The sequence below is a fragment of the Pelomonas nitida genome (assembly GCF_043555975.1).
In the GTDB taxonomy this organism is placed as follows: Bacteria; Pseudomonadota; Gammaproteobacteria; order Burkholderiales; family Burkholderiaceae_C; genus Pelomonas; species Pelomonas nitida.
Genome location: NZ_JBIGIA010000002.1, coordinates 201,929 through 313,431, shown reverse-complemented (window position 1 = coordinate 313,431; position 111,503 = coordinate 201,929). Strand labels below are relative to the sequence as shown.

The window sequence follows — 111,503 nt, the reverse complement described above, 5'->3', positions numbered from 1 at the left end:
TGCAGGCTCCCCGGCCGCGAGACGGCTTTTCTCCTGAAATGAGCCTGCCGCTGCCTGCCCGGTATCACTGACATGACCACCTCGCTGCTGCTGATCGGCCTGCTGATCCTCGGCAGTGCGTTCTTCTCCATGGCCGAGCTGTCGCTGGCGGCGTCGCGCCGCCTGAACCTGCAGCAGCGGGCCGATGCGGGCGATGCGCGTGCGGGGCGGGTGCTGGCGGTGCAGGCGCACCCGGGCGACTATTTCACCGTCGTGCAGATCGGCGTCAACACGGTGGCCATCCTGGCGGGCATCGTCGGCGAAGGCGCCTTCACGCCGCATTTCGAGGCGGTGCTGGCGGTGGCCATGCCCCAGGAGACGGCGGCGACACTGGGCTTCGCGGCCTCGTTCGTCAGCATCACGTCGCTGTTCATCGTCATGGCAGACCTCGTGCCCAAGCGGCTGTCGATGAACGAGCCCGAGCGCGTCGCGATGGCGCTGGTGGGCCCGATGCTGATGCTGTGCCGCGTGCTGCGGCCGCTGGCCTGGCTGTTCAGCGGCATCACGGAAGGGCTGATCCGGCTGCTGGGTCTGCCGGCCAAGCGGGACGAGAGCATCAGCTACCGCGACATCCTCGCGCTGACGGAGGCCGGCTACCAGGCCGGTGTCGTGGCGGACGAAGAACAGCAGGTCATCGAGAACGTGTTCGAGCTGGACACGCGCACCGTCGAGACGGTCATGACGACGCGCGAGCGCATCGTGTTCTTCTCCCGCGACGATGACGACGCGCTGATCCGCAACCGCATTGCCGACACGCCGCACTCCACCTACCTCGTCTGTGGCGACGGCATCGATCAGGTGGCCGGCTACGTCGATGCGACGGACCTGTTCCAGCGCGTGCTGCGCGGCGAGCGCTTGTCGCTGGGGGCCGACGCGGGTGACCTCGTCAAGAAGGTGCTCATCGTGCCCGACCGGTTGACGCTGTCGGAGATGCTGATGCAGTTCCGCGAGGCGCACGAGGACTTCGCCGTCATCGTCAACGAGTACAGCCTCGTCGTCGGGGTCGTCACGCTCAACGACGTGATGAGCACCGTGATGGGCGCGCTGGTGGCGCCCCACGACGAAGAGCAGATCGTGCGGCGCGAGGACGGGTCTTTCCTGGCCGATGGCATCACGCCCATCCCCGATGTCGAGCGGGCGCTGGGCATCGCCGGCTGGCCGCATGCCGGCACCTACGACACGCTGGCCGGCTTCCTGATGGTGATGCTGCGCCGCATCCCGCGGCGCACCGACGTCGTCGAGTGGGAAGGCTGGCGATTCGAGGTGGTCGACGTGGACAGCCACCGCGTCGACCAGGTGATGATCACGCGGCGCAGCGACTGACGCCGCAGCGCCGCAGTGCCGCGCGAGCGTGGTGCCGATCAGGACTTGAAGCTGCCGTCGCTGCGCGACTGGCTGCCGCCGCTGCAGCTTGTGAACTCGCGATTGCCGCTGCCGGTGGACTGATTGCTCTCCCAGGCGGCGGCCGAGCCGTTCCACTTCACATACTTGTACTGCACGGCTGTGCCGGCCGGCAGGTTCAGCGTGCCGGTCCAGCGCGCGTTGGCGCCGCTGCCCTGGATGGTCAGCGCCACGCCCGAGGCCGGCGCCCAGGCGCCCAGCCCGGGGATGTTGCCCACGACGCGCAGGTTCTGGCCCATCACCGTGTTGGCGTTGGCGATCGTGAAGCTCACAGCGCAGGTGGCCGCCGCCGTTTTCTGGCCGGTGTAGATCGCCACGGCCGGCGTGGTGCCGGCGGTGTTGGCGGGCACGGTGATGCTGGCGTTGCCGCTGGCGTCCACGGTCACCGAGTCTGCCGTGCAGCCGGTGCCGGCGGCGTTCTTCGTGCCGTTGATGACGTTGCAGTACGTGCCGGCCGGCAGGCCGGTGGCGAAGCTGCGCGTCCAGGCGCTGCCGCTGTTGTTCAGCGCCACGAAGCCGACCTTGCCGCGGCTGAAGGCCACCTGGTTGGCGTTATTGCCAACCGTCCAGTTCTGCTGCGCCTGGCCGACCGCCGCGTTGCGGAAGGCCACCATGTTGGCCAGCGGCGTCCAGCGGTGCGCGAAGTCCCACGCCACGTTGATCTGCGGGTTGCCGCCGCTGTAGGGGCTGGCGGTGGGGCGGTCGGCGTCACGCTGGCTGAACTTGTAGCCGGAGAAGAGCTGCGCCTCGCCATAGCCCTGCGCCAGCATGAAGACGTTGGCCAGCGTGTAGCGCTGGTTGGTGGCGTCGTTGCTGTTGGCGTTGTTGATGTTCAGCGAGCTGCCGTCGCGCTCGGTGTCCCAGTTGGTGACGAACACCGTGGCGTTCTGCGAGGGCAGGAAGCCCCAGTTGCCACCCCAATTGCCCCAGGTGCCCATGACGCTGGGGATGCTGGACAGGCTCAGCCCGCTGTTGCCGCGAAAGATGTCGCGCACGGCGTAGGGGAACAGGAACTCGTTGACGGTGCCGACGGGCAGGTAGCTGGCGCGGTCCACCTCGGCGTCTTTGATGATCTCCTGCGTCAGCCAGATCGGCTCGCCCTTGAGCGTCTTCGGGTAGGCCGCGTTGACCGTCTTCATGATGCTGGCCCACGCCGCCGCGGGCTGATGCTTGGCGGCGTCGATGCGAAAGCCGTCGATGCCCAGCGCCAGCAGCGACTTCAGGTAGTTGGCGATCTGCCCCTGCACATAGCTGTTCTCGGTGGCCAGGTCCGGCATGTTGCTGAGTCGGCAGTTCTGCACGTTCCAGCGGCCGGAGGCCGAGTTGTAGTCGCTGTCGGCGATGTTGCAGGGGGCGTGGAAATCGTTGGCGCTGAAGTAGGGGTAGCTCAGCGTTGCGGCGTTCCAGGTCGAGCCGTCGGTGGCGGTGCCGCTGTCGCCCGCCATCTGGTTGACGACGACGTCGGCGTAGACGCGCACACCGGCCGCGTGGCAGGTGTTGATCATGGCCTGCAGCTGCTGCGGCGTGCCCATGCGGCTGGTGAGGTTGGTGTAGTTCACCGGCTGGTACACGCCCCACCAGGACGTGGTGATCCTGGACGCGCTGGGCGGCGAGATCTGCACGCCGCCGAAGCCCTTGGGCCCCAGCCACTGCGTGCACTCGGTGGCGATGTCGGGCCAGGCCCACTGGAACATCTGGACCGAGGTGGTGTTGGGGTTGAGCGTTTGCGCCGTGACGGCGCCAGGTGCGGCGAAGCCGGCGGCCAGCGCGCCCAGCAGGGCGATGCGGCGGTGGCGGGGGAAAGTCGAAGCCATGGATTCTCGGGACGTTGGTGCTGCCACCTCCAGTCAGCAAGGTGGCCCGGCCCCGCGCGCGGACGAGGCCTGCGCACTCTAGGCCGCGAGGGCGCGACGAAACTAGCAGAGCTATCGTTTGCGCGCCTCTTCTCCCTAGTTGCTGGGGGGCGGCTTTGCAACGAGGCGTAGTTTGTCGGCGGGTGATGTGTCGGGCTGTTGCGGTCGTTGCGGGCGAGACAATGCCGCCATGACCGACGCCCCCGCTTTCGCCGCCTCGCAGCGCGCCGCCGAGTTGCGCGCCCAGCTGAACCATCACGCCCACCAGTACTACGTGCTGGACGCGCCGGAACTGCCCGACGCCGAATACGACAAGCTGTTCGCCGAGCTGCAGGCACTGGAAGCTGCCTACCCCGAGCTGCTGACGCCGGATTCGCCCACGCAGCGCGTCATCGGCGCGGTGCTGCCGGAGCTCACGCCCGTTCGGCATGCGGTGCCCATGTTGTCAATCACGACGGAGACCGACACCACCGAAGGGGGGGCGATCGCGTTCGACGCACGGGTGCGCCGAGAGCTGGGGCTGACGCCAGCCGAGGCGCCGGTCGAATACGCCGCCGAGCTGAAGTTCGACGGCCTGGCCATGAACCTGCGCTACGAGCAGGGCGTGCTCGTGCAGGCCGCGACGCGTGGCGATGGCGAGACCGGCGAGGACGTCACGCAGAACGTGCGCACCATCGGCCAGATCCCGCTGCGCCTGAAGGGTGACGGCGCTGGCATGCCCGCCGTGCTGGAGGTGCGCGGCGAGGTCTACATGCGGCGCGACGATTTCGAGAAGCTCAACGAGCGCCAGCGCGAACGCGGCGAGAAGACCTTCGTGAACCCGCGCAACACGGCCGCCGGTGCCATTCGCCAGCTGGACCCGTCGCTGGTGCGGCAGCGTCCGCTGTGCTTCTACGCCTACGGCCTTGGTGAGGTGCAGGGCTGGGACGTGCCCGCCACCCACAGCGGCATGCTGGACGCGCTGGCCGCGCTGGGCCTGCCGGTCAACGCCGACCGCGTCGTCGCGCTGGGCCATGAAGGCCTCGTGCGTTTCCACAAGGCCATGGCCGCCAAGCGCGACGCGCTGCCGTTCGACATCGACGGTGTCGTCTACAAGGTCAACTCGCGCGAGCTGCAGGCCAAGCTCGGCTTCAAGACCCGTGAGCCACGTTGGGCCGTGGCGCACAAATACCCGGCGCAGGAGCAGGTGACCACGCTGCTGGCCATCGACATCCAGGTCGGCCGCACCGGCAAGCTCACGCCCGTCGCGCGGCTGGAGCCGGTATTCGTGGGCGGCACGACGGTGTCGAACGCAACGCTGCACAACGTCTTCGAGATGCGCCGCAAGGGCGTGCGCGTGGGCGACAAGGTCATCGTGCGCCGCGCGGGCGACGTGATCCCCGAGGTCGTCGGCCGTGTGCCGGGTGCGCGGCCCGGCTACGTGCCCAACTTCCACATGCCGCGCGAATGCCCGGTCTGCAAGAGCGAGGCGGCCCGCGAGCGCGGCGGCATGGACTACCGCTGCACCGGCGGCGTGTTCTGCCCGGCACAGCGCAAGCAGGCGCTGCTGCACTTCGCGGGGCGCCGCGCGATGGACATCGAGGGCCTGGGCGACAAGCTCGTCGAGCAGCTCGTCGACGCCGGCATCGTGCAAAGCCTGCCGGGCCTCTACAAGCTCGGCGTGGCCAAACTGGCGGCGCTGGAGCGCATGGCCGAGAAGAGCGCGCAGAACATCGTCGACGCGCTGGAGAAGAGCAAGACGCCGACGCTGGCGCGCTTCCTGTTCTCGCTGGGCATCCGCCAGGTTGGCGAGACCACGGCGAAGGACCTGGCCCGCCATTTCGGCACGCTGGACAAGCTGATGGCCGCCAGCGTCGAGCAACTGCTGGAAGTGCCCGACGTCGGCCCCATCGTGGCGGCCAGCATCCACACCTTCTTCGCGCAGCCGCACAACGTGGAGGTGGTCGAGCAGTTGCTGGCCGCTGGCGTGCAGCCGAAGGAAAGCGCGGGCGAGGCCGATGATCGACCGCGCCCGCTGCTGGGCAAGACGCTGGTGCTGACGGGCACGCTGCCCACGCTGTCACGCGACCAGGCCCAGGCTCTCATCGAGGACGCCGGTGGCAAGGTCAGCGGCTCAGTGTCCAAGAAGACCAGCTACGTCGTGGCCGGCACCGAGGCCGGCAGCAAGCTGGAGAAGGCGCAGACCCTGGGCGTGCCGGTGCTGGACGAGGCCGGCCTGCTCGCGCTGCTGGCTTCGCCGGCGGGCTGAGGACCGGCCCGCCCCGGGCCTGTCACTCGCTGGCGCGCACGACGCGCCCGTTGAGCGGCTGCACCGGTCGGGCGTTGTGGGCATAGACGTGGCCGAAGCGGCTGATCTGCGCCGCCGACACCGGCACGGGCGTCTTCAGTACGAACCAGCTGACCCCTTCGCTGCAGGGCGGCGTCGTCAGTGAGCCTGCAAAGCTGTAGTACGCCCGGTTGTCGGGCAGCAATGCCGAGATGTCGATGCTCAGGCCCGGCACGGTGACCTCCTGCTCCTTGGTCTTGGGCAGGTTGTCGAACACGGCCTGGATCAGCGGATTGGCGGCACCTTTGTCCATCAGCAGCGCCACCACGGCGAGCTTGCCATCTGCGCTCTTGTGCACGAGGTGGGCGACCAGCCCATAGGCCTTGCCGTTGATGTGCTCCTCGCTGGGCTTGTGGAAGTGAAACTGCAGCAACTCGTAGCGCGCGCCACCCACGGTGATGCTGTTGCCTGGCGCCATGTTCACCTGCACGGTGTGCCCGTTGTCGATGATCTTCAGTGGCGTGGGCTTGTAGTCGAAGCCGATGGCGGGCAGATCCGCCCGCTGGACGTCGGCGGTGCGGATGTCGATCGGCGATTGCTCCTGGCCCAGCGAGCAACCGCCAAAGCCTTCGTCGAGCTTGGCCCAGCGGGCCGGTCCGGTCGTGCCGCCGTAGCTCCAGTGCGGTGCATGTGCATGGCCGGCGGGCGCGGGGTCGGCGCGCAGGACGGTGACCGGGCTCAGCAGCGTGGCCGCGAGCGCGAAGGGGACGAGCAAGGTTTTCATCGGTGGTGACCGGCAGTGAGCGGAGCCAGGCATTTTGCGCAGCCATGCCTTCACAGGGCTGTTCGCGCTGATGACCCTTCAGGTTGCCTGGTCGTTGCAGGGGCACGGCAGCCCATGTCAATTTCGATATCAATGCTGGTAAAAAAGTTATTGGTCGCCCGAAATCTGTCACCCTAGGATGCGTTGATATCGCTACCAATGGTGTCGCGGAAGTACCCGCAGTCGCGCGACCGTCGTCGGAGCGAGATCACGCCCGGCAGCCCCGCTGGGCGTCCTTCGCAACAGCCCCGGTGAGGGCGACCGAGGAGACAACATGACCCGTTCTTGCGATGGTGCAGGCCATCCTGGCCTGCGTTCGGCGCGTGATGGTTTCGCTACCACTGTGCTGGTGGGGCTGATGGCGCAGGCGTTCGGGCAGGCGCCGCCACCGCCGGCGGCTGCGGCTTCGGCGCCGCCGGCCAACAGCCTGGAAACCGTGACGGTCACCGGCTACCGCAGCTCACTGGCGAGCTCGGCGCGCGAGAAGCGCGAGGACGTGGGGCTCAGTGACACGGTGTTTGCCGAAGACATCGGCAAGTTCCCCGACGCCAGCATCGCCGATGCGTTGTCGCGCGTGCCGGGCGTGCGCGTGAACCGCGCCACCATCGATGGCGAGGGCATGAACATCTCGATCCGCGGCATGGGTGCGAACTTCACGCGTGTGCTGCTGAACGGCGCGCCGATGGCGTCGGCGTCGGCCGGCTCCTGGGGCGGCACCATCAGCGCCAACCGTGAGGTCGATATGGATTTCCTGCCGTCCGAGCTGTTCCGCAGCGCGACGGTCTACAAGAGCCAGCGCGCCAGCGTGCTGGAGGGCGGCATCGCCGGCACGGTGGACATGCGCAGCCTGCGCCCGTTCGACAGGCAGGGCTTTCACTCGGCCTTCACGCTCAGCGGCAACTACCGCGAGCAGGTCGGCAAACTCAGCGACACGGGCTCCGCGGTGGTCAGCAACACCTGGCGCACCGGGCGCTTCGGCGATGTCGGCGTGCTGGGCGGCGTGGCCTGGGGCCACACGCGCTACAAGACCACCGGCTTCCAGACGGTGGACATGCGCAACTTCCAGCTCAAGTCCTTCCAGGCGCTGGCCAGCGACAACGCCAACAACACCGGCGGCGGCTCCCAGTCCACGCCCGACACCGTGCCCTCGGGCCTCGCGCTGGCCGACCTGCCGGCGTATGCGCAGCCGCTGCTCGTGCCCGGCGCGCAGATCAATCGCGACATGCTGCTGGCCTTGAACCCCGGCGCCAACATCAAGCAGATCGACAACGCGCTGATGGGGCGGCTGGGCCGGCACCTGAGTTACGAGGGCGAGCGCGAGCGCGCCAGCGGCATCGTCAGCCTGCAGTGGCGGCCCAACGAGAAATGGGATGTCTACCTCGACCTGCTGGCGGCGCAGAAGTCCAACGACATGGTCTACAACGCGATGAACGCCGGCACGCGCGCGAACACGCCCATCCCCATCGGCATGGCGTTCGACCGCAGCGACTGCACCAACGGCTGCGTGCTGACCCACGCGACCTTCGCCAACACCTTCTGGTCGCTGGAGTTCCGGCCCATGGTGGAGAAGACCAAGTTCTGGAGCGTCAACCCCGGCTTCGAGCTGCGGCCCAACGACGACTGGACGATTGATGCCCACGCCAACCTGACCGACAGCGACTTCTTTCGCGACATGCCCACCGTGCTGCTCGCCACCAAGTCGCCCAACTCCGTCATCACCTACGACAACTCGCGCCCCGGTGAGCTGCCCACCTACCAGAGCAACCTGAACCTGAACGACCCGAGCAACTTCGGCTGGTACCAGGCCGGCCAGGGCCTGTCGGGCCTGCGCATGGATCTCTACGACCGGCGCAACACCACCAAGGGCGCGCGCGTCAACGTGAAGTGGGGCAGCGACACGTTGAATCTGCGCGTGGGCGCCACGCGGGACGACATCGAGCGCCGCTACCGCAGCTACGCCGTCGCCGACGCCTGGATGAACGTCACCTGCGGCGGCAACATGAACTACCGCTTCTTCCTGCCCAACACGCAGCTGCAGTCGCCGGGCTGCGACGGCCGCACGACGACGGGCGCGGTACCGGCGTCTGCCTATCCGGGCTTCGGCACCGGCTCCAGCACGGGCGCGCCGGCCCTGGCCTACCTGGGCTCCGTCATCCCGAACGCCCGCGTGCCGGAGTACGCCATGGCCTCCAGCCAGGGCTTCATCACCGTCGACTGGAACAAGTTCGCCCGCGACACCGACTACCAGTACTTCCGCGACAACATCTACCGCGGCTTCACCAACGGCAGCGGCGGCTACATCCGCGAGGTGGTGCAGGGCGGTTATGGCGAGGTCAGCGGCGTGCTGCGCCCGCTGGGCCGGCCGCTGCGCTACAACGCCGGCGTGCGCTTCGCCCGCACGCGGCAGACCATCGGCGAGCTGACGGCCCAGGCCGACCCGCGCAATGCGTCGCTGCGCAATGGCGGCCTCTACGACAACCTCGGCGTGTGGGCCTACGAGACCACCCGCTACAGCAATGTGCTGCCGTCCTTCACGCTGGCCTATAACGTCACGCCCGAACTGATCGCGCGGGCCTCGGCATCCAAGTCCATGACGCGCGCCAACCCGGCCGACCTGCGCCAGACCCGGCTGACCATCGGCGACCAGGGCGCCCGCCAGGGCAGCGTCACCAACCCCAAGCTCCAACCGTTCAAGTCCAACAACTTCGACGTGGCGCTGGAGTACTACCTGAGCCGCGAGGCCTATGTGGCGCTCAGCGGTTTCGGCAAAGACCTGGTGGGCCGCCCCGGCACGCGGCTGACGACCTACACGCTGGCCCAGCTGGATGCGATGTACGGCACGGTGGGCCTGACGGATGCGCAGCAGCAGTCCGTCAACGCCAGCGGCGGCCGCGAGAACCACCTCGTCGAAATCTCCGAGCCCTACAACATCGACACCAAGCTCAAGGTGCGCGGCGCGGAGCTGACCTGGCAGCAGCCGCTGGACATGCTGCCGATCAAGGGGTTCGGCTTCACGGCCAACTACACCTACACCCAGCAGACCGACGAGCTGCCCAACGCGCTGCCCGTGGCCGGCGTGCCACCGCGCACGAACAACCTCACCGTCTATTACGAGCGCAATGGCTGGAACCTGCGCGTGTCGCGCCAGTACCAGTCGGCGCATGTCGTCAACGCCCAGGTGGGCCTGTCCACGCCGGGCGCCTACATGTGGACGACCGCGCGCACGCAGATCGACGCGTCGGCCGGCGTCAACCTCCAGCAGGCCTTCGGCTGGCGGTACGACACCAGCCTCAACCTCAGCGTCTGGAATGCGACCGACGCCATCAGCCGCACCTGGGTGCAGTTCCCCGGCGCCGTGTTCGACGAGTACAAGCCGGGTCGCAGCTACACCGTGTCGCTGCGCGCGGCTTTCTGAAGGGAGCCGCCTTGCCGATCACCGCCCGCTGGCCCGGCGTCGTCGCCGTGCTGCTGCTGTGGGCCGGCGCCGCGCCGGCCCAGCGGCTGACGCCCGACCCGGCGCAGGAACGGCTGGCCCCACGCCAGCGCATCGAGCTGGCGGACGGCTGGCGCTTCCGTCGCGGTGACCCGCCGGGGCAGCCCGCGCTGCTGTATGACCTGCGCCCCGCCGTGCGCGAGTCGGCCGACGGCCGCGTGGCCGACGCCCGGCCCGAGGCCGCCGAAGCGGCGGCGGTGCAGGGCGAGGCCGTCGTGCTGAAACCGTGGGTGCTGCCCAGCGCGAACGCCTTCATCCGCGAGCCGTCGCGCCGGCATGTGCGCCCGCCGGGCGATCCGGGCGGCGACCTGCCGTGCGTGCAGCCCGGCTTCGACGACAGCGACTGGCAGCCCGTGACGCTGCCGCACGACTGGGCCATCGCCGGGCCTTTTCTGCCGACCGGTCCTTATGGCGGCATGGGCCGGCTGCAGACCTGGGGCCCGGTCTGGTATCGCCGCGCACTGGACATCCCGGCGGCGGACCGGGGCCGGTCGATCTTTCTCGACATCGATGGCGCCATGGCCTATGCGACGGTCTGGCTCAACGGCCAGCTGGTGGGCGGCTGGCCGTATGGCTACACGAGCTTCCGGCTGGATCTCACGCGCTACGTGAAGCCCGGCGGCGCCAACCAGCTGGCGATCCGGCTCGACAACCCGCCGGAGTCCGCGCGCTGGTACCCCGGCGCGGGGCTCTACCGGCAGGTCTGGCTCGTCAAGACCGACCCGGTGCATGTCGGCCACTGGGGCACGCAGGTGCGCACGCCGCAGGTCAGCGCCCGCAGCGCGACGGTGGCGCTGGACGTGACCGTCGAGAACGCGGGGGCCGGCCCGGCGCAGCTGCGCGTGTCGACCGAGATCTTCGCGCTGGACGAGCAGGGCGCGCCGCAGGGCAGGGCCGTGGCCCGCCTGACACAAGGCCTGGCGGTGGCGGCGGGCGGGCAGGGCGTCGCGGCAGGGCGGGTGCGCATCGACCGGCCGCGGCTTTGGGGGCCGCGCCCGCAGCAGCAGCCGCACCGCTATGTGGCCGTCACGCAGCTGAGCCGTGGCGGCCGGGTCATCGACCGCGTCGAGACGCGTTTCGGCATCCGCACGCTGCGCCTGGATGCCGACGCCGGCCTGCTCGTCAACGGCCAGCCGCTGCGGCTGCAGGGCGTCAACAACCACCACGACCTCGGCGCACTGGGCGCCGCGTTCAACCTGCGCGCGGCCGAGCGGCAGCTGGAGATCCTGCAAGCCATGGGCGTGAACGCGGTGCGCCTGGCGCACAACCCGCCGGCGCCCGGCCTGCTGGAGCTGACCGACCGGATGGGCGTGCTCGTCATCGACGAGATCTTCGACGCCTGGGAGCGCCGCAAGACGCCGCTGGACTTCCATCTCGTGTTTGCCGACTGGCACGAGCCCGACCTGCGGGCGATGCTGCGCCGCGACCGCAACCATCCGTCGGTGCTGATGTGGAGCATCGGCAACGAAGTGGGCGAGCAGTACACCGGCGAGGCCGGGGCAGCCGTGGCGCGGGCGCTGCAGGCCATCGTGCGCGAAGAGGACCCGACGCGCCCGACGACCACGGCGATGAACTACGCCAAGCCCGACATGCCGCTGCCCGCCGAGGTGGACGTCATCGGCCTGAATTACCAGGGCGAGGGCATACGCCAGGACGCCGAGTTCGAGGGCACCGACCGCATTCGCACGCCGCCGCAATACCCGCTGTTCCGGGCGCGCTTCCCCACCAAGCCGCTCTTCAGCAGCGAAACGGCCTCGGCGTTCAGCAGCCGCGGCGTCTACCTGTTTCCCGTCACGCCGGCCAGCAGCTCGATCACGCGCGACGGCCGCGGCGGCGACTCGGCCACGCGCCAGGTCAGCGGCTATGAGTTGTACGCGGTGGATTTCGGCGCCTCGCCCGACAAGGTGTTCGCCGCGCTGGACCGTCATCCCTTTGTGGCCGGCGAGTTCGTCTGGAGCGGCTTCGACTACCTGGGCGAGCCCACGCCGTACTACGCATCGCGCAGTTCCTATGCCGGCATCGTCGACCTGGCCGGCTTCCCCAAGGACCGCTACTGGCTCTACCAGTCGCGCTGGCGGCCCGACCTGCCGATGGCCCACCTGCTGCCGCACTGGACCTGGCCGGAGCGCGTCGGCCAGGTCACGCCGGTGCATGCCTTCACGAGCGGTGACGAGGCGGAGCTGTTCGTCAACGGGCGATCGCAGGGCCGGCGCAAGAAGGGCCGCTTCGACTACCGGCTGCGCTGGGACGACGTCGTCTACGAACCCGGCGAGCTGCGCCTCGTGACCTGGCGCGATGGCCGGCCCTGGGCCACCGCGTCGGTCGCCACGGCCGGCGCCGCAGCCGGCTTCGTGCTGGCCGCCGATCGTGACGAGATCGCCGCCGACGGCCGGGACCTCAGCTTCGTGACGCTGCGCGTCGTCGACGCCGAGGGCCGCACCGTGCCGCGCGCGGATGCGCGCATCCGCTTCAGCCTCGACGGCCCAGGCGCCCTCGTCGCCACCGACAACGGCGATGCGACGGACTTCGAGCCGTTTCCGTCCAGCACCCGCCAGGCGTTCGGCGGTCTGGCCTTGGCCATCGTGCGCGGCAGCGCCGGCGCCGCCGGCACGCTGACGCTGCGGGCCGAGGCCGACGGGCTGGCGCCGGCGGAGCTGAGGTTGCAGACCCGCCCGCGCCGGTGAGCGCTCAGCCCGGCGCCTGCCGCAGCCGGTGCGCGGGCTGCGTTGGCGGGTGCAGCAGCGTGGACTTGGCCCAGTCGGGCGAGGTCTCCAGCAGGTGGTCGATGAAGGCGCGCGTCTTGGCCGGCATCAGCCTCCGGCTCGCCGTCAGCAGGTGCACAGGCAGCGGCTCGTAGCTCCAGTCCGGCAGCACCGGCACCAGCGTGCCGGCCTCGATGTCCGATGCCACCATGCCGTAGGGGAAGCTGCCGATGCCGCCGCCGGCACGGGTCAGCGCCAGCACCAGGCCGATGGAGTTGGTCTCCAGCGCCCCGCGCAGGTCGATGTCGACGGCGTCCGCGCCGTTGCGCAGCCGGCGCTTGTGGGCCTCCTTGGCCTGCGACAGCACGACGAAGTCATGCTCGGCCAGGTCGGCCGGCGTCTGCGGCGCGGCGCGTGCCTGCAGGTAGACGGGGCTCGCGTACAGGCCGCGCTCCAGCACCATGAAACGCCTGGCGACGAGATCGGGCTCATCGACGGGCCCCACGCGCACCACCACGTCATAGGGTTCGTTGAACAAGTCCACGCGCCGCGGCGTGGTGTCCACCTCGAGCTCCACGCGCGGGTAGCGGCGCACGAAGCGGGCAAAGCTCTCCGCCAGCAACAGCATCGCGAATTCGGCCGGCACGGCCACACGCAGCCGGCCCTGGGGTGTGGACTCGCGCGAGGCCAGCCACTGCCGCGTCTCGGCGATGTCGTCGTCATGTCGCGCGGCGCGCTCGGCCAATTGCTCGCCCAGTTCCGTCAACGTCAGCCGGCTCGCCCCGGGCACGAACAGCCGCGCGCCCACCGACGTCTCCAGCGCGCTCAGCCGGCGGCTCAGCGTGGCCTTGGGCAGTTCCAGCGCGCGAGCGGCCGCAGACAGGGAGCCCGCCTTGTTCACCTGCGCCAGTAACAACAAGTCATCAATCTTCATCAGCGCGTTTATGTCGTTTTATTTCGTTTCGTTTCCGGAACGGTGAGTTGGCGTTTTGTAGCTATTCACCAGAAATGGAACTCTCTACAGTCGCGGCCAAGATGTCAACCACCCAGTTTCTTGAACCCCACAGGTACCGCATCGGCGGCACCTTCGAGGCCGACGGGTGGCGCGAGCCGCTGGCGTTGCTGGACCCGTTCGTCGTCGTGGACCACTTCCGCATGAGCGTGCCGGCCTTCGCGCCGCATCCGCATGCGGGCTTTTCGGCCGTGACCTATGTGTTCGACGACTCGCAGACCGGCATGATCAGCCGGGACTCGCTGGGCGGACTGCACACCATCGCGCCCGGCGGCCTGCACTGGACGGTGGCCGGCCGCGGCGTCATTCACGACGAGTTCCCGGCCGAGCCCGGCCGGCAGGTGCATGGGCTGCAGATCTTCGTCAACCTGCCGGCCGACCAGAAGCTGTGCGCGCCGGCCGTCATGCGCCTCGCGCCGCAAGAGATGCCTCGGCGCAGCGGCGAGGGCTGGCGCGCCGTGCAGGTGTTCGGGCCCGAGGCGGGCCTGGCCTTGCCGTCGCCCGCGTCCCTGCTGCTGGCCGACATCGACGCCGGCGCCGCCTTCGACTTCCTGCTGCCGCCGGGCGAGCAGGGGTTCGCCATCGCCATTCGAGGCGGCGGCCATGTCGGCGGGCAGCCCCTGGCCGCGGGCGGGGGCTTCGCGCTGCCGCTCGGCGCCAGCGCCCGCGTCGTGGCCGACGACGACCTGCGGCTGGCCTGCTTTTGCGGCCGCCCGCTTCACGAGCCCGTCGTGCGCCACGGGCCTTTCGTCATGAGTGACGAAGGGCAGGTGGTCGCCGCACTGCACCGATTCCAGTCAGGCGCCATGGGGCGCCTGTGCCCCAGGCAACTTCAAGCAACACAACAACAAGGAACTTCCTCATGAACGCACCGCAACAGAACAACGCTGCGCCCCAGCCCGTCAAGAGCGGCCCGCCGGTGCCGCTGCTCGTCATCGGCGCGCTGCTGCTGGTGGGCGGCGTCGGCCTGGGCGGGCGCATGTGGTGGCGCAGCCAGCACATCGTGGACACCGAGAACGCGTTCGTCGCCGGGCGCATCCACCCGGTCGCCACGCGCGTGCCGGGCGTCGTCACCGAAATGCACATGCAGGACAACGCCGTCGTGAAGGCCGGCGATGTGCTGCTGCGCCTGGACCCGGCCGATGCGGCCGTGCAGATCGAGCGCTTGAAGGCCCAGATCGCCCAGGCCGATGCGGCCATCGCCACCAGCGGTGCGCAGATCGCCCAGGTCCGCGCCCAGGCGGCAGCAACCAATTCGCAGGTGGCCCAGGCCGAGAGCGTGCTGGCCCGCACCGAGCTGGAGGCCAAGCGCAGCCAGGCGCTGTTTGGCGCCGAGCTGCGCGCCACTTCCAAGCAGGAGCTGGACGCCGCGCTGGCCGCGCGTGACGTGGCCCGTGCCGACCTGGCCGCCCGCAAGGCCAGTGCCGCCGCCGCCCGCGAAGCCGTGGCAGCCGCCGAGAGCGCACGCCAGTCGGCCACCGCGCAGAAGAGCGCCACGCTGGCCCAGCTGAAGGATGCGCAGAACCAGCTCGGCTACGTCGAGGTGCGCGCCGCCAGCGATGGCCGCATCGGCAAGCGTACGGTGGAGGTGGGCCAGCGCGTGCAGGCCGGCCAGCAACTGGCCGCCGTCGTGGAGCAGGAGACCTGGATCGTCGCCAACTTCAAGGAGACGCAGCTCGCCCGCATGAAGCCCGGCCAGAAGGTGCAGATCAAGGTCGACGCCTTCCCCGACAAGGAACTCGAAGGCCATGTCGACAGCTTCTCGCCGGCCTCGGGCGCCAGCTTCGCGCTGCTGCCGCCGGACAACGCGACCGGCAACTTCACGAAGATCGTGCAGCGCGTGCCCGTCAAGATCGTCTTCGAGCCCGAGAGCCTGCGCACGCTGGGCGAGCAGGCCGTGCGCATCGTGCCGGGGCTGTCGGTGCAGGCCGAAGTCCGCATCGCCGAATGACAGGTTGCCCGTCGTCCCAGCCAGCCCTCGCCCCGCGCGGGCAGGCTGGGGAGCGGCCCTGCACTGGGCCCGTCAATTCATGAGCTGCGGCTCGACACATCACTGACATGGGCAACGAAAACTATCTGCCGCCGCCGCCCGACCAGAAGGTCAGCGGCCGCACCTGGCTGGCCGTGCTGTCCAGCCTGCTGGGCGCTTTCATGGCGGTGCTGGACATCGCCATCACGAACTCGTCGCTGCGCGACATCCTCGGCGCGCTGTCGGCCACGCAGGAAGAGGGCTCCTGGATCTCCAGCGCCTACCTGGTCGCCGAGATCGTCGTCATCCCGCTGGCCGGCTTCCTCGCGATGGTGTTCTCCACGCGCCGCTACCTGGTCGTCAACGTCGCGCTGTTCCTGCTGTTCAGCACGCTGTGCGGCATGGCCTGGAGCCTGGAGAGCATGATCGCGTTCCGCGCGGCCCAGGGCTTCACGGGCGGCGTGATGATCCCGATGGCGATGACGCTGGTCACGCGCAAGCTGCCGCTGAACAAGCGGCCCATCGGCCTGGCCTTGTTCGGCATGACGGCCACGCTGGCGCCCACGCTGGGCCCGACCGTCGGCGGCTACCTGACCGAGCTCTACGGCTGGCCCAGCATCTTCTACATCAACTGGGTGCCGGGCGTGCTCCTGATGCTGGGCGTGAGCCTGGGCCTCGACAAGGAGCCGACCAACCTCAAGCTGCTGCGCGACGTCGACTGGTGGGGCATCCTCTTCATGGCGGTCGGCCTGGGCTCGCTGACGGCCATGCTGGAAGAGGGCAACGCCAAGGATTGGTTCCAGAGCCACTTCATCATCGTGGCGGCGACGCTGGGGGTGGTGGGCATCTACGGCTGGGCCTGGCGCGGGCTGACGCGCAAGAACACCTTCATCGACCTGCACATCCTCGGGCGCCCGAGCTTCCTGATCGCCGGCTTCATCGCGTTCACGACCGGCATGGGGCTTTACGGCTCGGCCTTCATCCTGCCGCTGTACCTGGGCCAGATCGCCAACTACACGCCCATGCAGATCGGCCTGGTCATCATGTGGATGGGGCTGCCGCAGCTGTTCATCATGCCGTTCGCCGCCAAGCTCTCCACCAAGCTCGACAACCGCGTGATGATGAGCGTGGGGCTGGGCTTGTTCGCCGTGTCGTGCTTCATGAACACGCACATGAGCGCCGACACCGCCGGCCCCGAGCTGATCGCCGCGCAGATCGTGCGGGCCTTGGGCCAGCCGCTGATCATGATCACGCTGACGAACTTCGCGATCAATGGCATTCCGCCCAACCTGCTGCCCAGCGCGTCAGGCATGTTCAACATGATGCGCAACCTCGGCGGCTCGGTCGGCATCGCCACGCTGGCCACGCTGGTGACCAACCGCGAGCACCTGCACAGCGCACGCGTCGGTGAAGCCGTCAGCCTGTTCGAGCCCGCCACGCAGGCGCGCCTGGACGCGCTGGCGCAGAACTTCGCGGCCAAGGGCTTCGACCTCGCCACCGCGCAGGACATGGCGCTCAAGGCGCTGGACAACACCGTGCGCCGCGACAGCTTCGTCATGGCCTACAACGACGCCTTCCTCATCCTCGGCATCGCGCTGCTCAGCTGCGTGGTCATCGTCTGGATGAGCAAGAAGGTGCTGGGTGGCGCAGGCGCCGCCGAAGCCGCCCACTGAATTCGGGAGATCAACACATGATCCAACTCAAGACTGTCCTCACCCTCGTCGCCACCGCAGCGCTGGCTGCCTGCACGACGGTCGGCCCCAACTACGAAGCACCCGCCGCCAATGCGCCAGCCGCCTACCGCGCGGCCGCCCCTGCCGGTGGCGCCGAGCTGCAGCGCGACTGGTGGCTGATGTTCAACGACACCCAGCTCAACACGCTGGAGGCGCAGGCCCTGCAGGCCAGCCCCACGCTGGCCGCTGCGGCGGCGCGCATCGAGCGGGCGCGCGCGGTGTTCGGCGCCACGCGGGCCGACGAGCTGCCGCGCGTGGAAGTCGGCGGCAGCGTCACCAACCTGCGCACGTCGGGCAAGTCGGTGACGACGCCCGTGCTCGGCGGCCAGGCCATCACCTTCGACGGCACGCAGACCGGCATCCAGGCGTCGCTGGGCTGGGAGCTCGACCTGTGGGGCCGCGTGAAGCGCCAGGCCGAGGCCGCACAGGCGCAGCTGGACGCCTCCACGCTGGACGCCGCCGCCGCCCGCGTGGCGCTGACCGCCGACGTGGCGGCCGCCTACTGGCAGTGGCGGGCGCTGGCCGACGAGGGCGCCGCGCTGCAGCGCCTGCGCGACAGCCGCGCCAATGCCTTCCAGGTGGCGCAGACGCGCTTCGACGCCGGCTCCTCCACGATGCAGGACCTGGAGCGCGTGCGCGCCGAGCTGGCGTCTGCCGACGCCGAGGTGGCCGACCTGCCGCGCCGCCAGTCGCTGGTGCTGAACCAGCTGGCCGCGCTGACCGGTCAGGGCGCGGCCGAGCTGCGGCTGGAGGCCAGCCCGCTGGCCACGCCGCCGCAGGTGCGCGCCGGGCTGCCGTCCGAGCTGCTGCAGCGCCGGCCGGACCTGGCCCAGAGCCTCGCGCAGCTGCACGCGGCCACGGCCCAGGTCGGCATCGCCGAGGCGGCGTTCTACCCGTCCATCCGCCTGACGGGCAGCTACGGCTACCAGAGCAAGGAGCTGGGCGACCTGGTGTCGGCGCCGGCACGGCTCTACAACATCGGGCCCAGCATTTCGCTGCCCATCTTCGAAGGCGGCAAGAACAAGGCCAACCTCGCGGGCGCCAAGGCCCAGGCCGACGAGTCGCTCGCCGCCTTCCGCGGCCGCATGCTGCAGGCGCTGCGCGAGGTGGACGACGCGCTGGCCGAGCTGGCCGGCCGCGCCAGCGTCGTCGACGCGCAGAACCGCACGCTCGATTCGAGCAGCCAGGCGCTGACCGTCGCGCGCAGCCGTTATGACAAGGGCGCGGTCAGCTACCTCGACGTGACCGAGGCCGAGCGCACGCCGCTGGCCACCGAGCGCGCGCTGGCCCAGCTGCGCGGCGCCCAATGGGCCGCCACGGCCCAGCTCGTCAAGGCGCTGGGTGGTGGCTGGAGCGTGGCCTCCAGCGGCGGCTGACGCGATGATGGCGGGCCGGTTGTCGAAACCGGCCGGGCTGGCGCGTCATGGCGGCGAAAGGGCCACAGGTCTTTTCGTCCGTCCCACCCCGCCTTGCCACCGAAAGGGCACGCCATGCACTACACGATCCAGATCCACGAGACCGCCGAGGGCTTCGCCGCCCGCACCGACCCCGAGCGCCAGGCCGCCTACTGGGCCGGCACCATGGCCTATCTGCAGGCACTGAAAGAGGCCGGCATCTTCATCGGCGGCGCGGGCTTGCAGCCGCCCGCCACGGCCACCACGCTGCGCCGCGCCAAGGGGGAGCTGGTACTGCACGACGGGCCCGTGGCCGACACCAAGGAGCTGCTGGGCGGCCTCTTCATCGTCGACCTGCCCGACCTGGATGCCGCCATCCAGTGGGCGGCGCGCTTCCCGGACCGCGAGGGTGTCGTCGTGGAGGTGCGGCCCAACCTGCTGCATGACTGACGCGGCCCACGCCGCGCTGCTGGCGACGCTGCGCGCCAGCCGGGCGCGGCTGGTGGCGCTGCTGGCGGCACGGTCGCGCGACATCGCCGCCGCCGAAGACGCCGTGGCCGACGCCGTCGCGCAGGCGCTGGCCAGCTGGCCGGAGCAGGGCGTGCCGGCCAATCCGGCCGGCTGGCTGCTGGCCGTGGCGCGCAACCGCTGGCGCGACGCCTGGCGCCACGAGCAGGTCCACGCGGGCTTTGCCGCCGACTGGCTGCACCGGCATGAGGCCGCCGAGGTGGATGAAGCCGCCGGGGCCGACGGCGCCGAGTTCGCCGACGAACGCCTGATGCTGCTCTTCGTCTGCACGCATCCGGCCATCGACCGCGCGCTGCATGCGCCGCTGATGCTGCAGGTGGTGCTGGGCGTGCCCGTGGAGCGCATGGCGGGCTTGTTCCTCGTTCGCCCGGCAGCCCTGGGTCAGCGGCTCAGCCGCGTCAAGACCAAGATCCGCGATGCCGGCATCGCCTTCGAGGTGCCGCCGCAGCACGCGCTGGCCGACCAGCTGCCGGCCGTGCTGGATGCGCTGTACGCCGCCTACGGCCTGGCCTGGGACGACGCGACCGGCCCGCAGCCCGAGGCCGTGTCGCTGGCGCGCTGGCTGGCCCGGCAGCTGCCCGCACCCGAGGTGCTGGGGCTGCTGGCGCTGCTGCTGTTCTGCGAATCACGCCGCGCCGCCCGCCGCGACGCGAGCGGTGCCTTCGTGCCGCTGGACGAGCAGGACACGCACCGCTGGGACGCCAGCCTCATGCAGCAGGCCAGCGACGCGCTCGAACACGCCAGCCGTGCCGGGCAACTGGGCCGTTATCAGCTGGAGGCAGCGCTGCAGTCCGTGCACGCGCAGCGTGCGCAGACGGGAGTCATCCAGTGGCCGGCGCTCGTGCAGCTGTACGAGGGGCTGACCACCCTGGCGCCGACGCTGGGTTACCGGCTGGGGCAGCTCAGCGCGCTGTCGCGCGTGCAGGGCGCCGAGGCCGCCTGGCAGCAGCTGCTGAAGCTCGACGACACGCTGGTGCGGGCCTACCAGCCCTACTGGGCACTGCGCGCCGAGCTGCTGCAACGGCTGGGCGACACGGCCGGCGCGGCCCATGCCTACGAGGTGGCCGCCGGGCTGTGCGACGACGAGGCCACGCGGCGCTTTCTGCTGCGGCGGCGTGCGGCCTTGCCGCCGGCAAATCCGGCCACGAATGCGGGCTGAACGGCGTCATGCATGCCGCCAGGTCGCGCTGTTATCCTGGGGGTGGAGGAGACGCGATGACCCTGCTCAATCGACGCCAGACACTGCTGGCCGCCGGAAGCCTGGCGTTCGCCTGGCCCGCCCGTGCCGACGAGGAGGGGCTGCAGCCGTTGCTCGATGCGCGACTGAAGGTGGAGGGCGTGGCGCTCGCGGCCGGCCGGTTGCGCAGCGGCAAGGCCGAGTTTGCCGGCGCGGCCGCCCGCGGCACCCAGCCTGGCGCCGACAGCGTCTTCGAATACGGCTCCATCACCAAGACCTTCACCGCGCTGCTGCTCGCCGACGCCGTCGTGCGCGGCCAGCTGAAGCTGGACGACGCGGTCGAGGCTGTGCTGCCCGACGGCCTGCGGTTGCGCGACAGCCTGGGCCAGCCGCTGCGCTGGCGTGACCTGGCGACGCACCGGTCGGGCCTGCCGCGGCTGCCCGACAACATGACGCCGGCCCGCGTCGATGACCCCTATGCCGACTATGACTGGGCGTCGCTCCGGCTGTTCCTGAAGGGCTGGCAGCCGCGCATCGCGCGTGACACCGTGTTCGGGTATTCCAACCTCGGTTTCGGCCTGCTGGGCCATGCCCTGGCGCTGCGCGAAGACACTGACTACGCCACGCTGCTGACGCGTCGGGTGCTCATGCCGCTGGGCCTGGGCGAGCACATCGGCTTCGCACGGCCAGGGCTGCTCCAGGGCCACGACGCTCAGGGCAAGCCGGTGCCGGCCTGGCATTTCCTGGGCGTGACGGCCGGCGCCGGCGCGCTGCACGGCTCGGCGCGCGGCCTGCTGCGCTACGGCCAGGCCGCGCTGGGCGGCTACGAGCACCCGCTGCGCGAGGCGTTCGCGCTGTGCCTGCGCCCGCATGCGGCCGGGTCGGCGCCCATCAACCCGGTCGGCCTGGCCTGGCTGCTGGCGCCGGCCGGCGACCGCACGCTCTACAACCACGACGGCGCGACGGCGGGCTTCAGCAGCTCGCTATGGCTGGACCCGTCACGCGGCGCGGCGGGCGTGGTGCTGGCCAATGCCCAGGTGCCGGTGACCGACCTGGCCATGCACGCCGTCGACGCGAGCCTGCCGCTGCAGGACCGCGCTGCGCTGCGCCAGCCCAGCCTCACGCTCGCACCGGCGCAGGTTCAGCCATTGGCGGGCGTGTATGCCATGAACCCGCAGTTCAAGCTGCGCGTGCGGGCCGATGGCGCTCGCCTGTTCGCCCAGGCCACGGGGCAGGGCGAGTTCGAGCTGTTCGGCAAGGCAGAGCGCCGCTTCTTCGCGCGCGTGGCGGTGCTGGAGATCGAGTTCGACGCCGACGGCCAGGCCCTGACGCTGTATCAAGGCGGCGGGACGGCGCGATTCGTGCGCGAGTAGCGCAGGGGGCGCCGGCGGCGGACAGCAGGGCGGCGAATGCGCGGGGTGGCCATGGAGGAGTTTGGGGGCGATCGCATCGTTGCGAAGGGCGGACAAGGCGGCGAACATCGCCGGGTGCAGCGACGCGGGCTTGCTCCCCGGGGGGGGGCGCGGTGGCGTCGGCTTTGCAGCGGGTGCTGCCGATCGACTTGTGCCGGCGAACGCGCGCTGGCTGACACGAGGCGGTCGCTCGTCACTCCGGCATAGCTGTCAACTCCAACGCTCCAAAACACCTCGACGCGCCAAAGCCGGGAGTGCCGAGGTGGAACTGGCTCAGCTCAGAAGCTGTGCCGGATCCCGAAGGCAAGGATGCTGGACCTTCCGTCCGGAGAAATGCCGACGCCGTTGAAGGCCGGCGTCTCACGCAGTCCCAGCGCGGCGAGAATCGCGTCGGGGCCGCCAGAAACATTGATCGGCCGCGCACCCGTTGGTGTCACGCCCACGATAGGTAGCACGTTGCCTTGCCGGTCCTCAGCGACCGCCAACCGCGAATAGAGCACCGTCCGCTTGGACAGTTGGTAGTCCACGCCCAACGAAATACCGAGGTTCTTACCACGGGTGAAATTGGTGAAGCGACTCTCGCCGGCCTCGCCGATCCAGATGAAGTTGCCGACAGGAACTCGCGCGCCGACGACGAGGGTTTGAATCTTCGGGTCGAAGCCGCCGGCGCCAGGCAGTTTGAGCGGTGGTTGCCCGGGCAGGTTCAGGGTGTCGCCATCGAAGTAGCGTCCCTCGTGGTACATCGCATGCAGCGACGGGCCATCGACCGCCAGCATGTACTTTCCGGACAGCGCGAAGCCCCAGTAGCGATCCAGCTCGAAGATCGAGCCGCCCTGCGAAAGCACGGGGACGTCGAACTCGTTGTAGTGGAAGCCCGCGCTCAGGTTGAACGTCGGCGCGGTGTAGGCGAGGAACAGCCCACCAGACCGCCCGCGCTTTCCGCCGGACTCGGAACCCGAGGCTTCGGCGCCCGCGCCGGCGGCCCCCAGCATGGAACCCGTGGATGCCGTTGCCGCGCTGCCGCGCGCCGGACTCACGATGCGCGAAACGCCAGCGTTAGGACTGTAGGAGACAGCAGCCGCAAAGCCGCCGGCCCGAGCCCAGTAGCTGATCTGGTTGTCCTGCCTGATCTGCAACGTGTTGGTGACCAGGCCGGCGGTGAACAGATCGGTTCCAGCGAGGCCATCAGGTGTACCGGCCGCGAAGGAAAAGAAGATTGGTGCGTACTGACGTCCCATGCGAACCTCGCCAGCGGGCGTCGTCAGGTACACCATGGCCTGCTTGCCGAAGAAGCGCCCGTCCTGGGACAGAGTGCCGTCGTCGCTACCCGGTTGCGATTCCAGGACGAAGCCTGCCGCATATCCACCGCCCAGATCCTCGCGCCCCTTGAAGCCCAAGGTGTTGGTGCGCGAAAGGCTCGGCGTCACCCGTGATCTTGTGCCGGCGCTGCCAGGCGGAAAAATCAGGGCGGCGGATGCTCCTGTGGGCGAGCCGGTGCTGCCCGTCGTCTTGTGCGTCGTGTCGACGGCGGTGTCGATATTCCCGTACAGCGTCAGGACCGCTTGAGCGTTGGCCCCGAATGCACACACCGAAAGCGCGGCCACCAGGCCGACGCGAGTGCGAATGTTCATCTTTGTCCCCGATGGTTGTTTTGCTGAAGGGCCAACGGCTCGCGTGGGCCACGTTCAAGATCAGGAGGTCTGCTCGCAGCCCGGGGGCGTGTAGCTGAGCTCTCGCTGAATGTTGGGTGCGTCACACGACTTCTTGTCGACCGGACCCGCACAGCCGGCAAGCGCGGCGAGCACCGCCAGGAGAGTGATGCCCAGGTATGTCTTCATGGTTGGACTCCTTCAAGGTTTGCCCCAACCGGGGCGCTGACCGGCAAGGGCCTTGCCGGGGTGAATCCGCTCTGGCGCTGGCTCAGCCCAGACCAAGCTGCTTGCGCAGGCTCTTGTCGACTGGGCCGGCCGGCATGAAGCGGCGCAACTTGCTCAGCAGGGCCGCCTGCCCCTGCGGCGTGCGCCGCATCCGCCAGGGCCCGAATGCCGCTTCGACGATGGTGTGGGCCACCTTCTCGGGTTCGTCGCCCGCACTCACGCTGGCGGGGATGGCATGCAGCACGGCCTTGCGCTCCCGGTCGTAGGCATCGATCAAGGTCGCGGCCAGCGGCGAGTTGGCTTCGAGGTTGGTCTTCGTATAGAAGGGCTGGACCAGGGTCACGCGGATGCCGAACTGGCGCACTTCGTGGTCCAGCGACTCCGACAAGCCCTCGACGGCATGCTTGGACGCCGCGTAGAGGCCCATGTAAGGCGCGGGCAAGAAGCCCAGCACCGAGCTCACGTTGATGATGCGGCCCTGTCGCTGAGCCCGCATGTGCGGAAGCACCGCCTGCGAGACCCTGAGGACGCCAAGCACGTTGGTGTCGAAGAGCGAGGCCGCCTCGGCGGGCGTCGTCTCTTCCACCGCACCGACCATGTTGAAGCCAGCGTTGTTGACGAGGACGTCGATGCGACCGGCACGCTTGATGACGTCGAGCACGCCGGCGAGCACCGAGGCGTCGTTGCGGACGTCCATTTCGACCAGCTCGACGCCGGCTAGCGGTTGGGCTTTGGCGAGTTTGCGCACGGTTCCGAAAACACGGCTTCCGCCGGCAACGAACTTCTTGGCCGTGGACAGGCCGATGCCGGACGAAACGCCAGTGACGAGGACGACAGGTGGGTTGTTCATGGAAATCTCTTCTTGATCAAGTGAACGAGGGCGAAGCGCGACCTCGCGCCTGGCGCAGCAAGCGCGATGCCTCGTTGTGTGGGTGCCGCTGTTGGCCGCGCAGCGGCTGGCAGGTCAGCTGATGGGGCTGGGCAAGTCGCGCACCTGGGCATAACTGGCCGGCGAAGCGCCGGTCACCGCCCTTTCTCCGCCTGGCCGGATTCGGAACCAGATCGAGTACATCGCCGGCAGGAACACGAGCGTCAGGACCGTGCCCGCCAACGTGCCACCGATGAGCGTATAGGCCAGAGTTCCCCAGAAGACCGAATGGGTCAGCGGAATGAAAGCGAGGATCGCAGCCAGTGCCGTCAGGATCACTGGACGAGCCCGCTGCACGGTCGCCTCGACCACCGCCTGGAAGGGCGGCAAGCCGGCCTGCTCGTTCTGGTGGATCTGTCCGATCAGGATCAGCGTGTTGCGCATCAAGATGCCCGACAACGCGATCAGGCCCACCAGCGCATTGATCCCGAAAGGCTGGTGGAACACGATCAATGTGGGCACCACGCCGATCAGACCGAGCGGGCTGGTCAGGAAGACCATCACCATGGCAGCCAGCGAGCGGACCTGCAGCACCAGGATCAGCAGCGTGACGGCCAGCATGATCGGGAAGATCGGCAGCATCGCGACCGTCGCTTTGCCCGATTCCTCGATGGAGCCGGCCTGCTCGATCTTGTAGCCACCCGGCAGCTTGTCCATGATCGGCTGAAGCTGCTTCGTGATGGCCGTGGATACGTCCGGCGGCTGCAGGTCTTCGGCGATATCGCCGCGGACCGTGATCGTGGGCATGCGGTCACGCCGGCGCATGACGGGCTCTTCCATGCGCACGTCGATGACGCCAACCTGCGAGAGCGGGATGCGCTGGCCGTTGGCACCGGCCAGCGTGAAGTCGCCGATTCGTGCCGGGTCAAGCCGCACGCTGCCGGCCGAGCGCGCGACCACCTGGACCGTTCGAATGTCCTCGCGAACCATGGTGACCGGCACGCCGCTGAGCAGGAACTGCAGCTGCTGCGCGACCGAGCTGGACGTCAGTCCCACTGCCTGCAGACGCTCCTGCTGCAACGTGAAATGCAGCGTCGGTGTGCGCGTACCCCAGTCCGTATTGACCGTCCGCATCATGGGACTCGCGTCCATCACCTGGCGGACCTCGGTTGCGATCTTCCTCAGCACATCAGGGTCGGGCCCCGTCACCCGGTAGGCCACCGGGAACGGCGAGTAGGGACCGAACACGAGCTGCGTGACTCGCAAGCGGGCCTCAGGCGCCAGGCCGTCGGCGATGGCCTGGCGCAGCCGGTGCTTCAGCGCCTCGCGCTCGTTCTGGTTGTCGGTCCGCACCACGATCTTCGCGAACGACGGGTCAGGCAGCTCCGGCGCCATCGAGAAGTAGAAGCGCGGCGCGCCTTGTCCCACGTAGGCGGTCACGATCTTGGCTTCCGCCTGCTTGGCCAGCCAGGCCTCGACCTTGGCGGCCGTGACGCTGGTCTGGCTGATCGACGTGCCGTAGGGCATCTGCACCTCGACCAACACCTCCGGCCGATCCGAGATGGGGAAGAACTGCTTCTTCACTACAGCCATGCCGAGCACGGACAGGACGAACAATCCAACGACGGAACCTGCGACCCACCACTTGCGCGCGATGACGCGCCCGAGGGTTCGGCGGAACCGGTTGTAGCGAGGCGTGTCGTACAGCGCCTCGTGCCCGCCTTCCACCGTCTTGAAGTTCGGGAGCAGCTTGACGCCGAGGTAGGGTGTGAAAAACACGGCAACCACCCAGGATGCGATCAGCGCGATGCCGACGATCCAGAACATGTTGCTGGTGTATTCGCCGGCCGTGGACCGCGCGAATCCGTTGGGCATGAAGCCAACCGCCGTCACCAAGGTGCCCGACAGCATGGGAGCCGCCGTGTGGCTCCAGGCATAGGCCGAGGCTGACAGACGGCTATAACCCTCCTCCATCTTCACCACCATCATCTCGATGGCGATGATGGCGTCGTCGACCAGCAGGCCCAGCGCCAGGATGAGCGACCCCAAGGTGATCCGATCGAAGTTCTTGCCCGTCGCCAGCATCACGACGAACACGGCCGCCAGCGTCAGCGGCACGGCAGCAGCCACGACGACGCCCACGCGCCAGCCCATGCTGACGAAGCACACGACCATCACCACCAGCAGCGCGACGAAGAACTTCACCATGAACTCGTCGACGGCCGAGCTGATGTTCACGGCCTGGTCGGTGACCTTGGTGAGGCTGATGCCGGTCGGCAATTCGGCGTTGATCGCCTTCGTTTCGCCGTCGAGCGCCTTACCAAGATCCAGGCCGTTCCAGCCGTCGCGCATGACGATGCCGAGCAGCAAGGCAGGTTCGCCGCCATTGCGGATCAGGAAGCTCGCGGGATCCTCATAGCCCCGCTTGACGGTGGCGATGTCCGACAGCTTCAGGGTGCGTCCCAGCGCCACCAAAGGCGTATCCCGGATCTTCTGCAGGTCGTCGAACGCACCATCGACACGGATGAAGACCTCGGGGCCCCGGGTCTCGACAGAGCCTGCGGGCGTCAGCGCGTTCTGGCCGTTCAGCGCCGCAAACACGTCCTGGGGGCTGAGCCCCAAGGTGGCGATGCGCTCGTGGGAGAACTCCACAAAGATGCGCTCTGACTGCTCGCCAACGATGTTGACCTTCTTGACGCCAGGCACATGCAGCAGCCTCTGGCGCAGCTTCTCGGCGTCACGCACGAGCGTGCGCTGCGGCTCGCCCTTGGCCTTCAGGGCGTACAGCGCAAACGTCACGTCCGAATACTCATCGTTGACGAAAGGCCCGATCACGCCCGGCGGTAGGTTGCGGATCTCATCGCCCACCTTCTTGCGGGCTTGATAGAACTCCTCCTGCACGTCGGCCGGCGGCGTCTTGTCCAGCAGCGTCAGCGTCGTGAAGGCCAGGCCAGGCCGCGTGTAGGTCTCGGTGCGGTCGTACCAGCGCAGCTCCTGCATCCGCTTCTCGATCTTCTCGGCGACCTGGTCCTGCATCTCCTGCGCGGTAGCACCTGGCCAGGCGGTGATGATGGTCATCACCTTGATCGTGAAAGCGGGGTCCTCGGCGCGGCCAAGCTTGAAGAACGACATCACCCCTGCCATCGAGATCAGCAACAGCAGGAAGACGGTGATCGCGCGCTCACGGACGGCGAGCGCCGACAGGTTGAAGCGGCTCTCGCTCACGGGCGGCTCCCGTTGTTCGCAGCAGCCACCGCCTGATCCATCACCCGGACCTGCGCGCCCTCGCGCAGCAGATGCGCGCCGAGGGCGACGATGATTTCGCCGCGCTTGAGGTCGCCCACGACCTGTGCACGATCATCGTCCACATGCTTGATCGTGACCGGGCGCCAGGTGATCTTGGTCGGCGAACCGTCGACGACCCACACGCCCGGGCCCTTGCCAGCGTCGAAGACCGACGCGATCGGCACTTGCAGCGCTGGCTGGCCGGCGGAAGACTCGGCTGGCGTTTCCACGGTGACCGTGGCACCCAGCGGGGCATTGGCCAGCGCGCCGTCCAGCACATAGCGGGCTTCGTAGGTTCGGGTGAGCCGATCGGCCGCGCTCGAGAGCTGCCTCAACTTGACCGGACTGGCCGCGCTCTCGCCGCCAAACAGCCGGGCTTCTGCCTTCGACCCAATCGTCGGGCGCAGCGTCTCCGGCAACTGGACGACGGCCTCGCGATGCCCCGCATGGGCCAGACGGACAACCGGCTGTCCCGCCCCCACCACCTGGCCGGGTTCGGCCAGCGTTTCGGTGATGACGCCATCGGCATCGGCGACCAGCTCCGCATAACGACTCGCGTTGCGGGCCACGCTGGCTTGCGCCTCGGCGGCGCTGACCTGCGCCTTGGCCGCGTCCGCCGCCGCCTTGGCCTGGTCGTAGGTGGCCGTCGAGATCGCACCGGTGCCGCGGAGGTCGCGATACCGGAGTTCATCGTCAGCCGTCTGCTGCGCACGCGCCTTGGCGGCCGCGACCGCTTCGTGCTGGGCTTCGGCGGCCAGCTTCAGGTCCACAGGATCAATGCGCATCAAGAGCTGGCCGCGCTTCACGGCCTGGCCGGCATCGACCAGGCGCTCAAGCACCTTGCCCGGCACCCGGAAGCCCAGGTCGCTCTGCACGCGAGCCGCCACGGTTCCCGTGAAGGACCGCGACGAACCCGAGGCGTCCTGGACAGCTACGGTCCGGACCAGCGGCAGCTGGGTACGCGCATCCGTGGTTGCCGTCGATTCGCCGCACGCGGCCAAGGCCAGCGGCAGTACGCAGATGAGCGCAGAAAGAGCGAGGCGAGGCCGGCGCATGAAGGTCCCTTAAGTGACGAATCAGGACCTTCATTTTGTGGCTAGTGACCGCATCAGTCAACGGTCACATTGAATTTAAGGTGACAAGCTTCTCAGAACCAGGCTGGCCAGCAGCGCCGGCGCCTGATCGGTGCTGTCCATGCTGTGCTGCAACAACAGGGGATTGAGGTAGGGGCGCATGACCAAATGGATTGCCAGCACCGTCTCGTCCAGCGGCGTTTTGCGCTCGAAGTCGCCGCTTTGCCGGCCTTCCTGCAGCACGTCGCGAAGCAGTTGCCGCGTACGCTCTTCGTAATCGACGACCGCTTGCCAGCGTTCAGTCGCCGCCGAGGCAGCAATCTCGAAAAGCTTGCGATCCTGGAAGAGGAGGCGCAGGGTCGCCTCGGTGCTAGCCTTGAAAATGCGGCGCAGCTTGTCCGGCGGCAGGCTGGCTTCTGCGACTGATGCGCTGACTTCGGCCTCGATCTGCCTAAGGCAGTTCGCGCAGATCATTTCGCCGATGGCCTGTTTGGATTCGAAGAACTTGTAGATGTAGGCCTTCGAAAAGCCGATGGCCTTGGCAAGGTCGGACACGGTCGTCTTGCCATAGCCGTAGCGGCTGAAGTGCTCAGTCGCAGCGGCCACGATCTGGTCGCGGACATCGTGGTCGGCCGGGCCGCGGGCCGGTGCGGGAAGAGTGCTCGTGGGGGTCATGGGCGTCAGCTTACGGTAGCCTCCGCGATTGGACAACGAGTGACCATTTGATATTATGGTCACAATCGTCAAAGGATGAGCCCATGTCCACTCGACCAGTTCTTGTCGCCACCTTCCTCCTCGCCAGCCTGACCGGCTGCGCCGTGGGTCCGACCTACAGCCGGCCCACCGCGCCCATCCCCGAACGTTTTCAGGGTCAGGCCGCAGTGGATCGCCGACCAGCCACCGGCAATGCCGATCTCGCCGAATGGTGGGCGGCGTTCGACGACGCGCAGTTGGCGAGCCTGGTGAAGATTGCGCTGGAGCAGAACCTGGACCTGGCGCAGGCGACGGCCAGGGTGACCCAGGCACGATCTGCTGTTGGTCTGGCAAATGCCGCGCTGCTTCCGTCGGGCAACTTCGGCACTCAGGCAGCGAGAGCCTACCAATCGGTGGAAACGCCGTTGGGCCGGGTGCTGAATTCCAACCCGAATTTCGACCGCTCGGGGAGTTCCTATGAGGCCAACGTAAGCGCCGGCTGGGAACTTGATGTGTTCGGTAGTCTGCGGCGCGGCAAGGAAGCGGCACGGGCCGATTACCAGGCGTCGGAAGCAGGCGCCGTCGCTGTGCGTCTCATGGTGGCGGCCCAGACCGCCGATTTCTACGTGAGCATCCGCGGGCTGCAGACTCGTCTGGCGATCGCCCACCGGCAGGTCGAGACCGAGCAGGATCTGCTCGAAAAGGTCCAGCTGCTATACGGCAAGGGACTTGCCGCTGAGATGCAAGTCCATCAGGTCGAGGGAGCCCTCGCGCAAGTCCGTGCGTCGATTCCAGTGCTGCGGTCCGGCCTGGCGACAGCGATGAACGCGTTGGATGTGCTGCTCGGCGCACTGCCCGGCACCTACAGCGCGGCGCTGGCCGCGGGCGGCCCGATCCCGGCAGCGCCACAAATTGGCGCCCCCGTGTCTCCGGCGGAATTGCTGCGCCGTCGCCCGGATCTGATTGCAGCGGAGCGTCGCTTGGCCGCGTCGAACGAGCGCATCGGTATCGCCATTGCCGAGTACTACCCGAAGTTCTCTTTGAGCGGCTTGATCGGCAGCGCCACGTCCGTCTCCGGTGGGAATCTCTTCACAGGCGGCGCAAGCCAGGCCGCCGGCGTGCTGGGTCTGAGGTGGCGACTCTTCGATTTCGGCCGCATCAATGCTCAGATCGAGCAGGCAAAGGGTCAGGAGGCCGAACTACTGGCCGGCTACCGCCTCGCCGCCCTCCGCGCGACCGAGGACGTCGAGAACGCGTTCTCGACCCTCGTGAACAGGGAGATTCAGGTGGCTGAATTGACGCAAGGTGTCGAGTCACTGACCCGTGCCCGCGCGGCGACCTTCGCGGCTTACCAAAAGGGCGTCGTCAGCCTGATCGAAGTCCTCCAGGCAGATGAAAACCTGTTGCGGGCTTCCGATGCTCGCGCACAGGCGGAAACGGAAGCCGCTCGAGCCGCAATCTTCTCTTTCAAGGCGCTCGGCGGTGGTTGGCAGCCTCCCGCGCAGAACGTAGCGGCAATCCAATAGGAAAGGCCCCTTCGAACGCCCCTCGCCGTTATCCGCGTCAACGAAAAAAAAGGCTTAGGGATCTCTCATTTCATAGCGCGATCTCAGTCTTGAAGGTGAAAAGTCCGATAAACGGCCGGCCGTTGAATGACCGCTGCCGATCATTGCAGCCGTTCAGCGCTGAGGCGGCGAGTGACTCGAATCAGCCTCCAGGCGCCTCCAGTCCGCCCTGCCGCTCGGGTGTCCCACGGCCACGAGCCCAAAGCATCGACTGGCTGCCCGCGCCGCCACCATATGGGCCAGGCCAAGTTCAAACCTTGGCTGTCCTCCCCGGCGCCCGATGCACAACTTTGTGGATGCCTGCCCTCGGGGCATGACGGCTTTTGGCCGGGCTTGACGTTTTGTCTCAGTGAGGGTTCGGCGGGCATTGCCGAGCCTGGATGGAAAGGGCGATGCCATGACTGAACAAGACAGCGGTGCCGATACGCCGGGCGGCTCTCGGGGCGAGCTGGCGGCGCTGCAGGACAGCTTCAACCGCAACCTGTGGCAGCAGGAGGCGGTGAGCCATCTGCAGGCCACCCACATCCTGAAGCTGGCCTTCGTGGCACGGGCCGCCGCCGTCATCGAGCAGTTGGGCTCGGTCGAGGGCAGTGAGGCCATGGAGCGGCTGATCGCCGACTTCAACCGCCTGCTGGCTGCGTTTCAGCCACCCCAGGCGCCGGGGGCGCCTGGGGTGGCTGACGAGGCGGGCGCTGCTTCGTCCGGGCCCAGCCCATCGCCGCTGCCGACTTTTTCAACCCCAGAGCGCAACAGGAGTCTTGCCATGCCTTTGAACGATCAGATCGTGGAAGCGGTGACCGTGGGCAACCTGAAGGCGGTGGGCGAACAGCCCGCCATGCTGTCCAACCTGGCCTACGCCAATCTGGTGGCCAACACCAACCTCGCGCAGCAGAACGCCGTGGCCAACCAGCAGGCGATGAACGAACTGGGCATTGCGGTGGTGGGCAAGGCCGTCAACATGGTCAGCAACCTCGGCCCGCTGGAGGCGCGCTCGGCCGTCGATGTGCTGAGCAACAACGAGCTGGCCCAGACGATTGCCGACCTGAAGGCCACGCTGCAGGCGTTCAAGGCCCCGGACAAGCCTTGACGGGCGGCTGGGCTCAGCCGGGTTCAGCTTTAAGGCGGCGCCATCGCCAGCAGGGCCGCCGCCATGCGCCCGGCGGCGCCGCGATGTGCGGTGGCAAATGCCAGCGCGCTGGCTGACATGTGCGAGCGCGTGGGCTCGTCACGGCACAGCGCTTCACCCTGGGCGACGGCCTCGGCCAGCGAGCCGCACCGCCGGGCCGCGCCGGCCGCGATGGCGAGGCCTGCCGCCTCGGTGAAGTTGAAGGTGTGCGGCCCGGCCAGCACCGGGCAGCCGCAGGCGGCCGCCTCGATGAGGTTCTGGCCGCCCAGCGGTTCGAAGCTGCCGCCCAGCAGCGCCACGGTGGCCAGGCCGTAATAGAGCGGCATCTCGCGCATGGAGTCGCCGAGCCAGACGTCGGCCTGTAGAGCCTCGGCGGGCGGTGTGTCGCCCCAGGTGCTGCGCCGCGCGAGCGTGAAGCCGGCGCCCTGGATCAGCGCGGCGATCTCGTCGAAGCGCTGCGGGTGGCGGGGCACGATGGCCAGCAGCGGGCGAGGGGAGGTGCGCCGGGCCCACTCGGCCAGCAAGGCCGCTTCCTCGCCTTCGCGGCTGACGGCCAGCATCAACACCGGCCGCCCGAGCTGGGCCGCCCAGGCCTGGCCGCGGGCGGTCAGCGCCGGGTCCATCGCGATGTCGTACTTCAGGTTGCCGGCCACGTCCACGCGCGGCGCGCCTATCAGGCGCAGCCGGGCGGCGTCGGCCTCGGTCTGGGCCAGGGCCAGGGCCATACGGCGGGCGGCCGGGCGCATCAGCGCGGCAAAGCGCTGGCCCTGGCGCAGGCTTTTCTCGGACAGGCGGGCGTTGGCCAGCACCATGGGCAGGCCGGCACGCTCGGCTTCACGCTGCAGCACCGGCCAGACTTCCGTTTCCATCAACACGCCCACACGCGGCTGCCAATGGCGCAAAAAGCGCCGCACGGCACCGGGCGTGTCGTAGGGCAGCCAGGTCTGGGCATCGCCGTCACGCAGCAGCGCGGCGCCGGCGTCGCGGCCGGTGGCGGTCGAATGCGTCAGCAGCAGGCGCAGGCCCGGTTCGCGTTCGCGCAGCGCGGCGATGAGCGCGCTGGCCGCCCGCGTCTCGCCCAGCGACACGGCGTGGACCCACAAGCGCCCCGGCTCGGTGCCCGCCTTGTAGAAGCCCAGCCGCTCACCCAGCGCGTGCCGGTACAGCGGCTCCTGCGCACCGCGGCGCCACAGGCGCAGCAGGTACAGCGGCGTCAGCAGCCGCAGCAGGGCCGCATACAGGGCCAGTGCCAGCCCTTGCGGCATCAGCTTGCCTTGCGGGCCAGTTCCTGGGCCGCCTTCAGGCGGCGCATGACCGGCGCGTTCAGTTGCCGGCTGACCGGGTTCCACAGCTGGACCTGGCGGTCGATCTCGGTCTGCAGCCGGGCCGCCGTGGCCGTGTCACCGCGGGTCAGCGCCCAGATCGCGAATTCGGCATGCGCCTCGAAGCCGCCATGCTGCTGCACGGCTGCCTCGAAGGAGGCGCGCGCTTCGTCCGCGTGGCCGGTGCCAGCCTGGCAGCGGGCGATCAGCAGCAGCACCTGGTCGGCGCGGTAGCCGGGCCGCTCGGCCTTCAGGGCCTGCAGATGGCTCAGCGCCGCGTCATAACGCTGGCATTCCACGCAAGCGCGCGCTGCGCCGAAACGCAGGTCGGGGTCGTTGGCGAACGGGCCCTTCAGTGCCGCCTCGTACAGCGAGGCCGCCTCCTGGGCTTCGCCCGCATTGAGCAAGGCCTCGGCCAGACGCATCTGGTTCTGCGCCGACGGCGAAATGTCGTAGACGGCGCGTGCCTCGCGCACGTCGCGGCCCGGGTCCATCGCGCGCGCCGCCGCGGCCACGGCCTTGCGGGCACCGTGGTCCAGCCGCGAATTGGGCAGGTAGATGGCGAAGAAATACACCACGCTGCCCAGCAGCGGGAACGCGAACAGGATGAAGAGCCAGTACAGCTGCTGGCCGCTGCGAACCACGTGCACCGCGCACAGCAGCGCGATCAGGATGTGCATCCCACCGATCAACGGCATGTCGTCATACTCCCTGAGATATCTTCGGTCCAGGCGCCGGCCCGCTCCGCATCATTGCCGCGTTGGGGGCGCCCCGGCTCGCGCGCGTTCAGCGCCGCAAGACGGGGCGAGGGGCATCAATGCCCGGCGGCGAAGGTCGCGTCGGGCTTCACGCGCTTCAACTGCGCCAGCACGTCGTGCTGGATGCGCTCCAGCGCCTCGGGCGTGTGGCCCTCGAAGCGCAGCACCAGCACCGGCGTCGTGTTGGACGGGCGGATCAGGCCGAAGCCGTCGGCGTACTCGAAGCGCATGCCGTCGATGGTGTTGATCTCCAGCACGCCCGGCAGGTCGGCTTCGGTCACCAGGGCCTTGAGCTGCTTGACGACTTCGTGGTGCTCGCCTTCGGCGCAGGGCACGTTGATCTCGGGCGTGTTGAAGCTGTTGGGCAGGCCCTTGAGCGTGGCGCTGGGGTCGGCGTCGCGGGACAGGATTTCCAGCATGCGGCCGGCCGTGTACATCGCGTCGTCGAAGCCGTACCAGCGCTCCGAGAAGAAGATGTGGCCCGACAGCTCGCCCGCCAGCGGGGCGCCGGTTTCCTTGAGCTTGGCCTTGGCCAGCGAGTGGCCGGTCATCCACATCAGCGGCTTGCCGCCGTGTTCCTTGATCCACGGGGCCAGGCGTTGCGTGCACTTCACGTCGAAGATGATCTCGGCGCCCGGCTGGCGCTTCAGGATGTCGGCGGCCAGCAGCATGATCTGGCGGTCCGGCATGATCATCTCGCCGTCCTTCGTGACGATGCCCAGTCGGTCGCCGTCGCCATCAAACGCCAGGCCCAGTTCGGCGTCGGTGGCGTGGACGATCTTCTTCAGGTCTTCCAGGTTCTCGGGGCGGCTGGGATCGGGATGGTGGTTGGGGAAGTCGCCGTCGACCTTGGAGAAGATGTCGACGACCTCGCAGCCCAGCGCGCGCAGGATGGCCGGGGCCGAGGCGCCCGGGATGCCGTTGCCGCTGTCGACGACGATCTTCATCGGGCGGGCCAGCTTGCAGTCACGCACGATGCGCGCGGCGTACTCGGGGCCCACATCCATCTGGCCGACACGGCCCTTGCCGGTGGCGTAGTCCTCGGCCTCGATGCGGCGCTTGAGGCCCTGGATCTGCTCACCGTAGACGGCGGCGCCCTGGAGCACCATCTTGAAGCCGTTGTAGTCCTTGGGGTTGTGGCTGCCGGTCACCTGGATGCCGGAGTTGCAGCCGTGCTTGCCGCGCGTGGCGGCCACGTAGTAGAGCATCGGCGTCGTCACGGCGCCGATGTCGACGACGTCCAGCCCGGTGGACGCGATACCGCGGATCAGCGCGGCCACGAGGCCGGGGCCCGAGATGCGGCCGTCGCGGCCCACGGCCACGGCCTTCTCGCCCAGGGCCTTGGCTTCGGTGCCGAAGGCCCGGCCCAGAGCTTCAGCGAGCTCCTCGTTCAAGGTCTGGCCGACGACGCCGCGGATGTCATAGGCCTTGAAGATGGATGCGTGGACCTGCATGGGCTGCCTTTGAAGCTGGGGTTTGAAATCGCGGCGGATTGTAGGCAGGGCGGGCGGCTGTCCATTCGTCGGCCGTCTCGTCGATCCGTCACCCATCCAGGGGGCAGGGCGGCGGCGCTTCCTAAACTCACGCTCCATGACATTCCTTGAAGAGTTCAGTCAGGCGGTGCGCCACCAGCGCCTGCTGATGAAGCACCGGCCCGACCGGGCGCGCTTTCGCGTGCTGATCTACGCCATCTGGGCGACGGTCTTCGGCGTGGCCTTCGCCGTGTTGGCCGGCCTGCAGCAGGGCTATCTCGGCACGCCGCGCTGGTGGCAGGAGCAGCTGCCCGCCAACATGCTCATCAGCTCGTGCGTGATGCTCTGCTTCTTCATCGTGTTCCGCAGCTTCGAGAAGCTCGCGCCGCAGCGCTGGCTGGACCGCATCATGGGCTGGCGCGACTGGCGCTCGGCGGTGTTCTTCTCGACGCTGTCGATCGGCTGCTCACTGGCGGGCATCGTCATCGGCCTGATGCTGGTGGACGTGTTCTGGACGGTGCCCAAGCTGCGCGACCTGTTGGGCAGCTTCGGCTTCTGGCGGCAGTTCCTGCTGATCTCGCTGGTGATCTCGGTCCTGATGACCTGGCGTTACCGGGCCCGGCTCAAGCAGCAGCTGATGCAGGCGCGCATCAACGAGGCGCAGTTGCGGCTGCTGCAGGGGCAGATCGAGCCGCACTTCCTGTTCAACACGCTGGCGAATGTGCAGAGCCTGATCGACTTCGATCCCGAGCGGGCCAAGCTCATGCTGGAGCGCTTCACCGACTACCTGCGCGCCAGCCTGGGCCAGATGCGCGGCGAGTCGACGACGCTCGCGCAGGAGTTCGCGATGCTGGAGGCCTACCTCGGCCTCATGCAGCTGCGCATGGGCCAGCGCCTGCAGCTGGCCATGTCCCTGCCGGCCGAGCTGGCCCAGGTGCCGCTGCCGCCGCTGCTGGTGCAGCCGCTCGTTGAAAACGCCATCCACCACGGCCTGGAGCCGCAGGTGGCCGGTGGCACCGTGTCCGTCACTGCCCGTCAGGTCGACGGACGCTTGTGGATCGAGGTGGCCGACGATGGCCAAGGGCTGGACGGCCCGCGGCGGCGCGCCGGCAACGGCGTGGCGCTGGCCAACATCCGCGAACGCCTGGCGGCGCGATTCGGCCCCAGCAGCCGCCTGGACCTGCTGCCGCGCGACGGCGGCGGCACGCTCGCCCGTATCCAGTTCCCACTTCCCGCAGCTCAGCCCCAGCCATGACCACCGCCCTCATCGCCGACGACGAACCCCACCTGGCCCAGTACCTCAAAGCCCAGCTTGCGCAGGCCTGGCCCGACCTGCAGATCCTGAAGGTCGCCGCCAACGGTATCGAGGCCGCCGACGCCATCGCCGAACTGCAGCCCGACCTGGCCTTCCTGGACATCCAGATGCCGGGCCTGACCGGCCTGGAGGTGGCGCAGGGCATAGAGGGCGGTACGCGCGTCGTGTTCGTCACGGCGTATGACCAGTACGCCGTCGAGGCCTTCGACGCGCGCGCCGTCGACTACCTGCTCAAGCCGCTGAAGGCCGACCGCCTGGCCGCCTGCGTCGAGCGCCTGCGCCGTGCAGCGCCCGCCGGGGATGGCGCGCTGGCCGAGACGCTGCGGCGCCTGTTGCCGGCCGCTGCGGCGGCAACCTTGGCAGGGGGCACGCCGGCGCGGCTGCGCTACATCCGGGCCGCGCAGGGCGAGCTGGTGCACCAGGTGCCCGTGGACGACGTGCTGTTCTTCCATGCCGACGACAAATACACCGTTGTGCAGACGGCCACGGCCGAGCACCTGATCCGCACGCCCATCTTCGAGCTGGCCGGCCAGCTCGACCCCGACCGCTTCTGGCAGGTGCATCGGTCCACCATCATCAACCTCGACCACCTCGCCGGCACGCGCCGTGACGAGCAGAGCCGGCTGTTCGTGCGCATCCGCGGCCGCGACAACGAGCTGCCCGTCAGCCGCGCTTACGTGCACCTGTTCAAGGCCATGTGACCGTGGCGTCAGGCGGCGCGGCAGGGCGCCGCTGCGCAGCGGGGCGGCATGTCCGGAAACTGCCATTCCCTGGCAGCAGGGCCACCTAGACTGGCCGCATGTCCTCGCCCCTCCTGCCCCCCGACGCCGCCTACGCCGCCCTGCAGGCGCGCGATGCGCGTTTCGACGGGCGGCTCTATGTGGGCGTCACGTCCACCGGCATCTACTGCCGCCCGGTCTGCCGCGTGCGGCTGCCCAGGCGCGAGAACTGCCTCTTTTTCTCGACGGCGGCGCAGGCCGAGGCCGCCGCGTTCCGGCCGTGCATGAAATGCCGGCCCGAGCTGGCGCCCCGCGCGCTGCCGTGGTCGACGGCGGACGCCTCACGCACGCTGGCCGTCCAGGCGGCAGCCTGGCTGGACGCCTGCGACGACGCCCAGGCCAGCGTCGAAGATCTGGCCCGCCATCTGGGCATCACGAGCCGGCACCTGCGCCGCATCTTCCAGGCCGAGCACGGCGTGTCGCCGCTGCAATACCTGCAGACGCGCCGGCTGCTGCTGGCCAAGGCCTTGCTGACCGACAGCACGCTGCCGGTGCAGGACGTGGCCTCGGCGGCGGGTTTCGCCAGCCCGCGGCGCTTCAATGCGGCCTTCATCGAGCATTACCGGCTGCAGCCGACGGCGCTGCGCCGTGAGGGCGGCGGCACCGAGCCGCCGTCACGGCTGCGGCTGGGCTACCGGCCGCCGTACGACGTGGCCGGCGTCATCGCCTTCCTGGCACCGCGCGCCATCGTGGGCGTGGAGCGGGTGGAGGAGGGCGCGGTCACGCGGTCGCTCGCGGTCATGCATGGCGGGCGCCGACATGTCGGCTGGCTGCGGGTGCGCTTTGCGCCGCCAGTCGCCGGGCGGGGCGAGGTGCTGGCCGAGCTGTCGCCCACGCTGTGGCCGGCGGTCGCCACCGTGGCGCCGCTGTTGCGCCGCTGGCTGGACCTGGACGCCGACCCCGCCGCCATCGCCACGGCACTGGGCGACGGCGCCGTGCCGGGGCAGCGCCTGCCGGGCTGTGTGGACCGTTTCGAGCTGACCGTGCGTGCCGTGCTGGGCCAGCAGGTGACGGTGGCGGCAGCCCGCACGCTCGCCGGCCGCTTCGTCGAGCGCTTCGGCGAGCCGCTGCCGGACGCGCCGCCAGGCTGCGAGCGCTTGTTCCCGGCGCCGGCGCGCATCGCCGAGGCCAGCCGTGACGACATCGCCTCGCTGGGCATCATCGGCCGCCGGGCCGACAGCCTCATCGCGCTGGCGCGCCGCTGGCCCACGCTGGCCTTCGCCCGCCGCGAGGGCACGCCCGAGGCTGCCGCCGCCGAGCTGATGCAGATCCCGGGCATCGGCCCGTGGACGGCGAGCTACATGCTGATGCGCGGCTGGAGCTGGCCCGACAGCTTCCCGCCGGGCGACGTCGTGCTGCGCCGCGCCTTGAGTGCCGACGGCGCGCCACCGCTGTCGCCCAAGGCCTACCTGGCTGCCGCCGAACGCTACCGGCCCTACCGCAGCTACGCCGTCCTGCATCTCTGGAGACACGCATGAACGCAACCCACCACAGCCTGCAGCGCCGCATCGACACGCCGCTCGGCCCCTTGACCGCAGCGCGCAGTGCCGCCGGCCTGTCCGGCCTGTGGTTCGACGGCCAGAAGCACCACCCGGGCCCGCTGCAGGTGCCGCTGGACGATGGCAGCGACCCCGTGCTGTCGGCCACGGCCGCCGCGCTGGCGGCCTATTTCGACGGACGGCCGTTCACGTTGCCGCCGCTGGACCCGGCAGGCACGGCGTTCCAGCGGGCGGTGTGGCGTGAGCTGCTGGCGATCACGCCGGGCCACCCGGCCACCTACGGCGCGCTGGCCCAGCGGCTGGGCCACACCGGCGCGGCGCGGGCGCTGGGGGCCGCCGTGGGCCGCAACCCGATTTCCGTATTGGTGCCCTGCCACCGTGTCGTGGGCGCCGACGGTTCACTGACGGGTTATGCAGGCGGCCTGGACCGCAAGCGGGCGCTGCTGGCGCTGGAGGGGGCCGGCGCATGAAGGCGTTCGACATCGGCGAGCTGGTGTTGCTCGCGGCGCTGTGGGGCGCGTCCTTCCTGTTCATGCGCCTTGGCGCCCACGAGTTCGGGCCGGTGGCGCTCGCCGCCGTGCGTGTGGGCCTGGCCAGCGTGATGCTGCTGCCGCTGCTCGCCGTGCGCGGCCAGCTCGGTGAGCTGCGGGCGCATTGGCGTGGCCTGTTGCTGATCGGCGCGCTCAACAGCGCCGTGCCGTTCGCGCTGTTCTCGTTCGCGGCGCTGTCGATCACGGCGGGCTTGTCGAGCATCGTCAACGCCACCACGCCGCTGTGGACCGCCGTCGTCGCCTTCGTGTGGCTGCGGCAGGGGCTGACGCGCTGGCGCGTGCTGGGGCTGGTCATCGGCTTCGCCGGTGTGGCCTTCCTCGCGTGGGACAAGGCGAGTTTCAAGGCCGGGGCCGATCACAGCGGCTTCTGGGCCGTGCTGGCCTGCGCGCTGGCGACGCTGTGCTACGGCATCGCCGCCAACGCCACCAAGCGGCTGGTGTCGGGCGTGCCGCCGCTGGTCGTGGCCACCGGCAGCCAGGCGGCCGCAGCCCTGATGCTGGCGCTGCCGGCCGCCTGGCTTTGGCCGGCCACGCTGCCGGGCGCCGTGGCTTGGGGCGCGGTGGCCGCACTGGCGGCGCTGTGCACGGCGCTGGCCTACCTGCTGTACTTCAGGCTCATGAGCCGGGTGGGGCCGACGAACGCGGTGTCGGTGACCTTCCTGATCCCGCTGTTCGCCATGTTGTGGGGCGCATTGTTCCTGGGCGAGGCGGTCACGGCGCAGATGGTGGCTGGCGGCGCCATCGTGCTGGTGGGCATCGCGCTGGCGCTGGGGCTGGTGGGCCCGAAGCCGCGCTGACGGCCAGCACGGGCGCCGGCCCGAAAACGGTGGTAGCGTGCGCGCATAAAAATTGTTAGCGCTACCGATGTGGCGCGAGGAGACCGCATGCCGCCGTTCCACATCCATCGCCAGCTGCGCCGGGCCGCCGCCGCACTGGGCTTGCTGGCGGGCCAGTTGCTCGCACCCTTTGCCGTGGCGCAGCCATCGGGCGGGCCCTATGGCCCGGTGCCGCAGCGCTACGCGGTGCCCGCCGCTGCGCACGTCTACTTCGTCGCGCCCGACGGCAGCGCCGAAGCGCGCGGCGCCACCCCCGGCGAGCCGACGACCCTGGAGGCCGCCATCGAACGCGTCGTCACGGGCGACGCCATCGTGCTGCGCGGCGGCACCTACCGCACGGGCGGCCTGCAGCTGAACCAGGGCGTCACCATCCAGCCCTACCTGGATGAAGCCCCGGTGCTCAAGGGCACACGCCTGGCGACGGCCTGGGAGGCCTTGGGCCACGGCGTGTGGCGCACGCGCTGGGCGACGCTGTTCCCGGCGCAGCCGCTGGGCTGGTGGCGGGCCGAGCGCGAGGGCATGCTGACGCCGCTGCACCGCTTCAACAACGACATGGTGTTCGTCGACGGCGAGGCCTTGCAGTCCGCCGGCTGGCCGGGCGACCTGGGCCCCCGGAGCTTCTTCATCGACTACGCCCAGGGCTATGTCTACCTGGGGCGTGACCCGGCGGGCCGGCAGGTGGAGATCACCGCGCACGACGTGGCCCTGCATCGGCCGTCGCGGGCGGTGCACGGCAAGCCGTCGGACCGCCAGGGCTTCAAGCTGCGCGGCATCACGCTGACGCAGTACGCCTACCGGGCCATCGACATCGAGGGCAAGAAGCCGGCCGTGCCCGTCTCCGAGGAGCCGACCGACGACCCGATCGGGCCGTCGCCCGAGGCCGACCATGGCAAGGAAGTCGTCGGCACGCTGCTGGAGGACGTCACGATCACGCATTGCTCGCGCGTGGCGGGCTACTTCCGCGGCGACCGGCTGGTGATCCGCAACTCGCTGATCAGCGATACCAGCACCGAGGGCATCTACGTCATCGGCTCGTCTGACGTGCTGCTCGAGCGCAACATCATCCGGCGCAACAACGTCGAGAAGCTCACCGGCTACTACCCGTCGGCCGTGAAGATCTTCAACCAGTCCTACCGCGTGACCGTGCGCGACAACCTCATCGTCGAGCAGCCCGATTCCAACGGCGTCTGGTACGACGTCGGCAACGTCGACGGCGTGTTCGTCAACAACTACGTCGAAGGCGCGCAGGCCGGGCTGTTCTTCGAGATCAGCAAGGGCATCACGGTCGCCGGCAACGTGTTCGTCAACAACCAGCAGGGCGTGCGCATCCTCAACAGCGCGGGCGCCCAGCTGTTGCACAACACCTTCGTGAACTCACCGCTGCTGATCGACCGCAGCGAGCGCAGCGCGCAGGGCGACCATTTCGGCTGGCACCCGCAGACGGGGCCGGGCGTCGACGAGCGCGTGGGGCATGCCGTGGAGGGCAACCTGTTCGTGGCCGATGCGTCGGTGAAGGGCGCGCTGCTGCGCGTGGAGCAGGCGCCGGTGACCTGCGGCAACGTCACTGCGCCCATGACGACCCGCGTCGATGGCAACGTCTACCTGCGTGCCGGCAGCAGTGCCCAGCCGCTGGTGACCTGGGCGCCGCTGAACGGCCTGGCCGCCCCAGGCTGCCAGGCCGGCTTTGCGACCTTGGAGGCGTGGCGCGAGGCGGTGCCCGGCGTGGAAGGCCGGGGCAGGGCGCTGGTGCCCTATGACGGCGCGGTGTTCAGCAGCCCCGAGCTGCGCCGCTTCGAGCTCGCGCGGGTGCCGGACGGCGTGCAGCCGCTGGCCGTGCCGGCGGCGCTGCAGCGGCTGCTGGGCTGGGGGCGCACCCACCTGCCGGGCGCTCTGCCGCTGGCCGGTGCGGAGCGACGCTGAAGCGCCGGCTGTCGCTCACCGGGGCCGCGACTCGGCCGTGCCGTCCAGCCGGATGACGCGGCGCGAGCGCGTCTCGGTGTCGTCCAGCGACTCGCTGATGAGGCGGTTGTGCTGCTCCCAGTCGTCGGCGCTGCGGATGATGCTGGGCTTGATGAGCACCACCAGCTCGCGTTTGCGGCCGCTGTTGGCCCGGTTGCCGAACAGCAGGGACGTCAGCGGGTTGCTGTCCGCCCCCGGCAGCCCCGAGCCGCGCCGCGAGGCCTCCATCTGCATCAGCCCGCCGATGGCGACGATGTGGCCGTCGGGGATGCGCACGACGGTGTCCGTCTCGTTGATGCTGGCGCTCGCCAGCGGCAGCCTGAAGTTGCCCACCGAACCGAGGTCCACGTCCTTCACCTTCTCGGTGACGTTGGACACCGACGGGTGGATGTGCAGCGTGATGGTGTCGGCCGCGTCGATCTGAGGCGTCACGTCCAGCGCGATGCCGCTGAAGAAGGGCGTCAGCGTCAGGGTCGGGATCTGGTTGGTCGTGCCGTTCGTGCCGGTGGTGCTGGACGTGCTGCTGTTGCTGCCGCTGATGCCGGTGATGAAGTAGTCGTCGGTGCCGACCTTCAGCACGGCCTTCTGGTTGTTCAGCGTCGCGATGCGCGGGCTGGAGAGGATCTGCGTGTCGCCGTGGCTCTCGAGAAAGCTCAGCAGCGCCTGGAAGCCGCCGCGCGAGATGGCCAGCCCGAAGGCACCGCTGCCTGCCGACGGGACGGAGATCAGGTCCGACCACGCCGGGCTCTGCGTGCCGGTGGACAGCACCGGCAGGCCGCGCGTGTTGCTCACCAGCGGGTTGAGGATGGTGCTCACGCCGGTGGGCGTGGACGGGTTGACGCTGGTCTGCCCGATGGCGCCGCGGTCGCCCACGCGAGACCAGTCGATGCCGCTCTGGTAGCCCTCGCGCAGCTCGACCTCGACGATCTTGGCCTCCAGCATGACCTGGCGCTCCACGGCGATGCGCGTGGCCTTGAGCCAGGCTTCCACGTGGCGCAGTTCCTCGGGCATGGCGCGCACGGCCAGCGTGCCGGTCTGCGGGCTCACGATGACGGTGCGCCCCTCGCCGGCGCCCACCAGTGCCTTCAGCGCCGCCGTCGTCTCGGCCCAGAAGTCGCTCATGACCTTGGTGCTGAGCTGGCTGCTCTCCTGCTGCATGACGGTCGGCGTGCTGCTGGTGCTGCTGCCATTGGCGCTGGTGCCGGCCGTGCCGCCACTGCCTGGGCTCCCCTGGCTGCTGGCGGGGGCGGCCCCGGAGCTGACGCGCACCTCGCTGCGGCCGCTGCGCTGCAGCGCCAGCGCGTTGATCGTGAAGACGCGGGTCTGCAGCGTCGGCGGGAACACCGTGATGCGGCGGCCGTCGATGGCGTAGTCGAAGCCGTAGACCTCGCGGATCGCGTCCAGCGACTCGCGCACGGTGACGCCCTTGAGCGTGACGGACAGCTGCCCCGCCACGGCCGGGTGGACCAGCATGCTGTAGCGCGTGTCGCTGACCAGAGACAGGAAGACGTCGCGCGCCGGGGCGCCGTTGACGATGAGATCGAAGCGCGGCTCCGGCGGCAGCACGGGGGCGGGCGGCGCGACGGGCTGGGCCTGCGCTTGGGCCTCGGGCGCGGAGGCCGCCTGTGCAGGCGGTGCCTGGCGTTGCGCCTGCAGTTCGTCGCGCAGCGAGCGGCTGGGCTGGGCGATCTGCAGCGGCTTGTCGGCACAACCCGAAAGCCCGGCGGCGAGCAAGGCGACCGCCGCGCTCAGCAGCAGAAGACGGGGAGCGGGAGTCTTCATGGCTGCTTCTCCTTGGTTTTCTTGGGCGCACTGGCTTTGGGGGCGGGCGCCGGTGGGCGTTTCTCGACGCCGGCATACAGCGGCTCTCGCCGCACCTGGCCGGCCTCGCGCAGCCAGACGGCCTGCTCGGTGATGCGCTCGATGCGGGCACCGTCCAGCAGCTCGCCGACGGCGTAGCGCCGGCCGTGCTGCACCACATAACCGCGCCCGTTGGCGAACACGAGCTGGCGGATGCCTTCCCGTCCGTCGTCCACACCCGACGCGGCCGATGCCGCCTGGGCTGCGGCCAGCGCGCTGCGCAACGGCGCAGGCAGGGCCGTCGGGTCGCGCGGGCCGTCCTGGGCCTGGGCTGACAGGGCGGCGATCAAGGCCAGCAGCGGCAAGGTCTTCATGGCTGCACCTTCAGCAAGAAGAGCTGGGCGCGCAGCCGTGGCGGCTCCGCGTTGCCGGAGCCGCTGAGCTGCAGCTCGCCCCAGCGCAGGCCGGGCAACTCGCGTTCCAGGGCCTGCAGATAGCGTTGCAGGTCGTCGTAGCGGCCCACCACCTGCAGCTCCACGCCTTGCCAGCTCATGCCGGGCAGCGGCGTGGCCGGGGTGGACGCCGCCGGCTGCGGCACGGCGACGGGCTGGTCGTCCAGCAGCGTCAGCCGCTCCAGCGTCAGGCCCGGCTGGCGGCCCAGCAGGCGCTGCAACACGGCGGACAGGCCTTCGCCGCCAGCGACCGAGCCGGCCGCGCGCAGCTCGGCGTCGAGCCGGGCGCGCTCGGCATGCGCGGCGTCCATCTGGCCGGGCAGTTGTGCGGCCGGGTCGGTGGCATTGCGGCTGGCTTCGACAAATTGCTCGCGCAGCTGTGCAACCTCGGCGGCCACGCGGTTGTGGGCGTCGGCGCGCTGCCTGGCGTGGGCGGTGGCGGGCGTCAGCACCAGCGTGTCGAACAGCGCCGCCAGCACGGCGACGATGCAGAGAAAGACGATGGCGCGCTCGCGCAGGCTCAGCGCGTCGATGCGCCGGGCCTGGCGGGCCCAGGCGGCGCGCAGCGATGCGAGGTCGATCGGCGGAGCCTTCATCGCGTTGCTCCCGAGGCCGCGCCGGCCGGCGCGCTGACCACGCGGAAGGCCCACACCGGCAGGCCGGCCTGTGCGATCGGGCCGGCCCCGGCCAGCAGCGGCTTGGCCGCGCCGGCGGGCGCCGTGCCCAGCTGCTCCACCCGCAACGCCGACAACTGCTGCCCGGCCAGCAGCGGGTGGGCGGCCAGCTGGCCCAGCCAGGGCCTGAGCACCGCGGTGTCCAGCGTGCCGCCGACGAGCTCGACGCGACCCGGCGCGTAGTTCAGCTCGGACACCCAGGCCGCGTCCGGCAGGCTGCGCGCCAGCAGCGCCAGCAGGTCGGAATGCCGCTGCCCGCCGGCTTGCTCGTCCGCCCCGTGACCCATGGCCAGCATCTGCAGCACGGCACGACGTTCGTCGTTGCCGGCCCGCAGTGCCCGCACTTGCGACTGCAGCGCGGCGCCGTCCTTCGGCACCGGCAGCGCGGCGCGCGCGGCCGTGAGCTGCTCGCGCTCGGCGGCCAGCCGCGCCAGCAGCGCCCGGTGCCCGGACTCGGCCTGGTGGTCGCGCAGCGCAATCCACAGCGCCGCGCCCACGCAGGCCAGCAGCACCAGCGCCGTGGCCTGGGCCAGCGCCAGCGCCGAGAAATGGCGCTTGGGCGCCAGCAGGATGGGCGTGAGGAGATTGATCTGCTGGGCCATCAGAGGTCCCTCGTGTCGGTGCGCAGCGCGGCGCCCAGCAGCGGGATGCAGGCGGCCAGGGCCTGGGCCGCCGGCCCTTCGGCGGGCGGCGCGCCGGGCGCGAAGGCCGCCAGCGGGTCCAGCGCCACGGTGCGCTGGCCCAGTTCGCGCTGGATGAGCGCCGCGACCTCGGCGCCGTGTTCGGCCATCACGACGTACAGCCGCGCCAGCGGCAGCGACGGCCAGCTGCGCTCCCAGACGTCGATGGAGCGCTGCAGCTCCACGACCAGCGGCGACTCCTGCGGCGCGCCGCCGTCGAAGCTGTCGCCGGGCTGGTACTCGAAGCCCAGCGGCATCTCGGCCGCCGGCGCTTCCACGGCTTCGCCCTTGGCGCGGGCGAGCAGCTGTTCATCGCGTTCGATGCGGCGTGTGTAGTACAGCTCGGCACCGATGCAGACCACCAGCAGGCAATGGTCGGCGTCGATGAACACGGCCGCGCAGGCGCGGCTGGCGAGGTCGTCGGCCAGGGCCTGGGCGGCCAGCAGATTGCGCAGCGAGGTTTCCCACACGTCGACGATGCCGACATGGGCATGCACGGCCGCCGACGCGTGCGTCAGCGACTGGATGGCTTCATTGCGCGCGGCGACGACGAACAGCTGGCGGTGCGGCACGTCCACGTCGCCGCCCACGTGCATGACGTCCAGCGTCAGCGTGGTGACGTCGACGTCCACCAGCTCCTTGATCTGCCAGCGCGCCGCGGCCTTGAGTTCCTCCTGCGGCACCGAGGGCGTGTCGACCTTGAGGACCTGGTAGTCCGACGGGTCCAGCAGCGCGATGGCCTCGCCGGCGGCGATGCTGTGGGCTTCGGGCAGCAAGCCCCAGCGCAGCAGCCGCACGGGCCTGGCGTTGGCTGGCTGGCCGGGCGGGCCGTCGGTCAGCACGAACGCGTGTTGCGTGCCGAAGCTGCGCAGCAGCAGGCGGTGGGCGTTGCGGCGGGGAGACCAGGGCCAGCGCATCAGTAGTTCTCCCGCTGGTAGATGACGCCGTCGGCGCCGCGTGTGAGCCCCCAGGTGGCGCGGGCGCTGGGGTCGCGGAAGTCGCTCGCGCTGCCACTGCCGCACCACAGGCCGCGCAGCGCGGCGAGGTTGGCCCCGGCGGTGGCCGCCTTGGCAGGCGCCCAGGCCGGCGGCTTGGCGAGGCAGGAGAGGTCAGCGGCGGTGTCCAGCGCGATGGCCACGTCCAGCGTGCCGACATGCCCGGCGGCCGGCGCGGCCAGGACAAGGCTGGCCTTGCCGGCGGCCAGCGTCACGGACGTGCCGGTCATGGCCGCGTCGTCTGCCGCCAGCGACCTGCGCAGATTGCCGAAGCTGAGGTTGCTGGCACTGATGCGGGAACAGGAATCCAACATGTTGGTGCTGTAGGCCGTGCCGGACCAGTACTGCGCTTCCAGCGGCAGGTTGAGCGCCCGGTTCGCCGGGGCCATGCCATTCTGGAGGCGCAGGCGGCCGAAGCGCACAGGGATTGTGCCGACCTTGGTCACGTCCGCACCCGTCGGCGCAATGGTGTCGAGGTCGAACGACATCATGCCGACGCCATCGACGTCGACGGGCGCAATGCCGAAGTCGATGTCGAACGGGCCGTCGGGCGCGGCCGTGCGCAGGGCGCGGGCGCTGAACGCGATGTCTGCCGTGCCGGCTCTCGTGCCGGTGAGCCAGCTGCCGGTGCCGGTGGCGGCCGTGCTCAGCCGGCCGCCCGCGCGGAAGGCGGTAGACCCGGCGATGCCCGCGAGGTTGAAGTTGGCCGGTGCGGTGAGGCCCAGCTTGGCGAAGGCGCCGATGTAGTTCTGCGTGGTCGCGCCGCTCGCGTTCTGTGCCGTCAGCGTGAAGGCCAGGCCGAAGTCTTCATCCAGGTAGGTGAAGCTGGCGGCGGGCGAGCAGGCCGGGCTTTGCGCAACCCGGTGCGTGTAGCCGGCGTTGCTGAGCGCAAAGCCTGCCGGGATGAAGCGGCCCACGCGCGCCGCCGGGAACTGCGCGCCGGCGCCGTTGAACACGACGGCATCCAGGCTCAGCGTGGAGCCCAGGAAGTTCTTCACGACGGCTGCCGTGGTGAGCTGGAAGCTGCCGACCTCGCTGTAGTTCAGCGTCGTGGCCGTCGCGCTGCCGTTGGCGAAGCCACCGACGACGTTGTTGCTCAGCGTGCCCAGCACGCCGGCTGGCGTTTGCGAGTCGGCAACGGGCGTCAGCGTGACGGCCGCGCCGTAACCCGGCGCCGTGCCGCCGGCCGCAACCTGGGCCAGCGTGGCGCTGCCGTCCGGCACGCCGTCGTTGTTGGCGTCGGCGCCGCTGCTCCAGCGGTAGGCGGCGACGGTGGCCGAGAAGCTGGCGCCGGCCTTGGTGAAGACGCTGTCCGTCGCCGCGCTGCCGCCGGGGTTGGCAGTGCTGCCGGCCGTCAGCCCCGAGATGGCGAGCACGAGGGGCCGCACGACCAGCTCCGTGCTGGCGCCGCTGATGGTGGTGGCGGCATAGGCGAGCGAGTCGTCGTCGAGGTTGAAGGCATAGCGGCCGATGTCGGTGCTGCCCAGGTTGAAATTGGCCACGCCGGCCGTGAAGGCGAGCGTCAGGTTGTTCGTCGCGGGGCGGCTGGGGGGAACGGTCAACGCCGGGCTGACCACGGTCGGCGCCGTCCACGCGCCGCCGCCGTCGGTGCGCCAGAGCTTGAGCGTGCGGCTGCCGGTGAAGTCGGTCGCGATGCCGCAGTTGCCGGTGGCGGGGTCTTTCTTCCACAGCGACACGCGCAGGTCATGCGGGCGCCCGGCCACGGCGACGAAGCTCCCGGTGACGAGGTTGGCGGCGTCCTCCGTCCAGACGAAGGCGTTGTCGCGGTAGTTGATGGAGGCCGACGTACTGCTCGACGCGGACACGGCGCTGTCGACGACGGTGACCGTGACGTTCTGCGCCAGGCTGTGGGCCAGCTGGAGCTTGACGACGCCGTTGTCTGCGGCAGCGAACGTGTAGCTGGCCAGCCCGCTGTTGGCGGCCCCGAGATTGAGCGTGCCTGCGGGCGCGGGGCCGGCGCCGGCCGACCAGACGCCGCGGCCCGAACTGGTGCTGAGGTTGATGGTGCCGGTGTAGCCGGTCAACGTGGCGCCCGTGCTGTCGCGCGCGGTGATGGTCAGGGTCTGGGGCGAGCAGGTGGACGCGCCGCCGGTGCCGGTGATGGCGAAGCTGCCGATGGCCGGCAGCGGGCAGGTGCGCGAGCGGCTGAGCTGGGTCGTGATGGCGGTGCTCGTCAGCACGCCGCTGTAGAACTGCAGCTCGTCGATGTTGCCGTTGAAGTGGAAGGCGCTGCTCTGGCCCTCGCTGGAGCTGATGGACTCGCCGCCCACGACCGTGCCGCCGGTGCCGACGGCCCAGGTGCCGCTGTAGCCCACGCTGGCGCCGGACAGCAGCGTGCCGCTGGTGTTGTAGACCTGCAGGTTGACGCGCCGGGTCGCGGTGTCGACCGACGCGGCCACGTAGTACCAGGTGTTGTCGGCCAGCACGGCGGCGCTGTCCAGGCACAGGTGGGTGCAGTTCGCGGTGGTGGCGCCGGTGCCGCTGCTGCCGGTGATGGTCACGCTGCCGCTGGGGCTGACGTTGCGGTTGAAGAGCCGCAGCCGCGGGCTGCTGGCGTCGCCCAGGCTGAGCGCCCAGCCGTTCTGGTTGTCGTCGTGGGCCACCACGCGCTGGCCGGCCAGGTCGGCGTTGGTGCTGCGTATCCACGCCAGCAGCGTGAAGCTGCCCGTGAGCGTCGGAAAGTTGCCGGGCAGCTGGACGTAGGTGTAGGCGGCGTTGGCGGGGGGCGTTCGGTTGAACACGCCGTAGCCGCAGCTGCCCGCGGTGGTCGTGCCGTAGGCGGGCGACACGCCGGCCGTCGTCGCCAGCGGCGTGCCAGCCGAGGCGGTGGCGGAGGTGGCGTTGTAGCCGCTGCCGCTGCTGTCCTTGACCTCGCCGCTGCTGCCGTTCCAGCCGGCCGTTTCATCCATGCGGTAGTCCGCCAGCAGTGCCGTGCTCGCGGCGCACAGCGGCGGCATCGCGTAGAAGGAGTTGTTGATGACGCAGCTGCTGCTGCAACTGCTGCCGCAGCAGACGCTGTCGATGTTGCTCTGAAAGCCCAGCGTGATGCTGGCGCTGCCGGTGGACCTGACGCAGGCCTGTGCCGACGCCCATTGCGCGAAGTTGATGGTGCCGGTGCTGGTGGTCGTCGTGCCGACGACGTTGGCGAGAAACGCGACCGACACGTTGCCCGCGCCGCCGGCGATGTTGCCGCCGACCTCGCTGGACTGCGCCAGCGTGACGGCGCCGTTGGTGCTGACGTTGCCGTTCACGCTGGCGAGGTAGCCCAGGCTGACGGTGCCGCTGCTGGTGCTGACGTTGCCGGCCACGGCGGCGTTGAAGCCCACGCTGATGTTGCCGCTGCCGGTCACGCTGCCGGCCACGCTGCCGCTGTCGTCGATGGTGATGCTGCCGCTGCCGGCCGACACGCTGCCGCCGATGCTGCCGCTTTGCGGCGTCATGATGGTGCCGGTGCCGCTGGTGGACACGTTGCCGGACACGGTGGTCACGTAGGCCAGCGAGATGTTGCCGCCGGTGGCCGTGACGTTGCCGTTGAGCGTGACATTGCCGCCGCCGCCATCGATGACGCTGGCCGCCGTGATGTTGGCCGTGATGCGGGCCTGATAGCCCAGCGTCAGCGTGCCGTTCACGACCAGCGACAGGTCGGCCGCGCTGCCGGCGCTGTTGATCTGCGAGGTGTTGGTGCCGAAGTTGCCGTTGATCGTGATCGTCGCCGGCCGGGTGCCACTGATCGTGACGGTGTCGCCATAGCCCAGGTTGAAGGCCGAGCAGGTGTAGCTGCCATTGCTGCCGCTGCAGGCGCCGGGCATGTTGCCGGGGAAGGTGTAGCTGGCGGCCTGGGCCGCGGCCGGCAGCGCCAGTGCGGCCATGGCGAGCAGCCGGCAGAGCAGCGCTTTCGCTCTGCGTGTCATTTGCCCAGGCTCCGGCTCAGCTGCCGTTCGGCATAGGTGGGCTCCGCCGTGGCGGTGTTGGGGCAGGCGCCACTGGCCGGGATGTTGCAGGCCGTGGCCAGCAGCGTGTAGAAGGCCAGCGCCTGGCCGTCATCGGTCACGCTGCCGGCCGCCGGCGTGCGCGTGCAGGTCAGCGTGACGGTGAAGTCCGACAGCTGGTCGGGCAGCACCAGGCTGCGGGTCGTGAACGGGCAGGCCGGCTGCCCGCTGGCCCGCAGGATCTGCTGGCTGCCCAGCTCAAGGCCGGCGAAGGCCGCCTGGTAGGCCTTGGCGGCGGCCAGCTCACCGGCCGAGCCCAGTTGCTGGCGCTGGCTCAGTGACGCCAGCGCCAGGCCGAGGGCGGCCAGTGCGACGAGGATGAACAGCATGGACATCATCGTGAAGCCCCGCGAGGCCGGACTGCCCTGCTGCGCGGCCGCCGTGGAACCGGCTTTGCGGGGCCCGCAGCGGCGCGCCCTCGAGGGGGCCGGCGAAGCCGGTAGGGGGAGGGCCGTCATGGCAGGTTGTCCACGTGGACGGCGTGGTACAGCGAGACGGTCTCGGGCCCGCCACCGGTGGTGGCGCTGAGCTGCAGGTTCAGCGTCACCAGGGCATAGCGGGCGCTGAGCGCGGCCGTGCTGTAGCTGAAGCTGCAGGCGGTCACGTGCTGGGCCAGCACGGCCGCGCTGCCGCCGGTCGGTGGGTCGGGCTGGACGGTGGAGAAGCCGTAGCCGCTGTAGCGCGTCAACGTCTGCGCGGCGGTGTCGCAGCGGTAGGTGACCGGCTGCTCGATGGCGTAGACGCGGTAGGGCGGCGCCTGTAGGGCGTTGGGCAGCGCGGCGCCCGAGATCGTCACGCTGTTCGTGCTGCCCGCCGCGTTGGACGCCACGCGCACATTGGCCAGCGTGTAGGCATCGGCATCGGGCACGCCGCTTCCCAGGTTGTACCAGGCCAGCCGCTGGTTGCCGCTGGCCAGCCGCAGCGGCGGGCCGACGACGGCGAAGCTGGTGTCCGGTGTGCCGAACAGCAGCGGGTCGCCGGCCTCGGTGCCCACCGCGTAACGAGCGGCGCTGCTGATGGGGATGAGCTCGACGCTCATGCCGCTGATGCGCACGCTGTTGGGCAGCGCGCCGGTCAGGTCGCGGCCGATGCGGCGCAGCGCGGTGTCGGCCTCGTCACCGAGACGGGCCCGTGCGGACGTCGCGAAATAGGCGGTGATGGCAGGCACGATGAAGATGGCGGCGAGGGCCATGACGATGCCGGCGATGGCGATCACCATGACCGCCTCGATCAGCGTGAAGCCGCGCTCAGAACGGGGCCTGCGGCGCATAGCGGGTTCGCCAGCCTTGCAGCACCACGCTGCTGCTGTCGGGGCCGGACACGGTGACGGTGATCTGCAGCGCGTCGCCGCTGGCGGCGGTGAGCGTGTCCAGCGTCGCAGCGGCGACCGCCACGCGCGCGCTGTAGCCGGACAGCCCGGACACGGCGGTGCCGGTGAGGTCGCTGATGCCGGTCATCGAGAAGCCGTGGTAGTCGCTGACGTTGTCGAAGTAGGCCGGGCCGTAGCGGCTTTCGCCGGGCTCGGGGCCCGGGCCTTCCACCTGCGCTGCGCAGCCGCTGGCCGACACGACGGCCGCCGTGGCCGTCAGCACGTTGGCGTCCTCAGGGTCGCACCAGGTGAAGGGCATCAGCTGCACCTCGCGCAGCAGCGACTCGGCGATGGCGAGCTGCTGGCGGCGGATCATCGGGTCGGCGCTCGCTGCAGTGGCCGATACGAAGACCCGCAGCATCGCCGCCAGCGCGATGCCGACGACGGCGATGAACAGCAGCAGCTCGATCAGCGTGAGACCCCGGGGCGGGTGGTGGCGGCGCATGCGGGTCATGCTAGCCCGGATATTTCGCGAGGTACGCGGGAATTGCGCGGATGTCAGGCGCCGGGGGATGCGCCGAGACGGCCGCAGCCAATGCCCGTAGGCATTGGCGAGGAGTTGAGGTGCAGCCGACAAGCCTGGCGCCGCGCAAGCCCGCGTAGGCCCCTGAAGCCAAAGTGGATATCAGGTTGAACGGCGAGATCGCTGTGTTCATCGGTGTTGCAGGTCGGCGCGGGCCGACCTCGCGAAATATCCGGGCTGGTGCGGCGTTGCCAGCGCGCAAGCGTCAAGGAACGGGGTGAATCAGCCCCGTGTCGACCTCGACGCGGTAGCCCTGGCTGTAGCTGCCCGAGGCCACCGTGATGGCCAGGCTCGCGGCCGTGCTGGTGGCCGTGGCGCCGGTGTTGCCGCTGTTGAAGGTGACCGTGCGGCTGCCGCCCTCGGCGATGCACGGCGACTCGGCCGCGGGGCAGCTCAGGCTGCCCAGGCCGGTGCCGCTGGCGTAGGCCCAGCTGACGCCGGTGCCGGTGATCGTGGCGACGATGGGGCGGCGCTGCTGCAGCGCCAGCCGCAACATCGCCTGGTGGCGCGCCATCAGGTCATCGCCAAACGAACGCAGCCGCCACAGCGTTGTGTCCAGCACCTTGGGCAGGGCGAACACCGCCAGGGCGGCCGTGATGACGATGACGAGCACGAGCTCGATCAACGTGAAACCGGTACTCCGGTTCGACCAACCACGCGCGCTGCGTGGCCGGGGCATCAGTTGATGCCGGTGGCGGTGAAGTTGGCCGTCTTGCCGTTGGCCGTGACGACGCAGTTGGTGACCGTGGCTTCGGCGGTGATGGCGGCCGCCGTGATGGTGTAGCCCGACGGCAGGCCGGTGCCTGCGGTGCCGGTGTAGCTCTGCATGGTCTTCTCGACGTCGGAGCAGTTGGCGATCGCCACGCCCTTGGCGCTGTTGGCCTTGCGGGACGCGTAGTTGATGGCGGAGCCCGAGCTGAGCGCGCCAGCCACGCCCTGGACCGCGGCCAGCTTGGCGTCGTCGTCCACACCGACGAACTTTGGCAGCGCGACCGCAGCCAGCACGCCCAGGATCACGATGACCATCACGAGCTCGATGAGCGTGAAGCCGGATTGGCGGGACTTGTTCATGAGGAATCCTTCCTGCGCGCAGGGCGCTGTCGTCGGCGGTGAGTGAACTATCCGGCAGCACCTGCCGAGAAGGAAGTGAATTGCGCACAAGTTCGGGGCCCACTTCGGCAAGGTCTGCAAACCGTTGCAGGCTTCACAGGCCGAGCCAGGCGCGTGCGGCGTCAGGCGCGGCCCTGCGCGGCCTGGCCGAGGTTCCACAGCGGCAGGAACACGCCCAGCGCCAGCACCAGCACCAGCGCGCCGATGACGACGAGCAGGATGGGCTCGATGGCCGCGGACAGGCCTTTGATGGCGTAGTCGGTCTCGCGCTCGTACATCTGGGCGATCTCGGTCATCAGCGTGTCCAGCTCGCCGGTCTCCTCGCCGACGGCAATCATTTGCAGCACGATGGGCGTGAACACGCCGGCCGCGGTGGCGCAGCGCGAGATGCTCTCGCCACGCTCAACGCCGTCGCGCATCTGCTCGATGCGCGCGCCGATGTAGGCGTTGTCCACGGTCTGTGCCACCACGGTCATGGCCTGGCTGATGGGCACGCCGGAGCTGCCGGCGAGCGCGAAGCTGCGGGCGAAGCGGGCCAGCGTGGCCTTGAGCACGATGTCGCCGGCAATCGGCAAGCGCAGCTTGAAGCGGTCCCAGGTGTAGCGGCCACGCGTCGTCGCGATCCAGTTGCGCCAGGCCAGCGCCGCGCCGATGCCCACGGCCACGACCAGCGGCCACCACCGCACCGTCCAGCCCGAGAAGCCCAGCAGCACGCGCGTCATCAGCGGCAACTCGGCGTGGAAGTGTGCGAAGACGGCGGCGAACTTCGGCAAAACGAACAGGTTGATGATGACCAGCGCGATGGCCATGGCCACCACCACCATCGTCGGGTAGCGCAGCGCCTGCTTGATGCGCGCGCGGATGTCGAGTTCGAACTCGAGGTGCTCGGCCAGGCGCTGGAACACCTCGGTCAGCCGCCCGGTCAGCTCGCCCACGCGGGTCATCGCGACGAAGAAGGGGCTGAACACGGCCGGGTGGCGGGCGAAGGCGGTGGCCAGCTCGCGGCCCTGGTCCAGGCTGGCGCGCACGTCCTGCAGCAGGCTGACGATGCCGGGATGGCTGGTGGACGCCTCCAGACCGGCGAGCGAGCGCAGGATGGGCACGCCGGCCTTTTGCAGCGTGTAGAACTGGCGTGTCAGCACCAGCGCGTCTTCCTGCGTGACCGGGCGGGCCAGCAGCGCCTGCAGCCAGCCGCCGTCGTCCGCCACGCTGACGGCCTCCTGCGTCGGCTCGATGCTGACCGGCACGACACCGCCGGCCATCAGCTGCGCGGCGACGGCGTCGCTGGTCACGGCGTCGACGATGCCTTCGACGAGTTCGCCGCGGCCATTGCGGCCCTTGAACGCGAAGTTCATGTCAGCCCCTCATCCCACGGGGACGTCGCATGATCCCCCGAGGGGACGCGGGCCGACTTGGGGGTGGCCCGGCGTTCGGCCCGCGTACTCATTCCGCGTCCACACCGATGCGCATGGCCTCGGCCAGCGAGGTCTTGCCGTCGCGCACCAGGGCCAGCGCACGGTCGGCCAGCGTGCGGCCCTTGAGCGCCCGGCGCGCGGCGGTCAGGAAGGCGCCGGCATCGCCCTGCTGGATGGCCAGTGCCATGTCGGGGTCCAGCTCCAGCATCTCGTAGATGCCGCGCCGGCCTTGCGTGCCGGTGCCGTTGCATTCCGAGCAGCCGTGGCCCCGCAGGCTCGGCACGGCGCCCGGCGGCTCGCCGTTGAGCGACAGCACCTCGTTGACCCAGGCCTGCTCCTGCGGCGTGGCGTGATGTGGCTCGGCGCAATGCCTGCAGACGCCGCGCAGCAGTCGCTGGGCGAGCACGGCCTGCAGCGACGTGGCCACCATGAAGGGCGGCGCGCCCATGTCCAGCAGCCGAAAGGGCGTGGACACGGTGTCCTTGGTGTGCAGCGTGCTGAGCAGCAGGTGGCCGGTGATGGCCGCGCGCAGGCCGATTTCGGCGGTCTCGGCATCGCGCATTTCGCCGACGAGGATGACGTCGGGGTCCTGGCGCAGCGCGGCGCGCAGCACCTTGGCGAAATTGAGGTCGATGCGGTCGTTGACCTGCACCTGGGTCAGCCCGGGCAGCCGGTACTCGATCGGGTCCTCGGCCGTGATGATCTTGAGCTTCTCGGCGTCCAGCTCGGCCAGCGCGGCGTACAGCGTGGAGGTCTTGCCGGAGCCGGTGGGGCCGGTGACGAGGATCATGCCGGCGTCGCGGGCCAGCAGCTCGCGAAAGCGCTTGAGCATGTCGTCGGGCATGCCGATGTCGGCCAGCCGGCGCAGCGCCGAGCCCTGGCCCAGCAGCCGCATGACGACGGATTCGCCGTACTGGCTGGGCATGGTGGACAGCCGCACGTCCAGCGTGCGGTCAGACAGCCGCAGCGTGAAGCGGCCGTCCTGCGGCAGGCGCTTCTCGGCGATGTCGAGGCCCGCCATCAGCTTGAGCCGCTGCGCCAGCGCGGGGGCGATGCGCTTGTCGGCCTGCGTGAGCGTCTGCAGCAGGCCGTCGATGCGGCTGCGGATCAGCAGCTCGCCTTCCTGCGGCTCGATGTGCACGTCCGACGCGCCGGCCCGCGTCGCGTCCTCGAACACCGACTGCAGCAGACGCACGACCGGCGCGCCTTCCTGGCCGACCGTCGCCTGCAGCGTGCCGAAGTCCACCGCGTCGCCGATGTCCTTCTCCAGCGCCTTGGCCAGGCCGGAGATCTCGTCGCTGCGGCGGTAGTGCCGGTCGTAGACGGCGGCGAGCTGGCTGTCGGCGACGACGGCCATCGCCAGCCGGCGCTTGAGGAGCTTGGCCAGCTCGTCGAAACCGAACAGGTCCAGCGGGTCCGCCATCGCGACGAGCAGCGTATCGCCGCGCTCCTCCAGCACCAGCGCGCGAAAGCGCCGCGCGGGCGTCTCGGGCAGCAGCCGCACGAGCTCGGTCTTCAGCGGGAAGGTCTTGAGGTTGACGAAAGGCGCGCGCAGCTGGCGGGCCAGCACATGGGCCAGCGCTTCCTCGGTGATGAGGTTGGCTTCGATGAGGATGCGGCCCAGCTTCTTGCCGGTGGCGCGCTGCAACTCCAGCGCCTGCCCCAGTTGCTCAGCGGAAATCAGCTGCTGCTCGACGAGCACATCGCCAAGGCGCAGCTTGGGGCGGGGGGCAGCAACGTCGTCGGACATGGCAGGGTGTGCAGCGATTGCAAACGATTATGGAGGTCGCCGGCAATTTCGCGCCCGTGCAAATGCGACACATCGGCCGGCAATCCCGACAATCGCGGCATGAACATCCTGCTCACCGGCTTCGAGCCTTTTGGCGGCGAGGCCATCAACCCGTCTTGGGAGGTGGCGCGAGCGCTGGACGGCCAGCTCATCGCCGGCGCCACCGTGCATGCCTGTTGCCTGCCCACCACTTTTGCCGGCGCGCCGGCCGTGCTGGGTGAGGCGCTGGCGGCGCTGCGGCCCGGGCTGGTCATCGCGCTGGGGCAGGCCAGCGGCCGCGCCGAGGTGTCCATCGAACGGGTGGCCGTCAACCTCATCGATGCCCGCATCGCCGACAACGCCGGCGAGCGCCCGCAGGACGTGCCCGTTCGCGCCGATGCCCCTGCCGCCTACTTCTCGACGCTGCCCATCAAGGCGATGCGCGACGCCTTGCGCGCCGCCGGCCACCCCGCCGGGCTGTCGCTGTCGGCAGGCGCCTTCGTCTGCAACCAGATCTTCTTCGAGCTGCAGCACCGGCTGGCAGGGCAGGGCGTGCGCAGCGGCTTCATCCACCTGCCGGCGCTGCCGGAGCAGGCCGCGCGCGCGCAACCCTGTGTGCCCAGCATGGGCCTGGCGGCGCAGATCGACGCGATCCGGCTGGCGTTGGCCGTCGCCCTGGCCGATGAGCTGCCGGTGCCGGCCGGGCCCGATGAGGGCGCGCCGACGAGCTGATCAGTCCGTGCCGTCGCTCCGCCAGCGCGCGCTGGCCTGGCGCATCAGCGAGACCTGGCGGGAAAAGCGCTGGCAGTTGCTGCACACCCGCTGATGCAGCCGCAGCGACAGCCGTTCGGCTAGCGGCAGCCGGCGGTCCTCGGCCTGCAGCACGATCCGCGTCGCTTCGCGGCAGGTGATCTTCAGCTTGATCAAGTCGCCCCTCCCATCGTGGTGTTGCCGAACCAGCCCGTCTGCAGGCACTCCCGCAGCCTCAACCGGGCCCGGTGCAGCATGACCCACAGGTTGGTCGGCGTGATGGCGAGTTCCTTACAGATCTCGTCGGACTCCAGCTCCAGCCATTCGCGCATCATGAAGAGCCGGCCCTGCTGGCCCGGCAGCTTGTCGACGCAGGCTTCCAGCACCTTCATGAAGTCCATCTGCCGCAGCGCGTCCTCGGGGTTGCCCCAATCGTGCTGCGTCTCGCGCCAGTGGCCGTCGGCGGCGAAGAGCAGGTCGTCCAGGTCATCAGCGTCGTCGCTGCCGGCTGACGTCGACAGCTCGCGGCTGTTCTTGCGGATCTGGTCGATGAGCTTGTGCTTGAGGATGCCGATGAGCCAGGTCTTGAGCTGGCTCGCGCCGGCAAAGGCCTGTGGCTTCTCGAGCGCAGCGAGCACCGTCTCCGACACGGCGTCCTCGGCCCAGGCCGGGTTGCGCAGCTGCAGCCGGGCGTACTTCATCAGCACCGGGCGCAGTGCTTCGATCTGCCGGCCCAGGTCGGGCGCGGCGTCCGGGGATTTGTCCGAAGTGGCGGTCATGGCGGCGCGCAGTGTAAGGATCCGGTGCCGGCTTGCGACATCATGGCGGCCGCCGCATCATCGGCGGCTTTTCCCTCAACACCACGGAGTCCCGTCCCATGAAGAATCCCGCTCTCGTCTCCTCGGCCCTGGCCGCTGCGCTGTCCCTCGGCCTCGTCGCCCAGGCCCAGGCTGCCGATGCCGCCAAGGAAAAGTGCTTCGGCATCGCCAAGGCCGGCCAGAACGACTGCGCCTCCGCCAGCGGCAGCCATTCCTGCGCCGGTCAGGCCAAGACGGACAAGGCCCCCGACGAATGGAAGTACGTCGCCAAGGGCAGCTGCGAGAAGGAAGGCGGCTCGACCAAGGCCCCGGCCAAGAAGTGACGGCTTGACCGCCACGCAACCCTTGCCGGCCGAGCCCTGCGTGGGCATCGGCTGGCGGCAGCCGCATTACGAGCAGCTGCTCGCCGAGCGCCCGGCGCTCGGCTTTCTCGAAGTCCATTCCGAGAACTTCTTCGCCGACGGCGGCATCACGCAGGCCGTGCTGGCGGCCGGCCGCGAGGCCTACGACATCAGCCTGCACGGCGTGGGCCTCGCGCTGGGCTCGGCTGCCGGGCTGGACGCGACACACGTCGAGCAACTGGTTCGGCTGGTGGAGCGGGTGCAGCCGCGCTGGGTGTCCGACCACGCCTGCTTCGCGCGCGTGGGCTCGGGCCTGCATGCGGCCGACCTGCTGCCCATCCCGTTCAATGACGAGTCGCTCGCGCTGATGGTCGAGCACATCGGCCGCGTGCAGGACCGGCTGCGCCGGCCGCTGCTCATCGAGAACATCAGCGCCTATGTCGGCTGGGCGGGCGACACGCTGGCCGAGCCCGAATTCTTCAACCTGCTGACCGAGCGCAGCGGCTGCGGCCTGCTGCTGGACGTCAACAACCTGGTCGTTAACGCGCGCAACGCGGGCCATGCCCCGGCGGCGGCCGCGCAAGAAGCCATGCGCTGGGTGGACGCCATCCGGCCGGGCAGCGTCGGCGAGATCCACCTGGCCGGCCACGCCGAGCGCGACGACGGCCTGGTCATCGACGACCACGGCAGCGCCGTGCGCGAGGAGGTCTGGCAGGTCTACCGCCATGCGTTGCGGCGTCTGGGCCCGGTGCCGACGCTGATCGAATGGGACACGGCCGTGCCGCCGCTGGCGGTGCTGCTCGCCGAAGCGGGCCGCGCGAGGGCCTGCCTGCAATGAAGGCCGCACAGCAGGCTTTCGTCGATGCGCTGCTGGGCCGCGGCGCGGCGCCCGACGGCTTGACGGGTACGGAGCCGGGGCTGGCGGTCTACCGCAACAACCTGCGGGCGCTGTCGGCGCAGGCGCTGGCCGTGCCCTTCGGCCGCGTGCGCGAAGCGCTGGGTGAGGCCGACTTCGCCGCGCTGGCCTGGACGTTCTGGCGCGCCTACCCGCCCGAGGCCGGTGACCTGGGGCAATGGGGCGGGGCGTTGGCGGCCTTCCTGGCCGAGCGGGCTGGCGAAGCCTCCGGCCTGCCCGACATGGCGCGCCTGGACTGGGCGGAGCACCAGGCCGAGCGCGCGGCCGACGCCGGGCTGGATGGCGATTCGCTGGCCTTGCTGGGCACGACACCGCCCGAGCAGCTGTGGCTGGTGCTGCGGCCGGCGGTGTCCTTGCTGGCGCAGCGCAGCGGGCCGGTGCTGGTTTGGCGCGACGGCTGGCGTGCCGTGTCGCAGGCCGTTTCGGCCGGCGACGCCGCGTTCACGCAGGCGCTGCTGGCCGGCGTGAATCTTTCCGACGCGCTGGTGAAAGGTTCGGCCGCCACGGCCGACTTCGACTTCGGCGCCTGGCTGCAAGCCGCGCTCACGAACGCCTGGCTGCACAGCGCCAGGACGACACCACCGAACCGGATCACGCCCCCATGAAAGCTCTCCTCCGCGTCGCGCTGCGCACCTTCACCGACCCCGGCCAGCTGGCGCCAGCCGTGCCCACGCGGCTGCCGGCGCCGCTGGCCGCGGTGACCAGCCATCTGCAGTCGCTGGCGCTGCTGGCGGCCCGGCTTTACGTTGCCCAGGTGTTCTTCCTGTCCGGGCTGACGAAGCTGCGCGACTGGTCGTCCACGCTGGCCTTGTTCAACGACGTCTACAGCGTGCCGCTGCTGCCGCCGACGGTGGCGGCCTACATGGGCACGGCCGGTGAACTGGCGCTGCCGGTGCTGCTGGTGCTGGGGCTGGCGGGCCGCTTCGCCGGCGCGGGCCTGTTCGTCGTGAACCTGATGGCCGCGCTGTCGCTGCAGGCCGACGACTTCTCGCCGGCCGCCCAGGCCCAGCACACGCTGTGGGGTGTGCTGGCGCTCGGGATCGCGCTGTGGGGCGCTGGCCGGTGGTCGGTCGACCGCCTTATTCGCGTGGCTTGAAGCTCAGGATGATGACCGGCGGCACGCGGCCGTCGCTGTCACGGGGCAGGACCTCGGCCTTCTCGATGGCGCGCAGCACCGCCCGGTCCCAGTCGCTGTCGCCGCTGGGCTTGATGATCTTGCTGCCGAGAATGCGGCCGTCGGGGCCCAGCGCCACCTGAACCTCGGCCGTCGGGTTGGCGGCGCCCTCGTCCGAGTAGATGATCAGCGGGCGGATCTTGCCCTTCACGCGGCCCACCCAGCCGGCCGACGGCGCCGAGTTCTGGGCGGCCGCGCCGCTGGACCCCGGCGTGCCACCCGCCATGCCCTGGATGCGGCGCAGGTTCTCCAGACGCAGCGCTTCACGCTTGGCGTCGGCGTCCTTGGCGGCTTTCGCCTCCTTGGCGTCCTTCGCCGCCTTCTCGTCCTTGAGCTTCTTGCGCTCCTGCTCTTCCTGGGCGGCTTTGTCCGCCTTTTCCTTGGCGGCTTTGGCGGCCTTGTCGGCTTTCTCCTGGGCCTCGCGGGCCGCTTTCTCGCGCTCCAGCTTCTCGGCCTCTTCGCGGGCCTGCTGTTCCTTGCGCTTTTTCTCCTTGGCGATGGCGATTTCGGCCTCGCGTTGCTGCTGGGCGGCCTCTTCGGCCTCGCGCTGTTGCTGCTGTTGTTGAGCCTTCAGGTCGGGCTTGGGCGCTTCCGGCTCGGGCTCGGGTGGCGCTTCTTCGCGCGGTGCGGCCACTTGCGGCACGGACGACCACAGCTCGGCCTCGAAGGCCGGCTCGGCATCGCTGCGCCAATGCAGGCCGGCGCTGAGTGCCAGCACCAGCAGGCCGTGCGCAATCAGCGCGAAGAGCAGGCCGCGGCCGAGACCATCGGCCTCGGGGGGGCGGAGCGTGGCGGTCGTCATGGGCTACTTGCCCGCCGCGCCGCTCTTGACGGCCAGGCCCACGCGCTGCACGCCGGCACGCTGCAGCGTGTCCATGACCTGCACGACGGCTTCGTACTTGACGTTCTTGTCGGCGGAGATGACGACCGGGCTGGTGGCGTCGCCGCCCTGCGCCTTCTTCACGCGCTCGGCCAGGCGGTTCACCGGGATGCTCTCGGGCTCCAGCTGGTCGACCTTGATCTTGAGCTTCTCGTCCGTGCCGACGATGACCTGAATGACGTGGTCGGGCTGCTGCTTGCTTTTGCCCACGCTGGGCAGATCGACAACCCCCGTCGTGATCAGTGGCGCGCTGACCATGAAGATGATCAGCAGCACCAGCATCACGTCGATGAAGGGGACCATGTTGATCTCGTTCATCGTGCGGCGGCCGCGGCCGCCGGATCGCTGAATGGTGGCCGCCATGTCAGTGGACCTGCGTGGCGTTGCGCTGCAGGATGTTGGAGAACTCGTCGATGAAGGTCTCCAGCGTGATGGCGCTGCGGTCGATCTGGCGTGCGAAGCGGTTGTAGGCCAGCACGGCGGGGATGGCCGCGAACAGGCCGATGGCCGTGGCGACCAGCGCTTCGGCGATGCCCGGCGCCACGGTGGCCAGCGTGACCTGCGTCAGGTTGGACAGGCCGACGAAGGCGTGCATGATCCCCCAGATGGTGCCGAACAGGCCCACATAGGGCGACACCGAGCCGACCGACGCGAGGAAGGACAGGTTGCTCTCCATCGCGTCCAGCTCACGCTGGAAGCTCGCGCGCATGGCGCGGCGGGCGGCGTCCAGCAGCGAGTCGGCGTCCGTCACGCGCTTCTCGCGCAGCTTCATGAACTCGCGCATGCCGGACGCGAAGATGCGCTCCAGCGGCGCGCCGTCGGTGCGGTTGCCGACCGACTGGAACAGGTCGTTGAGGTTCTTGCCGCTCCAGAACTCGGCCTCGAAGGCATCGTTGCGGCGCTTGATCTGGCCCAGGCCGATGAGCTTGCCGAAGATCACGGTCCAGCTGGCCAGCGACACGAGCAGCAGGCCGGCGATGACGAGCTGCACCGCGAAGCTGGCGTGCAGGATCAGGGAGACGATGGAAAGGTCTTGGTTCATGGAGCGATCGCTTTGACGACGGCCGATTGGACGATGTCGGGGAGGCGTTGGGGTTTCAGGTCTTCGGCGCGGACGCAGCCGATGCGGATCTCGCCGTCGGCCAGCAGCGTGTCGCCCCGCAGCGCGCGTTGGCGCACGACGAGGCTGGCACGGCCGGCAGGTTCGGGGTCGACGGTGATGGTGAGCAGGTCATCCAGCCGGGCCGGCGCGAGGTAGCGCAGGCTGGTGCTGGCGACGACGAACATGATGCCGGTGTCCTCGCGCAGCTGGTGCTGTTCGACGCCGGCCGCACGCAGCCACTCGGTGCGGGCGCGCTCGAAAAACTTCAGGTAGTTGGCGTAGAAGACGATGCCGCCGGCATCGGTGTCTTCCCAGTAGACGCGCACCGGAAACTGGAACGCTGCCGGGGCGATGCTCATGCCAGTACCTCGCGCAGCCGCGCCACGGCCTCGTGGAGGTCTTCCATCGACGACGCGAAGGACAGGCGCATCCAGCGCTGCGGGTCGGCCAGGCCGAAGTCGCGGCCTGGCGTGAGCGCGACCTGGGCTCGCTGCAGCAGTTCGTGGGCGAAGGCCCAGCTGTCGGCGTGGAAGCGCGACACGTCCATCCACGCGTAGAAGGCGCCGTCGGGTGCGACCGGCACGGGCAGGCCCAGGTCGTTCAGCGCCGGCACGATGAAGTCGCGGCGCTCGCGCAGCACCGCCCGGCGGCGCTCGAATTCGGCGATCGAGTCGGGCTCGAAGGCAGCCAGTGCGGCCAGCTGCGACAGCGTGGACGGGCAGATGTAGAGGTTCTGCGCCAAGCGTTCGATCGCCGGCACCAGCGCCGGCGGCAGCACCAGCCAGCCCAGCCGCCAGCCGGTCATGCCGAAGTACTTGGAGAAGCTGTTGATCGAGACGATGTCGTCGCCCAGCGCCAGGGCAGTGCGGCTGAAGTGGTCGTCGTAGCTCAGCGGCAGGTAGATCTCGTCGACCACCGTGACGCCGCCCCAGCCGCGCACGAAACCGGCGATGTCGGCCAGCACCTCGGGCGCGATGGAGGTGCCGGTCGGGTTGCTGGGCGAGGCCAGCAGCACGCCGCGCGTGGCGGGTGTCCAGGCGTCGCGCACCTGGGTGGCGTCGAGCTGGAAGCGGCCGGCGGCCGTGGTGGGCAGCAACCGGGGCGTTGCATCAGCCGCTGTCACGAAATGGCGGTTGCACGGATAGCACGGGTCCGGCATCAGCACTTCGTCGCCCTGCTCGAAGAGGGCGAGGCAGGCCAGCTGCAGGCCGGCCGACGCGCCGGCCGTGATGGCGATGCGCTCAGGCGCAACGGCCAGGCCGAAGCGCTGCTCGTACCAGCGCGAGATGGCTTCTCGCAGCGCCGGCAGGCCGAGGGCGTCGGTGTAGGGCGTGGGCCCTTGGGCGATGTGCGCCGTCGCGTCTCGCACGGCCGGAGCGGCGCCGAAGTCGGGCTCGCCGATGTTCAGCCGGATCATCCGCCGGCCGCCACGCGCCGGGTCACACAACGGCCCGGCCGCCACCTGCGCGGCGGCCTTGGCCAGCTCCATGACGTAGAAGGGCTCGATGCGGTCGAGCCGGGCGGCGAGCTTCACAGCGGCATCAGCGCTTGGCGGTGACCTCGAGTGGGCGCAGATCCACGGCCGCACGGTCCAGCACGCCGTTGACGTACTTGTGGCCGTCGGTGCCACCGAAGGACTTCGCCAGCTCGACGGCCTCGTTGATGGCCACGCGGTAGGGGATGTCCAGGCAGTGCTTGAGCTCGTAGGCGCCGATCATCAGGATGGCGTGCTCGATGGGCGAGAGCTCGGTCGTCTTGCGGTCGACATGGCGGGCGAGGATGGCGTCCAGGTCGGCCGCCTCGTGCACGCAGCCGCCCAGCAGCGCTTCGTAGTGCTTCAGGTCGAGCTTGGCATAGCCTTCCTGCTCGCGGCCCAGCGCGATGATGGCGCCGATGTCCTCACCGGCCAGCAGCCATTGGTAGAGGCCTTGCAGCGCGGCTTCGCGCGAGCGGCGGCGGGCCGACTTGGCAGGTGCCTTCTTGCCGGCGGGTTTGGCGGCCGTCTTGGGGGCGGTCTTTTGCGGTGCGTTCACTCGATCTCTTTCAGCAGGTTGGCCATTTCCACGGCGACGCGCGCGGCATCGCGACCCTTGGGTTCGGCACGGGCCCAGGCCTGGGCTTCGTTCTCGACCGTCAGGATGGCATTGGCAATCGGGATGCCATGGTCCAGCCCGACGCGCGTCACGGCCGAGCCGCTTTCGTTGGCGACCAGCTCGAAATGGTAGGTCTCGCCGCGGATGATGCAGCCCAGCGCGATGAGCGCGTCGTAATCATTCGTCTCGGCCAGCGCCTGCAGCGCCAGCGGCACTTCCAAGGCGCCGGGCACCGTGACATGGCGGATGGCTTCGGCCGGCACGCCGAGCACCGACAGCTCGGCCAGGCAGGCGCTGGCCAGCGTCGAGGTGATGGCGTCGTTGAAGCGCGCCTGCACGATGGCGACGGTCAGTTCGCTGCCGTCGAGGGCGCCTTCGAAGCCGGGCAGGCCTTGGTCGGAGTCTTGCATCGCGTGCCTCTCGTTTCAGCAGTTGGGGGCGGCGACGAAGCCGGTCACTTCCAGCCCGTAGCCCACCATGCTGGGCATGCGCCGCGGGCTGCCCAGCAGTTTCATGTGATGCACGCCCAGCGCCTTCAGGATCTGGGCGCCCACGCCATAGGTGCGCAGGTCCATGGCGCTGCGGGCCGGGGCGTCGCTGGTCTGGGCCCGAGCCCGCGCGAGCACGCCGGCGGCGTCTTCGCCACAGTTGAGCAGCACCACCACGCCCGCCGGGCTGGCCTTGACGGCCGCCAGCGCGGCCGGCAGCGGCCAGGAGTGGCCACAGGCGCCGGCTTCGAGCAGGTCCATCACCGACAGCGGCTCGTGCACGCGCACCAGCACTTCGTCGCTGCCGCTCCAGCGGCCCTGGCTCAGGGCCAGGTGGGTACCGCCCGTGCGGTCGGTAAAGACGCGGCAATCGAACTCGCCCTGCGCCGTGTTGAGCTTGCGCTCGGCGACCTGGGTGACCAGGCTCTCGTGGCGGCTGCGGTATTCGATGAGGTCGGCGATGGTGCCGATCTTCAGGCCGTGCTCGGCGGCGAAAACTTCCAGGTCGGGCAGGCGCGCCATGCTGCCGTCGTCCTTCATGACCTCGCAGATGACCGAGGTGGCGGACAGGCCGGCCATGCGCGCGAGGTCGCAGCCGGCTTCGGTGTGGCCGGCGCGCATCAGCACGCCGCCGTCCTGGGCCTGCAACGGGAAGATGTGGCCGGGCTGGACGAGGTCGCTGGCCCGCGCATTCGGGGCGACCGCCGCCTGCACGGTGCGGGCCCGGTCCGCGGCGGAGATGCCGGTGGTGACGCCTGTGGCCGCTTCGATCGACACGGTGAAGGCCGTGCCGTGCTGCGCGCCATTGCGGCTGGTCATTGGCGGCAGGTTCAGCCGCTCGCAATGCTCGCGCGGCAGCGTCAGGCAGATCAGGCCGCGGCCGTACTTGGCCATGAAGTTGATGGCCTCCGGCGTGACCAGATCCGCCGCGAGGACGAGATCACCCTCGTTTTCGCGGTCTTCTTCGTCGACCAGGATGACCATGCGGCCGGCCGCCATCTCGGCGACCAGCTCAGGAATGGGAGAGATGGGCATAACCACGGATTGTAGGTGGCGACCCTAGGCCGGGCGCAGTCTCAGCCGCAGATCCTGGCCCACGGGTGTGGCTTCCACCAGTTGCCAGCGTCTGGCCTGTTGCAACCCGGCCAACGGCGCCAGCGCAGCGAGCGGCCGGCCTTCGCCGATCAGCATCGGCGCCTGGTAGATGAGCAGCTCGTCGACGAGCCCGGCGTCGAGGAAGGCGCCCGACAGCGTCGGCCCGGCCTCCACGTGCAACTCATTGATGCCCTGGCGACCGAGGTCATCCAGCAGCGCCGGGAGATCCGCCCGGCCCGGGCCGATGACACGGGCCTCGCCGGGCGGTTGCAGGATGCGCGCACCCGCCGGCAGGCGCTGCTGTGGATCGAGCACCAGGCGCAAGGGCTGCTTCGGCGTGGGCACGAGCCGCACATCCAGCCGTGGGTCGTCGGCCAGCACGGTGCCGATGCCGGTCAGTACGGCACCAGCCCGGCGGCGCCAGGCGTGGCCGTCCGTGCGGGCGGCCTCGCCGGTGATCCATTGGCTGCGGCCGTCGGGCAGCGCCGTGCGGCCGTCCAGCGAGATGGCCGACTTCAGCCGCACGAACGGGCGGCCGCGTTGCATGCGGGAGAAAAAACCGATGTTGAGCTCGCGGGCGGCGTCGGCGACGCCCGCGTCGGCCAGTTGGACGTCGATGCCAGCGGCGCGCAGCCGATCCACGCCCTGGCCGGCAACCTGGGGGTTGGGGTCCTGCACGGCCACCATGACGCGGGCAATGCCGGCCGCGATCAAGGCGTCGCAGCAGGGCGGCGTGCGGCCATGATGTGAACAGGGCTCGAGCGTGACGACGGCGGTGGCGCCGCGCACGTCATGCCCGCGCGCGGCGGCGTCGCGCAGTGCCATGACTTCGGCATGGGCCTGGCCGGCCGCCTGCGTGTGGCCGGCGCCGAGTTCCCGCCCGTCGGCAGCGAGGATGATGCACCCGACGCGCGGGTTGGGGTCGGTCAAACCGATGGCTTGGGTGGCCAGCGCAAGCGCACGAGTGAATGCCGCGGGGGCGGCGTCGGGAAAGTCGGGAGCGGGCATCCGCCCAGTCTAGCCAGCTGCGGCTCCGCGGGATGGGCTCACGGCGCGGGCGCCGGCTGGATCTGGTAGGTCGAGTAGTCGACGAAGCGGCTGGCTTCGACGTCGGCGGGCAACACCGGGCAGCGCGCGCTGGCCTTGCCCGGCATCACGAGGAAATTCTGGCGTGTCAACGAATACGTGACGCCGAGATAGGTCTGCGGGTGTTCCTCGTTGTCGACCAGGAAGCCCGGCCGCGTGGAGATGGTGCGGTAGGTATAGCCGTTGCCGTTGTAGTCGGCGCTGTAGCGGCATACCTTGTATTGCCCGCTGTCGGTGCCCACCGACAGCCCGGTCAACAGGATCTGGCCCCACCAGTTGCGCTGCGAGTTGGGGTAGACGATGCAGAAGTAGTTCACCATCTTCTGCCGGGGTGTGCTGGCGGGCGGCGCATCGCTGTAGCACTCGTGGTTGGGCGAGGGATAGTCGTTCCCGCCGGGAGCGAGCGCCGTCTCCTCTTTGTTCTTGAACTGGCTGGGGCTGAGCTCCAGCTTGGCCGACAACGGCTGGGGCAGGGCGTCGGCCTCCGGGGCTGAGGGATCGGGCGCGTCCAGCGTCGAGAAGCGGATGGTCCCGCTTGCGAGATAGCCGATGGTGCTGTTGTCGCAGGAATCGATGCTGCTGGGTGTCAGGCTCGTCAGCGCAGTGCCCACCGGGATCTCGCAGCGCCCGGTGATGACGCCGGTGATGTTGTTGAACACCCAGACCCGCACTTGGCTGGCGTTGGGGCGAAACACGCTGCTGCCATTGCCCAGGTCCGTGGCCGAGGTCGGCACGACGGGGTTGCGCTTGTCGGGCTGGCGCACGCCGTTCGTTGGTGGCGTGACGCCGAGGGCGACGCCGTAGACGGGGTCGGTCCGCGACACGATGGTGTCCAGCAGCAGGGACTGCGCGGCGCCGCTGCGGTCGTTCCAAGACACGGTGACGCTGACGGTCTTGGCCCGTGGTTCGTCCGAGTTCTGGATCAGCGGCGTCACGGTGCGCGACAGCAGGAAGGTCGCGTTGGCGTTGTCCAGAGCAGCCGTTCTCGACGCCACGGTGACGATGTCGTTGTCATAGTCGCGAACGCTGGACGCCGCGCTGGCGGGCTTGGCGAGCACCGAGAACGCGCGCACGGTGGCCATTTCCGCCTGCGCAATGCGCATGGCTTCGCTGCGTTGCTTGGCCAGGTCGCCGCTGCGGCGCAGGTTGCCTTGCAGGCCGACCAGCGCCACCATGCCGAAAGACATGACCAGCAGCGCGACCAGCGCTTCGATCAGCGTGACGCCGCGTTGATGCGGAGCGATCAGCTTGCGGCAGGGGAAGCGCGGGTTGATGGCCATGTTGCACCGCCTTCAGTCGATCCAGCCGCCCGGTATGCGCACATAGCTGCCCAGGCGGTTGCGCATCTGATCCGCCACCGTTTGCTGGTAGACGATGTCCACCGGGCCCGCCGACGTCATGTCGCCGCCGACCAGCACGATGCCGTTGACCACCGAGGGCACGCCGGCCGTGTTGGCCCAATCCAGGTCGCCCTTGGCGACGAGCATGCCGTTGATCTGCATCGGCCCGCTGAGCGTCACCCGGCCGCTGGCGATGATGAGCACGGGGTCGGACAGCTGGGCCAGCGTCCGGCTGGTGGCGAGGGTCATGTCGCCGTCTATCCACAGGATGCGTTGCCCGGCCTTGTAGGCGGTGTCGATGGCGTCGGAGCAGTCGGCATCGCAGGTGACCGTGCGCAGCGCCGGGTGCGTCGGGTAGCGGCTCACGCTGGCGCCCATGAACATCTTGAACACGTCGTCCGCACTGGCCGCGCGCTGAAGGCTCTCGTCGTTCTGCAGGACGGCCTGGCTCGTCGCCGCGCCGGGCACGGTTTCCAGCCGCGCATCGATCTTGCCCGTCCAGCTGCCGCCCAGCGTGGCCAGCAGCCCTGCGGCACGTGCATCGCTGTTGTGCAGGCCCAGGCCCGCGCCAGTCGAGCGGATGTCGCCGCGCACGGTCAGCGCGGAGGCCGGCGGCGTGCGCACCGCGCTGACCAGCGCCAATTCGACCTTCAGCAGGATGCCCGAAAGCTGGTTTTTGCTGACGAAGGTGCGCTCCACGATGCCGAGGTTGCACCGATCGACGACGCTGTCCGTGCAGGACTGCACGTTCAGCAGCACCGTGCCCCCGCGCCCACGGTTATCGAAGAGCACGCCGAAGCTGGGCGTGAAGCCTGGCGCGTTGACGCTCGTCTGGGCGGTGTGGGCGGAACTCGCATCAGCGCACCGGCACGTCCAGCCTTGGCCTGCGACGTTGCGGGCGCAGTCGATGATCCCGCCGTTGTCGCTCGACCTGGCGGTGATGCTTCGATCCGAAGCGTTCACGGTCAGGTAGCGATCGACGAAGCGCTGCCCACCGTTGGCGAGCGGTGTGCAGGCACCGTCCACACCGGTGCCGTTGAGCTGGGCCAGCGTCCACTCGACGCCGGCTTCCGCCACTTCCTGTGACAGGCTGGCGCGGTAGTAGCTGCTGGCCATGCGTTGCTCGAACAGCAGGCTGCGGTTGGCATAGGCCGCGAGCAAGGCCATCACGAGGAACAGCACCATGACGACGACCAGCGTGGCGGCCCCCGTCTGGCTCCTGAACGGTGTGCGGCGCGTGTTCATGCCGGGCAGGCTCCGACGATCTTGTCCGCGCGCAGGCGCTCAACACCAGTCAGCGTGCGCTTGACCCGGCTGTCGTGGGCGGCCTCGGCGTCGATCCTGAACCGCACCTGGCGAACCACATGCCGCGGGCAGGCCGCAGCGCCTGCCGTGGGCGGGTCACAGGGCTGGTCGCAGAAGTCACCGACGTCCGTGGCCTGCAGTTCATCCAGGTCGATGGTGAAGTCGGTGATCTTGACTGCGTCGGGGTCGGTGATCGGCTGCCAGTTGGGCTGCCCGCTGGCCAAGCCGATCATCAAGTACAAGGTTTTGCTTGCGCGGTCCCAGCGGAAGCCGAAGTTCTCGTTGTCACGCACGCTGCCGGTAGCGCTGTAGGCGCCGCGGGCGTAGCGGTAGGTCAGCGAGCGGCCGGCGTTGTTGTCGGTCCTGGCCATCTCGGCGAACTGGCTGGCCGACGCCGCAAGGGCAGCCTGCTGGTTCAACGAGCCGTCGCCAGACGGCGGAGCCCACACACCGAGCTCCGAATTGCCCCGAAAACCGGCGCGGCGCAGGTCTTGCTGGAGGAGGTCGGCGGCGGTACGCAAGTCCTGCTGGATCTGCGTCTCCAGCATCAGCCGGCGGTGCTCGTTGATCTGGTTGACCGCCAGCACCGCCGCCGCAGCGCTGACGATGAGCCCGATGGTGATGCCCACCATCAGCTCCACGAGGCTCAGGCCTCGTTGCGTGAAGCGCTTCAGCTGCATACCGGGAACCCACCGATGCTGCCGTCGGGTGAACAGGTGCGAACCCGCCCGGCGTTGCTGTACTGAACGGCGAGGCGGGCACCCGTGCGGGCGCCGCTGACCGTCACGACGAGGTTCTCGACGTCAGTCAGGCGAGGGTCACGGACGAAGCTGACGACCCCCGTTCTCCCCCCCCAGTCCGCGGTTGCGGCAAAGCTGACGGAGTTGCCGCGCGGCAGCAGCAACTCCCTCAGCACCTTGGCGTCGCCGATTCGGCATGCCCTGGCCAGATTGCATTGGCAGGTGTCGTTTCTGCCGGCGCTCACGCGGATGCAACTGCCAAAGTCGGTGATGTTCGCCGGCACCGCTTCGAGATGCAGGTTGAACGGCGCGTTGACGGCGTTGGCTTCGGTGCGCGCAAAGGCAATGATGCTGGCGATCTCACCGGCGGTGGCGATGATGCGGCGACGTTCTATCAAGCTGCTGAACGACGGCACCGCCACCGCGACGATCACGCTCAGCACGATGACGGCGACGGCCATCTCAACCAGCGTCACGCCGACAACGGAGCGGTGCTGTGCGGCGCGCTTCATGCTCAGTGCGCCCAGCAGAGGTCCGACGTGACCCGGTCGCCGGAGCCCGTGGCGAGGTACTTGAACACCGAGCCCTCGAGCCGCACGCTCAAGGTTGCGCAGTCCTGGGCGTCGCCAGCTTGCGCGCTGTCCGATTTGGGCCGGGCCGTGACCTGGTAGCCGGCGACGAAGGCTGGCTCCGAGACGGACTCCAGCGTGTAGTCGTAATACTTGGTGGCGCCACTGAAACCCACGGTCGTCAGCGCGCTGGCATAGGCGGTGTTGTTGGAGCGATAGCGCTCCTGCGCTTGCACGATGGAACTCAGCTCGGCGACGGCGTCTGCGCGGCGGCTGCGCTGGATGTACGACACGAGGTTGGGGTACGCGATCGCCGCCAGGATGCCGACGATGACGACCGCGATCATCAGCTCGATGAGCGTGAATCCGCGGCGTCGATGACTGGTGGCGGGGCGCATGGCGATGTCATTTTGAGTTTCTGATGCTCACCAAAGGTTACAGAAAATCCGCTTGTCGGGTCTTGACTACCGCTTGTCGCCGTCACCGCGAATGCGGGGGCTCAGGAACACAAGTTCATGCCGGGCAATTTGGTGCCCGTGGAGCAGCTGCGCACGCGCCCGGTCAGCGCGACGACCTGACGGATGCCCGGGCCGTTGTCCAGCTTCAGCTCGATGCTGCCGGTCTGCGTCACCAGCCCCTGCCGATGCTGGAACTGCAGGTTCTCCGCGTTGCTGCTCAGCCGCATGGGTTGGTGGGTCGGCAGCCACTCTGCCTTGATGATGTTGCTGCCCGGCGCCTTGCAGACAGCCTGGCCGCCCGCGCAGTCGCAGTCATTGCGCGCGCCCGTGTGCAGCACGTAGCAGGATTCGGCACCCTTGCGGCTGATGCGGAACTGGACGGCTTCGCCCATGCGGGCGGCTTCGCTGCGTGCGAACCGCAGGTCGCTGGCGAGCGCCTCGGACGTGGCGCGCAGCGCCCGCTCCTGGCGCAGCTTGCTCAGGCTGGGCAAGGCCTGGCTGAGCAGGGCGGTGGCGATGCCGAGGCAGGTGAACAACTCGACCAGCGTGAATCCACGCTGGTTGCGACGACCGGTGGTGCGGCTGGTGTTCATGGTGGCTCCCTGCGGTTCGTTGGCGATGTACGAACTCTAGGAAGCCGCTGCCGGCCGGTCTTTACCCCCAAGGGTGGGGCGGTGGGGGATGCCGCAGCCCGGCTCCCCCGGGCTCCCTCCGAAGCGGGATAGGGAAACCCCGGGTTAAATTTCCCGGATCAGCTGACGGAACTCGTCGACGTCCTCGAAGCTGCGGTAGACGGACGCGAAGCGCACGTAAGCGACCTTGTCGATGCGCTTGAGCTCGCGCATGACCAGTTCACCCAGCCGCGTGGACGCGATCTCGCGGGCGCCGCTGGCCAGCAGCTTTTCCTCGATGCGGTTCAGTGCGGCGTCGATCTGCTCGACGCTGACCGGCCGCTTGCGCAGCGCCAGCTGCATGGACGCACGCAGCTTGCTGGAGTCGAAATCGGCGCGCCGCCCGTCTTTCTTGACGACCGAGGGCAGGGCGATGTCCGCCCGTTCATAGGTCGTGAAGCGCTTGTCGCAGGACAGGCAGCGGCGCCGGCGCCGGACGACATCGCCCTCGTCCGACTCTCGGGTCTCGGAGACCTGGGTTTCGGTGTGAGAGCAGAACGGGCAGCGCATCGGGGCCGATCAGCCGCGGTACACCGGGAAGGCGGCCGTCAGCGCGGCCACCTTCTCGCGCACGGCGGCCAGATTGGCTTCGTCGTGCGGCTTGTCGAGCACGTCGGCGATCAGGTGGGCGGTGGCACGCACCTGCTCTTCCTTGAAGCCGCGCGTCGTCATGGCCGGCGTGCCCAGGCGGATGCCGCTGGTGACCATGGGCTTTTGCGGGTCGTTCGGGATGCCGTTCTTGTTGCAGGTCATGTGGGCGGCGCCCAGGATGGCCTCGGCTTCCTTGCCGGTCAGGTTCTTGGGGCGCAGGTCGACCAGCATGACGTGGCTTTCCGTGCCGCCGGAGACGATGCGCAGGCCACGCTCGATCAGCGTCTCGGCCAGCACCTTGGCGTTCTTGACGACCTGTTCCTGGTAGGCCTTGAACTCCGGCGTCAGCGCTTCCTTGAAGGCCACGGCCTTGCCGGCGATGACGTGCATCAGCGGGCCGCCCTGGATGCCGGGGAAGATGGCCGAGTTGATCTTCTTGGCGATGTCTTCCTTGTTCGTCAGGATGATGCCGCCACGCGGGCCACGCAGGCTCTTGTGCGTGGTGGACGTGACGACGTCGGCGTGGGGCAGGGGATTCGGGTAGGCGCCCGCGGCGATCAGGCCGGCGTAGTGCGCCATGTCGACCATGAAATAGGCGCCGATCTCCTTGGCGATCTTGCCGAAGCGCTCGAAGTCGATGCGCAGCGAGTAGGCCGAGGCGCCGGCGATGATGAGCTTGGGCTTCTTCTCGCGGGCCAGGGCTTCCATGGCGTCGTAGTCGATCTCTTCCTTGGCGTTCAGGCCGTAGGAGATGACGTTGAACCACTTGCCGCTCATGTTCAGCGCCATGCCGTGCGTCAGGTGGCCGCCTTCGGCCAGGCTCATGCCCATGATGGTGTCGCCGGGCTGCAGCAGCGCGAAGAACACGCCCTGGTTGGCCTGCGAGCCGGAGTTGGGCTGCACGTTGGCGAACTCGGCGCCGAACAGTTGCTTGACGCGGTCGATGGCCAGTTGCTCGGCGACGTCGACGTACTCGCAGCCGCCGTAATAGCGCTTGCCCGGGTAGCCTTCGGCGTACTTGTTGGTCAGCTGGCTGCCCTGGGCCTGCATGACGGCCGGCGAGGTGTAGTTCTCGCTGGCGATCAGCTCGATGTGGTCTTCCTGGCGGCGGGTCTCGTTCTGGACGGCGGTCCAGAGTTCGGGGTCGACCAGGGCGAGGGTGGAGGTGGTGCGGTCAAACATGGCTCGTGCTTCCGAAGGTCAGGCGATGAATCCCAGGCGCTCACGAGCAGGCGTGACGACACTGGGCTGCCCAGGCGAACGGCTGAAAGCGGCTGTCACGCAGACAACTGACAACCGCCTCACGCTCCCCGGTGGTGACCCACCTCGGGTCAGCTGGGTGACCCTGATCGCCAGTCGCGTGAGCGGCCAGTGTAATGTCTGCGGCGACTCGTCGCCCACACTTGCCGGCGGAGATCCGCCACCGGCGTCTTGCCGCTCAGTGCAGCAGCGCGACCTGGGCGGTGTCGTCGGCTGCCGGGGCCGAGGCAGCCTCACGCAGCGGGCGGGCCGTGATCGATGGCGGCACCAGTCGGCCGGCGGCGACGGCTTTCAGCAGATCCTGCTCCGCCATCACGCGGGCGGCGTAGCCGGCGTCGTCGGCCAGGTTGGCGGCCCCCACGTAAAAGCGCAGCCCTTCTTCCAAGCTGCCGGCGCGCTGCACACATTCCTTCAGCACCTGCACGCCGACGCGCAGGTTGGTGACCGGGTCAAACGCCGCCAGCGTGCCGCCGAAGGGCTCGTACTTGTCGTCATGCACCCGCGTCATGACCTGCATCAGCCCCTGCGCACCCACGTTGCTCTGCGCGAACGGATTGAAGCGCGACTCGATGGCCATGATGGCCAGGATCAGCGTGGGCTCGACCTTCGCGCGGTTGCCGACCGCCCAGGCTTCCTGCACGAGCCGGCTGATGGGCTCAGGGGCCACGCTGTAACGCCGCGCCAGCCAGTGGGCGATGGCGGCCTGCTGCCGGCTCAGTTCTTTTGGATTGGTGGCGGTGGCGCGTGCGATGGCATCGGGCTCGGCCGCAGCCAGCAGCGTGTTGCCTTCAGCCTCGGCACGCGCCTCCTGGCGGGCGTTCAGCCAGCCCAGCGTCGCGGATTCGATTTGCGCCCGCAGACCCGACTGGCTGACAAAGATCAACAGCACGGACACCACCGCCAGCCCGACCAGGGCCAGCGTGTTGTGGCTGACGACGAGCAGGCCGTTGCCGATGTCCTGAACGAACAGCGACGCCGAATCCCGCGTGTGGCGAGCCAAGCTGATGATGTTTTGACGTGTCGTCATGCAACTCCTTGGTGCCGCCCTGTGCCGCGGGCCGCTGCAGTTGCGGCCGCCCAGGCTGAGCGACGGTGATAATTTCCGGCCGTCATGCGTGGTCTGCGGCGTCTGCGCGCCCGGTGGACCTGGCCGGTGGGGTTTCGGTGGAAACCCGGAGCGGGCGCATTCTAGGGTTTGAAGATAACCCGTCAAGGCTGTTTTGGCCGATCAAAACTACTTTCAGTTATGAAATACAGCGACCTGCGGGACTTCATCGCCGGCTTGGAAGGACTGGGTGAACTCAGGCGCGTGCGTGAAAAAGTCTCGCCAGTGCTGGAGATGACGGCGCTCAGCGACCGCGTCTTGAGGGCCGGCGGGCCCGCGCTTTTGTTCGAGTCGCCTACAGGCTTCTCCACCCCCGCCTTGACCAATCTTTTTGGGACAACGCGACGCGTCGCGCTCGGCATGGGGGCGGAATCGCTGGCCGACCTGCGGGACGTGGGCCGCGTGCTGGCCAATCTGAAGGAACCCGAGCCCCCCAAGGGGCTGAAGGACGCGGGCAAGCTGCTGCAGATGGCCAAGGCGCTGTGGGACATGAAGCCGGCGCTGCAGCGCCGTGCAGCTTGCCAGGAGGAGATCCTGGAGGGCAGCGACATCGATCTCGGGCGTCTGCCCATCCAGCATTGCTGGCCGGACGACGCCGCGCCGCTCATCACCTGGGGCCTGGTGATCACGCGAGGGCCGGCGCGCACGCGGCAGAACCTGGGCATCTATCGTCAGCAGGTCATCGGCCCACGCCAGGTCATCATGCGCTGGCTGGCTCACCGCGGCGGGGCGCTGGATTTCCGAGATTTCGCGCTGGCCCAGCCCGGGCAGCCGTTCCCGATCGCGGTGGCGCTGGGGGCGGACCCCGCCACCATCCTCGGCGCGGTGACCCCGGTGCCCGACAGCCTCTCGGAGTACCAGTTCGCAGGCTTGCTGCGCGGCTCCCGGACCGAACTGGTCAACACGGACGTCGGACATGGCGCGCCCCTGCAGGCGCCCGCTTCGGCCGAGATCGTTTTGGAAGGGCACATCCCGCCCGCGTCGGCGGGTTACACCGGCATCAGCGCCCACGGCGTGCCGCTGAAAGAGAAGGGCGGTTACCTGCATGCGCTGGAAGGGCCGTTCGGCGATCACACCGGCTACTACAACGAGCAGGACTGGTTTCCCGTCTTTGAGATCACGCGGCAGACGCAGCGCCGCAACCCGATCTATCACTCCACCTACACCGGCAAACCGCCCGACGAGCCCGCCATCCTTGGTGTGGCCCTCAATGAAGTCTTCGTCCCAATCCTGCAAAAGCAGTTCCCGGAGATCGTTGACTTCTATCTGCCGCCCGAAGGCTGCAGCTACCGCATGGCGGTCGTGTCCATCAAGAAGGCCTACCCAGGGCACGCCAAGCGCCTGATGTTCGGCATCTGGAGCTTCCTGCGCCAGTTCATGTATACGAAGTTCATCGTGATCGTGGACGACGACATCGACACGCGCAATTGGCAGGAAGTCATCTGGGCCATCACGACCCGGATGGACCCCGTGCGCGACACGACATTGGTGGACAACACGCCGATCGACTATCTGGACTTCGCGTCTCCGGTCAGCGGGCTGGGCGGCAAGATGGGGCTGGATGCCACCAACAAGTGGCCGGGCGAGACCGACCGCGAATGGGGGCGGGGCATCACGCTGCCGGCAGAGATCACGGCGCGTGCCGAAGCGCTGTACGAGCAACTCTTCTTGAAGCCCTGACGCCGCTCGCCTACTGTTGTTGGGCCTATTCAGGCGCAACCTCTGGCGCAATCTTTGCGCGCCAGGAGCCCAGTGGCTGAATGCCATTGAGCCCCAAGGTGGCATCGCCACCCGCCCCGCCGGGCCTCCAGCCCGGCGGGGTTTCTTTTTGGCGGCCGCTGTACTTCGGTCTACGCGTCGTGCCGCCTACAGGCGGATGCGTGACGAGGCGGGGCGAGCGCTGGGGAGATGGCGCCATTCATGCCGTGCGTCGCCATGACGCGAATCGACGTGTTGGATTCGTCAGGCGCAGATCAGCGTGTTGAGCATCGCCACGCAGGTCCGCGCGGTCCGGTCGTCGGCATCCTGTTCTGCATGCCAGCCGGAGACCGAGACGGCGACGATGTCGTAGCCCCGCAGGGTCTGGAACAGGTCCAGCACGTCCGTTGCGCTGGGGCCCTGCCGGACGTGGTATTTCAGCGCCGGCATGGCGGCTCGATCGTCGATGACGTCGGTATCCCAGTGCACATAGATGCGCTCTCGGGGCTGCAGTTGCGTCAGCACCTGGTCCAGAGGAACGCGCCGGATGCGCGAGCCGAGCAGGGCTTCGCGCTCGCCGGGGTCGAGGTCGCGTGCGTCGGTCAGCACGATCTGCTGCTCCGGATAGGCCTGCACGCCGATGCGAGCCAGGCAGTCGCGGACCGCCCGGTTGCGCGGGTCGGGCCCGGCATCCACCCGGCCGACGAACATTGCCAGAGGCATGCCGCCGATGTATTGCGTCTGCGTGGTGGCCCAGGTGTGGAAGTCGCCATGGGCATCCAGCCACAGCACGCGTTCCGGTGTCCGGCCGGCTTGCTGCAGCCCGGCCAGCATGCCCAGGGCCGAGACGCAGTCGCCGGTGATGCTGACGGGGCGGCTTCCGCTGCGGGCCAGCGCCGCGACCCGCGCGGCCAGCAGGGCGTAGAGGCCGCCCATGTTGTTCAGCCTGAGCATCGGGTCATCGATGTTGGTCGCCGCCAGGGTCTCGGGCGCGAGCACTTCCCAGGGGTGAGTGTCGATGTCGAGCACGCGGCACAAGCCGTCGCGGCGCTGACCCATCAGGTAGGGCAGCAGAAGCCTGGTGTTCATAGCCATGTGTCTGGCTCCATGGTGTAGCCCAGCCGGCTCATCATCTCGCGCACCTCGGCGCGCCGCGCCATCTGCAGCAACTGTTCGCCACGCTTGTGCCAGCGCCTCACACGAGGTGCGTCGGTGGCCATCTTGACGGGCAGCACGCCCGGCAGGGACATGGTGGGCAAGCCCAGGTGATCGGTGATCTTGCCGAGCACCGCGGCGGGGTCGGCGATGAAGGCCTCGAAGGACACGCGAAGGCTGCAGACGCCGCTTTGCAGGATGGCATCGTGAGCGGAATGCCACTGATTCAGGCAGACGTCTTCCAGCCTGGCACGGGTGAATTGTCGCCAGTTGCGAGGCAGGTCGAACTTCCACCATTTGCGGCCGAAAGGCACGACGTCTGAATAGCCCCGGATGGCGAGTTGGCAGCCGACCCTGCCGAGGTCGTGCGAGAAAAACCCCAGCGGGTAGAGCCAGCCATCCATGAGGCCGTTGACCGACTGGGCGAAGCCTCGGGTGAGGTGGATGTAGGTGACCCTGGCGTTGGGAAAGAGCTGCTCGTAGGTGCCAATGCGATAGGCATCCGACGGTGACTTGAACAACAGCACCGACTCCGCGACATCGTCCAGGCCGAAGCGCCGCCGCCTGAGCGATGGCACGACGAAGGGCGGCTCTTCGATCTTCAGTGGCTCATCGAAATAGAGGCCGCCACCGGGGGGCGCGTTGCCGTCGTAGTAGCCGATGCGCCAGGGTTCGTCGCGGAAGACCGCCGCGAGGATCTGCGCCTGAAGCTCCGTCTCGCTGCGGCAATCGGCGCCGTCGATCTGGTTCAGCGCCGCTTCCAGCGACTGCTCCAGGTGTCGATTGGCGTCGGCCTCCAGGAACCTTGCCGGGAACTGCAGCAGCAGCCGGTTCTTCCACTTCCTGAGCAGCGAGTCGGTGTCGAGAAGCTCGGGCGAGGCAAAGGAGATCTCATCCAGGATGCAACTCGTCAGCTCCGCGGCATTGGCCACCCATTCGATGCAGTCACTGTCCGAATTCAGGTTGAAGCCATTACCACACAGGGCCAGCAACGGGTCCAGTTCGCCGTCCAGCGAGGCGATGCGGGGATGCTGTGCCAGCGCCTCCTTGAAGAGGCTGGACCCGCAGCGCGAACTGGACAGGATGACCACCACGCGGCGCACCAGAAAATCCAGCTCGGAACCCGGCACATCGCGGCGAGACTTGATCGCCCGAAGAAAGCTGTCCACGGCAGCCGGCGTGTCAAGCCCGGGTCATCTCGAAGACAAAGAACTCCTGACGACGGGAGTCGTCGGTGGCTTCACGGGCGAACTCCGTCACCTTCAGGCCCGCCGCCTGAGCGAGGCGCTCCATGGCCTCGATCTCGCCGAAGTTGGACTGCACGAAATAGACGCGCCCGCCGGGCTTCAGATGCCGGCCCACGCCCTCGAAAAAGCGAGTGTTGGTCTTGAAACCCGTGTCCCATTGAGACATGGCCACGACGTCGGGCGCCGGCTTGTTGCGGAAGGGCAGATTGGCCGTGATGACGTCGAACTGCTCTTCGCCCAAGGCCTCGAACAAGTCAGATCGCAGCACCTGCATGATGTCGGCAAAGCCGTGCTTTCGGGCATTGAGCGTAGCGCTCTGGACGGCGGCCGGGTTGATATCCACCCCCACGACCCGCGCCGCGCCGCCATAGCAGGCGAAGACGCCGATCACGCCTGAGCCGGTGCCCACGTCGAGCACGTGATCGCCCGGCGAGATTCGCAAGTTTTTGACCAGTGGCTGGCTGTCGGCAAAGGGCCAGAAGGTGTCGGGGAAGACCCAGAACTCCTTGCCCAGATAGCTGATCGTGCGGCCTTCGGGCGGCACCGATTTGAATAGTTGCTGCCGCTGCATCTGCCACTGATCGGTAAAGCTGCCCAAGTCCATCGGCCACCTCCGTGACGACCGCCTAGTCCAGCGAATCAGTGAAATTGGTGGTGCGTGAGCCCCTGGCCAGCCGCAATCAAGGCGCAAGCGCGCAGGCGTGTAGGCACCCGGCAAGCGCTTGCAACGCGGAGTGCGGCTGGCCAGGGGCTCACCCTTCGGGCAGGGGGCAGGCCGGGCTGGCCGCGTCGTTGCAGCGCTTGCCAAGGCGGCCAGCCTTGGCTGCGCGCTGCGCCTAGCCGCCAGCCCGGCCAGCCCCCTGCGCACCACCGATTTCACTGATTCGCTGGACTAGCGCCCTGGCGTTCCAGGGCCTCCCTGTCCGGTCGCTTCAGGGTGTCGAGCATTGCCGGTTTCGGTGGAACTGGCAATCACCACGATGTCGATTCGGGTGCCAGGCCACGAACCGTGGGGCCGTGAGGGGCGCCGTCCTTGCAAGACCCGGGCGGCACCCCTACCATCCATTCGAGCGAAATTAGTCAACACACTTAACTCGATATCAGAAGGCCGCACGGCCTCGGAGTGTTGAGTGCGGGAGGACCATTTGAGCGCTCCACCCCTCGCGGGACGCCGCCTGAATCGTCGTCATTTGACCGGCCTTGCCGCGCTGGCCATGTTCGCCACGTGGCTGGGGGTGAGCCGTCGCCGGACCGCTCAGCCGTCGGTGACCGAGAAGCTCTCGATCGCGTTGCCGCAGGCGCCTCACGCCGGCCTCATCCACCTCGCGGCGGCGCAGGGACTGTTCGAGTCGCACGGCCTCGCGGTGACGGTGCTGGCCCAGACCCATGGCAAGGCCGCGCTGGCCGCGCTGCTGAGCGGCGGTGCCGACATGGCCGCCGCCGCCGACGTGCCCGTCGTCATCGAGGTTCTCAAGGGCGCGCCATTGGGCATCGTGGCTGCGGTGGCGAGTGCTTCCAATGAACTGGCGGTGCTGGCGCGTCAGGACCAGCGGGGTGTTTCGCCGGCGGACCTGCAGGGGCGTCGGGTCGGCGTCACGTTGGGCACCAGCGGGGAATACTTTCTGTGGGCCTTCATGGTGCGCCATCGGCTGGCGCCACAGTCGCTCACCCTCGTGGACCTGCCGCCGAGCGAGCTGGTCGGCGCGCTGCGCGATGGCCGTGTGGACGCCATCGCGGCCTGGCAGCCCGTTCGGCAGGAGGCCGAGCTGGCACTGGGAGGCGCCGTCGCGTCCTTCACGGCTCCGGATGCCTACGCCCAGAACTATGTGCTCGCCGGCCGCAGCGATGTCCTCGCCGGCCGTGGTGAGGCCTTGCGTCGCCTGATGCTGGCCCTGCTGGACGCGGAGCGGCTCGTGCAGGCCTTCCCCGCGAAGGCCAAGACCTTGCTGGCTGGACGCCTGAAACTCGGTCCGGATGCGCTGGAGCCGGCCTGGCAGGCGCTCGAGTTGGGGGTCGACCAGCAGCAGGATCAGTTGATCACGCTCGAGGACATCGCCGGCTGGGCGATGGCCCGCCGCTATGCGCCGGTGCAGCCCATGCCGAATTTCCTGTCCCATCTCAGCCTCGACGCCTTGCAGGCTGTGAGTCCGGATCGGGTGACGGTGGTCAGATGAAGATCAGTCACAAGGCTCGAATCGCGGCGACGCTGATGTTCGGCGCCATGGTGCTGATCGCCGCCAGCATCGCCTGGGCCAATGCCCAGGTGAGCGCCGCTGTCGAGCAGCGTCGCCACAGCGGCGAGATCGCGCTGGCGCTCAACGACATGCGCATGGTGTCCTTCGAATACCTGCTGAACCGGCGGGAGCGGGCCCGCTTGCAGGAGCAGGCTGTCTGGCAACGCCTCGAAGGCCTGCTCTCGCAGCCTGACACCGGGGACGAAGCGACGGCCAGGGCGCTGAGGGCACTTCGGGCGAATGGCGAGGCCAGCCACAACCTGTTTGTCGAAGTTGGCCCGACGCGGGGGCCGGCGAGCGCGGGCGACGACATCCAGCGCCGTTTCGAGACGCAGCTGTCCAACCGGCTGCTGATCATTCAGCAGCGCGGCCTCGTGGACGCCGCCCAGCTGATCGAGAGCGCGGGTGCCCGGATTGACGAGACGCAGCGGCGCGTCGTTTTCGTGACGGCGTCCGGGTTGGCCTTGATGGCGTTGATCACCGGGGCCGCGGTCTGGATATTCCGGCGTGACGTGCTCAGCCCGATCGCGCGGCTTGAGCACGCCACGCGTGAGGTGGCGGCCGGCAACCTGGATTTCGAGCTGAATGTCGACAGCGCCGATGAGATCGGCGAGACGGCGCGCCACTTCGATGCGATGACGCGCGCGCTGCGGGATTCCTTCAGCCGGCTCGAGCTCAGCAACCGCGAACTCACATCGCTGAACAGCGAGCTCGAGTCGTTCAGCTACTCCGTCTCGCACGATCTGCGCAGCCCGCTGCGCAGCATGGATGGATTTTCGATGGCGCTGCTGGAGGACTACGGCGACAAACTCGACGATGAAGCGCGCGACAGCCTTCAGCGCATTCGCGGCGCCAGCCAGCGCATGGGGCGGTTGATCGACGAACTGCTCGGGCTGGCCCGGGTGACGAGGGCCGAGCTGCGGATTCAGGCGGTGGACATCAGCGCCATGGCCCGTGAGATCGCGGCCGGGCTGGCCAAGACTCAGCCCGAGCGCCGGGTGCGTTGGGACATCGAGGAGGGCATCACGGTGCAAGCTGATCGCGAGCTGATGCAAATCGCCTTGCAGAACCTGCTCGACAACGCCTGGAAGTTCACCGGCAAGACCGCCGACGCGGCGATCCACGTGGGCCAGCGCGAAGAGGAGGGCGACCGGATCTGCTTCGTCTCCGACAACGGCGCCGGCTTCGACATGGCTTACGCCGAGCGCCTCTTCGGGGCCTTCCAGCGCCTGCATCACGAAAGCGATTTCCCGGGCACGGGCGTCGGCCTTGCGATCGTGCAGCGCGTGCTGCGGCGCCACGGCTGGCCCCTGTGGGCCCAGGCGTCGCTCGGCCGTGGCGCCAGCTTCTTCTTCCGTATCCAGGAGCCCACCGATGATCGACGAGAGCAAAGTCATCCTGTTGGTTGAAGACAATGTGGACGACGTCGCGCTGACGATGCGTGCGTTCAAGCGCAGCCATCTGATGAACCCGGTGGTTGTGGCACGCGACGGCGTGGAGGCGCTCGACTTTCTCTTCGCGCGCGGCGCCCACGCCAACCGTGCGGGCGCGCCGCTGCCCACGCTGGCCATCCTCGATCTGAAGTTGCCAAGGCTTGACGGGCTGGGGGTGCTCAAGGCGCTGCGCGCGGACGCACGCACAGCCATGCTGCCGACGGTCATCCTGACGTCTTCGAGGGAGGAGCAGGACATTGTTTCGGGCTACAAGCTCGGAGCGAACAGCTATGTGCGCAAGCCTGTCGACTTCACGGAGTTCGTCGAGGCGGTCAAGGTGCTCGGCATCTATTGGCTCGCACTCAACCAGTCGCCGCCGGGGTCTGCTTCGTCATGAACGCGGCGCAGCCGGTCAGGATTCTTGCCGTCGAGGACTCGGAGAACGATGTCCGCCTGGCGATGCGCCTGCTGCGCCGCGCCGGCTTCGAGCCCGAGTTCCACCGCGTCCAGGACCTGGCCGCCCTGCAGGCGGCGCTGGTCGCCGGAAGCTGGGATGCGGTGATCTCGGACTTCAGCATGCCCGGCTTCAGCGGCCTGGAGGCGCTCAAGGCCTTCCAGGCGACCGGGCTGGACATCCCGTTCATCTTCGTCTCCGGCACCATCGGCGAGGAGACGGCTGTCGTCGCGATGAAGGCCGGCGCCAGTGACTACGTCATGAAGGACAACATGAGCCGGCTCGCGCCGGTGCTGGACCGCGAACTGGTTCAGTGCGCTCGCCGGGCCGCGCACCGGGACGCCGAAGCGGAGCTCAGACGCTTTGAGCAGCAACTCGGCGAGGCGCAGAAGATGGAGTCGCTGGGCACCCTCGCCGGGGGCATCGCCCACGACTTCAACAACATCCTCGGCGCCATCCTTGGCAATGTCGAGTTGGCGCGGGGGGAGCTCGAATCGGGCCACCCTGCGCTGCCGATGATGGGCGAAATCCAGAAAGCCGGGCTTCGTGCGCGCGATCTCGTCCGCCAGATCCTGACCTTCAGCCGTCGAGAACCGCAGCAGCTGCGCCATGTCGCCCTGCAGCCCATCATCGAAGAGACCTACAGCCTGCTGCGCGTGACCTTGCCGGCTGCGGTCGACCTCGAATTGCGGCTGAGCGACGTGCCCCTGCATGTGAACGGCGACGCCACGCAGCTCCAGCAAGTGTTGATGAACATGAGCACGAACGCCTGGCATGCGTTGCGCGGCGAGGCCGGCAGGATCGTGATCGGCCTGGACGCCCGCTATCTCGACGCGGCCACGGCCCGATCCCTCTCGGGCCTGGCCGCCGGGCCCCATGCGCATCTGTGGGTCAGCGATACCGGCATGGGCATGGACGACGCCACACGCAAGCGGATCTTTGAGCCCTTCTTCACGACCAAACCCACCGGGCAGGGGACAGGCCTGGGGCTGTCCGTCGTGCATGGCATTGTTGTCGCGCACCAGGGCAGCATCGCCGTGGACAGCCAGCCCGGGCAGGGGAGCACCTTCCATCTGTACCTGCCTGCCGTCAGCTCGCCGCCGGTCGTCGCCAGTGAGCCTCGCAAACGAGACGAGCCTGTTCGTGGCAATGGCGAGCACGTGATCTACCTGGACGATGACGAGACGGTCACGCTGGTGGTCGTCGGCCTTCTGGCACGGGCCGGCTATCGCTGCAGCAGCTTCACCGAAGCTGCTGCAGCGATAGCCGCGGTCGCCGCGTCACCGGAGGGCGTGGACTTGTTTGTGACCGACTACAACATGCCCGGCCGCTCAGGTCTTGACGTCGCGCTGGAGGTCGCGGCGATCCGCCCAGCGCTACCCGTTGTGATCAGCTCTGGCCTGATCACGGATGAACTGCGCGAGAAGGCCACCCGTGCAGGTGTTCGCGCCCTGCTCGAGAAGGAAGACACGTTTCGCGACCTGACGCCCTTGGTCGGGCAGCTGTTGGCTTCGAAAAAATGAAGGCCTTGCGCTGATCCAAAGTGCTGGACGGTCAGCTGGTCGATCGAAGTGGAAGAACAAATAGAAAAGCGCCCTTTAGGGCGCTTCGCTATTGTGTTTCTGGCGGAGAGGGCGTCCGACTTCTCTTCATCTGATCGAGTCCGATGGAGTCGTCTGCCCATCTGTTTCATTGAGGGAAGTGCAGCTGAGTTGTCCGAAGCCGGCCGATTCAATCCGATCAATCACTTCTCCCTATGGTAGAAAGGATGGTGGAGTAGGATTGCACTCATGGCCCGCAAAGCTAAGGACTTGTCCGCGTTAGAGGTGGGGCGGTTGACCGCACCTGGCCACCATGCCGTTGGCGGCGTGGTGGGGCTCTACCTGTACGTTACCGAGACGGGTGCACGTTCTTGGGTGCTACGCCTGATGGTCGGAGATAAGCGCCGCCACATGGGCCTGGGTTCGTTCCCCACCGTCCCCCTGGCGCAGGCTCGTGAGAAAGCGCGTGCCGCGCGAGAAACCGTCGAGGCTGGGCTGGACCCCATGCTGCAGCGCGACAGCGCCAAAAGCCGCCTGCGAGCCCAGCAGGCCACCGACAAGACTTTCGAGCAGGCGGCGCTGGCCTACATCGACAGCCACGGCGATGCCTGGCGCAATGCCAAGCATCGCGCACAGTGGACGGCCACGCTGGAGACCTACGCGTACCCCTTCATGGGTAAGCTGCTCGTGCAGGATATCCACCAGGAACACGTGCTGCAGGTGCTGGAGCCGATCTGGAAGACCAAGAACGAAACCGCAGTGCGCCTGCGTGGGCGCATCGAAAGCGTGCTGGACTGGGCCACGGTCCGCAAGCTCCGCACCGGCGACAACCCCGCCCGCTGGAAAGGCCACCTGGACCACCTTCTGCCGGCGCCGACCAAGATCAAGAAGGTTGCCCACCACCGGGCGCTGCCGATTGACGCGATGAGCGACTTCATGACTCGGCTTCGAAGTGCGGGGGGGACCGCAGCCCGGGCATTGGAGTTCACCATCCTCACTGCCGCCCGCAGTGGTGAAGTTCGAGGCGCCCAGTGGTCTGAGATCGACCTTAAGGACAAGGTCTGGACTGTGCCTGGAAGTCGCATGAAGGCCGGTGTCGAGCACCGTGTCCCGCTATGTGAGCGTGCGGTGGCGCTGCTCAAGGCGTTGCCGAGAGTGGAAAAGATCGACCTGCTGTTCCCCGGTGTCCGGGGTGGCCCGCTCTCGGACATGTCCTTGACGGCCGTGCTGCGCCGTATGGAAGTGGACGCCGTACCACACGGCTTTCGGTCCACCTTCCGCGACTGGGCTGGCGAGCGCACCAACTACCCCCGTGAGGTGGCCGAGCAGGCGTTGGCGCATGTGCTGCAGAACAAGACCGAAGCCGCGTACCGGCGTGGTGATGCGCTGGAGAAGCGCCGCGCCATGATGGAGGACTGGTCCAGGTTCTGCGATGCCGCCAAGGTGCTTCGTGCCAGTGATCTGATAGGAGCGCCACGGTCGTAGCGCGGTAAGAGTCCATTGGCATAATGTGCCAATGGCGAGCCTGTTTTCCCCATCCTGAGGAGCGATCAACATGCCGACACGTAATGTGGTCCTGAGCGACCATCAGCAGGCGCTGGTGGAGAACCTGGTGCAGTCCGGCCGCTACCAAAATGCCAGTGAAGTGCTGCGTGAAGGCTTGCGTCTCATCGAGGCACGAGATCGCGTCGAGCAGACGCAGCTCAAGGCGCTAAAGCAGGCCGCTCGCCAAGGGTTGGCTGACCTCGCCGAGGGCCGATATGCCGAGGTTGGCGATGACCAACTGGAGGACTTCATCGGGCAATTGGGGCTTCGAGCCACACAGCTGTCCAAGACGGCTGAATGATGCTGCGCTATCGCCTGTCAGACTCAGCGCAGGCCGATGTGATCCGCATCCTGGCGTGGACGCAGGAGCAGTTCGGTGAGAACGGCAGATCGCGCTACGAGGGCCTCATCGTCGCGGCGTTGCGGGACGTCGCGACGCAGCCGGAGAGGCCGGGCAGTCTGGCCCGCCCTGAACTCGGTGCAGGCGTGCGGTCATGGCATCTGCGGCTGAGCCGCCACCACGCCGGCAGCGCAGCGCTGGTGCGTAGACCTCGCCACTTCGTCATCTACCGTGCTGAGCTGGATCTGCTTGTCGTCGCTCGTGTGTTGCATGACGCGATGGAGTTGGCGAAGCATCTAGATCCCGAAAGCTCCTGGACATAGCCTGAGCGATGCATCGCCGCAGGAGGAGCCATGCCTAATCGAAAGAATGCTGACCCGCCGTCTGCTGCGGCCGTCGCTGACAGATTGGCCAAACTGCTGACCGAGTTTCGTTCTCAGTGTGAAGAAGAAGGGCTGCTTTCAACCTATGAGGAGGTGCATGAATACCATCTCGGTGAAGACGCCTATCCCAGCTACAGCCTGAGCGACTGGCTCCGCGATGCTGAGTTTAGATATGGGGTTCTGCAAGGCACATGGGAACACTACAGAGTCTCCCTTGTGATGGCCCATGTCGCCAGCGCCAAAGCTGAGATGGATCGAGGTAAATCCGCTTCGGCCAATAAGCTGCTTCAGCACGCATACATGCTGAGACATGATCTGAGGGGTGATCTGCCTTCGATCTATGTTGACCCGAATATTGAAGATAAGCGCCCATCCCAAAGGGGTGGGCATGTCAAGGATGTGAATCGAAGGTGTAAAGCCATCCTGAATTGCCTGGAGGACAACCACAAGCTGGATGGCAAGGACTTCAAGTCATTTGACGAGGCGGTGGAATATGCCATCGACATGCTGATCGCTGAAGGGCAGGGTGAGGATGTTGAAAAACTTAGGCGAATGAAGAGATCCTATCCTGGGCTATTCAAGGACTGGTTGCGCCTTAATGCTGATGATGCTGCCAGATTCAAGGTGTGTACGGGAATCGCCTGGAGTGATTGATCACTCCATGATGACGCTGTGTATGGTGAAAATATACTCTTCTCTATATCCTGTGAGGAAAGTTCATGGTTGAATCTAGGATAGGGTGGGGTGAATAATGGATGCGCACTTTACCTTTCTCTAAAATGAGGTGAAAACTCAAGCCATGATCTCTCCTGGGCGTGCCTGCCGGCATGGTTTTATGGTTGAGATGATGGGGTGCCAGTATGGCAAGTTTTCATTTGAGTATCAAGAACGGGAAGAAGGGAAAAGCAGCAAGCCATTCGGCCTATATCGCACGAGAGGGCAAGTTTGGCCGCAACGGCAAGGCAGACGACCTCCAGTTGCACCAGCACGGCAATCTCCCGTCCTGGGCCAACGATCAACCCGGCGTCTTCTGGAATGCCGCCGACAAGTTCGAGCGCGCAAATGGCACGGCCTACGTTGAATTGGAGTTTGCGCTGCCAGCGGAACTGGCGCCTGCACAGCGATCCGAACTGGTCCAGGAATTTGCCGCCAAGGTCTGCGGCAACAAGCCCTACGAATTCGCCATTCACGCACCGGAAGCTGCCTTGGGAAAAGTCAGTCAGCCCCATGCGCACCTGATGATCAACAACCGGGTACCCGATGCTATCGAGCGTCCGCCGGAGTTGCACTTCCGACGCTACAACGCGGTTCACCCTGAACTGGGTGGCTGCAAGAAGGACAGCGGTGGCCGGCACCGCGGCGAGATGAAGGCACTGGCCACCTCCATCCGGGAGACGTTTTCCGAGATCCAGAACCAGTATCTGGAAAAGTACGGCCACGCGGACCGCGTGGACCATCGAAGCTACCGAACCCGGGGTATCGACAAGGTGCCGGAGCGCCATCTTGGCCACGCCCGCATCAAGCAGATGTCCGAACAGGCCGTGGGTGAGTTGCTGCAGAAACGACAGGCATGAGGGCAGGCCACGCCCCATCGACTGGCCGCTACGACTGCAAAACCGCTAATTTGAGCGGTTTTGCGACGTTAGCGGTAGGCGGGCGGCAGCGGCCCTGAACTGTTGAACGAGGTGGCCCCGACGCTGACTTAAGCCCAAGGCGTGAACTTCACGACGGTTTTCCGGCCATGACGCCATTGCGTGGCACGCCCGTGAAACTCAAGCCAGCCCAGCGCACGGTTGAGCTTCTCGCGATTGCGCAGCGGGTTCGGGCCAAACTGCATGATCTTGCTGCGGTCGATGTAGATGAAGCCATCCATGGCTCTCGGGACCCTGTTGACCCATTGCTCCAACATCATCGCATCCTGCTGTTCTTCCGGCAGCTTGAATTGGGTGCCGAAGATCATCTTGAACTGCGCCAGGTACCACTTGGATATTTCGACAGCCTGATGAATGGAGGTCTGGTCTATGAAGTCGGTTATGCCTTCGTAGATGCTGAAAATTGCAGCGATGCGGGCGGCGTTGTCAGCAATTTTTGACGCGAAATCAGCGATATCTGCATAGAACCATCCCTGCTTTTGTTGGGACTCGGTTTCGTTGAAGAATGCCGTCCACGAGCAGGCAGCGTGCTGATTAAATCCAATCACATTACCCGTCGGGCGGGTGTTGTTTGTGCGCAGCAACTCGGTAATCCGGTCGTGAAAGCGCTCCGTGTCATCGACGGCGATGATTTCCCCGGGAAAGATTTCACGAAATCCCTGGATGGATAGGGGGCGGGAAACGAGGCAACGTGCTAGGTAGCCGCTGCCCCGCATATGCTCACCCCGGGTTTTCTGGAACCTATTAAATTCACTCGGTTGGAGCATGAGCGAAGAGGTCAGCAGGGCCTCCAGCACAAAACTCTCGGCGCTCACGCGGTCAATCGGTACGCTGCTGCCGCTCCAGAGCTCGGACAGCATCGACAGATTCGACATGGCTGGGCCGAACAGCAGCCGCGAGGCTTCGTTCGACAGTAGCGCTGCCGAAGCCGAGTTTTTGTGCAAACCGACGGACAGTGCTTCCGGAGTCGTATCGGCGTAAACGAGTTTGACGACCTGCGGGTGCGTCGGTTTCTTGCTCTGCAACTCCTTCAATTGTGAGACCAGAGGTTCCGTCGGCTCGCCCTTGGCGGTGTATTGCTTGATTTGCAGGGCGACGCCGTCGCGCTGCGCCTTCCAGGCCATCAGCTCGGCTTCATGCCGCTCCAAAGCAGAGCGGCGCTGGTCGGCCTGCGCCTTTTCGAACGCGCGGATGGCGACAAAGGCCACGTCGTCGGAACTCGTCTTTCTATCGCCTGAGGCTGCCAGGGTCAGCAGAGCCAGGCTGAGCGGGGCGATTTGACCCGAGGGGCGCTGAACCCGCGCAATATGCTGCGTGGCAGTAGCCAGCACGGCCAGTACTGAGGCGCCGACGATTTCCAGTGGCGCCTTGGTCTGGGCGTGCATGGCCAAGATGGCTTGCCTGATGCCGGCCGGAAAACAGTAGACCGGGTAATTGCCGGGGTTATTGAAATACATCATGGCGGAATCCCTGGTTCAGCGGGCGCCGCCGTGGGTTTTCTTCGCACTGGCGACCTTGGCCGCCAGCCATTCCTCCACTTCGGATTCCACCCAGGCGACGGTGTTCGCCCCGAGCTGGATGGGCCGCGGCATGGCCGGGTCGTGGCGGGGCGACGAAGGCGACAGCCAGTCGTGCAGGGTGCTATTGGCGATGCCGCCGAGGCGGCGGCGCAGCGCGTCTTTGCGCAGCAGGGTGATGGGAGCGGATGACATGCAATGGCTCGCGGTTGTGGATGACGGCGCCATTGCATGTCGACACTTCGGATTTCCTTTCGTCCTGCTCGGGCATGCCTGCGCGCAGACCAGAATTTGACGAGTCAATCAAAGCCTGATAGGGGATCTCGGCGGGCGCAATTCGCCCAGTCTCCGCAGCCTTGCGAACCATGTTCGGCGTGGCCGAGACAGAACCCAGCCGACTTGCCGAAACCGCCACGGCCATCACCCATCTCGATGAACTGCTGAGCGCGTTGATGCGGGGTATGGCACCGGGCCGCCCTTGGCAGCGGCAGTTGTCGATGCGGCTGGCGCAGGCCGGCCGCGAGATCCAGGTGATGCGCATGACCATTGCGATGGATCGCGAGCCCAAGGAACTGGTGCAGGCAGCGCTGAACTTGCACGCCACGCTGTGCGCGGTAGGCGGCGAACTGGCCAGTGCTCGGGCCGACCCGACGACAACTGGCCCAGGGCTTGGCCGGCCAGGGGGCGATGCCCTGATGGTCGAGCACAAAAAAATCTACACCCGACAGTGCCACCCCATCAAGCGATGGGGTGGCTTATGCCGCGTCTTCATTGCCTGGGCAACAGGTTTGTTCAGCGATCAGAACCCCATGAGCGCCGTCATGTAGCGCGACTTCACGGTGTTCACGTCCACCAGCACGTGGCTCTTCTGTTCGTCCTCCAGATAGTCCACGTCGTAGGTGAAGTCCACCTCGCGGGTCCTCCCCTTGATGTCGAACGTGTACTTCGCTGCGCAGGCATACCGATCAAGGTCCTTGTCCGAGCGCGTTGTGCGGACCTCTGAAATCTTGCGCGTCCCAACAATGCCCTTGTCCTTGGCCTCCTGATACCAGCGGGCCGTTTCCAGATGCGAGTCGATGATCTCCAGAACCTGTGACTTCGTGCTGCGGTCATTGCAGCTGAGCGCGCCAGCGTCGAAGATACTTGAGAGCGCCGTCAGGGTCAGGCCGGTTGCGGCGACGCCCAGCAGGATTTGGCGCCACAGCGGCAGTGCCAGGAACCAGCCCTTGGGATCGGCCTTGAGCTGGTTGAAGTTCGTGATGATCTTGTCCATGGGTTCCTTCCGTTGATCGTGATTGCCTGGGACGCCGGCTTAGCGGCGGCCAGGCCTTACTTAGTTGGATTGACGCCGTCTCGCATCTCGACCGTCTTGCCGTCCTCCAGCACCTGGTTGTCGTTGCCGAACTGGTAGACCGACATCCCGCCCATGCGAGGCATGGTCAACGTGATGACGTCGCCGCGCTGCTCGTAGCGGACCGCCGGCGTGCAGGAGCCGAACTCTGGCGAGAAGCGGATGCCATCGCGATGGACGACCACGAAGAAGTACAGCGCCTCGCAGCTGTTGCCGCGGCCACCGCTGCTGCGCAGCAGCACAGCTTCTGAGCCGTCGGCACGCTGGAACTTGCGCACCAGCTCATGCCAGGTTGCGTCCGGGCCTTCGAAGAGGCGCTGCTCCCCCAGGAAGATCGCCGAGGACCGGTCGGGCAGTTCGCGCTGCTCCAGCACGCCGTGGACGGTCTCGATGCGGCGTGGCATCGTGTCGCTGATGTCGACTTCGCCGTGCACGGCCGGCGCGGCCTGCTCAGGCGCCGGGACGCCCAGCTTCCTGAGATCCACGGGCTCGGAGAGGACCCGCGTCATCTGCTCTGGCGACAGGTCCGAGCCTGCGGCATCGGCCTGATGCGCCTGCCACTGCTCATAGGCGAAGCTCCCGCCAAAGAGTAGGCAGGCCAGGAGCGTGACCATCGCGCCCGCGATGGACCACCTGCGTTGCACGTCGTTGAAGGCCTGCACGCTGGCCCAGCTGCCGCGGCGCCAGGCCAGCTCGCGTCCCTTGACGCCGAGCCAGATCGACACCGGAATGCCGATTACGGGCACCAAGGCCAGCAGCCCCCACCAGACCCGAAAGCGCGCCGCCCAGATCCAGTTCAGCAGGATGCCACCCCAACACCAGCCCTTGACGCCGGCGGGCAGCGGCGCGTCGGATCGGCCGGACAAGAGAGGAGGCTGCGCATCGGACGAAGCACTACGGGACGCCGTGCCCTGGTTGCCGCGGGCGCCCACCAGCGGCGGAGGCGTCGTGGCCTTGAGGTGGGCGCCCAGCGCCGTGTCCTCGACCGGCGTCCAGTCGTCCAGGCCCTCGCGCCAGACCCGCGAGCCCAGGGCCAGCGTGCCGTTGGCGACTAGCGCCCGCATCTCCTCCTCGATGTGCGGGCCGTGCTGCTGGCGGCTCCGCTCGTAGTACCAGGCCGCAGGGTCAAGAGGGACAGGTGTTGTCATTGGATCTCCCGTGTTGTTGACTTTGAGTCACGTTGATGGGTGAAGAAAAGTTCGCCTGCGGGGCCACGGCTCAGCAAGAGGCTGGATGCCGAAAGGCGACGAAGACAAACGCGATGACGTTGTGACTCATAGTCCGTAGTCCCATTGTCATCAGGTCTTGAGGATCGCGGCTGTGAAAACCGCCACGAAATCCGCCACTTCAGTGGGCAAGAAGCCGCTCAGCCCGCGCGGGCGTGGTGCGGTGCCGGCGCCGGCCGATGAGGACCGGCTGCTGCGGCTGTTCGCCGACAACATGAAGCGGCTGCGCCAGGACAAGCAGCTGTCGCAGGAAGCGCTGGCCGACCTGTGCGACCTGGACCGGACCTACATCTCCGGCATCGAGCGCAAGCGGCGCAACCTGGGCATTCGCAACATCCAGCGCATCGCCGACGCGCTGGGTGTCGATGTGCGGGCGCTGTTTGATCCAGACGGACTGGCGGTTACGGCGTAGGCGTGCCGAGCTTGCCGGCCAGCTTGGCGGCGAGACCCGACTTGGCCCCGGAAGCAGTCGCCCCCTCGTTCCCGTCACCGCCGCCCTCGTCCTCGGGGAAGAACTCCTCCACGATGGCGACGGCTTCTTCTGCCGACTCCTCGAAGGCGCCGAGCGCCACGCCTTCGCGCGCCGCCCGATCCAGGGCTTCCTGATCGACGCCGCTGCTGCGCCTGGCCTCCCACGCTGCCTTGGCTTGTCGGGCGCCCTCGGCCAGACTCGTGCCGGATCGCAGCGTCAGGTCGACGTAGTAGATCGGCGCACGGTGCGACTGGGTCGTGGACTTGCCGCGCAGGCGCAGTTCAAGTGGCAGCGTCGACAGGCACCCGCCCGATGCCGCTGCGAAGTAGCGCAGCCGAGTCGCCAACGTGCGGATGCTGTTGAAGCCGGCCGTGCGGAACACGAAGCTTCCCAGCTCGTCAACATGATCCTCATCGCCGACGACGCGCACGTTAAGCCGCCCCAGCGGTCGGCACTGCCGCTGCGACATCTCGCAGTTGTCCGGTGTGGGGCAGGGCAGCGTCTGCATGCCCGAAGCGGTGGACCGCTTGCAGGTCTCCCCGTTGCCGACGCACAGCGGGCGTCCGGACCGGCGGTCGAACAGCGTGTAGTTGGCGCGCAGGCTCAGCTCGGGATCGTCAAACAGCAGCTGCACGGGGATGCTGCGCAGCTTGGCTGATCTGTCTGCGCCGGCAGCGCCTTTGCGCAGGCTCTCATTGAGCGGATGCAGCAGCCAGCCGTCCTTGGTCTGAACCTGTGTCGTGATGGTGAACTCGTCATCTTTCTCGGGCAGACGCTTGTCGCCGCGTTCGACGATCTTGCCGATGGAAATCCGCCCGACGATGGGCGGGGTCAGGGCGAGGCCTTTGAGCATGGGGATTCCTTGGGGTTGATGTTGGAAAAGCTGTGGCCCGGGTCAGTCGTTGTCGTCGTGCACCGTGAACCGCCGTGAGCCCGGCTTGGCCTTCATGAAGCAGCGCGCCAGCTCGGGCTCATCGCGGCACAGCCGCTCGCCGTCCAGCACCGCGCTGTCCTGGCTGCGCTTCCAGCTCACCTCACCGGTCTCGAACACCGCACGGGTCGCGGAGCCCATGCGTTGCTGGATGGCCTGCTTGATGCGGGCCTCCTGCTCGGTCTGCGCCTTCAGCACCTGGCGCACCGCCAGCAGGTCCGAGAACAGCGCCGACATCACGAGGTCGCCGCTGAGGTCCAGCACGCTTCCGTCGTCCCGGGGATACAGCGCCTGCAGGGCCTGGTGGCCAGAATCCGAGCCATCCGCCAGCGGTGCGACATCCAGCTCCACGCAGCGCCAGAAGCGCCGCTCCAGCTCGATCAACTGGGCGATCAGGCGTTCGTCGCGCTCGATGCGATGGATGCGCAGTTTCTGGCCGCCGATCAGCACGCAGACATCAGCGGCCTGCTTGCCCGTCACAGCCAACTGGTGCATGACTTGCAGCTGCACGTATTCGGGCACACCGTCGCGCCACAGCCTGGCGCCGTTGATCCCGGCCGTCTTGCATTCCAGGATCTGCACGTCCGGCACGCCGACGACTTCGCGGTCCAGGTTTGCGAGCATCCACGGCTCGTCGGGATGCTGCAGCACGGCATTGACGCGCCGCACGCGGTGGCCGGTGCGGCGGGTGTACTGCGCCGCCACGATGTGTTCCAGCAGCGTGCCCCAGTAGACGGGTGTGCTGTCGTCCTCAGGGTCGATCTGGGGCAGGCCGGCATCGCGGCCGGTCTTCTCCATCCACAGTTCCAACTGGGACTTGTAGGGGTTGAGCCCGACGGCCGCAGCGGCGTCCGAACTGCCGATGCCGCGCTTGCGAACGGCCAGCCACTGGTCGCGGTCCAGCGTCTGCGTCTTGACCAGCTTGAGCGCCGGCTTGCGGCGCGATGGCGCGCTGTCTGGCGCGGGGGAGGGAAGGGCGGTTGCCATGGATTCTCCGAAATGAAGCCCAGACGGCACAAAGCCCCGATCCGAGCTGTCGGACCGAGGCCTGTGTCGAAGGGGGGGAAGGGGAAGGAAGGCTGTCAAACGGGGCCTCCCGTTCACGGCGAGGGCGCAGCCCGCCACTCGATCAAGCGACGGACGCGGAAGCGAAGCAGCCGGCCATTCGTGTATCGCAGCACCGCGTGTTCCGGGGCTCCAGTGATCGGCAGGCGGGTGTTGTGCCCGGCGCCCCAGGGCAAGTCATCGGACGGGTCCAGCAACATCAGGGCGCGAACCCGTCTCGATGGCTGCGCATCGACCTCCACGCCGGTGACCGTCATGAGGCGCGGCACGGCGCCGGCATCGCTGCCGTCCCGATGCCGCAGTTGGACCTCCAGCAGGCAGACGCCGCCCTGCACGACGGCCTGACGGACCTGCGCCCCCAGCGCCTTCAAGGTCAGACCGTGGTGGACCTGGCCGCGCGCCGGCAGGCCGGCAACGCGCCACGCATTGCGCGTCTTGCGGACGGCCGCCACGTCGTCTGCGCTCACGGGGCGGGCGCTCAGCAGACCCAGCGTGTGTTGCAGGGCGCAGAGGTTGAACTGGGCCGGCGAGCTTGCGTCATCCGTCGGCCAGGCCAGCGGCGCCCACCGCAACCCTTGCCGGGTGCGGACGGCGTGGCAGGCCTCCCGGTCAAACTGCAGGCCGGCGACATGCTCGTGAATCAGCCGTGGCGGCGCAGGCCGCGCAGCAGCGCGCGGAGGCTTCTGAAACGCGACCATGGCCGCATCAGTCCGCCAGCGACAGGGCCAGGTCGAGCGCCCGCTGCTTCAACGCCGCGCCTTGCCCGAACCAGGCACTGTCCAGCCGGTACTCCTGGCTGCGCGCGCGGCGCTCGTGGTCCACGAACTCGGTGATGGCGTTGAGCAGCCCCCAGGCCGTGCCCTTGGCGGCGGCGAGTTCCGCTCCACGGCCTCGGCCGTTGAAGATCTCCTGGACCTTGGCCAGAGCGCGCTCATTGCTGAGACCCGCAGCGCGCTCAACACCCTTGGCCGCCGTCGGCGGGTTCGTCTCGCAGATCACCTTGAGGAAGTAGTTCATCGCCTCGTGGTTCTTGACCTTGCGCTCGGCCAGCGTCTTCATGCGGTACATGAAGCCGTCCCATTGCGACACGGCGATGCCCAACTGCCGCTTGACGGCCTGCGCATCAAAGCTCGACCGGTGCGGCACCTTGACGGCGCAACTGGCGCCATTGAGCGCCAGGTTCAGCGTGTTGCTGCACACCACCCGGATCGTGGTCGGCGTGGCCGTGGTGGCGAGCGAGCCGTCGCAGGACGTGGCCAGCAGCAGGTAGCCGTTGACTACGTCCGTGCCCTTGAGCGCGACCTGCTTGCCCGTGCGCGCCAGCGCCCAGAACTTGCGGCCGGCCTTGAGCACGCCGGCGGTCTCCAGCTCAAAACCTGACACCTCGGTGAGATCGCGGTAGAACTCCAGCACCTCGCGCGGCTGCACGACCTGGTAGCGGCTGCCGACGACGGACAGGGCCTCCTTGGTGTCGCTGCGGTAGAGCACCTTCTGGTCCTCGAAGCTCATGATGGCGCCCAGTGCGCCGCTGGTCTCGGCGAGGTAGCGCACCGGGCTCTCGCAGATCGCCCAGTCCATGCCGGCCTCGCGGGTCCAGCTCTCGATGGATTGCTTCGGTGCCAGTTCGTTGCCCAGTTGATGCCACGGGGTGGTGCCCGTGTAGGCCATGGTTTGCAGTTGATGTGACATGGGGGTTCCAGAAATGACGGGGGCGCCGGGAGCCGCTGGTGGATCAGCAGCGCCGGGCGCCCGGTGTGAATGGAAGCTGAGGGGGAAGGCGTCAGTGTTGCGGTGGATCTGACGCGTTGAAGGTGTGACCGCAGGACAGGCAGCGGCAGCGCAGGAGAATCGCCCGGTCGATGGCTTCGCCGAAGCGGGCACCCAGCGTGCAGCCCGCAGCACCTTCCAGCAGCGCGGCGGACAGGGCGCTGGCGACCAGGCCCGCAATCGGTCCCGATGCGCAGGCGCCGATGGTGGCGATGCGAGCTCCGGCAGAGAGCGCACCAGCGACTTGCAGGACACGCACTGCGCCCGTGGTCATGCCGGCCAGGGCGCCCAGCGCCGCCGCGAGACGGCGTGCCGCGTGATGCGGCTCGGCATGCAACGAACCACATCGGGGGCAGGAGGCGGATGGGGCAGGCGAGTCGTGCTGATGTCCCCCGCCGGTGTGACAGCGGAAGTGCTGGGTCGCCGGCTCCTCGTCTGGACCGTCGAACGGGTCAACGGGGTCCAAGCTCATGCCCCTTGCGCTGACGCTCCAAGTAAGCGGCCAGGCCCAGAACGGACAGGGCGCCGGAGAAGAACGTGATGGCGAAGGCGGCGAGGTTCTCAAGGGGAGAGGGACAGGGACGCATGGAGACTCCTTGGGGAAGATGCAAACAAAATGGCCAGCCCCTCTTTAAGGAGAGGGCTGGCCATGTGGAGAACCGCGCGGGGCTTGACGGAAGAGTTGAACCGGCAGCCCACGGGTCACAACGGTGATATGGGTCTGAGAGTTTTTTGATTCGAGGATGAGTTGCCCGCAAGAGGGGGGAGGCGTTGCGGAACCACCGGCCGCGGGGAGGGCACTTCTCAGCTTCGGGCGGGTCGAGCGTGCAGAACTTGCTCGCACGGTCCAACTGTCATCAAAACGTCACGGTGCGCGGCAACGATGGCTTGTTGATGACCGTCTGCCTGGGAGGGGACGCGATGACGGAATACTCAAGCGTAGGTTCGGATGACGGTGCCGCTGAGGGGCCAGTCCAGAGCGATTTGCTCCCCGTGGCCCAGTACGTCCGCATGTCGACGGAGCATCAGAAGTACTCGACCGACAACCAGGCTCAGGTGATCGCAGCCTACGCCGAGTTGCACAAGATGCGGGTCGTCCGGACCTACATGGACGCCGGAAAAAGCGGCCTCAACCTTCGTGGCCGCCCTGCATTGCAGCAACTGCTCGACGACGTCCGAACACCGAATCCTGGGTTCGCCGCAGTGCTGGTCTACGACATCAGCCGCTGGGGACGATTCCCCGACCCTGATGAAGCTGCCGTCTATGAGCAGACCTGCAAGAAGCGCGGGATCAAGATCATCTACTGCGCCGAGCAGTTCAAGAACGATGGATCGCTGTCGTCGACTGTGATGGTCGGTCTGAAACGGAGCATGGCTGCCGAGTACAGTCGGGAGCTATCCGTCAAGGTGTTTGCCGGGCATCGCAACCTCGTGCAGCGAGGCTACCGGCAAGGCGGCGCCCCTGGCCTCGGGCTGCGTCGCCAGTTAGTCGACGAGAACCACAACGTCAAGGGCCTGCTGTCGCGCGGCGAGAAGAAGAGTATCCAGACCGACCGCGTCTTCCTTGTCCCTGGACCGGAAGCCGAAGTCGCCACGGTGCACCAGATTTACCGGCTCTTCTTGGACGACGGTAAGCCCGAGCGGGTGATCGCTTCCGAACTCAACCGTCAGGGGCTGAGGACAGACCTTGGGCGCCCCTGGACACGGGGCACCGTTCATCAGATCCTCACCAACGAAAAGTACATCGGCAACAACGTCTACGCCCGAACCTCATTCAAGCTCAAGATTGAACACCGGCAGAACCCGCCGGCCGAGTGGATCCGTAAAGATGGCGCCTTCACCGCCATCGTTCCCCATGAGCGGTTCTGGCAAGCGCAGGCCATCATTTCCCAGCGGTCGCGTCACCTCGATGACGAGCAGATGCTCGCCCTGCTCAGGCAAGTGCTGGAGAGGCACGGGGGCTTGTCGGGCGTACTGATCGACGAAGAAGATGGCCTGCCATCCAGCTCCAGCTACCGCACACGCTTCGGCAGCTTGTGCCGCGCCTACAGCCTGGTCGGCTACAGCCCGCGGCGGGACTATGCCTACCTGGAGATCAACCGGGCTCTGCGCCGCTACCACCCCACCGTTGTCGAGCAAGTGTCGGCAGGCATCGTCGCTGCCGGTGGAAGCGTTCAGACCAACGCCGACACGGACATCCTCACAATCAATAACGAGTTCACCGCGTCCATCGTCGTCGCCCGGTGCAAGCCAACGCCAGCAGGCAAGTACCGCTGGCTAATCCGGCTCGACACGAGCCTGGAGCCAGACGTGACCATCGTCACGCGCATGGACCACGCGAACCGCCACCCATTCGACTTCTACGTCTTGCCGGCCGTCGACTTCACGGCTTCGCAGCTTCCGGTAGCGGAAAGCAACGGCTTCTCGCTTGACTTTTACCGGGTCGACGCACTCGATGACTTCTACGCCCTGTGCGCCAGGGCTCCCTTCGCGGAGGCTGCATGATGGACAAGTCTGCCCGGGTAGAGATGATCCCCATCGAGGCTGTGATTGTTGCGAACCCGCGGGTTCGCAACACCAAGCTGCATCAAGAGATCACCGACAACATCGGCCAGATCGGGTTGAAGCGCCCCATCACGGTCCGGCGCTTGCCTGACACCGACGGCGACGCCCCGAAGTACGCACTCATCTGCGGACAGGGCCGGCTGGAGTCCTGCAAGTCGCTCGGGCAGGAGCTCATCGCCGCTCTGGTCGTCGACACCGACGAAGAGACCGGCCACGTCATGAGCCTGGTCGAGAACATCGCGCGCCGCACCCCACGGGCCAGCGAGATGCTGGAGCAAGTCGGCGCACTGCGCGCCAAGGGCTACTCCGACGCCGAGATCGGCAAGAAGATCGGCTGCACCGCCTCATGGGTCAACAACGTCGGCGCGCTGCTTGAGCGTGGTGAGCGTCGCCTGTTGACTGCCGCCGAGGCCGGCCACGTCCCGCTCCACATCGCCGTGCAGATAGCACGCGCCAACGATGCCGAAGCGCAAGAGCTGCTGCTGGAGGCCTACAACCGCGGTGACCTGAAGGGTCGCAAGGTCGCCGTCATGCGACGCATCCTGGAGCATCGGGCGCGCAGCGGAAAGCGCCACAGCCCGGAGATCTACGGCAGAGGTGGCTCGCCGTCGAAGCGCATGAGCCCGGAAGAGCTGACGAAGCTTTACCAGCGCAACACGGACGAGCACAAGCGCATCCAGCGCCGGGCAGAACACACGCAGTCCACCTTGCTGATCGTGCAGCAAATCTTCAAGGAGCTGCTGGGCAACGCCGACTTCCGCAAACTGCTCAAAGCCGAGGGCCTGACCAACATGCCCAAGCCGCTGGCCGAGCTGGCCAAGAAATCCGGGCTGGCATGATGGACAAGAATCCCAAACCCATTCGCCTCGGATTCGAGCTGGATTGCGTGGAAGTTCCGCTGGAGCTGCTGCATGCAAGCCGGGTCGTGCCGGCCACGATCAAGGTCAGCGTCAAGTACAAGCAGGTCAAGTCGTCGCTGGCCGAGATCGGCCTCGTAGAGCCGCTGGTCGTCATTCATCATCCTGCCCACCAAGGCGCCTACCAGGTCCTGGACGGTCACATCCGACTCCTGGCTTTGACGGAGCTCGGCGTCGCCCGAGCGCTTTGCCTGATCTCGACCGACGACGAGGGCTACACCTACAACAAGCGCGTCAGCCGTCTTTCCGTCGTGCAAGAGCACAAGATGATCGTCCGCGCGGCTGAGCGCGGCGCGTCGGTACAACGCCTCGCTGCCGCGCTCGACATCTCGGAGAAGTCTATCCAGGAGCGCTTCCGCATGCTCGACGGCATCTGCGACGAGGCGGTGCGCCTGCTGGCCGACAAGCCAGCCGGCCGGACCATCTTCGGTGTGCTGCGCAAAATGGGCGCGTTCCGGCAGATCGACGTGGCCCGAACCATGGTTGGCCTGGAGAACTACTCGGTCAAGCTTGCGGAAGCCATGCTTCAGCACACGCCCCCCGATCAGCTGGCGCCCGACACCAAGGCCAAGGTCCAGCGCTCGGGCGCCACGGAAACGGTGCAGCGCCTGCAGCGGGAGCTGGCGGCCATGCAAGCCGACACGAAGTTGATCGAAGAAACCTACGGTGACCTGACCCTACAGCTGGCCATCATCAAGGCACACATCAAGACGCTTCTGGACAACGTGCACGTTGTCCGCTGGCTGGCACGGTTCCACAACGACTACCTGCAGCAGCTCCAGCTCGTCGCCGAGATCAAGCGTCTGCCCTCGGAGTAAACCCGCCTTCTTGCCTCACCCGCCTCACTGAGACAGGCACAGCGCTGTGTAAATCTCGGGTATCTACTTAGAAGCGGAGCCGCGCACCGCACAGTTAGGCAGAACCACGCTGCCGGATCACTTGCCCCCTCGGTTAAATTGCTGCAGGGAGCAAAAAAACGATGAAGCTGATCCGAAATGCTGGTACTGACCGTGTTGTAGACCTTATCTCGCCCGAACTCGTTTCCGGCAACCAGATCGACCTGATGACGGCGTCTGGCTCGCTGTTCGCGTTCGAAGCGCTTCAGGAAGGAGCCAGCAAGCTCAGCGCCGCCCGGCTGCTGGTGCCCGCAGATGCGGCCGACTTCAGCCCCCTAGGCAACGCTGCCGATCGGCCTGCCCGTAATCGGCTGCAGGCGCCGAACCTCGCCAAGCAGTTCGCGGAATGGATTCGCGGCAAGGCTGAAGTGCGTTGCGCACCGGGCTCCATCCCCCAAGGCCTCGCGGTCCTTCGTGGACCGGACGGCAAGGCCCGGCAAGCCGTGCACGGGTCCTTCGGCCTGTCGACCGATGGCCTCGGCATCACCCCAGGCAACCCTCTGAGCTTCATCCAGGCGTCCGAGACAGCCCAGGAAGCCGAGGCGCTGGCCCAGTGGTTCGACCTCCAGTGGGAGGGCCTCGGCCAGCAACCTGACGCGAAGACTGCAATCCTGCAAGCCCTCGACGAGCTGGCGGCAGCGCGTGACCCGATGAGCGTCTACACGGCGATGCTGTACCACCTGTTCAGGGCTGACAGCCAGGACATGGACGAGGACCGCATCGTCAAGTCAGCCACCGGCATACGCGACACCATCGTCTGGAAGAAGCTCTACAAGTTCCAGCGCGACGGCGTCGTCGGCGCCATCGACAAGCTGGATCGCTTCGGCGGCTGCATCATTGCCGACAGCGTCGGCCTCGGGAAGACCTTCGAGGCGCTGGCCATCATCAAGTACCACGAGCTGCGCAACGACCGCGTCCTGGTGTTGTGCCCCAAGCGCCTGCGCGACAACTGGACCATCTACAAGGCCAACGACCAGCGCAACATGCTGGCGTCCGACCGCTTCAACTACGACGTCTTGAACCACACCGACCTGTCGCGCGACGGCGGCCTGTCGGGTGACATCGACCTTGCGCACATCAACTGGGGCAACTACGACCTGGTCGTCATCGACGAGTCCCACAACTTCCGCAACAAGAAGGCCCCGAAGCAAGGCGCTGAGACGCGCTACGACCGGCTGATGCGCAAGATCATTCGCGAGGGCGTCAAGACCCGCGTGCTGATGTTGTCGGCCACGCCGGTCAACAACCGCCTGGCCGATCTGAAGAACCAGATCGCCTTCGTCACCGAGGGCGATGACACCGCCTTCTTCGACCATGGCATCGCCAGCATCGACAGCACCACGCGTCGCGCCCAGAAGTCCTTCAACCGGTGGCTGGAGCTGCCCGAAGAAGAGCGAACGCCCCAGCTACTGGTGGAAATGCTGGGCTTCGACTACTTCGCGCTGCTGGACCACCTGACCATCGCGCGCTCCCGCCGTCACATCGAGAAGTACTACGGCACCGCAGAGACCGGCCGATTCCCTGGCCGCCTGCCACCCATCAACATCAAGGCTGACGTCGACAAGGCCGGCGAGTTCCAGTCGATCAAGGAGATCAACTTCGAGATCCGCCGGCTCAAGCTGGCTAGCTACGCGCCGCTGCGCTACGTCAAGGAAGACAAGCTGGCCAGCTACGACGCCAAGTACAGCACCTCCATTCGAGGCGGCGAGAGCATCTTCCGCCAGGTCGACCGCGAAGAGAGCTTGATCCACCTGATGCGCGTCAACCTGCTCAAGCGGATGGAAAGCTCCGTCTTTTCCTTCGCCCTGACCGTGGGCCGACAGCTCAAGGATGTCGACGAGACCCTGGCTCGGCTGCAGGCCTACCAGGCAGGCAGCGTCGGTGCCGAAGACGAGTTCGAAGAGATCGACATCGCGGATGTCGATGTGGACGATCCCGCCTTCGAAACCCTGCTGGTCGGCCGCAAGGTCAAGGTGCTGCTCAGCGACATCGACCTCGCCCGCTGGCGTCAGGACCTCACCGAAGACCGCAACCGGCTGGCCACGCTCAACGCCGCCGCCCTGCAAGTCGATGCCGCCCGCGACGACAAGCTCGGCAAGCTGCGCGACCTGATCGCGGAGAAGGTGCGCAACCCCATCAACGCCGGCAACCGCAAGGTCATCGTCTTTACCGCGTTTGCCGACACGGCCGAGTACCTGTACGAGCACCTGGCGGACTGGGCAAAGACCCACCTACAGGTCGAAGCTGCTCTGGTCACGGGCGCGGGGCGGAACCGGTCCACCCTGCCCGGGCTGCGCAAGGATCTGACCACGATCCTCACCGCCTTCTCCCCCCGGTCCAAGGAGCGCCCTGCCAGCCTGGCGCACGAGGGTGAGCTGGACCTACTGATCGCCACCGACTGCATCAGCGAAGGCCAGAACCTGCAGGACTGCGACTGGCTGGTGAACTACGACATCCACTGGAACCCGGTGCGGATCATTCAGCGCTTCGGTCGTGTCGACCGCCTGGGCTCGCCCAACACCAGCATCCAGCTCGTCAACTTCTGGCCCAACATGGAGCTGGAGGAGTACATCGGCCTGGAGCAGCGCGTCAGCGGTCGCATGGTGCTGCTGGATGTCTCCGCCACGGGTGAAGAGAACATCATCGAGCAGCAGTCCGGCGACCCGATGAACGACCTGGAGTACCGGCGCAAGCAGCTGTTGAAGCTGCAAGACGCCGTGATCGACCTGGAAGACCTGTCCAGCGGCGTGTCCATCACCGACCTGACCCTCACCGACTACCGCATCGACCTGGCGCGCTACCTCAAGGCCCACCCGGGGAAGCTGGAGAGCATGCCCCTGGGTGCATGCGCCGTCACCACCACCCACGAAGCCGACATCCCGCCCGGCATGCTCTTCTGTCTGCGCGCCGAGGGCGTCGCGGCCGAGAAGGCCGTCGACCCCAGCTACCCGCTGGCGCCCATCTACCTGGTGCACATCGGCGAGCACGGCACGGTGTTGCTGCCCTACACCCAGGCCAAGCACGCGCTGGATCGCCTGAAGCGCCTGAGCATGGGCCGCGAGCTGCCCGATGCCGGCGCCGTCGCTCGCCACGCCAAGAGCACGCGGCAGTTCTCCGATATGCGCCACGCCCAGGACCTGCTCGCTGCTGCAGTGGGCTCCATCGTCGGCAAGGGGGAGGAACGGGCAGTCGCCAGCCTCTTCGCGCCGGGCGGCACCCATGCCATGCGCGGCGAGTTCGCCGGCATGAACGACTTCGAAGTGCTGGCCTACCTGGTTGTCCTGCCGGGTTCGTCAGCCACCGCGGGAGCTGCAGCAAGCACGGCGGCAGCATGAGTGCCGATGCACTGATCGACGCCCTCGGTCTGCCCGACGCCACTCGGGTAGACCAGCGCGTGCCCAAGAAGCTGCTGGCCGAGCATGGCGCCGCCACGGCGGCCGACAAACGCCAGGTGCAAGACGGGGTGGACGAGGTTCAGTGGCTGGCATCCCTTAAGCCCCACCTGATCGGCGTGCCGGCCTTCAAGGATGCGCAGCGCGAGTACCTGGAGGTGGCGGTGCTGAGCCTGAAGCTGAAGCCAGGCACCAAGCCTGGCCGCCTGGCCGAGCTGCTGCATCGTGCCGTGCCCTACCCCATGCTGCTTGCCACCAGCTCAGACCTCGGCGTCAGTCTGTCGCTCGCTCACATCCGCGCGTCGCAGAACGAAGCGGACAAGACGGTGCTGGACGGCCCCATTCCTTCTGTCCTGCTGCCTGATGCCGGCAGCGGGCAGGCCTTTTACGCGGCCATGGCGCTGGCCAAGCAGCCCCAGACCGACCTGTTCGCGCTCTACCAAGGCTGGCTAGACACCGCGAGCGCGCTGGACATCGCCGAGGAAACGGGCCGGTTCCAGCCCAGCCTGACGCGCGAACAAGCAGCGGCACGGCACGCCACCTTGCAGGACTGCCGCCAGCTGAAGGCGCAGATCGCGCAGCTGCGCAGCCAAGCCGACAAGGAAAGGCAGATCGCCCGCCAAGTGGCACTGAACCAAGAGATCCATGCCGCGGAGCGCCAGTTGCTGACCTTGCAGCGCATGCTGTCCGGGGAGGCCGCATGACGGACGCGCCCGCACCGCACGACGCCAGCATGGCACTGGACACGCTGGGCCAGGCACTTGCCCGAGCCGATGAGCTGGATGAAGCTCTTATGGCTGCCATCGCCGCCGAGCAGTACCGCCCCTACGATGGGTCGGCACGCATCAGCGCCAGTGTCAGCGCCGCCTGCGTGGCGCTGGAGCATGGCCGAGCGCTCCGGGTTCTGGTGGCACAAGGCCTGCCGACCGCGGCGTTCAGCCTCCTTCGCCTGCAACACGAAGCCCTGACGCGCGCCGTGTGGCTTCTCTACGCGGCGACGGACCTCGCGGTGGACAAGCTCGCTGCCCCGCTGTCGAAGGAGACCGAAGCGGCGGCCAGCAAGCTGCCGATGCTGGCCGACATGCTCAAGCAACTGGCCGACAAGCCTGCCGCTGCACAGCCGCTGCTCGGCCTGCAGGCGTTCAAGGACAACAACGCCGCGGCACTGAACTCCTTTGTCCACGGCGGCATCCACGCCCTGCACCGCCATGCGCGCGGCTTTCCCGAGCCGCTGGTGATTGGCGCCCTGCGCAACTGCAACGGCCTGCTCTTGATGGCTGGCATGATGCTGGCTGTACTGGCTGGTAGCCAGCCCATGGTGCGGCGCGTCAGCAGGCTCCAACTTGAGTTTGCCGCTGATCTGCCGCCGCCCCTGCCGACCCACGCCCGCGCCGATGGCGCCGTAGGTCAAGCCCAAGAACACTGAAGTCCAAGAAGAACGAACCATGTCCATCCAAAAGATCGAACCCGGCATGCCTGAGAGCCAGAGCGCTGACATCCTGGCCGACAACCTGGCCCGGCTGAAGGGCCTGTTCCCCGAGCTGGTGACCGAAGGCGCTACGAATGGAAGAACCGGGCCGGCCATCAACATCGACGTGCTCAAGGCCTTGGTCGGCGATGCAACCGTGACCGACGCAGATGAGAAGTACGGCCTCAACTGGCATGGCAAGCGGGCGGCTCGCCAGCTGGCCCTAACGCCCAGCACGGGCACGCTCCGTCCTTGCCCCGAAGAAAGCGTGGACTGGGACACGACGCAGAACCTGATGATCGAGGGCGACAACCTCGAAGTGCTGAAGCTGCTTCAGAAGAGCTACGCCGGCAAGGTCAAGCTGATCTACATCGACCCGCCATACAACACCGGGAAGGACTTCGTCTACCCCGACAACTTCCACGACAACATCCAAAACTATTTGCAGCTGACAGGCCAGGTCGAAGGTGGGCGGAAAATCAGCAGCAATACCGAGGCGAGCGGCCGATTTCATACTGACTGGCTAAACATGATTAGCCCCCGCCTAGCACTTGCAAGGAATTTACTCTCACCAGATGGGGTTATTTTTATCTCCATGGATGAGGGAGAGGTTGCGAACCTTCGGAAGGTTTGTGATGAAGTATTTGGTGAAGAGAATTACATAGCAACCATCGCCTGGGAAAAGAGAACAAATCGAGAAAACAGAAAATCGGTCTCATCGCGATACGACAACATCATTGTATTTTGCAAGGATAAGAGCTTCATTTCAGATGCGATTGGCCAACTGCCGATGTCGGAGAAGGCGCTTGCCAACTACAAGAATCCTGACAACGATCCCCGTGGTTTGTGGAAATCAGATCCAGCGACCGCGCAAGCAGGGCATGGCACCAAGTCACAGTTCTACACATTCGTGGCGCCCAACGGAATGAAGCATGAGTTGGAAAGCGGGAGATGCTGGCTCTACACCCAGAGTGTCATGCAGCAGGCCGCGGACGATGGCAGGCTATGGTTTGGCCGTGACGGCAATGGCGTCCCCAGAATTAAGACATACCTTGAGGCGAAAGATCGTGGCTTAACCCCGGAAACGATATGGTTTGCCGAGGATGTTGGCACAAATGAAAGCGCTAAGAACGTTTTAAAGGAAATATTCGATGGCGCTGCGGTCTTTGACTCTCCCAAGCCTGTTGAGCTAATTCGACAAATGTTGCTTATGGCAACCAGGAAGGACTCGATTGTCTTGGATTTTTTTGCAGGCTCGGGAGCGACCGGGCACGCCGTGATGCTCCAGAATGCTATGGACGGTGGAAAGCGTCGATTTATTCTCGTTCAACTGCCCGAACCGTGCCCCGAAGAAAGTGAGGCGAAAGCCAAGGGGTTTGCCACCATCTCAGAAATCACTGAAAACCGGCTAAAGAGATCGGCAGAAATTGTTCGAAACTCCCAAGATGCAACATTTGATGGTGGATTTAGAAAATACTATTTAGCCAGCTCAAACATCAGAAGGTGGAATTCGGCTCCAAGCACCCTGGAATCATCACTACTCGACCATATTGAGCATCTGGTCGAGAACCGAACGACCGAAGATTTGCTCGCCGAATTGCTACTAAAACTGGGATTAGATCTTTGCGTGGACATTCAGGTGCGTGAAGTCGCAGGCAAGACAGTGCACAGCATCGGCAGTGGGGTGCTTGTCGCCTGCTTCGACGAGCGCATCAGCGTTGCAGATGCCGAGCTACTAGCGTTGGGCCTCGTGTCATGGCACAAGGAGCAAACCCCAGCAGGCGAAGTGACCTGCGTCTTCCTCGACAGCGCTTTCGAGAACGATGTCGCCAAGACCAACTTGGCCGCCATCCTCGAACAGCACGGCATCGCCAAGGTGCGAAGCCTCTAAACGGAGCGTCTCATGCAGATCATTCGACTGAAGCTGAAGAACTGGAGAAATTTCCGATCCCTGGACGTGCCCTTGCAAGAGGTGTCGTACCTGCTTGGCCCCAATGCCTCAGGCAAGTCGAATTTCCTGGATGTGTTCCGCTTCTTACGCGACATCAGCAAGGCAAAGGGGGGCGGGCTGCAAACGGCAATCGCCGACCGGGGCGGCATCAGTAAACTGCGTTGCCTACATGCGCGTACCGACAACGAGGTGCAGATCGATGTCGAATTGGGCTCATCACCCGATGAACCATATGAGTGGCGCTACGTACTGGGTTTCAAGCCCGAAGGCAAAGGCGCGCAGCGCATCCTCATCTCCAGTGAGGAAGTTTGGCAAGGGGGAACCCGACTGTTTCAGCGGCCCGACAAGGCCGATCGACAGGACGTCATGCTTTTGACGCAAACGCGCCTAGAGCAAATCGGCGCCAACGCCCGATTCAGGGAACTGGCCGACTTTTTTGGGACCACTGTCTACTTACATCTGGTACCACAGCTACTGAAGTTTGCCGACAAGATTGGTGGGCAGCGACTGGACGATGATCCCTTCGGCCAAGGCTTTCTGGAGCGAGTCGCTAAGACGACGGAACGAACTCGCTCTGCGCGGCTAGCCCGCATTAACCGGGCACTGGCCTTGGCAGTACCTCAGTTTAAGGAGTTGCGCTTCAAGAAGGATGCCTTAGGCCACCCACACCTAGAAGCACTCTATTCGCATCATCGTCCCAATGCCGGCTGGCAATCCGAGGAGCAATTTTCGGACGGTACGCTGCGCCTCCTGGGCTTGCTGTGGTCACTACAGGAAGGCGACGCGCTGCTGTTACTGGAAGAGCCCGAAATTTCGCTCAACGATGCCATTGTCAAGCAGATACCACTCATTCTGAGTCGGCTGCAACGCGACCGCAAAGTAAGGCGCCAAATATTCGTCAGCACCCACAGCGAAGCGCTGCTCAGCAACCCTGGCATCGATGGACGCGGGGTGGTGCTGCTACAGAGCGGCTCGGATGGTTCAAAGGCTCGTACGCTCAACGAGGAGGAGACCCGACTTTTGGAGCAGGGCTTTTCGGTGGCAGAAGTCGTGCTGCCGAAGACGCGTCCCGAGACAGTTGACCAGTTGGGGTTGTTCTGATGGCAGGGCTCGCCATTGCTACTGAGGACGAATTGAGCGAGGTAGTTGCGAGAAGACTTGCTGCAGAGGTTCAGCCTAAGCTGAATGTGACCCAGACCCTTCGTAAGAACGGCTTTGGCTACCTGCGATCAAAAATGGCGAATTGGTGCCAGATGGCGCAGCATCAGCCGGTCTTCCTGCTTACCGATCTGGACCGGCTTGTCTGCCCAGCTGAGCTGTTGCGGCAATGGCGCGGAGCATTCAATCCCCCAGCCGATTTGTTGATGCGGGTAGCGGTCCGGGAGATTGAATCTTGGTTGCTGGCCGACCATGTTGCCATGCGTGAATTGCTTGGCTACAGGGGAAGGCTTCCGGCCTCTCCGGACGAGTTGCCCGACCCCAAGGCCACCTTACTTCAATTGGCCAGCAAACACGGCTCGCGCGACGTTCGCGCCGACTTGGTCAAACAGACAGGCGCTATTGCCAGTCAAGGCATTGGCTACAACGCCCGTCTGGCCAATTGGGTGCAGACCAGCTGGGATCCGCATCGAGCCTCTGAATGCTCGCCTAGCCTTAGGAAGGCTCGTGTCAGGTTGCAAGAATTAGCCCTTCGGGTCGAACAACAATGAAACTTCATTTCGAAGCGGATCTCCCCTACCAGTCCGAAGCGATCAAGGCCGTCTGCGACCTGTTCCGTGGGCAGGAGATCTGCCGCACCGAGTTCACGGTAACGGTGCGTGCCGCGCGAACCTACGACGAGCTGGCGGCGACGCAAGGCTCGCTGGACGGCATGCTGGCCACCGAGCAAGGGGGCATCGGCAACCGCTTGACCTTGCTGGACGAGGAGATCGAAGAGAACCTGCGC

At 67.7% G+C, this 111,503-nt stretch carries 104 protein-coding genes and 1 riboswitch (2 of these 105 running past the window's edge); of the genes, 47 read left to right on the top strand and 57 right to left on the bottom strand.

Annotated features, from left to right (window positions below):
* Positions 1-37 carry the 3' end of a cell division protein FtsZ gene (locus ACG00X_RS03910; RefSeq protein ID WP_394486655.1) on the top strand. It extends 1,013 nt beyond the left edge of the window, so only the last 37 of its 1,050 coding nucleotides appear in the window; the start codon falls outside the window, past its left edge; it ends in the stop codon at positions 35-37.
* 35 nt (positions 38-72) lie between these two features.
* The gene (gene paeA / locus ACG00X_RS03905; RefSeq protein WP_394486654.1) at positions 73-1,362 is read left to right on the top strand and encodes a polyamine export protein PaeA; all 1,290 of its coding nucleotides are present in this window, start codon (positions 73-75) and stop codon (positions 1,360-1,362) included.
* 38 nt (positions 1,363-1,400) lie between these two features.
* Here the strand turns inward: paeA and ACG00X_RS03900 are convergent, their stop codons facing one another.
* On the bottom strand, positions 1,401-3,254 hold the full coding sequence (locus ACG00X_RS03900) for a carbohydrate-binding module family 20 domain-containing protein (protein ID WP_394486653.1): 1,854 nt from the start codon (positions 3,252-3,254) through the stop codon (positions 1,401-1,403).
* Positions 3,255-3,483: 229 nt separating this feature from the next.
* On the opposite strand from ACG00X_RS03900, the gene ligA reads away from it, so the two are divergent.
* A complete protein-coding gene (gene ligA / locus ACG00X_RS03895; RefSeq protein ID WP_394486651.1) occupies positions 3,484-5,541 on the top strand; it encodes an NAD-dependent DNA ligase LigA in 2,058 nt (685 codons plus the stop codon).
* Positions 5,542-5,563: 22 nt separating this feature from the next.
* On the opposite strand, the gene ACG00X_RS03890 is transcribed toward ligA, so the two are convergent.
* A complete protein-coding gene (locus tag ACG00X_RS03890; RefSeq protein WP_394486650.1) occupies positions 5,564-6,343 on the bottom strand; it encodes a carbonic anhydrase in 780 nt (259 codons plus the stop codon).
* Between the two features lie 313 nt (positions 6,344-6,656).
* On the opposite strand from ACG00X_RS03890, the gene ACG00X_RS03885 reads away from it, so the two are divergent.
* Positions 6,657-9,797, top strand: a complete 3,141-nt coding sequence (locus ACG00X_RS03885; protein WP_394486649.1) for a TonB-dependent receptor — start codon at positions 6,657-6,659, stop codon at positions 9,795-9,797.
* Positions 9,798-9,808: 11 nt separating this feature from the next.
* Complete coding sequence (galB, locus tag ACG00X_RS03880) at positions 9,809-12,559, top strand: beta-galactosidase GalB (protein WP_394486647.1); 2,751 nt, start codon at positions 9,809-9,811, stop codon at positions 12,557-12,559.
* A gap of 4 nt (positions 12,560-12,563) precedes the next feature.
* On the opposite strand, the gene ACG00X_RS03875 is transcribed toward galB, so the two are convergent.
* Entirely contained in the window at positions 12,564-13,511 is a 948-nt protein-coding gene (locus tag ACG00X_RS03875; RefSeq protein ID WP_394486646.1) for a LysR family transcriptional regulator, read from the bottom strand.
* A gap of 101 nt (positions 13,512-13,612) precedes the next feature.
* Between ACG00X_RS03875 and ACG00X_RS03870 the strand changes: the two genes are divergently transcribed.
* From ACG00X_RS03870 to ACG00X_RS03840, 7 genes are all read left to right on the top strand, one after another.
* Complete coding sequence (locus ACG00X_RS03870; protein WP_394486645.1) at positions 13,613-14,455, top strand: pirin family protein; 843 nt, start codon at positions 13,613-13,615, stop codon at positions 14,453-14,455.
* Entirely contained in the window at positions 14,452-15,540 is a 1,089-nt protein-coding gene (locus ACG00X_RS03865; RefSeq protein ID WP_394486644.1) for an HlyD family secretion protein, read from the top strand. Before ACG00X_RS03870 ends, ACG00X_RS03865 begins: the two co-directional genes overlap by 4 nt.
* A gap of 107 nt (positions 15,541-15,647) precedes the next feature.
* Positions 15,648-17,231 (top strand): DHA2 family efflux MFS transporter permease subunit, encoded by a 1,584-nt coding sequence (locus ACG00X_RS03860; protein ID WP_394486643.1) that lies wholly within the window; start codon positions 15,648-15,650, stop codon positions 17,229-17,231.
* Between the two features lie 17 nt (positions 17,232-17,248).
* Positions 17,249-18,667 (top strand): efflux transporter outer membrane subunit, encoded by a 1,419-nt coding sequence (locus tag ACG00X_RS03855; protein ID WP_394486642.1) that lies wholly within the window; start codon positions 17,249-17,251, stop codon positions 18,665-18,667.
* Between the two features lie 114 nt (positions 18,668-18,781).
* The gene (locus ACG00X_RS03850) at positions 18,782-19,135 is read left to right on the top strand and encodes a YciI family protein (protein WP_394486641.1); all 354 of its coding nucleotides are present in this window, start codon (positions 18,782-18,784) and stop codon (positions 19,133-19,135) included.
* The gene (locus ACG00X_RS03845) at positions 19,128-20,372 is read left to right on the top strand and encodes an RNA polymerase sigma factor (RefSeq protein ID WP_394486639.1); all 1,245 of its coding nucleotides are present in this window, start codon (positions 19,128-19,130) and stop codon (positions 20,370-20,372) included. The genes ACG00X_RS03850 and ACG00X_RS03845 overlap by 8 nt, the downstream gene beginning before the upstream one ends.
* A gap of 56 nt (positions 20,373-20,428) precedes the next feature.
* The gene (locus ACG00X_RS03840; RefSeq protein WP_394486638.1) at positions 20,429-21,763 is read left to right on the top strand and encodes a serine hydrolase; all 1,335 of its coding nucleotides are present in this window, start codon (positions 20,429-20,431) and stop codon (positions 21,761-21,763) included.
* A 317-nt stretch (positions 21,764-22,080) separates the two neighbouring features.
* Here ACG00X_RS03840 and ACG00X_RS03835 read toward each other — a convergent pair whose 3' ends face one another.
* From ACG00X_RS03835 to ACG00X_RS03810, 6 genes are all read right to left on the bottom strand, one after another.
* The gene (locus ACG00X_RS03835; RefSeq protein ID WP_394486637.1) at positions 22,081-23,433 is read right to left on the bottom strand and encodes a porin; all 1,353 of its coding nucleotides are present in this window, start codon (positions 23,431-23,433) and stop codon (positions 22,081-22,083) included.
* Between the two features lie 60 nt (positions 23,434-23,493).
* Positions 23,494-23,640 carry a hypothetical protein gene (locus ACG00X_RS03830; RefSeq protein WP_394486636.1) on the bottom strand — a complete coding sequence of 49 codons (147 nt, stop codon included), beginning with the start codon at positions 23,638-23,640 and terminating at the stop codon, positions 23,494-23,496.
* 82 nt (positions 23,641-23,722) lie between these two features.
* The gene (locus tag ACG00X_RS03825; protein ID WP_394486634.1) at positions 23,723-24,529 is read right to left on the bottom strand and encodes an oxidoreductase; all 807 of its coding nucleotides are present in this window, start codon (positions 24,527-24,529) and stop codon (positions 23,723-23,725) included.
* Between the two features lie 114 nt (positions 24,530-24,643).
* A complete protein-coding gene (locus tag ACG00X_RS03820) occupies positions 24,644-27,772 on the bottom strand; it encodes an efflux RND transporter permease subunit (protein WP_394486633.1) in 3,129 nt (1,042 codons plus the stop codon).
* The gene (locus ACG00X_RS03815) at positions 27,769-28,887 is read right to left on the bottom strand and encodes an efflux RND transporter periplasmic adaptor subunit (protein ID WP_394486632.1); all 1,119 of its coding nucleotides are present in this window, start codon (positions 28,885-28,887) and stop codon (positions 27,769-27,771) included. The genes ACG00X_RS03820 and ACG00X_RS03815 overlap by 4 nt, the downstream gene beginning before the upstream one ends.
* A 75-nt stretch (positions 28,888-28,962) precedes the next feature.
* Entirely contained in the window at positions 28,963-29,580 is a 618-nt protein-coding gene (locus ACG00X_RS03810) for a TetR/AcrR family transcriptional regulator (protein WP_394416729.1), read from the bottom strand.
* 83 nt (positions 29,581-29,663) lie between these two features.
* On the opposite strand from ACG00X_RS03810, the gene ACG00X_RS03805 reads away from it, so the two are divergent.
* Both ACG00X_RS03805 and ACG00X_RS03800 read left to right on the top strand, forming a co-directional pair.
* Positions 29,664-31,124 (top strand): efflux transporter outer membrane subunit, encoded by a 1,461-nt coding sequence (locus tag ACG00X_RS03805; protein ID WP_394486631.1) that lies wholly within the window; start codon positions 29,664-29,666, stop codon positions 31,122-31,124.
* Positions 31,125-31,560: 436 nt separating this feature from the next.
* The gene (locus ACG00X_RS03800) at positions 31,561-32,250 is read left to right on the top strand and encodes a RebB family R body protein (protein ID WP_394486630.1); all 690 of its coding nucleotides are present in this window, start codon (positions 31,561-31,563) and stop codon (positions 32,248-32,250) included.
* Positions 32,251-32,279: 29 nt separating this feature from the next.
* On the opposite strand, the gene ACG00X_RS03795 is transcribed toward ACG00X_RS03800, so the two are convergent.
* From ACG00X_RS03795 to ACG00X_RS03785, 3 genes are all read right to left on the bottom strand, one after another.
* Entirely contained in the window at positions 32,280-33,554 is a 1,275-nt protein-coding gene (locus ACG00X_RS03795; RefSeq protein WP_394486629.1) for a 3-deoxy-D-manno-octulosonic acid transferase, read from the bottom strand.
* Positions 33,554-34,291 (bottom strand): tetratricopeptide repeat protein, encoded by a 738-nt coding sequence (locus tag ACG00X_RS03790; protein WP_394486628.1) that lies wholly within the window; start codon positions 34,289-34,291, stop codon positions 33,554-33,556. The genes ACG00X_RS03795 and ACG00X_RS03790 overlap by 1 nt, the downstream gene beginning before the upstream one ends.
* Before the next feature lie 134 nt (positions 34,292-34,425).
* Positions 34,426-35,823 (bottom strand): phosphomannomutase/phosphoglucomutase, encoded by a 1,398-nt coding sequence (locus ACG00X_RS03785; RefSeq protein WP_394486627.1) that lies wholly within the window; start codon positions 35,821-35,823, stop codon positions 34,426-34,428.
* A gap of 136 nt (positions 35,824-35,959) precedes the next feature.
* Here ACG00X_RS03785 and ACG00X_RS03780 point away from each other — a divergent pair, with 136 nt between their 5' ends.
* The 6 genes from ACG00X_RS03780 to ACG00X_RS03755 all read left to right on the top strand — a co-directional run bounded on the left by ACG00X_RS03780 (position 35,960) and on the right by ACG00X_RS03755 (position 42,741).
* Positions 35,960-37,096 (top strand): sensor histidine kinase, encoded by a 1,137-nt coding sequence (locus ACG00X_RS03780; RefSeq protein WP_394486625.1) that lies wholly within the window; start codon positions 35,960-35,962, stop codon positions 37,094-37,096.
* Positions 37,093-37,857, top strand: a complete 765-nt coding sequence (locus ACG00X_RS03775; protein ID WP_394486624.1) for a LytR/AlgR family response regulator transcription factor — start codon at positions 37,093-37,095, stop codon at positions 37,855-37,857. Before ACG00X_RS03780 ends, ACG00X_RS03775 begins: the two co-directional genes overlap by 4 nt.
* A 98-nt stretch (positions 37,858-37,955) precedes the next feature.
* Positions 37,956-39,413 (top strand): DNA-3-methyladenine glycosylase 2 family protein, encoded by a 1,458-nt coding sequence (locus tag ACG00X_RS03770; RefSeq protein WP_394486623.1) that lies wholly within the window; start codon positions 37,956-37,958, stop codon positions 39,411-39,413.
* Positions 39,410-39,904, top strand: a complete 495-nt coding sequence (locus ACG00X_RS03765) for a methylated-DNA--[protein]-cysteine S-methyltransferase (protein WP_394486622.1) — start codon at positions 39,410-39,412, stop codon at positions 39,902-39,904. Before ACG00X_RS03770 ends, ACG00X_RS03765 begins: the two co-directional genes overlap by 4 nt.
* The gene (locus ACG00X_RS03760) at positions 39,901-40,782 is read left to right on the top strand and encodes a DMT family transporter (RefSeq protein WP_394486621.1); all 882 of its coding nucleotides are present in this window, start codon (positions 39,901-39,903) and stop codon (positions 40,780-40,782) included. The genes ACG00X_RS03765 and ACG00X_RS03760 overlap by 4 nt, the downstream gene beginning before the upstream one ends.
* An 87-nt stretch (positions 40,783-40,869) precedes the next feature.
* On the top strand, positions 40,870-42,741 hold the full coding sequence (locus tag ACG00X_RS03755; RefSeq protein ID WP_394486620.1) for a right-handed parallel beta-helix repeat-containing protein: 1,872 nt from the start codon (positions 40,870-40,872) through the stop codon (positions 42,739-42,741).
* Positions 42,742-42,756: 15 nt separating this feature from the next.
* Here the strand turns inward: ACG00X_RS03755 and ACG00X_RS03750 are convergent, their stop codons facing one another.
* The 13 genes from ACG00X_RS03750 to ACG00X_RS03690 all read right to left on the bottom strand — a co-directional run bounded on the left by ACG00X_RS03750 (position 42,757) and on the right by ACG00X_RS03690 (position 57,558).
* Positions 42,757-44,562 carry a secretin N-terminal domain-containing protein gene (locus tag ACG00X_RS03750; RefSeq protein ID WP_394486619.1) on the bottom strand — a complete coding sequence of 602 codons (1,806 nt, stop codon included), beginning with the start codon at positions 44,560-44,562 and terminating at the stop codon, positions 42,757-42,759.
* Entirely contained in the window at positions 44,559-44,954 is a 396-nt protein-coding gene (locus ACG00X_RS03745) for a hypothetical protein (RefSeq protein WP_394486618.1), read from the bottom strand. The genes ACG00X_RS03750 and ACG00X_RS03745 overlap by 4 nt, the downstream gene beginning before the upstream one ends.
* Entirely contained in the window at positions 44,951-45,628 is a 678-nt protein-coding gene (locus ACG00X_RS03740; protein WP_394486617.1) for a hypothetical protein, read from the bottom strand. Before ACG00X_RS03740 ends, ACG00X_RS03745 begins: the two co-directional genes overlap by 4 nt.
* Complete coding sequence (locus ACG00X_RS03735) at positions 45,625-46,308, bottom strand: PilN domain-containing protein (protein ID WP_394486616.1); 684 nt, start codon at positions 46,306-46,308, stop codon at positions 45,625-45,627. The genes ACG00X_RS03740 and ACG00X_RS03735 overlap by 4 nt, the downstream gene beginning before the upstream one ends.
* Positions 46,308-47,303, bottom strand: a complete 996-nt coding sequence (locus tag ACG00X_RS03730; protein WP_394486615.1) for a hypothetical protein — start codon at positions 47,301-47,303, stop codon at positions 46,308-46,310. Before ACG00X_RS03730 ends, ACG00X_RS03735 begins: the two co-directional genes overlap by 1 nt.
* Positions 47,303-51,313 (bottom strand): DUF6701 domain-containing protein, encoded by a 4,011-nt coding sequence (locus tag ACG00X_RS03725; protein WP_394486614.1) that lies wholly within the window; start codon positions 51,311-51,313, stop codon positions 47,303-47,305. Before ACG00X_RS03725 ends, ACG00X_RS03730 begins: the two co-directional genes overlap by 1 nt.
* Entirely contained in the window at positions 51,310-51,720 is a 411-nt protein-coding gene (locus tag ACG00X_RS03720) for an agglutinin biogenesis protein MshP (protein ID WP_394486613.1), read from the bottom strand. Before ACG00X_RS03720 ends, ACG00X_RS03725 begins: the two co-directional genes overlap by 4 nt.
* Before the next feature lie 125 nt (positions 51,721-51,845).
* Complete coding sequence (locus ACG00X_RS03715; protein WP_394486611.1) at positions 51,846-52,661, bottom strand: PulJ/GspJ family protein; 816 nt, start codon at positions 52,659-52,661, stop codon at positions 51,846-51,848.
* Positions 52,639-53,205 carry a type IV pilus modification PilV family protein gene (locus tag ACG00X_RS03710; protein ID WP_394486610.1) on the bottom strand — a complete coding sequence of 189 codons (567 nt, stop codon included), beginning with the start codon at positions 53,203-53,205 and terminating at the stop codon, positions 52,639-52,641. The genes ACG00X_RS03715 and ACG00X_RS03710 overlap by 23 nt, the downstream gene beginning before the upstream one ends.
* Before the next feature lie 283 nt (positions 53,206-53,488).
* Positions 53,489-53,962, bottom strand: coding sequence for a pilus assembly FimT family protein (locus ACG00X_RS03705; RefSeq protein ID WP_394486609.1), 474 nt, complete (start codon positions 53,960-53,962; stop codon positions 53,489-53,491).
* A complete protein-coding gene (locus tag ACG00X_RS03700) occupies positions 53,962-54,354 on the bottom strand; it encodes a type II secretion system protein (RefSeq protein WP_394486608.1) in 393 nt (130 codons plus the stop codon). The genes ACG00X_RS03705 and ACG00X_RS03700 overlap by 1 nt, the downstream gene beginning before the upstream one ends.
* A gap of 161 nt (positions 54,355-54,515) precedes the next feature.
* The gene (locus tag ACG00X_RS03695; RefSeq protein WP_394486607.1) at positions 54,516-55,748 is read right to left on the bottom strand and encodes a type II secretion system F family protein; all 1,233 of its coding nucleotides are present in this window, start codon (positions 55,746-55,748) and stop codon (positions 54,516-54,518) included.
* 88 nt (positions 55,749-55,836) lie between these two features.
* Positions 55,837-57,558, bottom strand: a complete 1,722-nt coding sequence (locus ACG00X_RS03690; protein WP_394486606.1) for a GspE/PulE family protein — start codon at positions 57,556-57,558, stop codon at positions 55,837-55,839.
* A gap of 99 nt (positions 57,559-57,657) precedes the next feature.
* Between ACG00X_RS03690 and pcp the strand changes: the two genes are divergently transcribed.
* The gene (pcp, locus tag ACG00X_RS03685; RefSeq protein WP_394486605.1) at positions 57,658-58,308 is read left to right on the top strand and encodes a pyroglutamyl-peptidase I; all 651 of its coding nucleotides are present in this window, start codon (positions 57,658-57,660) and stop codon (positions 58,306-58,308) included.
* On the opposite strand, the gene ACG00X_RS03680 is transcribed toward pcp, so the two are convergent.
* Together ACG00X_RS03680 and ACG00X_RS03675 are read right to left on the bottom strand one after the other, a co-directional pair.
* A complete protein-coding gene (locus ACG00X_RS03680; protein ID WP_394486604.1) occupies positions 58,309-58,503 on the bottom strand; it encodes an anti-sigma factor family protein in 195 nt (64 codons plus the stop codon).
* Positions 58,500-59,105, bottom strand: a complete 606-nt coding sequence (locus tag ACG00X_RS03675) for a sigma-70 family RNA polymerase sigma factor (RefSeq protein WP_394486603.1) — start codon at positions 59,103-59,105, stop codon at positions 58,500-58,502. Before ACG00X_RS03675 ends, ACG00X_RS03680 begins: the two co-directional genes overlap by 4 nt.
* A gap of 98 nt (positions 59,106-59,203) precedes the next feature.
* On the opposite strand from ACG00X_RS03675, the gene ACG00X_RS03670 reads away from it, so the two are divergent.
* Genes ACG00X_RS03670 through ACG00X_RS03655 form a run of 4 tightly spaced genes read left to right on the top strand, consistent with a single transcriptional unit; the run spans position 59,204 to position 61,497 of the window.
* Positions 59,204-59,467, top strand: coding sequence for a BufA1 family periplasmic bufferin-type metallophore (locus tag ACG00X_RS03670; RefSeq protein WP_394486602.1), 264 nt, complete (start codon positions 59,204-59,206; stop codon positions 59,465-59,467).
* A 4-nt stretch (positions 59,468-59,471) separates the two neighbouring features.
* Entirely contained in the window at positions 59,472-60,323 is an 852-nt protein-coding gene (gene bufB / locus ACG00X_RS03665) for an MNIO family bufferin maturase (protein WP_394486601.1), read from the top strand.
* Positions 60,320-61,006 carry an HvfC/BufC family peptide modification chaperone gene (locus tag ACG00X_RS03660; RefSeq protein WP_394486600.1) on the top strand — a complete coding sequence of 229 codons (687 nt, stop codon included), beginning with the start codon at positions 60,320-60,322 and terminating at the stop codon, positions 61,004-61,006. The genes bufB and ACG00X_RS03660 overlap by 4 nt, the downstream gene beginning before the upstream one ends.
* A complete protein-coding gene (locus ACG00X_RS03655) occupies positions 61,003-61,497 on the top strand; it encodes a DoxX family protein (RefSeq protein WP_394486599.1) in 495 nt (164 codons plus the stop codon). Before ACG00X_RS03660 ends, ACG00X_RS03655 begins: the two co-directional genes overlap by 4 nt.
* Here the strand turns inward: ACG00X_RS03655 and tolA are convergent.
* From tolA to ACG00X_RS03565, 18 genes are all read right to left on the bottom strand, one after another.
* Positions 61,481-62,377 (bottom strand): cell envelope integrity protein TolA, encoded by an 897-nt coding sequence (gene tolA / locus ACG00X_RS03650; protein WP_394486597.1) that lies wholly within the window; start codon positions 62,375-62,377, stop codon positions 61,481-61,483. The genes ACG00X_RS03655 and tolA overlap by 17 nt on opposite strands.
* 3 nt (positions 62,378-62,380) lie before the next feature.
* Positions 62,381-62,818 (bottom strand): protein TolR, encoded by a 438-nt coding sequence (gene tolR / locus ACG00X_RS03645; protein ID WP_394486596.1) that lies wholly within the window; start codon positions 62,816-62,818, stop codon positions 62,381-62,383.
* Between the two features lies 1 nt (position 62,819).
* Positions 62,820-63,497: a protein TolQ gene (gene tolQ, locus ACG00X_RS03640; RefSeq protein WP_394486595.1), complete on the bottom strand. Its 678-nt coding sequence runs from the start codon at positions 63,495-63,497 to the stop codon at positions 62,820-62,822.
* Positions 63,494-63,916, bottom strand: a complete 423-nt coding sequence (gene ybgC, locus ACG00X_RS03635; RefSeq protein WP_394486594.1) for a tol-pal system-associated acyl-CoA thioesterase — start codon at positions 63,914-63,916, stop codon at positions 63,494-63,496. The genes tolQ and ybgC overlap by 4 nt, the downstream gene beginning before the upstream one ends.
* Entirely contained in the window at positions 63,913-65,091 is a 1,179-nt protein-coding gene (locus ACG00X_RS03630) for a pyridoxal phosphate-dependent aminotransferase (RefSeq protein WP_394486593.1), read from the bottom strand. Before ACG00X_RS03630 ends, ybgC begins: the two co-directional genes overlap by 4 nt.
* 7 nt (positions 65,092-65,098) lie before the next feature.
* The gene (gene nusB / locus ACG00X_RS03625; RefSeq protein ID WP_394486592.1) at positions 65,099-65,590 is read right to left on the bottom strand and encodes a transcription antitermination factor NusB; all 492 of its coding nucleotides are present in this window, start codon (positions 65,588-65,590) and stop codon (positions 65,099-65,101) included.
* Entirely contained in the window at positions 65,587-66,060 is a 474-nt protein-coding gene (gene ribH, locus ACG00X_RS03620; protein WP_394486591.1) for a 6,7-dimethyl-8-ribityllumazine synthase, read from the bottom strand. Before ribH ends, nusB begins: the two co-directional genes overlap by 4 nt.
* Before the next feature lie 15 nt (positions 66,061-66,075).
* Positions 66,076-67,173, bottom strand: a complete 1,098-nt coding sequence (gene ribBA / locus ACG00X_RS03615) for a bifunctional 3,4-dihydroxy-2-butanone-4-phosphate synthase/GTP cyclohydrolase II (protein WP_394486590.1) — start codon at positions 67,171-67,173, stop codon at positions 66,076-66,078.
* 24 nt (positions 67,174-67,197) lie between these two features.
* Positions 67,198-68,241 carry a bifunctional diaminohydroxyphosphoribosylaminopyrimidine deaminase/5-amino-6-(5-phosphoribosylamino)uracil reductase RibD gene (ribD, locus tag ACG00X_RS03610; RefSeq protein WP_394486589.1) on the bottom strand — a complete coding sequence of 348 codons (1,044 nt, stop codon included), beginning with the start codon at positions 68,239-68,241 and terminating at the stop codon, positions 67,198-67,200.
* Positions 68,242-68,279: 38 nt separating this feature from the next.
* Positions 68,280-69,599 (bottom strand): type IV pilus modification PilV family protein, encoded by a 1,320-nt coding sequence (locus ACG00X_RS03605; protein WP_394486588.1) that lies wholly within the window; start codon positions 69,597-69,599, stop codon positions 68,280-68,282.
* A gap of 12 nt (positions 69,600-69,611) precedes the next feature.
* Positions 69,612-70,904 (bottom strand): PilX N-terminal domain-containing pilus assembly protein, encoded by a 1,293-nt coding sequence (locus ACG00X_RS03600; protein ID WP_394486587.1) that lies wholly within the window; start codon positions 70,902-70,904, stop codon positions 69,612-69,614.
* Positions 70,901-71,644: a PilW family protein gene (locus tag ACG00X_RS03595; RefSeq protein ID WP_394486586.1), complete on the bottom strand. Its 744-nt coding sequence runs from the start codon at positions 71,642-71,644 to the stop codon at positions 70,901-70,903. The genes ACG00X_RS03600 and ACG00X_RS03595 overlap by 4 nt, the downstream gene beginning before the upstream one ends.
* Positions 71,635-72,216 carry a pilus assembly FimT family protein gene (locus ACG00X_RS03590; protein ID WP_394486584.1) on the bottom strand — a complete coding sequence of 194 codons (582 nt, stop codon included), beginning with the start codon at positions 72,214-72,216 and terminating at the stop codon, positions 71,635-71,637. Before ACG00X_RS03590 ends, ACG00X_RS03595 begins: the two co-directional genes overlap by 10 nt.
* Before the next feature lie 2 nt (positions 72,217-72,218).
* Positions 72,219-72,671: a type IV pilin protein gene (locus ACG00X_RS03585; RefSeq protein WP_394486583.1), complete on the bottom strand. Its 453-nt coding sequence runs from the start codon at positions 72,669-72,671 to the stop codon at positions 72,219-72,221.
* A gap of 101 nt (positions 72,672-72,772) precedes the next feature.
* Positions 72,773-73,324 carry a GspH/FimT family pseudopilin gene (locus ACG00X_RS03580; protein WP_394486582.1) on the bottom strand — a complete coding sequence of 184 codons (552 nt, stop codon included), beginning with the start codon at positions 73,322-73,324 and terminating at the stop codon, positions 72,773-72,775.
* Between the two features lie 144 nt (positions 73,325-73,468).
* Positions 73,469-73,912 (bottom strand): transcriptional regulator NrdR, encoded by a 444-nt coding sequence (gene nrdR, locus ACG00X_RS03575; protein WP_394486581.1) that lies wholly within the window; start codon positions 73,910-73,912, stop codon positions 73,469-73,471.
* Positions 73,913-73,921: 9 nt separating this feature from the next.
* Positions 73,922-75,175, bottom strand: a complete 1,254-nt coding sequence (glyA, locus tag ACG00X_RS03570; RefSeq protein WP_394486580.1) for a serine hydroxymethyltransferase — start codon at positions 75,173-75,175, stop codon at positions 73,922-73,924.
* Positions 75,176-75,236: 61 nt separating this feature from the next.
* A riboswitch (ZMP/ZTP riboswitch) is annotated at positions 75,237-75,363 on the bottom strand.
* Between the two features lie 68 nt (positions 75,364-75,431).
* Positions 75,432-76,280: a lytic transglycosylase domain-containing protein gene (locus ACG00X_RS03565; RefSeq protein ID WP_394486579.1), complete on the bottom strand. Its 849-nt coding sequence runs from the start codon at positions 76,278-76,280 to the stop codon at positions 75,432-75,434.
* Positions 76,281-76,499: 219 nt separating this feature from the next.
* Here ACG00X_RS03565 and ubiD point away from each other — a divergent pair, with 219 nt between their 5' ends.
* Complete coding sequence (gene ubiD / locus ACG00X_RS03560; protein WP_394486577.1) at positions 76,500-78,038, top strand: 4-hydroxy-3-polyprenylbenzoate decarboxylase; 1,539 nt, start codon at positions 76,500-76,502, stop codon at positions 78,036-78,038.
* A gap of 282 nt (positions 78,039-78,320) precedes the next feature.
* Here ubiD and ACG00X_RS03555 read toward each other — a convergent pair whose 3' ends face one another.
* Genes ACG00X_RS03555 through ACG00X_RS03545 form a run of 3 tightly spaced genes read right to left on the bottom strand, consistent with a single transcriptional unit; the run spans position 78,321 to position 81,062 of the window.
* Positions 78,321-79,151: an arginase family protein gene (locus ACG00X_RS03555; protein ID WP_394486576.1), complete on the bottom strand. Its 831-nt coding sequence runs from the start codon at positions 79,149-79,151 to the stop codon at positions 78,321-78,323.
* Entirely contained in the window at positions 79,142-80,380 is a 1,239-nt protein-coding gene (locus ACG00X_RS03550; RefSeq protein WP_394486575.1) for a hypothetical protein, read from the bottom strand. Before ACG00X_RS03550 ends, ACG00X_RS03555 begins: the two co-directional genes overlap by 10 nt.
* A gap of 13 nt (positions 80,381-80,393) precedes the next feature.
* A complete protein-coding gene (locus tag ACG00X_RS03545) occupies positions 80,394-81,062 on the bottom strand; it encodes a methyltransferase (protein WP_394486574.1) in 669 nt (222 codons plus the stop codon).
* Between the two features lie 586 nt (positions 81,063-81,648).
* On the opposite strand from ACG00X_RS03545, the gene ACG00X_RS03540 reads away from it, so the two are divergent.
* From ACG00X_RS03540 to ACG00X_RS03500, 9 genes are all read left to right on the top strand, one after another.
* Positions 81,649-82,632: an ABC transporter substrate-binding protein gene (locus tag ACG00X_RS03540; RefSeq protein ID WP_394486572.1), complete on the top strand. Its 984-nt coding sequence runs from the start codon at positions 81,649-81,651 to the stop codon at positions 82,630-82,632.
* A 35-nt stretch (positions 82,633-82,667) separates the two neighbouring features.
* Positions 82,668-84,101 carry a sensor histidine kinase gene (locus ACG00X_RS03535; protein ID WP_394486571.1) on the top strand — a complete coding sequence of 478 codons (1,434 nt, stop codon included), beginning with the start codon at positions 82,668-82,670 and terminating at the stop codon, positions 84,099-84,101.
* Complete coding sequence (locus ACG00X_RS03530) at positions 84,067-84,522, top strand: response regulator (protein ID WP_394486570.1); 456 nt, start codon at positions 84,067-84,069, stop codon at positions 84,520-84,522. The genes ACG00X_RS03535 and ACG00X_RS03530 overlap by 35 nt, the downstream gene beginning before the upstream one ends.
* Positions 84,519-86,102 (top strand): hybrid sensor histidine kinase/response regulator, encoded by a 1,584-nt coding sequence (locus ACG00X_RS03525; protein WP_394486569.1) that lies wholly within the window; start codon positions 84,519-84,521, stop codon positions 86,100-86,102. The genes ACG00X_RS03530 and ACG00X_RS03525 overlap by 4 nt, the downstream gene beginning before the upstream one ends.
* A gap of 267 nt (positions 86,103-86,369) precedes the next feature.
* Positions 86,370-87,605 (top strand): tyrosine-type recombinase/integrase, encoded by a 1,236-nt coding sequence (locus ACG00X_RS03520; RefSeq protein WP_394486568.1) that lies wholly within the window; start codon positions 86,370-86,372, stop codon positions 87,603-87,605.
* A 70-nt stretch (positions 87,606-87,675) separates the two neighbouring features.
* On the top strand, positions 87,676-87,966 hold the full coding sequence (locus tag ACG00X_RS03515) for a type II toxin-antitoxin system ParD family antitoxin (RefSeq protein WP_394486567.1): 291 nt from the start codon (positions 87,676-87,678) through the stop codon (positions 87,964-87,966).
* Entirely contained in the window at positions 87,966-88,328 is a 363-nt protein-coding gene (locus ACG00X_RS03510; RefSeq protein ID WP_394486566.1) for a type II toxin-antitoxin system RelE/ParE family toxin, read from the top strand. The genes ACG00X_RS03515 and ACG00X_RS03510 overlap by 1 nt, the downstream gene beginning before the upstream one ends.
* Before the next feature lie 84 nt (positions 88,329-88,412).
* Complete coding sequence (locus ACG00X_RS03505; RefSeq protein WP_394486565.1) at positions 88,413-89,042, top strand: hypothetical protein; 630 nt, start codon at positions 88,413-88,415, stop codon at positions 89,040-89,042.
* 221 nt (positions 89,043-89,263) lie between these two features.
* A complete protein-coding gene (locus ACG00X_RS03500; RefSeq protein ID WP_394486564.1) occupies positions 89,264-89,962 on the top strand; it encodes a MobA/MobL family protein in 699 nt (232 codons plus the stop codon).
* A 128-nt stretch (positions 89,963-90,090) separates the two neighbouring features.
* Here the strand turns inward: ACG00X_RS03500 and ACG00X_RS03495 are convergent, their stop codons facing one another.
* Both ACG00X_RS03495 and ACG00X_RS03490 read right to left on the bottom strand, forming a co-directional pair.
* Positions 90,091-91,500 (bottom strand): YfjI family protein, encoded by a 1,410-nt coding sequence (locus ACG00X_RS03495; protein ID WP_394486563.1) that lies wholly within the window; start codon positions 91,498-91,500, stop codon positions 90,091-90,093.
* 15 nt (positions 91,501-91,515) lie between these two features.
* Positions 91,516-91,752, bottom strand: a complete 237-nt coding sequence (locus ACG00X_RS03490) for a helix-turn-helix transcriptional regulator (RefSeq protein WP_394486561.1) — start codon at positions 91,750-91,752, stop codon at positions 91,516-91,518.
* A 170-nt stretch (positions 91,753-91,922) separates the two neighbouring features.
* Between ACG00X_RS03490 and ACG00X_RS03485 the strand changes: the two genes are divergently transcribed.
* Positions 91,923-92,384 carry a hypothetical protein gene (locus tag ACG00X_RS03485; RefSeq protein ID WP_394486559.1) on the top strand — a complete coding sequence of 154 codons (462 nt, stop codon included), beginning with the start codon at positions 91,923-91,925 and terminating at the stop codon, positions 92,382-92,384.
* On the opposite strand, the gene ACG00X_RS03480 is transcribed toward ACG00X_RS03485, so the two are convergent.
* Together ACG00X_RS03480 and ACG00X_RS03475 are read right to left on the bottom strand one after the other, a co-directional pair.
* Positions 92,357-92,830, bottom strand: coding sequence for a hypothetical protein (locus ACG00X_RS03480; protein WP_394486558.1), 474 nt, complete (start codon positions 92,828-92,830; stop codon positions 92,357-92,359). The two genes, ACG00X_RS03485 and ACG00X_RS03480, sit on opposite strands and share 28 nt — an antisense overlap.
* 56 nt (positions 92,831-92,886) lie before the next feature.
* A complete protein-coding gene (locus tag ACG00X_RS03475; protein ID WP_394486556.1) occupies positions 92,887-94,056 on the bottom strand; it encodes a DUF4339 domain-containing protein in 1,170 nt (389 codons plus the stop codon).
* Between the two features lie 172 nt (positions 94,057-94,228).
* Between ACG00X_RS03475 and ACG00X_RS03470 the strand changes: the two genes are divergently transcribed.
* A complete protein-coding gene (locus ACG00X_RS03470) occupies positions 94,229-94,546 on the top strand; it encodes a helix-turn-helix domain-containing protein (protein WP_394486555.1) in 318 nt (105 codons plus the stop codon).
* Here ACG00X_RS03470 and ACG00X_RS03465 read toward each other — a convergent pair.
* The 5 genes from ACG00X_RS03465 to ACG00X_RS03445 form a co-directional block, all read right to left on the bottom strand.
* A complete protein-coding gene (locus tag ACG00X_RS03465; protein WP_394486554.1) occupies positions 94,536-95,459 on the bottom strand; it encodes a recombination directionality factor in 924 nt (307 codons plus the stop codon). The genes ACG00X_RS03470 and ACG00X_RS03465 overlap by 11 nt on opposite strands.
* Positions 95,460-95,501: 42 nt before the next feature.
* A complete protein-coding gene (locus tag ACG00X_RS03460; protein WP_394486553.1) occupies positions 95,502-96,524 on the bottom strand; it encodes a YqaJ viral recombinase family nuclease in 1,023 nt (340 codons plus the stop codon).
* A gap of 113 nt (positions 96,525-96,637) precedes the next feature.
* A complete protein-coding gene (locus ACG00X_RS03455) occupies positions 96,638-97,069 on the bottom strand; it encodes a hypothetical protein (RefSeq protein WP_394486552.1) in 432 nt (143 codons plus the stop codon).
* Positions 97,070-97,307: 238 nt separating this feature from the next.
* On the bottom strand, positions 97,308-98,291 hold the full coding sequence (locus ACG00X_RS03450; protein WP_394486551.1) for a DUF932 domain-containing protein: 984 nt from the start codon (positions 98,289-98,291) through the stop codon (positions 97,308-97,310).
* A gap of 91 nt (positions 98,292-98,382) precedes the next feature.
* Positions 98,383-98,706: a hypothetical protein gene (locus ACG00X_RS03445; protein WP_394486550.1), complete on the bottom strand. Its 324-nt coding sequence runs from the start codon at positions 98,704-98,706 to the stop codon at positions 98,383-98,385.
* 584 nt (positions 98,707-99,290) lie between these two features.
* Between ACG00X_RS03445 and ACG00X_RS03440 the strand changes: the two genes are divergently transcribed.
* The 10 genes from ACG00X_RS03440 to ACG00X_RS03395 form a co-directional block, all read left to right on the top strand.
* Complete coding sequence (locus tag ACG00X_RS03440; RefSeq protein WP_394486784.1) at positions 99,291-100,874, top strand: recombinase family protein; 1,584 nt, start codon at positions 99,291-99,293, stop codon at positions 100,872-100,874.
* The gene (locus ACG00X_RS03435) at positions 100,874-101,773 is read left to right on the top strand and encodes a plasmid partitioning protein RepB C-terminal domain-containing protein (RefSeq protein WP_394486549.1); all 900 of its coding nucleotides are present in this window, start codon (positions 100,874-100,876) and stop codon (positions 101,771-101,773) included. Before ACG00X_RS03440 ends, ACG00X_RS03435 begins: the two co-directional genes overlap by 1 nt.
* A complete protein-coding gene (locus ACG00X_RS03430; protein ID WP_394486548.1) occupies positions 101,773-102,669 on the top strand; it encodes a plasmid partitioning protein RepB C-terminal domain-containing protein in 897 nt (298 codons plus the stop codon). Before ACG00X_RS03435 ends, ACG00X_RS03430 begins: the two co-directional genes overlap by 1 nt.
* A 161-nt stretch (positions 102,670-102,830) precedes the next feature.
* Positions 102,831-106,082, top strand: coding sequence for a helicase-related protein (locus ACG00X_RS03425; RefSeq protein ID WP_394486547.1), 3,252 nt, complete (start codon positions 102,831-102,833; stop codon positions 106,080-106,082).
* On the top strand, positions 106,079-106,843 hold the full coding sequence (locus ACG00X_RS03420) for a DUF4391 domain-containing protein (RefSeq protein ID WP_394486546.1): 765 nt from the start codon (positions 106,079-106,081) through the stop codon (positions 106,841-106,843). Before ACG00X_RS03425 ends, ACG00X_RS03420 begins: the two co-directional genes overlap by 4 nt.
* Positions 106,840-107,565 carry a DUF6988 family protein gene (locus tag ACG00X_RS03415; RefSeq protein WP_394486545.1) on the top strand — a complete coding sequence of 242 codons (726 nt, stop codon included), beginning with the start codon at positions 106,840-106,842 and terminating at the stop codon, positions 107,563-107,565. Before ACG00X_RS03420 ends, ACG00X_RS03415 begins: the two co-directional genes overlap by 4 nt.
* Before the next feature lie 19 nt (positions 107,566-107,584).
* Complete coding sequence (locus tag ACG00X_RS03410) at positions 107,585-109,498, top strand: site-specific DNA-methyltransferase (protein WP_394486544.1); 1,914 nt, start codon at positions 107,585-107,587, stop codon at positions 109,496-109,498.
* Between the two features lie 12 nt (positions 109,499-109,510).
* Complete coding sequence (locus ACG00X_RS03405) at positions 109,511-110,659, top strand: AAA family ATPase (protein ID WP_394486543.1); 1,149 nt, start codon at positions 109,511-109,513, stop codon at positions 110,657-110,659.
* The gene (locus ACG00X_RS03400) at positions 110,659-111,267 is read left to right on the top strand and encodes a hypothetical protein (RefSeq protein WP_394486542.1); all 609 of its coding nucleotides are present in this window, start codon (positions 110,659-110,661) and stop codon (positions 111,265-111,267) included. Before ACG00X_RS03405 ends, ACG00X_RS03400 begins: the two co-directional genes overlap by 1 nt.
* Positions 111,264-111,503, top strand: partial view of a type III restriction-modification system endonuclease gene (locus tag ACG00X_RS03395; protein ID WP_394486541.1) — the 5' end (the start) only. The gene runs 2,853 nt beyond the window's last position; 240 of the gene's 3,093 nt are visible here — the first part of the coding sequence; it begins with the start codon at positions 111,264-111,266; the stop codon falls past the right edge of the window. Before ACG00X_RS03400 ends, ACG00X_RS03395 begins: the two co-directional genes overlap by 4 nt.

What these genes read in the sequence shown, in the direction of transcription:
- paeA (WP_394486654.1), top strand. Translation starts at nt 73, where the DNA reads ATGACCACCTCGCTGCTGCTGATCGGCCTGCTGATCCTCGGCAGTGCG.
- ACG00X_RS03900 (WP_394486653.1), bottom strand. Translation starts at nt 3,254, where the DNA reads ATGGCTTCGACTTTCCCCCGCCACCGCCGCATCGCCCTGCTGGGCGCG.
- ligA (WP_394486651.1), top strand. Translation starts at nt 3,484, where the DNA reads ATGACCGACGCCCCCGCTTTCGCCGCCTCGCAGCGCGCCGCCGAGTTG.
- ACG00X_RS03890 (WP_394486650.1), bottom strand. Translation starts at nt 6,343, where the DNA reads ATGAAAACCTTGCTCGTCCCCTTCGCGCTCGCGGCCACGCTGCTGAGC.
- ACG00X_RS03885 (WP_394486649.1), top strand. Translation starts at nt 6,657, where the DNA reads ATGACCCGTTCTTGCGATGGTGCAGGCCATCCTGGCCTGCGTTCGGCG.
- ACG00X_RS03875 (WP_394486646.1), bottom strand. Translation starts at nt 13,511, where the DNA reads ATGAAGATTGATGACTTGTTGTTACTGGCGCAGGTGAACAAGGCGGGC.
- ACG00X_RS03870 (WP_394486645.1), top strand. Translation starts at nt 13,613, where the DNA reads ATGTCAACCACCCAGTTTCTTGAACCCCACAGGTACCGCATCGGCGGC.
- ACG00X_RS03865 (WP_394486644.1), top strand. Translation starts at nt 14,452, where the DNA reads ATGAACGCACCGCAACAGAACAACGCTGCGCCCCAGCCCGTCAAGAGC.
- ACG00X_RS03860 (WP_394486643.1), top strand. Translation starts at nt 15,648, where the DNA reads ATGGGCAACGAAAACTATCTGCCGCCGCCGCCCGACCAGAAGGTCAGC.
- ACG00X_RS03855 (WP_394486642.1), top strand. Translation starts at nt 17,249, where the DNA reads ATGATCCAACTCAAGACTGTCCTCACCCTCGTCGCCACCGCAGCGCTG.
- ACG00X_RS03850 (WP_394486641.1), top strand. Translation starts at nt 18,782, where the DNA reads ATGCACTACACGATCCAGATCCACGAGACCGCCGAGGGCTTCGCCGCC.
- ACG00X_RS03845 (WP_394486639.1), top strand. Translation starts at nt 19,128, where the DNA reads ATGACTGACGCGGCCCACGCCGCGCTGCTGGCGACGCTGCGCGCCAGC.
- ACG00X_RS03840 (WP_394486638.1), top strand. Translation starts at nt 20,429, where the DNA reads ATGACCCTGCTCAATCGACGCCAGACACTGCTGGCCGCCGGAAGCCTG.
- ACG00X_RS03835 (WP_394486637.1), bottom strand. Translation starts at nt 23,433, where the DNA reads ATGAACATTCGCACTCGCGTCGGCCTGGTGGCCGCGCTTTCGGTGTGT.
- ACG00X_RS03830 (WP_394486636.1), bottom strand. Translation starts at nt 23,640, where the DNA reads ATGAAGACATACCTGGGCATCACTCTCCTGGCGGTGCTCGCCGCGCTT.
- ACG00X_RS03825 (WP_394486634.1), bottom strand. Translation starts at nt 24,529, where the DNA reads ATGAACAACCCACCTGTCGTCCTCGTCACTGGCGTTTCGTCCGGCATC.
- ACG00X_RS03815 (WP_394486632.1), bottom strand. Translation starts at nt 28,887, where the DNA reads ATGCGCCGGCCTCGCCTCGCTCTTTCTGCGCTCATCTGCGTACTGCCG.
- ACG00X_RS03810 (WP_394416729.1), bottom strand. Translation starts at nt 29,580, where the DNA reads ATGACCCCCACGAGCACTCTTCCCGCACCGGCCCGCGGCCCGGCCGAC.
- ACG00X_RS03805 (WP_394486631.1), top strand. Translation starts at nt 29,664, where the DNA reads ATGTCCACTCGACCAGTTCTTGTCGCCACCTTCCTCCTCGCCAGCCTG.
- ACG00X_RS03800 (WP_394486630.1), top strand. Translation starts at nt 31,561, where the DNA reads ATGACTGAACAAGACAGCGGTGCCGATACGCCGGGCGGCTCTCGGGGC.
- ACG00X_RS03795 (WP_394486629.1), bottom strand. Translation starts at nt 33,554, where the DNA reads ATGCCGCAAGGGCTGGCACTGGCCCTGTATGCGGCCCTGCTGCGGCTG.
- ACG00X_RS03790 (WP_394486628.1), bottom strand. Translation starts at nt 34,291, where the DNA reads ATGCACATCCTGATCGCGCTGCTGTGCGCGGTGCACGTGGTTCGCAGC.
- ACG00X_RS03785 (WP_394486627.1), bottom strand. Translation starts at nt 35,823, where the DNA reads ATGCAGGTCCACGCATCCATCTTCAAGGCCTATGACATCCGCGGCGTC.
- ACG00X_RS03780 (WP_394486625.1), top strand. Translation starts at nt 35,960, where the DNA reads ATGACATTCCTTGAAGAGTTCAGTCAGGCGGTGCGCCACCAGCGCCTG.
- ACG00X_RS03775 (WP_394486624.1), top strand. Translation starts at nt 37,093, where the DNA reads ATGACCACCGCCCTCATCGCCGACGACGAACCCCACCTGGCCCAGTAC.
- ACG00X_RS03770 (WP_394486623.1), top strand. Translation starts at nt 37,956, where the DNA reads ATGTCCTCGCCCCTCCTGCCCCCCGACGCCGCCTACGCCGCCCTGCAG.
- ACG00X_RS03765 (WP_394486622.1), top strand. Translation starts at nt 39,410, where the DNA reads ATGAACGCAACCCACCACAGCCTGCAGCGCCGCATCGACACGCCGCTC.
- ACG00X_RS03760 (WP_394486621.1), top strand. Translation starts at nt 39,901, where the DNA reads ATGAAGGCGTTCGACATCGGCGAGCTGGTGTTGCTCGCGGCGCTGTGG.
- ACG00X_RS03755 (WP_394486620.1), top strand. Translation starts at nt 40,870, where the DNA reads ATGCCGCCGTTCCACATCCATCGCCAGCTGCGCCGGGCCGCCGCCGCA.
- ACG00X_RS03750 (WP_394486619.1), bottom strand. Translation starts at nt 44,562, where the DNA reads ATGAAGACTCCCGCTCCCCGTCTTCTGCTGCTGAGCGCGGCGGTCGCC.
- ACG00X_RS03745 (WP_394486618.1), bottom strand. Translation starts at nt 44,954, where the DNA reads ATGAAGACCTTGCCGCTGCTGGCCTTGATCGCCGCCCTGTCAGCCCAG.
- ACG00X_RS03740 (WP_394486617.1), bottom strand. Translation starts at nt 45,628, where the DNA reads ATGAAGGCTCCGCCGATCGACCTCGCATCGCTGCGCGCCGCCTGGGCC.
- ACG00X_RS03735 (WP_394486616.1), bottom strand. Translation starts at nt 46,308, where the DNA reads ATGGCCCAGCAGATCAATCTCCTCACGCCCATCCTGCTGGCGCCCAAG.
- ACG00X_RS03730 (WP_394486615.1), bottom strand. Translation starts at nt 47,303, where the DNA reads ATGCGCTGGCCCTGGTCTCCCCGCCGCAACGCCCACCGCCTGCTGCTG.
- ACG00X_RS03725 (WP_394486614.1), bottom strand. Translation starts at nt 51,313, where the DNA reads ATGACACGCAGAGCGAAAGCGCTGCTCTGCCGGCTGCTCGCCATGGCC.
- ACG00X_RS03720 (WP_394486613.1), bottom strand. Translation starts at nt 51,720, where the DNA reads ATGCTGTTCATCCTCGTCGCACTGGCCGCCCTCGGCCTGGCGCTGGCG.
- ACG00X_RS03715 (WP_394486611.1), bottom strand. Translation starts at nt 52,661, where the DNA reads ATGCGCCGCAGGCCCCGTTCTGAGCGCGGCTTCACGCTGATCGAGGCG.
- ACG00X_RS03710 (WP_394486610.1), bottom strand. Translation starts at nt 53,205, where the DNA reads ATGCGCCGCCACCACCCGCCCCGGGGTCTCACGCTGATCGAGCTGCTG.
- ACG00X_RS03705 (WP_394486609.1), bottom strand. Translation starts at nt 53,962, where the DNA reads ATGCCCCGGCCACGCAGCGCGCGTGGTTGGTCGAACCGGAGTACCGGT.
- ACG00X_RS03700 (WP_394486608.1), bottom strand. Translation starts at nt 54,354, where the DNA reads ATGAACAAGTCCCGCCAATCCGGCTTCACGCTCATCGAGCTCGTGATG.
- ACG00X_RS03695 (WP_394486607.1), bottom strand. Translation starts at nt 55,748, where the DNA reads ATGAACTTCGCGTTCAAGGGCCGCAATGGCCGCGGCGAACTCGTCGAA.
- ACG00X_RS03690 (WP_394486606.1), bottom strand. Translation starts at nt 57,558, where the DNA reads ATGTCCGACGACGTTGCTGCCCCCCGCCCCAAGCTGCGCCTTGGCGAT.
- pcp (WP_394486605.1), top strand. Translation starts at nt 57,658, where the DNA reads ATGAACATCCTGCTCACCGGCTTCGAGCCTTTTGGCGGCGAGGCCATC.
- ACG00X_RS03675 (WP_394486603.1), bottom strand. Translation starts at nt 59,105, where the DNA reads ATGACCGCCACTTCGGACAAATCCCCGGACGCCGCGCCCGACCTGGGC.
- ACG00X_RS03670 (WP_394486602.1), top strand. Translation starts at nt 59,204, where the DNA reads ATGAAGAATCCCGCTCTCGTCTCCTCGGCCCTGGCCGCTGCGCTGTCC.
- ACG00X_RS03660 (WP_394486600.1), top strand. Translation starts at nt 60,320, where the DNA reads ATGAAGGCCGCACAGCAGGCTTTCGTCGATGCGCTGCTGGGCCGCGGC.
- ACG00X_RS03655 (WP_394486599.1), top strand. Translation starts at nt 61,003, where the DNA reads ATGAAAGCTCTCCTCCGCGTCGCGCTGCGCACCTTCACCGACCCCGGC.
- tolA (WP_394486597.1), bottom strand. Translation starts at nt 62,377, where the DNA reads ATGACGACCGCCACGCTCCGCCCCCCCGAGGCCGATGGTCTCGGCCGC.
- tolR (WP_394486596.1), bottom strand. Translation starts at nt 62,818, where the DNA reads ATGGCGGCCACCATTCAGCGATCCGGCGGCCGCGGCCGCCGCACGATG.
- tolQ (WP_394486595.1), bottom strand. Translation starts at nt 63,497, where the DNA reads ATGAACCAAGACCTTTCCATCGTCTCCCTGATCCTGCACGCCAGCTTC.
- ybgC (WP_394486594.1), bottom strand. Translation starts at nt 63,916, where the DNA reads ATGAGCATCGCCCCGGCAGCGTTCCAGTTTCCGGTGCGCGTCTACTGG.
- ribH (WP_394486591.1), bottom strand. Translation starts at nt 66,060, where the DNA reads ATGCAAGACTCCGACCAAGGCCTGCCCGGCTTCGAAGGCGCCCTCGAC.
- ribBA (WP_394486590.1), bottom strand. Translation starts at nt 67,173, where the DNA reads ATGCCCATCTCTCCCATTCCTGAGCTGGTCGCCGAGATGGCGGCCGGC.
- ribD (WP_394486589.1), bottom strand. Translation starts at nt 68,241, where the DNA reads ATGCCCGCTCCCGACTTTCCCGACGCCGCCCCCGCGGCATTCACTCGT.
- ACG00X_RS03605 (WP_394486588.1), bottom strand. Translation starts at nt 69,599, where the DNA reads ATGGCCATCAACCCGCGCTTCCCCTGCCGCAAGCTGATCGCTCCGCAT.
- ACG00X_RS03600 (WP_394486587.1), bottom strand. Translation starts at nt 70,904, where the DNA reads ATGAACACGCGCCGCACACCGTTCAGGAGCCAGACGGGGGCCGCCACG.
- ACG00X_RS03595 (WP_394486586.1), bottom strand. Translation starts at nt 71,644, where the DNA reads ATGCAGCTGAAGCGCTTCACGCAACGAGGCCTGAGCCTCGTGGAGCTG.
- ACG00X_RS03590 (WP_394486584.1), bottom strand. Translation starts at nt 72,216, where the DNA reads ATGAAGCGCGCCGCACAGCACCGCTCCGTTGTCGGCGTGACGCTGGTT.
- ACG00X_RS03585 (WP_394486583.1), bottom strand. Translation starts at nt 72,671, where the DNA reads ATGCGCCCCGCCACCAGTCATCGACGCCGCGGATTCACGCTCATCGAG.
- ACG00X_RS03580 (WP_394486582.1), bottom strand. Translation starts at nt 73,324, where the DNA reads ATGAACACCAGCCGCACCACCGGTCGTCGCAACCAGCGTGGATTCACG.
- nrdR (WP_394486581.1), bottom strand. Translation starts at nt 73,912, where the DNA reads ATGCGCTGCCCGTTCTGCTCTCACACCGAAACCCAGGTCTCCGAGACC.
- glyA (WP_394486580.1), bottom strand. Translation starts at nt 75,175, where the DNA reads ATGTTTGACCGCACCACCTCCACCCTCGCCCTGGTCGACCCCGAACTC.
- ACG00X_RS03565 (WP_394486579.1), bottom strand. Translation starts at nt 76,280, where the DNA reads ATGACGACACGTCAAAACATCATCAGCTTGGCTCGCCACACGCGGGAT.
- ubiD (WP_394486577.1), top strand. Translation starts at nt 76,500, where the DNA reads ATGAAATACAGCGACCTGCGGGACTTCATCGCCGGCTTGGAAGGACTG.
- ACG00X_RS03555 (WP_394486576.1), bottom strand. Translation starts at nt 79,151, where the DNA reads ATGGCTATGAACACCAGGCTTCTGCTGCCCTACCTGATGGGTCAGCGC.
- ACG00X_RS03545 (WP_394486574.1), bottom strand. Translation starts at nt 81,062, where the DNA reads ATGGACTTGGGCAGCTTTACCGATCAGTGGCAGATGCAGCGGCAGCAA.
- ACG00X_RS03535 (WP_394486571.1), top strand. Translation starts at nt 82,668, where the DNA reads ATGTTCGGCGCCATGGTGCTGATCGCCGCCAGCATCGCCTGGGCCAAT.
- ACG00X_RS03530 (WP_394486570.1), top strand. Translation starts at nt 84,067, where the DNA reads ATGATCGACGAGAGCAAAGTCATCCTGTTGGTTGAAGACAATGTGGAC.
- ACG00X_RS03525 (WP_394486569.1), top strand. Translation starts at nt 84,519, where the DNA reads ATGAACGCGGCGCAGCCGGTCAGGATTCTTGCCGTCGAGGACTCGGAG.
- ACG00X_RS03520 (WP_394486568.1), top strand. Translation starts at nt 86,370, where the DNA reads ATGGCCCGCAAAGCTAAGGACTTGTCCGCGTTAGAGGTGGGGCGGTTG.
- ACG00X_RS03515 (WP_394486567.1), top strand. Translation starts at nt 87,676, where the DNA reads ATGCCGACACGTAATGTGGTCCTGAGCGACCATCAGCAGGCGCTGGTG.
- ACG00X_RS03510 (WP_394486566.1), top strand. Translation starts at nt 87,966, where the DNA reads ATGCTGCGCTATCGCCTGTCAGACTCAGCGCAGGCCGATGTGATCCGC.
- ACG00X_RS03495 (WP_394486563.1), bottom strand. Translation starts at nt 91,500, where the DNA reads ATGATGTATTTCAATAACCCCGGCAATTACCCGGTCTACTGTTTTCCG.
- ACG00X_RS03490 (WP_394486561.1), bottom strand. Translation starts at nt 91,752, where the DNA reads ATGTCATCCGCTCCCATCACCCTGCTGCGCAAAGACGCGCTGCGCCGC.
- ACG00X_RS03485 (WP_394486559.1), top strand. Translation starts at nt 91,923, where the DNA reads ATGTTCGGCGTGGCCGAGACAGAACCCAGCCGACTTGCCGAAACCGCC.
- ACG00X_RS03480 (WP_394486558.1), bottom strand. Translation starts at nt 92,830, where the DNA reads ATGGACAAGATCATCACGAACTTCAACCAGCTCAAGGCCGATCCCAAG.
- ACG00X_RS03475 (WP_394486556.1), bottom strand. Translation starts at nt 94,056, where the DNA reads ATGACAACACCTGTCCCTCTTGACCCTGCGGCCTGGTACTACGAGCGG.
- ACG00X_RS03465 (WP_394486554.1), bottom strand. Translation starts at nt 95,459, where the DNA reads ATGCTCAAAGGCCTCGCCCTGACCCCGCCCATCGTCGGGCGGATTTCC.
- ACG00X_RS03460 (WP_394486553.1), bottom strand. Translation starts at nt 96,524, where the DNA reads ATGGCAACCGCCCTTCCCTCCCCCGCGCCAGACAGCGCGCCATCGCGC.
- ACG00X_RS03450 (WP_394486551.1), bottom strand. Translation starts at nt 98,291, where the DNA reads ATGTCACATCAACTGCAAACCATGGCCTACACGGGCACCACCCCGTGG.
- ACG00X_RS03440 (WP_394486784.1), top strand. Translation starts at nt 99,291, where the DNA reads ATGACGGAATACTCAAGCGTAGGTTCGGATGACGGTGCCGCTGAGGGG.
- ACG00X_RS03435 (WP_394486549.1), top strand. Translation starts at nt 100,874, where the DNA reads ATGGACAAGTCTGCCCGGGTAGAGATGATCCCCATCGAGGCTGTGATT.
- ACG00X_RS03430 (WP_394486548.1), top strand. Translation starts at nt 101,773, where the DNA reads ATGGACAAGAATCCCAAACCCATTCGCCTCGGATTCGAGCTGGATTGC.
- ACG00X_RS03425 (WP_394486547.1), top strand. Translation starts at nt 102,831, where the DNA reads ATGAAGCTGATCCGAAATGCTGGTACTGACCGTGTTGTAGACCTTATC.
- ACG00X_RS03420 (WP_394486546.1), top strand. Translation starts at nt 106,079, where the DNA reads ATGAGTGCCGATGCACTGATCGACGCCCTCGGTCTGCCCGACGCCACT.
- ACG00X_RS03415 (WP_394486545.1), top strand. Translation starts at nt 106,840, where the DNA reads ATGACGGACGCGCCCGCACCGCACGACGCCAGCATGGCACTGGACACG.
- ACG00X_RS03410 (WP_394486544.1), top strand. Translation starts at nt 107,585, where the DNA reads ATGTCCATCCAAAAGATCGAACCCGGCATGCCTGAGAGCCAGAGCGCT.
- ACG00X_RS03405 (WP_394486543.1), top strand. Translation starts at nt 109,511, where the DNA reads ATGCAGATCATTCGACTGAAGCTGAAGAACTGGAGAAATTTCCGATCC.
- ACG00X_RS03400 (WP_394486542.1), top strand. Translation starts at nt 110,659, where the DNA reads ATGGCAGGGCTCGCCATTGCTACTGAGGACGAATTGAGCGAGGTAGTT.